The organism is Fervidobacterium pennivorans (assembly GCF_001644665.1).
Classification (GTDB): domain Bacteria; phylum Thermotogota; class Thermotogae; order Thermotogales; family Fervidobacteriaceae; genus Fervidobacterium; species Fervidobacterium ngatamarikiense.
The window spans coordinates 990,858-1,106,200 of the sequence record NZ_CP011393.1 but is presented as its reverse complement, the minus strand read 5'-3'; the positions used below and the strand labels follow the sequence as shown (position 1 = coordinate 1,106,200).

General features: G+C 39.4%; 119 protein-coding genes, 1 tRNA gene and 1 riboswitch (2 of these 121 cut by a window edge). Of the genes, 59 read left to right on the top strand and 61 right to left on the bottom strand.

Going from position 1 to position 115,343, the window contains the following annotated elements:
- A protein-coding gene (locus JM64_RS05195; protein ID WP_064011770.1) for a DUF4230 domain-containing protein crosses the window boundary here: on the bottom strand, positions 1–173 show its start. Its footprint begins 373 nt before the window's first position; 173 of the gene's 546 nt are visible here — the first part of the coding sequence; it begins with the start codon at positions 171–173; its stop codon lies off the left edge, out of view.
- Between the two features lie 5 nt (positions 174–178).
- Positions 179–895, bottom strand: a complete 717-nt coding sequence (locus JM64_RS05190; protein ID WP_197473431.1) for a DUF4230 domain-containing protein — start codon at positions 893–895, stop codon at positions 179–181.
- Between the two features lie 148 nt (positions 896–1,043).
- On the opposite strand from JM64_RS05190, the gene aglB reads away from it, so the two are divergent.
- Complete coding sequence (gene aglB, locus JM64_RS05185; protein WP_064011768.1) at positions 1,044–2,495, top strand: cyclomaltodextrinase; 1,452 nt, start codon at positions 1,044–1,046, stop codon at positions 2,493–2,495.
- Between the two features lie 287 nt (positions 2,496–2,782).
- Here the strand turns inward: aglB and JM64_RS05180 are convergent, their stop codons facing one another.
- Entirely contained in the window at positions 2,783–3,202 is a 420-nt protein-coding gene (locus JM64_RS05180; RefSeq protein WP_064011767.1) for a hypothetical protein, read from the bottom strand.
- 483 nt (positions 3,203–3,685) lie between these two features.
- Here JM64_RS05180 and JM64_RS05175 point away from each other — a divergent pair, with 483 nt between their 5' ends.
- Entirely contained in the window at positions 3,686–4,444 is a 759-nt protein-coding gene (locus JM64_RS05175; RefSeq protein ID WP_064011766.1) for a class I SAM-dependent methyltransferase, read from the top strand.
- On the opposite strand, the gene JM64_RS05170 is transcribed toward JM64_RS05175, so the two are convergent.
- Genes JM64_RS05170 through JM64_RS05150 form a run of 5 tightly spaced genes read right to left on the bottom strand, consistent with a single transcriptional unit; the run spans position 4,441 to position 9,515 of the window.
- Positions 4,441–5,838 carry an aspartate ammonia-lyase gene (locus JM64_RS05170; RefSeq protein WP_064011765.1) on the bottom strand — a complete coding sequence of 466 codons (1,398 nt, stop codon included), beginning with the start codon at positions 5,836–5,838 and terminating at the stop codon, positions 4,441–4,443. The two genes, JM64_RS05175 and JM64_RS05170, sit on opposite strands and share 4 nt — an antisense overlap.
- Position 5,839: 1 nt before the next feature.
- Positions 5,840–7,057: a [FeFe] hydrogenase H-cluster maturation GTPase HydF gene (hydF, locus tag JM64_RS05165; RefSeq protein ID WP_064011764.1), complete on the bottom strand. Its 1,218-nt coding sequence runs from the start codon at positions 7,055–7,057 to the stop codon at positions 5,840–5,842.
- Between the two features lie 23 nt (positions 7,058–7,080).
- The gene (locus tag JM64_RS05160) at positions 7,081–8,019 is read right to left on the bottom strand and encodes an ABC transporter substrate-binding protein (RefSeq protein ID WP_064011763.1); all 939 of its coding nucleotides are present in this window, start codon (positions 8,017–8,019) and stop codon (positions 7,081–7,083) included.
- Complete coding sequence (locus tag JM64_RS05155; RefSeq protein WP_082868309.1) at positions 8,016–8,762, bottom strand: ABC transporter ATP-binding protein; 747 nt, start codon at positions 8,760–8,762, stop codon at positions 8,016–8,018. Before JM64_RS05155 ends, JM64_RS05160 begins: the two co-directional genes overlap by 4 nt.
- On the bottom strand, positions 8,763–9,515 hold the full coding sequence (locus JM64_RS05150) for an ABC transporter permease (protein ID WP_064011762.1): 753 nt from the start codon (positions 9,513–9,515) through the stop codon (positions 8,763–8,765). It lies immediately after the preceding gene.
- Positions 9,516–9,650: 135 nt separating this feature from the next.
- On the opposite strand from JM64_RS05150, the gene JM64_RS05145 reads away from it, so the two are divergent.
- Positions 9,651–9,920 (top strand): hypothetical protein, encoded by a 270-nt coding sequence (locus JM64_RS05145; protein WP_064011761.1) that lies wholly within the window; start codon positions 9,651–9,653, stop codon positions 9,918–9,920.
- Between the two features lie 55 nt (positions 9,921–9,975).
- On the opposite strand, the gene hydE is transcribed toward JM64_RS05145, so the two are convergent.
- The 7 genes from hydE to JM64_RS05110 all read right to left on the bottom strand — a co-directional run bounded on the left by hydE (position 9,976) and on the right by JM64_RS05110 (position 18,023).
- Positions 9,976–11,031 (bottom strand): [FeFe] hydrogenase H-cluster radical SAM maturase HydE, encoded by a 1,056-nt coding sequence (gene hydE / locus JM64_RS05140; protein ID WP_064011760.1) that lies wholly within the window; start codon positions 11,029–11,031, stop codon positions 9,976–9,978.
- 25 nt (positions 11,032–11,056) lie between these two features.
- A complete protein-coding gene (locus tag JM64_RS05135; RefSeq protein WP_064011759.1) occupies positions 11,057–11,323 on the bottom strand; it encodes a hypothetical protein in 267 nt (88 codons plus the stop codon).
- The gene (gene hydG / locus JM64_RS05130) at positions 11,310–12,719 is read right to left on the bottom strand and encodes a [FeFe] hydrogenase H-cluster radical SAM maturase HydG (protein ID WP_064011758.1); all 1,410 of its coding nucleotides are present in this window, start codon (positions 12,717–12,719) and stop codon (positions 11,310–11,312) included. Before hydG ends, JM64_RS05135 begins: the two co-directional genes overlap by 14 nt.
- Before the next feature lie 35 nt (positions 12,720–12,754).
- A complete protein-coding gene (locus JM64_RS05125; protein ID WP_064011757.1) occupies positions 12,755–13,009 on the bottom strand; it encodes a TM1266 family iron-only hydrogenase system putative regulator in 255 nt (84 codons plus the stop codon).
- Positions 13,010–14,776 carry an NADH-dependent [FeFe] hydrogenase, group A6 gene (locus tag JM64_RS05120; RefSeq protein ID WP_064011756.1) on the bottom strand — a complete coding sequence of 589 codons (1,767 nt, stop codon included), beginning with the start codon at positions 14,774–14,776 and terminating at the stop codon, positions 13,010–13,012.
- Positions 14,777–15,193: 417 nt separating this feature from the next.
- Complete coding sequence (locus tag JM64_RS05115; protein WP_064011755.1) at positions 15,194–16,960, bottom strand: NADH-dependent [FeFe] hydrogenase, group A6; 1,767 nt, start codon at positions 16,958–16,960, stop codon at positions 15,194–15,196.
- Positions 16,961–17,174: 214 nt separating this feature from the next.
- Positions 17,175–18,023 (bottom strand): hypothetical protein, encoded by an 849-nt coding sequence (locus JM64_RS05110; RefSeq protein WP_064011754.1) that lies wholly within the window; start codon positions 18,021–18,023, stop codon positions 17,175–17,177.
- 250 nt (positions 18,024–18,273) lie between these two features.
- Between JM64_RS05110 and JM64_RS05105 the strand changes: the two genes are divergently transcribed.
- The 5 genes from JM64_RS05105 (at position 18,274) to JM64_RS05085 (ending at position 21,730) form a co-directional block, all read left to right on the top strand.
- The gene (locus JM64_RS05105; protein ID WP_014450903.1) at positions 18,274–19,125 is read left to right on the top strand and encodes an HAD-IIA family hydrolase; all 852 of its coding nucleotides are present in this window, start codon (positions 18,274–18,276) and stop codon (positions 19,123–19,125) included.
- A 29-nt stretch (positions 19,126–19,154) separates the two neighbouring features.
- On the top strand, positions 19,155–19,778 hold the full coding sequence (locus JM64_RS05100; RefSeq protein WP_014450904.1) for a sigma-70 family RNA polymerase sigma factor: 624 nt from the start codon (positions 19,155–19,157) through the stop codon (positions 19,776–19,778).
- A gap of 32 nt (positions 19,779–19,810) precedes the next feature.
- Positions 19,811–20,281, top strand: coding sequence for a YqeG family HAD IIIA-type phosphatase (locus JM64_RS05095; protein WP_014450905.1), 471 nt, complete (start codon positions 19,811–19,813; stop codon positions 20,279–20,281).
- Positions 20,282–20,414: 133 nt separating this feature from the next.
- Positions 20,415–21,425 carry a Gfo/Idh/MocA family protein gene (locus JM64_RS05090; protein WP_064011753.1) on the top strand — a complete coding sequence of 337 codons (1,011 nt, stop codon included), beginning with the start codon at positions 20,415–20,417 and terminating at the stop codon, positions 21,423–21,425.
- 20 nt (positions 21,426–21,445) lie between these two features.
- A complete protein-coding gene (locus tag JM64_RS05085) occupies positions 21,446–21,730 on the top strand; it encodes a hypothetical protein (RefSeq protein WP_064011752.1) in 285 nt (94 codons plus the stop codon).
- A gap of 70 nt (positions 21,731–21,800) precedes the next feature.
- Here JM64_RS05085 and JM64_RS05080 read toward each other — a convergent pair whose 3' ends face one another.
- The 6 genes from JM64_RS05080 to JM64_RS05055 all read right to left on the bottom strand — a co-directional run bounded on the left by JM64_RS05080 (position 21,801) and on the right by JM64_RS05055 (position 29,895).
- Complete coding sequence (locus JM64_RS05080) at positions 21,801–22,778, bottom strand: redoxin domain-containing protein (RefSeq protein WP_064011751.1); 978 nt, start codon at positions 22,776–22,778, stop codon at positions 21,801–21,803.
- Positions 22,775–23,623: a thiamine pyrophosphate-dependent enzyme gene (locus tag JM64_RS05075; RefSeq protein ID WP_014450909.1), complete on the bottom strand. Its 849-nt coding sequence runs from the start codon at positions 23,621–23,623 to the stop codon at positions 22,775–22,777. The genes JM64_RS05080 and JM64_RS05075 overlap by 4 nt, the downstream gene beginning before the upstream one ends.
- A gap of 1 nt (position 23,624) precedes the next feature.
- Positions 23,625–25,307 carry a 2-oxoacid:acceptor oxidoreductase subunit alpha gene (locus JM64_RS05070; RefSeq protein WP_064011750.1) on the bottom strand — a complete coding sequence of 561 codons (1,683 nt, stop codon included), beginning with the start codon at positions 25,305–25,307 and terminating at the stop codon, positions 23,625–23,627.
- A gap of 2 nt (positions 25,308–25,309) precedes the next feature.
- The gene (locus JM64_RS05065) at positions 25,310–25,882 is read right to left on the bottom strand and encodes a 2-oxoacid:acceptor oxidoreductase family protein (RefSeq protein ID WP_064011749.1); all 573 of its coding nucleotides are present in this window, start codon (positions 25,880–25,882) and stop codon (positions 25,310–25,312) included.
- Positions 25,879–27,732, bottom strand: a complete 1,854-nt coding sequence (locus tag JM64_RS05060) for a thiamine pyrophosphate-dependent enzyme (protein ID WP_064011748.1) — start codon at positions 27,730–27,732, stop codon at positions 25,879–25,881. Before JM64_RS05060 ends, JM64_RS05065 begins: the two co-directional genes overlap by 4 nt.
- Before the next feature lie 312 nt (positions 27,733–28,044).
- The gene (locus tag JM64_RS05055) at positions 28,045–29,895 is read right to left on the bottom strand and encodes an ABC transporter substrate-binding protein (protein WP_014450913.1); all 1,851 of its coding nucleotides are present in this window, start codon (positions 29,893–29,895) and stop codon (positions 28,045–28,047) included.
- A 378-nt stretch (positions 29,896–30,273) separates the two neighbouring features.
- Positions 30,274–30,456: riboswitch (cobalamin riboswitch) on the top strand.
- 61 nt (positions 30,457–30,517) lie between these two features.
- Here JM64_RS05055 and JM64_RS05050 point away from each other — a divergent pair.
- The 6 genes from JM64_RS05050 (at position 30,518) to dapA (ending at position 36,378) form a co-directional block, all read left to right on the top strand.
- A complete protein-coding gene (locus tag JM64_RS05050) occupies positions 30,518–31,585 on the top strand; it encodes an ATP-grasp domain-containing protein (RefSeq protein WP_064011747.1) in 1,068 nt (355 codons plus the stop codon).
- Positions 31,575–32,426 carry a succinate--CoA ligase subunit alpha gene (locus JM64_RS05045; protein ID WP_082868307.1) on the top strand — a complete coding sequence of 284 codons (852 nt, stop codon included), beginning with the start codon at positions 31,575–31,577 and terminating at the stop codon, positions 32,424–32,426. The genes JM64_RS05050 and JM64_RS05045 overlap by 11 nt, the downstream gene beginning before the upstream one ends.
- Positions 32,393–33,256: a YitT family protein gene (locus tag JM64_RS05040; RefSeq protein ID WP_082868306.1), complete on the top strand. Its 864-nt coding sequence runs from the start codon at positions 32,393–32,395 to the stop codon at positions 33,254–33,256. Before JM64_RS05045 ends, JM64_RS05040 begins: the two co-directional genes overlap by 34 nt.
- 435 nt (positions 33,257–33,691) lie before the next feature.
- Positions 33,692–34,708, top strand: coding sequence for an aspartate-semialdehyde dehydrogenase (locus JM64_RS05035; protein WP_064011744.1), 1,017 nt, complete (start codon positions 33,692–33,694; stop codon positions 34,706–34,708).
- Positions 34,695–35,462 carry a diaminopimelate epimerase gene (gene dapF, locus JM64_RS05030; RefSeq protein WP_064011743.1) on the top strand — a complete coding sequence of 256 codons (768 nt, stop codon included), beginning with the start codon at positions 34,695–34,697 and terminating at the stop codon, positions 35,460–35,462. Before JM64_RS05035 ends, dapF begins: the two co-directional genes overlap by 14 nt.
- Positions 35,463–35,481: 19 nt before the next feature.
- The gene (dapA, locus tag JM64_RS05025; RefSeq protein ID WP_064012527.1) at positions 35,482–36,378 is read left to right on the top strand and encodes a 4-hydroxy-tetrahydrodipicolinate synthase; all 897 of its coding nucleotides are present in this window, start codon (positions 35,482–35,484) and stop codon (positions 36,376–36,378) included.
- Here the strand turns inward: dapA and JM64_RS10010 are convergent.
- Positions 36,352–37,302 (bottom strand): DDE-type integrase/transposase/recombinase, encoded by a 951-nt coding sequence (locus JM64_RS10010; RefSeq protein ID WP_064011742.1) that lies wholly within the window; start codon positions 37,300–37,302, stop codon positions 36,352–36,354. The genes dapA and JM64_RS10010 overlap by 27 nt on opposite strands.
- 148 nt (positions 37,303–37,450) lie before the next feature.
- Between JM64_RS10010 and JM64_RS05015 the strand changes: the two genes are divergently transcribed.
- From JM64_RS05015 to JM64_RS05005, 3 genes are read left to right on the top strand one after another with little or no spacing between them, the layout of a single operon-like run.
- Entirely contained in the window at positions 37,451–38,107 is a 657-nt protein-coding gene (locus JM64_RS05015) for a 4-hydroxy-tetrahydrodipicolinate reductase (RefSeq protein WP_064012526.1), read from the top strand.
- 20 nt (positions 38,108–38,127) lie between these two features.
- Positions 38,128–38,874 (top strand): 2,3,4,5-tetrahydropyridine-2,6-dicarboxylate N-acetyltransferase, encoded by a 747-nt coding sequence (dapD, locus tag JM64_RS05010; protein ID WP_064011741.1) that lies wholly within the window; start codon positions 38,128–38,130, stop codon positions 38,872–38,874.
- Positions 38,816–40,129, top strand: a complete 1,314-nt coding sequence (locus tag JM64_RS05005; protein WP_409976122.1) for an aspartate kinase — start codon at positions 38,816–38,818, stop codon at positions 40,127–40,129. Before dapD ends, JM64_RS05005 begins: the two co-directional genes overlap by 59 nt.
- Positions 40,130–40,147: 18 nt before the next feature.
- Here JM64_RS05005 and JM64_RS10005 read toward each other — a convergent pair whose 3' ends face one another.
- Positions 40,148–41,089, bottom strand: coding sequence for a DDE-type integrase/transposase/recombinase (locus tag JM64_RS10005; protein WP_064011740.1), 942 nt, complete (start codon positions 41,087–41,089; stop codon positions 40,148–40,150).
- Positions 41,090–41,213: 124 nt separating this feature from the next.
- On the opposite strand from JM64_RS10005, the gene JM64_RS04995 reads away from it, so the two are divergent.
- Positions 41,214–42,353 carry an aspartate aminotransferase family protein gene (locus tag JM64_RS04995; protein ID WP_082868305.1) on the top strand — a complete coding sequence of 380 codons (1,140 nt, stop codon included), beginning with the start codon at positions 41,214–41,216 and terminating at the stop codon, positions 42,351–42,353.
- On the opposite strand, the gene JM64_RS04990 is transcribed toward JM64_RS04995, so the two are convergent.
- The 5 genes from JM64_RS04990 to JM64_RS04970 form a co-directional block, all read right to left on the bottom strand.
- A complete protein-coding gene (locus tag JM64_RS04990; protein ID WP_064011739.1) occupies positions 42,350–43,090 on the bottom strand; it encodes an energy-coupling factor transporter transmembrane component T family protein in 741 nt (246 codons plus the stop codon). The two genes, JM64_RS04995 and JM64_RS04990, sit on opposite strands and share 4 nt — an antisense overlap.
- A 38-nt stretch (positions 43,091–43,128) precedes the next feature.
- Complete coding sequence (locus JM64_RS04985; RefSeq protein WP_064011738.1) at positions 43,129–43,716, bottom strand: hypothetical protein; 588 nt, start codon at positions 43,714–43,716, stop codon at positions 43,129–43,131.
- Between the two features lie 24 nt (positions 43,717–43,740).
- Entirely contained in the window at positions 43,741–44,499 is a 759-nt protein-coding gene (locus JM64_RS04980) for an SAM hydrolase/SAM-dependent halogenase family protein (protein WP_064011737.1), read from the bottom strand.
- Between the two features lie 54 nt (positions 44,500–44,553).
- Positions 44,554–45,675 carry a M20 metallopeptidase family protein gene (locus JM64_RS04975; RefSeq protein WP_082868304.1) on the bottom strand — a complete coding sequence of 374 codons (1,122 nt, stop codon included), beginning with the start codon at positions 45,673–45,675 and terminating at the stop codon, positions 44,554–44,556.
- A gap of 161 nt (positions 45,676–45,836) precedes the next feature.
- Positions 45,837–46,724, bottom strand: coding sequence for a VCBS repeat-containing protein (locus JM64_RS04970; RefSeq protein WP_064011736.1), 888 nt, complete (start codon positions 46,722–46,724; stop codon positions 45,837–45,839).
- Positions 46,725–46,923: 199 nt separating this feature from the next.
- Here JM64_RS04970 and JM64_RS04965 point away from each other — a divergent pair, with 199 nt between their 5' ends.
- From JM64_RS04965 to JM64_RS04950, 4 genes are all read left to right on the top strand, one after another.
- Positions 46,924–48,102 (top strand): alpha/beta hydrolase-fold protein, encoded by a 1,179-nt coding sequence (locus tag JM64_RS04965; RefSeq protein WP_064011735.1) that lies wholly within the window; start codon positions 46,924–46,926, stop codon positions 48,100–48,102.
- 29 nt (positions 48,103–48,131) lie between these two features.
- Positions 48,132–49,130, top strand: a complete 999-nt coding sequence (locus tag JM64_RS04960; protein ID WP_064011734.1) for a phospholipase C/P1 nuclease family protein — start codon at positions 48,132–48,134, stop codon at positions 49,128–49,130.
- Between the two features lie 200 nt (positions 49,131–49,330).
- Positions 49,331–50,608: a serine hydroxymethyltransferase gene (gene glyA / locus JM64_RS04955; protein ID WP_064011733.1), complete on the top strand. Its 1,278-nt coding sequence runs from the start codon at positions 49,331–49,333 to the stop codon at positions 50,606–50,608.
- Between the two features lie 26 nt (positions 50,609–50,634).
- Positions 50,635–51,870, top strand: a complete 1,236-nt coding sequence (locus JM64_RS04950; RefSeq protein ID WP_064011732.1) for a DUF1015 domain-containing protein — start codon at positions 50,635–50,637, stop codon at positions 51,868–51,870.
- A 33-nt stretch (positions 51,871–51,903) separates the two neighbouring features.
- Here the strand turns inward: JM64_RS04950 and disA are convergent, their stop codons facing one another.
- Complete coding sequence (gene disA, locus JM64_RS04945; protein WP_064011731.1) at positions 51,904–52,968, bottom strand: DNA integrity scanning diadenylate cyclase DisA; 1,065 nt, start codon at positions 52,966–52,968, stop codon at positions 51,904–51,906.
- 281 nt (positions 52,969–53,249) lie between these two features.
- Between disA and JM64_RS04940 the strand changes: the two genes are divergently transcribed.
- From JM64_RS04940 to JM64_RS04915, 6 genes are read left to right on the top strand one after another with little or no spacing between them, the layout of a single operon-like run.
- A complete protein-coding gene (locus JM64_RS04940; protein ID WP_064011730.1) occupies positions 53,250–54,191 on the top strand; it encodes an ROK family protein in 942 nt (313 codons plus the stop codon).
- A gap of 42 nt (positions 54,192–54,233) precedes the next feature.
- Positions 54,234–54,668, top strand: coding sequence for an OmpH/Skp family outer membrane protein (locus JM64_RS04935; RefSeq protein WP_064011729.1), 435 nt, complete (start codon positions 54,234–54,236; stop codon positions 54,666–54,668).
- Positions 54,669–54,710: 42 nt separating this feature from the next.
- Complete coding sequence (lptB, locus tag JM64_RS04930) at positions 54,711–55,457, top strand: LPS export ABC transporter ATP-binding protein (protein ID WP_064011728.1); 747 nt, start codon at positions 54,711–54,713, stop codon at positions 55,455–55,457.
- A 27-nt stretch (positions 55,458–55,484) separates the two neighbouring features.
- Positions 55,485–56,084, top strand: coding sequence for a TIGR03936 family radical SAM-associated protein (locus JM64_RS04925; RefSeq protein WP_064011727.1), 600 nt, complete (start codon positions 55,485–55,487; stop codon positions 56,082–56,084).
- Entirely contained in the window at positions 56,081–56,443 is a 363-nt protein-coding gene (locus tag JM64_RS04920) for a response regulator transcription factor (RefSeq protein ID WP_064011726.1), read from the top strand. The genes JM64_RS04925 and JM64_RS04920 overlap by 4 nt, the downstream gene beginning before the upstream one ends.
- Positions 56,436–57,836 (top strand): SpoIIE family protein phosphatase, encoded by a 1,401-nt coding sequence (locus tag JM64_RS04915; RefSeq protein ID WP_082868303.1) that lies wholly within the window; start codon positions 56,436–56,438, stop codon positions 57,834–57,836. Before JM64_RS04920 ends, JM64_RS04915 begins: the two co-directional genes overlap by 8 nt.
- A 121-nt stretch (positions 57,837–57,957) precedes the next feature.
- On the opposite strand, the gene JM64_RS10000 is transcribed toward JM64_RS04915, so the two are convergent.
- Entirely contained in the window at positions 57,958–58,158 is a 201-nt protein-coding gene (locus tag JM64_RS10000) for an IS1/IS1595 family N-terminal zinc-binding domain-containing protein (protein WP_231882290.1), read from the bottom strand.
- Between the two features lie 124 nt (positions 58,159–58,282).
- On the opposite strand from JM64_RS10000, the gene efp reads away from it, so the two are divergent.
- The 6 genes from efp to JM64_RS04885 all read left to right on the top strand — a co-directional run bounded on the left by efp (position 58,283) and on the right by JM64_RS04885 (position 61,899).
- Positions 58,283–58,840 (top strand): elongation factor P, encoded by a 558-nt coding sequence (gene efp / locus JM64_RS04910; protein WP_014450941.1) that lies wholly within the window; start codon positions 58,283–58,285, stop codon positions 58,838–58,840.
- A 49-nt stretch (positions 58,841–58,889) separates the two neighbouring features.
- Complete coding sequence (locus JM64_RS04905; RefSeq protein WP_064011725.1) at positions 58,890–59,207, top strand: Asp23/Gls24 family envelope stress response protein; 318 nt, start codon at positions 58,890–58,892, stop codon at positions 59,205–59,207.
- A 35-nt stretch (positions 59,208–59,242) separates the two neighbouring features.
- A complete protein-coding gene (nusB, locus tag JM64_RS04900) occupies positions 59,243–59,668 on the top strand; it encodes a transcription antitermination factor NusB (RefSeq protein ID WP_064011724.1) in 426 nt (141 codons plus the stop codon).
- Positions 59,669–59,769: 101 nt separating this feature from the next.
- Positions 59,770–60,282 carry a hypothetical protein gene (locus JM64_RS04895; protein WP_064011723.1) on the top strand — a complete coding sequence of 171 codons (513 nt, stop codon included), beginning with the start codon at positions 59,770–59,772 and terminating at the stop codon, positions 60,280–60,282.
- A 58-nt stretch (positions 60,283–60,340) separates the two neighbouring features.
- Positions 60,341–61,141 (top strand): dihydropteroate synthase, encoded by an 801-nt coding sequence (folP, locus tag JM64_RS04890; RefSeq protein WP_064012521.1) that lies wholly within the window; start codon positions 60,341–60,343, stop codon positions 61,139–61,141.
- A gap of 17 nt (positions 61,142–61,158) precedes the next feature.
- Positions 61,159–61,899 (top strand): pseudouridine synthase, encoded by a 741-nt coding sequence (locus JM64_RS04885; protein ID WP_082868302.1) that lies wholly within the window; start codon positions 61,159–61,161, stop codon positions 61,897–61,899.
- Between the two features lie 68 nt (positions 61,900–61,967).
- Here the strand turns inward: JM64_RS04885 and JM64_RS04880 are convergent, their stop codons facing one another.
- From JM64_RS04880 to JM64_RS04860, 5 genes are all read right to left on the bottom strand, one after another.
- Positions 61,968–63,011, bottom strand: coding sequence for a vWA domain-containing protein (locus tag JM64_RS04880; RefSeq protein ID WP_064011721.1), 1,044 nt, complete (start codon positions 63,009–63,011; stop codon positions 61,968–61,970).
- A gap of 13 nt (positions 63,012–63,024) precedes the next feature.
- The gene (locus JM64_RS04875) at positions 63,025–63,504 is read right to left on the bottom strand and encodes a hypothetical protein (protein WP_064011720.1); all 480 of its coding nucleotides are present in this window, start codon (positions 63,502–63,504) and stop codon (positions 63,025–63,027) included.
- A gap of 451 nt (positions 63,505–63,955) precedes the next feature.
- On the bottom strand, positions 63,956–64,384 hold the full coding sequence (locus tag JM64_RS04870) for an Hsp20/alpha crystallin family protein (protein ID WP_064011719.1): 429 nt from the start codon (positions 64,382–64,384) through the stop codon (positions 63,956–63,958).
- Positions 64,385–64,650: 266 nt separating this feature from the next.
- Positions 64,651–65,559, bottom strand: a complete 909-nt coding sequence (locus JM64_RS04865; protein WP_064011718.1) for a hydroxyacid dehydrogenase — start codon at positions 65,557–65,559, stop codon at positions 64,651–64,653.
- Between the two features lies 1 nt (position 65,560).
- Positions 65,561–66,703, bottom strand: coding sequence for a pyridoxal-phosphate-dependent aminotransferase family protein (locus JM64_RS04860; protein ID WP_064011717.1), 1,143 nt, complete (start codon positions 66,701–66,703; stop codon positions 65,561–65,563).
- 332 nt (positions 66,704–67,035) lie between these two features.
- Between JM64_RS04860 and JM64_RS04855 the strand changes: the two genes are divergently transcribed.
- The 12 genes from JM64_RS04855 (at position 67,036) to guaB (ending at position 77,810) form a co-directional block, all read left to right on the top strand.
- Entirely contained in the window at positions 67,036–68,271 is a 1,236-nt protein-coding gene (locus JM64_RS04855; protein WP_064011716.1) for an aminotransferase-like domain-containing protein, read from the top strand.
- A gap of 1 nt (position 68,272) precedes the next feature.
- Positions 68,273–69,349 carry a butyrate kinase gene (buk, locus tag JM64_RS04850; protein ID WP_064011715.1) on the top strand — a complete coding sequence of 359 codons (1,077 nt, stop codon included), beginning with the start codon at positions 68,273–68,275 and terminating at the stop codon, positions 69,347–69,349.
- Between the two features lie 3 nt (positions 69,350–69,352).
- Complete coding sequence (locus JM64_RS04845; protein ID WP_064011714.1) at positions 69,353–70,249, top strand: bifunctional enoyl-CoA hydratase/phosphate acetyltransferase; 897 nt, start codon at positions 69,353–69,355, stop codon at positions 70,247–70,249.
- 24 nt (positions 70,250–70,273) lie between these two features.
- On the top strand, positions 70,274–71,359 hold the full coding sequence (buk, locus tag JM64_RS04840) for a butyrate kinase (RefSeq protein ID WP_064011713.1): 1,086 nt from the start codon (positions 70,274–70,276) through the stop codon (positions 71,357–71,359).
- A gap of 23 nt (positions 71,360–71,382) precedes the next feature.
- Positions 71,383–72,030, top strand: coding sequence for a ZPR1-type zinc finger protein (locus tag JM64_RS04835; RefSeq protein ID WP_064011712.1), 648 nt, complete (start codon positions 71,383–71,385; stop codon positions 72,028–72,030).
- Between the two features lie 37 nt (positions 72,031–72,067).
- Positions 72,068–72,298, top strand: a complete 231-nt coding sequence (locus tag JM64_RS04830) for a 4Fe-4S dicluster domain-containing protein (RefSeq protein WP_029684152.1) — start codon at positions 72,068–72,070, stop codon at positions 72,296–72,298.
- A 14-nt stretch (positions 72,299–72,312) separates the two neighbouring features.
- Positions 72,313–73,374: a 3-methyl-2-oxobutanoate dehydrogenase subunit VorB gene (locus tag JM64_RS04825; protein ID WP_064011711.1), complete on the top strand. Its 1,062-nt coding sequence runs from the start codon at positions 72,313–72,315 to the stop codon at positions 73,372–73,374.
- A gap of 5 nt (positions 73,375–73,379) precedes the next feature.
- Positions 73,380–74,135: a thiamine pyrophosphate-dependent enzyme gene (locus JM64_RS04820; protein ID WP_064011710.1), complete on the top strand. Its 756-nt coding sequence runs from the start codon at positions 73,380–73,382 to the stop codon at positions 74,133–74,135.
- Positions 74,132–74,677, top strand: a complete 546-nt coding sequence (locus tag JM64_RS04815) for a 2-oxoacid:acceptor oxidoreductase family protein (RefSeq protein ID WP_064011709.1) — start codon at positions 74,132–74,134, stop codon at positions 74,675–74,677. Before JM64_RS04820 ends, JM64_RS04815 begins: the two co-directional genes overlap by 4 nt.
- A gap of 195 nt (positions 74,678–74,872) precedes the next feature.
- Entirely contained in the window at positions 74,873–76,045 is a 1,173-nt protein-coding gene (locus tag JM64_RS04810; RefSeq protein WP_064011708.1) for a hypothetical protein, read from the top strand.
- A 74-nt stretch (positions 76,046–76,119) separates the two neighbouring features.
- A tRNA-Gly gene (locus tag JM64_RS04805) sits at positions 76,120–76,195 on the top strand.
- A 100-nt stretch (positions 76,196–76,295) separates the two neighbouring features.
- Complete coding sequence (gene guaB / locus JM64_RS04800) at positions 76,296–77,810, top strand: IMP dehydrogenase (RefSeq protein ID WP_197473460.1); 1,515 nt, start codon at positions 76,296–76,298, stop codon at positions 77,808–77,810.
- Between the two features lie 105 nt (positions 77,811–77,915).
- On the opposite strand, the gene JM64_RS04795 is transcribed toward guaB, so the two are convergent.
- The 4 genes from JM64_RS04795 to JM64_RS04780 are packed head-to-tail and all read right to left on the bottom strand — an operon-like array spanning position 77,916 to position 80,227.
- On the bottom strand, positions 77,916–78,218 hold the full coding sequence (locus JM64_RS04795) for a hypothetical protein (protein WP_064011707.1): 303 nt from the start codon (positions 78,216–78,218) through the stop codon (positions 77,916–77,918).
- Between the two features lie 28 nt (positions 78,219–78,246).
- On the bottom strand, positions 78,247–79,323 hold the full coding sequence (locus JM64_RS04790) for an SHOCT-like domain-containing protein (protein ID WP_064011706.1): 1,077 nt from the start codon (positions 79,321–79,323) through the stop codon (positions 78,247–78,249).
- A gap of 36 nt (positions 79,324–79,359) precedes the next feature.
- On the bottom strand, positions 79,360–79,857 hold the full coding sequence (locus JM64_RS04785; RefSeq protein WP_064011705.1) for a hypothetical protein: 498 nt from the start codon (positions 79,855–79,857) through the stop codon (positions 79,360–79,362).
- Positions 79,838–80,227, bottom strand: a complete 390-nt coding sequence (locus JM64_RS04780) for a DUF2089 domain-containing protein (protein ID WP_064012519.1) — start codon at positions 80,225–80,227, stop codon at positions 79,838–79,840. The genes JM64_RS04785 and JM64_RS04780 overlap by 20 nt, the downstream gene beginning before the upstream one ends.
- A gap of 204 nt (positions 80,228–80,431) precedes the next feature.
- Here JM64_RS04780 and hfq point away from each other — a divergent pair, with 204 nt between their 5' ends.
- The 7 genes from hfq (at position 80,432) to JM64_RS04745 (ending at position 85,382) form a co-directional block, all read left to right on the top strand.
- Positions 80,432–80,719, top strand: coding sequence for an RNA chaperone Hfq (gene hfq, locus JM64_RS04775; protein ID WP_064011704.1), 288 nt, complete (start codon positions 80,432–80,434; stop codon positions 80,717–80,719).
- Between the two features lie 40 nt (positions 80,720–80,759).
- Positions 80,760–82,031 carry a GTPase HflX gene (gene hflX, locus JM64_RS04770; RefSeq protein ID WP_156487901.1) on the top strand — a complete coding sequence of 424 codons (1,272 nt, stop codon included), beginning with the start codon at positions 80,760–80,762 and terminating at the stop codon, positions 82,029–82,031.
- Positions 82,032–82,043: 12 nt separating this feature from the next.
- On the top strand, positions 82,044–83,057 hold the full coding sequence (locus JM64_RS04765) for a M23 family metallopeptidase (RefSeq protein ID WP_064011703.1): 1,014 nt from the start codon (positions 82,044–82,046) through the stop codon (positions 83,055–83,057).
- Between the two features lie 5 nt (positions 83,058–83,062).
- Complete coding sequence (locus JM64_RS04760) at positions 83,063–83,392, top strand: hypothetical protein (protein WP_156487900.1); 330 nt, start codon at positions 83,063–83,065, stop codon at positions 83,390–83,392.
- Positions 83,389–84,579, top strand: coding sequence for a methionine adenosyltransferase (metK, locus tag JM64_RS04755; protein WP_064011701.1), 1,191 nt, complete (start codon positions 83,389–83,391; stop codon positions 84,577–84,579). Before JM64_RS04760 ends, metK begins: the two co-directional genes overlap by 4 nt.
- Positions 84,580–84,684: 105 nt before the next feature.
- Positions 84,685–84,972 carry a 30S ribosomal protein S20 gene (gene rpsT / locus JM64_RS04750; RefSeq protein WP_064011700.1) on the top strand — a complete coding sequence of 96 codons (288 nt, stop codon included), beginning with the start codon at positions 84,685–84,687 and terminating at the stop codon, positions 84,970–84,972.
- 2 nt (positions 84,973–84,974) lie between these two features.
- Positions 84,975–85,382 carry a hypothetical protein gene (locus JM64_RS04745; RefSeq protein WP_064011699.1) on the top strand — a complete coding sequence of 136 codons (408 nt, stop codon included), beginning with the start codon at positions 84,975–84,977 and terminating at the stop codon, positions 85,380–85,382.
- Between the two features lie 73 nt (positions 85,383–85,455).
- Here the strand turns inward: JM64_RS04745 and JM64_RS04740 are convergent, their stop codons facing one another.
- From JM64_RS04740 to JM64_RS04675, 14 genes are all read right to left on the bottom strand, one after another.
- Entirely contained in the window at positions 85,456–87,444 is a 1,989-nt protein-coding gene (locus JM64_RS04740; protein ID WP_064011698.1) for a methyl-accepting chemotaxis protein, read from the bottom strand.
- Positions 87,441–88,946 (bottom strand): histidine ammonia-lyase, encoded by a 1,506-nt coding sequence (gene hutH / locus JM64_RS04735; RefSeq protein WP_082868300.1) that lies wholly within the window; start codon positions 88,944–88,946, stop codon positions 87,441–87,443. Before hutH ends, JM64_RS04740 begins: the two co-directional genes overlap by 4 nt.
- Positions 88,943–89,467 carry a cob(I)yrinic acid a,c-diamide adenosyltransferase gene (locus JM64_RS04730; protein WP_014450977.1) on the bottom strand — a complete coding sequence of 175 codons (525 nt, stop codon included), beginning with the start codon at positions 89,465–89,467 and terminating at the stop codon, positions 88,943–88,945. The genes hutH and JM64_RS04730 overlap by 4 nt, the downstream gene beginning before the upstream one ends.
- A 113-nt stretch (positions 89,468–89,580) precedes the next feature.
- Entirely contained in the window at positions 89,581–90,159 is a 579-nt protein-coding gene (locus JM64_RS04725) for a GNAT family N-acetyltransferase (RefSeq protein WP_064011697.1), read from the bottom strand.
- A 99-nt stretch (positions 90,160–90,258) separates the two neighbouring features.
- Positions 90,259–90,522: a DUF4911 domain-containing protein gene (locus JM64_RS04720; protein ID WP_064012516.1), complete on the bottom strand. Its 264-nt coding sequence runs from the start codon at positions 90,520–90,522 to the stop codon at positions 90,259–90,261.
- Complete coding sequence (locus JM64_RS04715; protein WP_064011696.1) at positions 90,522–91,040, bottom strand: metal-dependent transcriptional regulator; 519 nt, start codon at positions 91,038–91,040, stop codon at positions 90,522–90,524. Before JM64_RS04715 ends, JM64_RS04720 begins: the two co-directional genes overlap by 1 nt.
- 39 nt (positions 91,041–91,079) lie before the next feature.
- Complete coding sequence (locus JM64_RS04710) at positions 91,080–92,753, bottom strand: nucleoside kinase (RefSeq protein ID WP_064011695.1); 1,674 nt, start codon at positions 92,751–92,753, stop codon at positions 91,080–91,082.
- Between the two features lie 76 nt (positions 92,754–92,829).
- Complete coding sequence (locus tag JM64_RS04705) at positions 92,830–94,212, bottom strand: Rne/Rng family ribonuclease (RefSeq protein WP_064011694.1); 1,383 nt, start codon at positions 94,210–94,212, stop codon at positions 92,830–92,832.
- Positions 94,213–94,266: 54 nt separating this feature from the next.
- On the bottom strand, positions 94,267–95,490 hold the full coding sequence (locus JM64_RS04700; protein ID WP_064011693.1) for an adenosylhomocysteinase: 1,224 nt from the start codon (positions 95,488–95,490) through the stop codon (positions 94,267–94,269).
- Positions 95,491–95,523: 33 nt separating this feature from the next.
- The gene (locus JM64_RS04695; protein WP_064011692.1) at positions 95,524–96,690 is read right to left on the bottom strand and encodes a hypothetical protein; all 1,167 of its coding nucleotides are present in this window, start codon (positions 96,688–96,690) and stop codon (positions 95,524–95,526) included.
- A gap of 22 nt (positions 96,691–96,712) precedes the next feature.
- The gene (locus JM64_RS04690) at positions 96,713–98,404 is read right to left on the bottom strand and encodes a GspE/PulE family protein (protein WP_082868402.1); all 1,692 of its coding nucleotides are present in this window, start codon (positions 98,402–98,404) and stop codon (positions 96,713–96,715) included.
- A 64-nt stretch (positions 98,405–98,468) separates the two neighbouring features.
- Complete coding sequence (ftsZ, locus tag JM64_RS04685) at positions 98,469–99,530, bottom strand: cell division protein FtsZ (protein ID WP_064011690.1); 1,062 nt, start codon at positions 99,528–99,530, stop codon at positions 98,469–98,471.
- 30 nt (positions 99,531–99,560) lie between these two features.
- A complete protein-coding gene (gene ftsA, locus JM64_RS04680) occupies positions 99,561–100,841 on the bottom strand; it encodes a cell division protein FtsA (protein ID WP_064011689.1) in 1,281 nt (426 codons plus the stop codon).
- A gap of 5 nt (positions 100,842–100,846) precedes the next feature.
- A complete protein-coding gene (locus JM64_RS04675) occupies positions 100,847–101,335 on the bottom strand; it encodes a DUF4894 domain-containing protein (protein ID WP_064011688.1) in 489 nt (162 codons plus the stop codon).
- 159 nt (positions 101,336–101,494) lie between these two features.
- Between JM64_RS04675 and JM64_RS04670 the strand changes: the two genes are divergently transcribed.
- Positions 101,495–103,465, top strand: coding sequence for an SUMF1/EgtB/PvdO family nonheme iron enzyme (locus JM64_RS04670; protein WP_064011687.1), 1,971 nt, complete (start codon positions 101,495–101,497; stop codon positions 103,463–103,465).
- On the opposite strand, the gene JM64_RS04665 is transcribed toward JM64_RS04670, so the two are convergent.
- The 8 genes from JM64_RS04665 to JM64_RS04630 all read right to left on the bottom strand — a co-directional run bounded on the left by JM64_RS04665 (position 103,462) and on the right by JM64_RS04630 (position 111,797).
- Positions 103,462–104,040, bottom strand: a complete 579-nt coding sequence (locus JM64_RS04665; protein ID WP_064011686.1) for a macro domain-containing protein — start codon at positions 104,038–104,040, stop codon at positions 103,462–103,464. The genes JM64_RS04670 and JM64_RS04665 overlap by 4 nt on opposite strands.
- 34 nt (positions 104,041–104,074) lie before the next feature.
- Positions 104,075–105,298, bottom strand: coding sequence for a replication-associated recombination protein A (locus tag JM64_RS04660; protein WP_064011685.1), 1,224 nt, complete (start codon positions 105,296–105,298; stop codon positions 104,075–104,077).
- Positions 105,267–106,202, bottom strand: coding sequence for an SDR family oxidoreductase (locus tag JM64_RS04655; protein ID WP_064011684.1), 936 nt, complete (start codon positions 106,200–106,202; stop codon positions 105,267–105,269). Before JM64_RS04655 ends, JM64_RS04660 begins: the two co-directional genes overlap by 32 nt.
- The gene (locus tag JM64_RS04650) at positions 106,195–106,728 is read right to left on the bottom strand and encodes a metal-dependent transcriptional regulator (protein ID WP_082868299.1); all 534 of its coding nucleotides are present in this window, start codon (positions 106,726–106,728) and stop codon (positions 106,195–106,197) included. Before JM64_RS04650 ends, JM64_RS04655 begins: the two co-directional genes overlap by 8 nt.
- 26 nt (positions 106,729–106,754) lie before the next feature.
- Positions 106,755–107,348, bottom strand: coding sequence for a uracil-DNA glycosylase (locus JM64_RS04645; RefSeq protein ID WP_064011683.1), 594 nt, complete (start codon positions 107,346–107,348; stop codon positions 106,755–106,757).
- A 290-nt stretch (positions 107,349–107,638) separates the two neighbouring features.
- A complete protein-coding gene (locus JM64_RS04640; protein ID WP_231882478.1) occupies positions 107,639–109,555 on the bottom strand; it encodes an ABC transporter ATP-binding protein in 1,917 nt (638 codons plus the stop codon).
- Between the two features lie 22 nt (positions 109,556–109,577).
- Entirely contained in the window at positions 109,578–111,329 is a 1,752-nt protein-coding gene (locus JM64_RS04635) for an ABC transporter ATP-binding protein (RefSeq protein WP_064011682.1), read from the bottom strand.
- 3 nt (positions 111,330–111,332) lie between these two features.
- Positions 111,333–111,797, bottom strand: coding sequence for a MarR family winged helix-turn-helix transcriptional regulator (locus JM64_RS04630; protein WP_197473459.1), 465 nt, complete (start codon positions 111,795–111,797; stop codon positions 111,333–111,335).
- A gap of 318 nt (positions 111,798–112,115) precedes the next feature.
- On the opposite strand from JM64_RS04630, the gene JM64_RS04625 reads away from it, so the two are divergent.
- The 5 genes in view from JM64_RS04625 to JM64_RS04605 are tightly spaced (at most 37 nt apart) and all read left to right on the top strand, a layout consistent with a single transcriptional unit that may run on beyond the window.
- Entirely contained in the window at positions 112,116–112,514 is a 399-nt protein-coding gene (locus JM64_RS04625; protein ID WP_156487898.1) for a hypothetical protein, read from the top strand.
- 37 nt (positions 112,515–112,551) lie between these two features.
- On the top strand, positions 112,552–113,547 hold the full coding sequence (ruvB, locus tag JM64_RS04620; protein WP_082868401.1) for a Holliday junction branch migration DNA helicase RuvB: 996 nt from the start codon (positions 112,552–112,554) through the stop codon (positions 113,545–113,547).
- Positions 113,537–114,232, top strand: coding sequence for a YggS family pyridoxal phosphate-dependent enzyme (locus JM64_RS04615; protein WP_082868297.1), 696 nt, complete (start codon positions 113,537–113,539; stop codon positions 114,230–114,232). The genes ruvB and JM64_RS04615 overlap by 11 nt, the downstream gene beginning before the upstream one ends.
- A gap of 29 nt (positions 114,233–114,261) precedes the next feature.
- Positions 114,262–114,558 carry a YggT family protein gene (locus JM64_RS04610; protein WP_064011680.1) on the top strand — a complete coding sequence of 99 codons (297 nt, stop codon included), beginning with the start codon at positions 114,262–114,264 and terminating at the stop codon, positions 114,556–114,558.
- Positions 114,555–115,343, top strand: the 5' portion of a protein-coding gene (locus JM64_RS04605; protein WP_064011679.1) for an NAD(+) kinase. The gene runs 15 nt beyond the window's last position; only the first 789 of its 804 coding nucleotides appear in the window; the start codon lies at positions 114,555–114,557; its stop codon lies off the right edge, out of view. The genes JM64_RS04610 and JM64_RS04605 overlap by 4 nt, the downstream gene beginning before the upstream one ends.

Here is a 115,343-nt window from a genome sequence, read left to right as displayed (position 1 = left end):
CCCTTTACGTCAACGTCAGCGATAAATTGATACGTGTACTTTTCTACAATAAAATCTCCGGTCCGGCGGAAAATCTCGCTCAACTCCGGAGTTTTTTTACTATTCGTTTGAACGAATACAAAAGCAAGGAAGATAGCTAATATTATAAGTATCACTACGTAAACTTTTTTCATTAACATCACTCCTTAAAAGATATCTCAACAGTATAACCTTTTTCTGTGTGTGGAGATAATAAATTTCTAATGTACCTCTCCGCCAATGCTTTCATTTCGCTGTACTTATCTTCGGACATTATGTAATATTTAATATTTTCGGTCAATTTTTCTCTTGCTTTTTCATCGCAAAAACTCTTCACTTTTTCTTTAATATCTAAAGGTACCCATTTATCTATAGCACCAACCTCAAAAGTCCCTAATATTTTGCTCCTATAATTCTCATTAAATGTTTCTGATCTTTCAACATTGATATTGCTATCCAGCAATTCTATAGGTGGTAAATGAATTGTAATTTTCTTTTGAGATTCATCGATTATTACATCGTTCTGTTCAATTTTGAAAAGGTCAATACCGTAACTTGCTTTCGCTCTGTATATGTATATTCCATCAACAGTGTATTTTCCATCCAATATGCTATCTAATTCGTATTCATAATCACTTGTTTTTACTACATCTTCCATCAACACCGTAGCAAGTCTTAGGAAACCCATCTGTTGAATGTCGTACAATACGGAACCAATTATTTTCACTTCTACTCTATGCTTGAATGGATTGAGGAGTTTAGATAAAAGACTAATAACATTTCCTATTACTGGAACCTTACCGAGATAATAAAAAATGACAGTAAATAAAACAACAAGTACAATGAGTAAGAGCAGAAAGTTCCAAAGATTTTTCATAAGGATTCTACCGCCTCCTTGAAATTTTCTAACTACGAAGTGCATTCCATTATATCATACCCTCATTCTAAAATTGCATTCGTTCAATCTTCCTTGTATAATATTTCGTAGTCGATTTTATCAAACCTTAGGAGGAGGAGGACTTAGTATGCTTAGTATACATAGTACTGCAAATAATCTTTATCCAGTACCATCATGGGTTTATGAAAGTGTCATTTATCAAATTTTTCCAGACAGATTTGCAATTGGAAAAGGAAAGACTGTGAAAGATAAAGCCGAGCTTTACACAAAGCGTGGTGGAAGAATTGTCGAGTGGAGCGTTCCACCGAAAAGAAAGGATAAAGCAGAACACGTGAAGGATTTTTATGGAGGCGATTTGTGGGGTATTGCTGAGAAACTTGATTATCTGAAAGACCTTGGAGTTAATGTAATTTACACAAATCCTATTTTTCTTTCACCGACAAACCATAAATACGATGCTATTGACTACATGAAAGTTGACCCACAATTCGGTGGAGAAAAGGCGTTTAAATACTACATTAAGAAGGCAAAGAGTGAGAATTTTAGATTGATTCTGGATGGTGTTTTTAATCATCTTAGTAGCGAAAATCCTTGGTTTAAAAAAGCACTGCGTGGAGATAGAAAACACGTGAGTAAGTTTGCAATATACGATGATGGACACAGGGCATGGTATGGACACAAGTCACTTCCTGAGTGGCATCTTGAGGAAGTCGAAGTGATGAACTATATTCTCAGCGTTGTCAAACATTATTTGATACAAGGTATTGACGGATGGAGACTTGATGTTGGTTTTGACCTGGGGTATGTGAATAACGCCTTAATCACAAAAGCTGCAAAACAAGTTTCGATAGAAAAATACGTTGTGACGGAAACATGGAATTATCCATCGAACTGGCATATGGTAGACGGAATAATGAACTATCACTTTAGAAACACCGTTATCGCTTATTTGAAGGGTGAATTCGATAACTTAGCAGATGCACTCCAAAGTGCTTACAACGATACACCAAACATCCATGGTTGTTGGAATATGCTTGACAGTCATGATACGGAAAGACTTGCTACGGTCATACCAGACAAAGCATTGAGGAAGCTTGCAATAGTTCTCCAGTTCACATATCCAGGTGTGCCCGTTGTTTATTACGGCACAGAGATAGGTATTGAAGGTGGCGGCGACCCGGAATGTCGAGCAACAATGAAATGGAATGAGGAAGAATGGGATAAAGAGCTGAGGGAGTTTTACAAAAAACTTATTACAATTAGAAAATCCGAAACGGCATTAAAGATAGGTACATTCGAAGTGTTGAACAAAGAACCTCTCGTATTTTACAGAAGAACACCTCACATTTTGGATGGAATGATAGTTGCGATAAACAAAGGAGAGAAAAAATCAGTCACTGTTTCAGTCCCGGATGGCAGGTTACTAGCAGGAACGTGTTTTACTGACTTGATGACCGGTGAAGAATTCTGGATTACTGCAGGGGTTATGAGAATTGATATCCCAGCTAAAGGCTTCAGATTGCTAAGAGTTACGAATAAAACAAAAGATGGGTACAACATGTATAAGAGGATTTATTAATAATCAAAAAAGGCGCCTAAAAGGCGCCTTTTTCAATCACGTATCCTGTTTAAATCTTGAACTTCCTTACCTGTTCAAGTAATTTGTTGGCTATAAGATTCATCTTGCTGAGCTATCGAGGTAGTTGCAAGTGGTTTTGGCCAAAGATATTCGACGTAACTAATATGAACCTACTCACAGTGAAGATATTTTTAAAAGACCCCAATTGCATAGTAGTTTTAGTGTAATTTTAGTTATTTAGATTTCCTTAGGGTAATTCTGCTTTGTGTAACCGCTCGCACTAAGTTTTAAAAATGGGTTTCGACAAAAAGTCCTGCTCCTGGCCACAAGTATGGGCTAGTTGTTCTGACATATCCAGATACATTTATGGAAAAGCTTTTCAGTAACTCAGCTTTTACTCCTATTCTAGGTAAAAAGTCGAATTCAATGTTTGAATTGGTCATATCGTATGAAATAGTTGGGTCCCCTGCGAAGAGCTTAAGAGTAAGAAAATCACTTTCAAATATTTTATAACCCAAATGCCCTCTTAACCCAACCATGTTTATACCAGACATGTTTGAATCCGGAGAGACAAACGTCTCAACTGCCAAGGAAAAGTTGCCCAAATCTTTCTCATACCCTGCAATGAAATAAGCGGGGAATGGGACTACAAATATCAAAGCTACTACGAGGACAAACTCTACACCAAGATAGAAGATGTTATCCATAACCAGCCACCTCCTGCAAAGTATATAAACTTTCCCTTTATACAGAAAATTTTTAGAATAAATCTTTTCTCGATTTAGCCAAACTTTTTCTACAAACCTACCGCTGTTTTGGATTCTTTGCATTCGCATAACAAAGTTAGTGTCTCCTAATATATTTGACCTGCAATTTCTGGAAATGTTCAAATAAAATCAAAAATAAGAAAGCTCTGAGAACTTCCCATAAGTGGAGCTGTCTTAAGTTTTGTCAAAAAAGTATTCTCAAGGAGCATTAAGTCGCCCAAAATTTTTGCACCGTATTCAACATATCTTTTCATGAGCTCGAACTCAAGATATTATAATACTAAGCGGCAAGCTTTTAGATATAAATCTTGTTAGAAGCCAATCAAAACCAAATAAAGACACTTTCGGCTCAGAAAATATGTGGTTTAATTGATTTGTATCGTAAAGGTCGGAAGATTGTGCAATTTGCAAGGAGGAAGTGTCATGCACTATTTTCGTTCTTCAAGTGAATATTACAGCTCAATAGCACATATCTATGACAAAATGTACGAAGATATTTATTGGACTATTGCAAAGCAACAAATCAAATTGACAATTGAGAAGCATGTTCCCTCCATTACAGGGTTGAATGTTATCGATATCGGTGGGGGAACTGGATATTGGAGCCTCTGGGCGTTAAAGAAAGGTGCGAAAGTAGTGTTTGTCGAACCTGCCCAAAAGATGTTTGAGCAAGCAAGAATAAAGATAAGCAAAGAGATGGGTATGGAATTACGAAACGTTCATATCGAGTTTATCAATTGTTCCGCAGAAGATTTAGACTCTTTCCTTCGACTTGAAGAAAATTTCGATGTGATTTTTCTACTTGGTGATGTATTAAGTTATGTGGACAATCTTGAAAAGACGATGGAAAATATATCGAGGGCAGCCAAGAAAGGTGCCCTCGTTTTTGGAACGGTTGATAATTATTTTTCGTATGTTAAGGATGTCATCAGTTATGGTTCTTGGAGAGATTACAGATACTTGGCAAATCGTAGAAAACTTCCCATTGGTTCAGAGTTTGGAACTTTTGAAGCACGGGCTTTTGAACCCGCGGAGATTGAAAATACATTCGAAGACTATGGGTTTAAAGTTGTCGAACTCACAGCACTTGCAAGTATGCAAAGTGTTGAATTAAGTATCAAATATGGAAAATATTTTGTTTTTGAAGCTGAGCATTTATTTTTCGTAGCGAAAAAGGTTTAGTAATACCCAAGCCCTGTCATCTTTTGGATGTTCAATTTTTTCAACAATTCGCTGACAGTTGTATTTTCTTTTTCAGCAAGCAATTGTAAGGCTTTTTCAACATCGTAATTTGCTTGTCTGATAGCTTCAGAAACTACTTCGTGACCAAAGTAGTTTATTAACGGTGTAAGGTTGGAAGAAGACCTTTCGAGATTTTGCTGGCACCGTTCTTTATCAACGTCTAAAAGCTTAACATATTTCGCCAATGCATGGCATGATGAAGTGAGAAGTCTCATCGATTTGAGAGTAAAATGGACAACTATAGGCGCGAACTGATTGAGCTGTAAGTTGCCTTGGGCGCATGCATGGGAAACTATTTCATCATGTCCGAAGACCACAAGCATGTTTTGTAAGACGTATTCCGGCACTACTGGGTTTACTTTACCAGGCATTATTGTGCTACCAACCTGGACAGCAGGGAGGATTAGTTCACCGATAGCGGTTTTGGGTCCACTGCCGAGGAGTCGTATATCGTTAGATATTTTGTACAAGTTAACAGCGAGTGATTTCAAAAGTCCATGAACTTCGGCGAATGTATCGAGGTTTTGTGTGGCATCGATTAAGTTTTCCGCTTTTGCTATTTTCACGTTTGCAACTTGTCTTAGAACTTCCACTATTCTTAGGGTGTATTCTTTAGGAGCACCAACTCCCGTTCCAATTGCGGTTCCTCCAAGATTCACACTTCGTATACGTTCTTCTACCTTGTTTAGTCTCCATCTGTCCCTTGCAAGTGCGTCAGCCCATGCGCCAAATTGTTGTCCCATCATTATTGGAAGAGCATCCATCAACTGTGTACGCCCAGCTGTTCTAATAGAATAAAATTCTTTTTCCTTTTCTTGAATCACTTCTTGGAGTTTGATTACTGAGTCGACGAGTTCCCTTAGTCTCAAGATAACTGCCATCTTTCCTGCAGTAACGAATGTATCATTTGTTGATTGATGCATGTTAACATGATTGTACGGGTCAACGAGATATTCTCCCTTTTTTCCACCAAGTATCTCTGTGGCTTGATTAGCAATCACTTCGTTTATATTTAAATTCACGGATGTACCCGCACCACCAGACAAAGGGTCAACAACTACCCATTCTTTTAGTCTTTCCCATTCATCGCATGCTGTAGTTATCGCAGCAGCTATGTTTTTATCAAGCCTTCCAATTTCTGCATTAAGTAGTGCGGCTGATTTTTTTATCATGAAGTAAGCCCAGATGAACTTTTCATCAAATTGCTCGCCTGTTTTTGGGAACAATTTCAAAGCCCTGGCTGTTGCTATGCCGTAATAAGCATCAACGGGTATCTGTTCTGTGCCCAGGTAATCGCTCTCTGTTCTGAATTCTAAAGTATTTGAATTTTCCATTTTAAGTCCCCCTGTTGACTTCAATTCCAAGTGGTGCTAATGCCCTTTCGAGAACTCCGTGCATGTAGGATATGACTATACCGTAGTTGGTCATAGGAATACCGAGGCGTTTGAACATTCTTACCCTTCTCATCATTTGATTTCTTGTATTTACACATCCACCGCAGTGTATAACGAGCTTTGCGTCTGCCACTTCTTCGTATTCTGGTAAATCAACACCCGCCCAGATTTTGAAATTCAAATTTGCACCTGTGTGGTTAACAAGCCAACGTGGAATTTTCACCCTTCCAATGTCTTCTGTGAGTGGTCTGTGTGTGCAGCCTTCCATGATAATCACTGTATCACCATCTTGGAGTTCTTCGATTTTGTAAACGCTTTCAACGAAATATCTTATGTCTCCACGATAATTTGCTTCTAAGATTGAAAACGTTGTTAATGGCACATCTTCTGGGATATCTGAGACAACTTTCATAACCGCTTGAGAGTCTGTGATAACAAGGCGTGGAGGTTCGCTGAGCTTTTCTATTGTGTATCGCAGTTCTCTTTCCTTGGCAACAACAGCTACTGCCTCTCTGTCGAGAATTTCTCTGATTGCATGAACTTGTGGCATTATGAGTCTTCCTTTTGGCGCGCCAAGGTCGATAGGGACAACAAGAACGACAATATCACCAGCGTCCACGAATTCGGGTATAAACGGGAGTTCTTCGTCGCTTGGTATGATTTGATTCAATGTTTTACCTATATTCTCAAGTCCTTCTTTGTTAAGTGCGCTATCAACGAATGCTTTTACACCAAAGGCTTCCTCATACTCCTGTGCAATTGTCTGAGCCTTTTCACCAAGTATATCTGCTTTGTTTACAACCACTATGAAAGGAATTTCCAGTTCTTTGAATATCTCGGATATCCTTTTTTCGTATTCTCCAGGGAAATCATCAACCACAAGTATGCCAGCATCCGATTTGTAAAATGCTTTCAACGCTTTTTGAACCCTTTTTTCTCCAAGTTCGCCGACATCGTCAAGACCAGGAGTATCTATCAATGTTACAGGACCAACTGGGTAAAGTTCCATAGATTTGTAGACAGGGTCTGTTGTTGTCCCAGGTACATCGCTTACTATGGAAATCTCCTGACCAGTTAGTGCGTTCATGAACGATGACTTACCAACATTTCTTCTTCCTACGATGGAAATGTATTTTCTAAATCCGCTTGTAGGTAACAAACACTGCACCTCCGTTTTTGGTTTTATTTAACGATGTAAAAGAATTTTTCATCTGGTACTTTTGGCATACCATCTGGATAAAGTTCGTTAAGCTTTTTGAGGTATGCGAGAACTTCGTCCCGACATTCTGCAGCAGAAATGTAATTGTATTGGCTTCTTTCAAGAGATGCCTTAAGGATGTTTGTAGGTATTCCTAGCTGTTTGCTTGTTATTTCAACAGCTTTGTCTACGTTCTTGTATGACCATGAAAGGCTTTCTTTGAACGACTTTTCAAAGAGTTTAACGGTTTGCGGGTAATCTATCAACTTTCCTGTCACGAAGAGTCCTGTTATTGGTATTCCAAATTTGAAACCGGTTGCCTTGTTCCATTCATCTTGCAAGTCCATGATTACCTTTCCCTTTGACAACGTCATTGTCACAAATGGTTCCGGGATTGCAGCAATTTTAATTTTTCCGCTATTGAAAAGTGAAACTATTTCTTGTGGCTGGGCGTAAGCAAATGTAACATCCCTGTCGGGTTCAAGTCCGTTCTTTACAAGTAAGAACCTAAGAACAACATCTGCTGTTTGACCTCTACCGTGCGCTGTGTATATCTTTTCTCCTTTGAAGCTCTGAAAACCTTTAAATTCAAAATCAGGGCTTGCCACAACGTAGAACAATCGCCAGCTATAGACGCCTACGAGTCTAACATCGACACCTTTTGTGTAAAGGTTCGCACCAAAGGTTACCGGTAATGCAGCAAAGTTCACTTTCTTTGAAACAATGTAAGCTGTTGCTTCGTCCATAGTTTTCCAGAACTTCATGTCAAGAGCTATATCCGTTTTTACCTCTTTGCTTATTAAACCTGCCACGGGGAATATTGTGGGACCAAACGGGTTGATGAACGTAACTCCGAAAACTGCAACTGTTACTAAGACTGATATAAACACAAAAACTTTCCCAAATAGCTTAACGCCTTTCATCCAATCCACCTCCCTAAGATTTTTGAAAGAATTTGAGATTCAGCCTTATGAAATTCCGGATTTGATATATCCTTTGGAACATTGGAAACGTCGATTTCTTCAATTATGCTACTGGGCTTGTCACTCAACATATAGATTTTGTCTGATAGCAAGAGCGCTTCTCTGACATCATGAGTTACAACAATCATCGAAAAGTTCATATCTTTCCTTCTTTCAATTATATCCGAGATTATGGAAACTTTTAAATGCACGTCAAGAGAAGCAAACGGCTCATCCAAAAGAAGTAGCTCTGGTTCAATAATCAAAGCTCTTGCTAAGTTGACTCGTTGTCTCATCCCACCACTCAGTTTTGATGGTTTGAAGTTAGCAAAGTCCTTTAGTTTCAACGCTTCTAAGGTTTTAAATATTCGTTCTTCGTTTTCTTCAACAAATTTCAGATTGTCGATAACCGTTTTCCAAGGTATCAGCCTAGGTTCTTGGAAGACGTAACCAATTTTCTGCACTTTGCATTCGATAGCTCCTTCGTAATCGTTTATTAAACCAGCAATAATACGTATGAGTGTTGTCTTTCCACATCCAGAAGGACCAAGCAGGGCTATAGATTCTCCTCTGCTCAAATCAAAGGATATGTCTTCAATTACTTTCAATTTTCCGTAATACTTGCTTACTGATTTCACATTTAGAATAACTGTGTTTCGTGTATTGCCCAATGTTTTACGATTTATTTTATCTAAATTAGCCAATTAAACCAACTCCCAGTTTTTTAGAAGTTTCCTGACAAAGTGGTTAAGTATGTTTTCGACGATAAGACCTATGAGTATTATGATTGCTGTGTATGCGTAAACTTTTTCTACTGCAACTGATTGTCTTGCCCAAGCTATGAGTACGCCAATACCTTTGTCTCCACACATGTATTCCGCTACAACAACGACTTTCCATACGTTACCTATGATTACTTGTAGAGCACTAAGAAGTTGAGGAACAATTGAACCAAGGTATATGTTCCTAATCACTTTTGAGCGAGGCACTCTATATACCTTCGCCATCTCTATTAATCTTTTGTCTGTTGTTCTTATACCAATCGCTGTTGATAATATAGTATGTGGCAAGAGTGATAATATACTGACTATAACTGGTCCAAGCCACCCTATGCCCCAAATAAACATTACCAATGCAAGCCAGGTTATGATTGGTACCGCTTGGATAACAAGTATGCCAGGTCTTAAGATGTCGTATACTACATCATTTAAACCTATAAAAAATCCTATCAGGACACCGAATGTCACAGTAGTTGCTAAGACAACCCCTATTTTGGAAAGGGTTATAACCAACGCCTCCAAAACTTCTGATTTCTGGAGCTCTGATATCAAGGTCTTCAGAACCATCAACGGGTCAGGAAGAATTAGTTGTGAGCTGATTAAAAACGAGAGCACTGTCCAAGTGATAAATATAACTAATATGCCTGTTAGGTATTTCCAGAGATTTTCCAAATGCATTCTCCTTTCGATTTTTTTGGCTGTTTATTTCTTCTAATTTGGTTCATTTAAAAAATTACACATTGTGACATTTTTGACAAAGTATAGCTTACTCTAGTATAATTATAATACCACAAAGGAGAAGGGGGTGTATCTATGCCAAAGGATATCACAGTAAGAACGGTTATGGCGATTCTTGTTGACAAAAGAGAGCAGGCAGCCGTCGAAGTGCAAAAGCTTTTGACAGAGTATGGTTGTTATATCAAAACGCGTTTGGGACTCCACGAAGGCGCAGGTCAGTATTGTTCGCCCGTTGGACTTATCATTCTTGAATTAGTTGATGACGAGACAAAGCATGAAGAACTTTGCCAGAAATTGAATACTATCGATGGTGTTCAAGCAAAGTACATGAAACTCGAAGTGTGATTAAGTAGCGTCATTATAGTGGCGAGACGGTGAACGTCTCGCCATGTTTAATTTTTTATGCCTTTTCAACGTTTAGCACTTCTTTTTCCTCACTCATCTCCGTCTTCTTTCTGTATCCATAACCTTCTCCTACAACAAGTCCGACACTTCTAATCATTTGCTTTGTACATTCAACACAAGCTGTATCTCTTTCAAATAGACATATCTTTCCAGGATACAACGAATAATTTGGTCTATATGGGTTGGGAGTCAAGTTGGGCATAATTACGTTTGCACCATATTTTAGTCCATACTGTCTTCCAAACGGGTTTATTGACCCAAGAGCGGTTGTTGCTGGTATGTTTGCAGTTGGTACAACAATTCTTGCGAGCGCAATCATTCGAAGCGTCGTTTGTAAATCCCCACCTTTTGCATCTTTCAGTGGTGTGTCTGGGTTTGGTATAAAAGGTCCAATACCTATCATGTCAGCATCAAGCTCTTTAAGGAATGCAAGGTCTAATGCTAAATCATACGCTGTTTGTCCAGGCAACCCAACCATGAAACCAGCACCTGTTTCGTAACCAAGACGTTTCAACTCATACAAGTGTGCCTTCCTGTTTTCAAAACTATCGTTAGGATGGAGTTTTGCATAAAGTTCAGGTGCAGCAGTTTCATGTCTCATTAAGTATCTGTCTGCTCCCAATTCTTTCCATATACGGTATTCTTCAAACCCACGTTCGCCTATGCTGAGTGTGATTGCGACATCAAGCTTTTTTATTTCTGTTATCAGATGACTTATGATTTCCGTTGTATAATACGGGTCTTCACCTGATTGAAGAACTATTGTTTTAATACCGAGCTTTGCAATTAGCCTTGCTCGTTCGATAATTTCCTCAGGGCTCATCCTGTACCGTTGTAAATTCTTGTTGTCCGCTCTTAGCCCACAGTAAAGGCAATGCTGCGTGCATATATTGGAAAATTCTATGATTGCCCTTAAATGAACTTCTTCACCAACGTATTTTCTTCTGATTTCATCAGCTGTTTTGAATATCTCCTCATCGTATTTTCCACTCTTTATTACGTGTGTTAGGTAATCCAGGTCAACATTTTGTATTTTTTTTACATCCAACATGGGAAATCACCTCATTAAAATTATCTTAAGAACTTATCAAGAGCTTGCGGAATTTGACGATGTCATCCAAAGCTTGCATTATTAAGTTTTTCTCCTCATCAGTTATTTCGCGTTCGCAGAACACAGCGTATTTATCGTCTTCGTATGCGATGAAGCTTTCGCGGTAACTTTCTTCTCCTGCTCTTGCGATACAAGACAACCTCCGTCCTATCTTTTCACATACCCATATTTTTGTGTTTAACCTTTCTGCATAAGGTTTTAATACTTCACTGAGTTTTTCAAAATCTGACATCTCTCTCACCGCGGTCAATCCGCTCGAGGTATTTTTCAACCAGTTCCCTGTTATTCACACGCTCGAGCTCTTTTTGGATTAACTCATAACCAAGTCTTTTAGTTTCCTCTGTGGCGTAATCGTTCAGATATTCTCTGAGCGTGAAGAGAGCGTTTGGAGTGCAGAATCTTTTCACGAATCCCGGGATAGCGAATTCCATGAAGTGCTCTCCTGTTCGTCCCATTCTGTAACACGCTGTACAGAAGGATGGAATGTATCCTTCTTTTAGTAGGTCTTGGATAACTTCTTCAAGTGACCTGTTATCACCAAGTATGAACTGGCTTTTCCTTACTTTCTCTGGGTCGTCTTGTGAATACGAACCAATGCCAATACTCGAGCCTCCATCGATTTGAGAAACGCCCATTTTGAGAACTTCTCTTCTCAATTGAGCAGGTTCACGAGCTGTGAGAATCATACCAGTGTATGGCACAGCAAGTCTTATTATAGCAACAAGCTTTTTGAAGTCTTCATCACTAACTTTGTGTGGCGGATTGTATGAAATCTCGCTACCAACGGCGGGCTCTATTCTTGGGAACGAAATTGTGTGAGGACCAACTCCAAAACGTTCTTCAAGGTGTATTGTGTGGTAAATTAACCCCATTACTTCGAATTTCCAGTTGAACAAACCGAAGAGTGCCCCAATTCCAACATCATCTATGCCGGCAATCATGGCGCGGTCAAGACCATATAATCTCCAAGCGTAATTCGATTTTGGACCTCTGGGGTGAAGTTTTTTGTAAGTTGGCTGATGATAGGTTTCTTGGAAGATTTGGAATGTTCCAATACCTGCTTCTTTGATGATTTTGTAACCCTCGACAGTTTGTGGTGCCGCATTCACGTTTACTCTTCTAATCTCTCCGTTTCCGACTTTGGTTTCATAAATTATTCTAATTGTTTCAGCTATGAACTCGGGGCTGTATCTTGGATGTTCGCCGTAAACTACTATCAATCTTTTGTGCCCCTTAGAAACAAGAGCTCTGACTTCATTTCTAAGCTCTTCAAAGGTCAAAGTTTTTCTGTAAACCTCTTTGTTAGAGGTCCTAAATCCACAATAGACACAATCATTAACACAGTCGTTTCCTATGTAAAGTGGTGCAAAAAGGACAATTCTGTTGCCATATATACGTTCCTTAAGAGTTCTTGCAGCATGGAAGATTTCTTCGAGCAGTTCTGGGTCTTCAACATTGAGTAGAGTTGCCACTTCCTCAGGCTCGAGCCTGTTTTTGTTCAATGATTTATCAAGAATCTCCAAAACTCTTTTTCTATCAGGGTTTTTTGTCTTTTCAAGCAATTCCCAAATTTCTGCCTCTGGGACGAATGTTTTTTCTGTGTCAACTTCTTTTGTAAATACATACATACTTGCCACCTCCGAATTTAATCGATTTAATATCCTTAGTTTACAGCCACACTTTTCACTTTCACACCTTTTATATTCCCCAATTTTCCCGTAAATGCTCCGACATTGTCGTTTGTTGTTCTAACTATAAGAAACACGATGGCTATATTTTCATCAGGAACCGGATACCCTACCCTGAGTTTGATAATATCTGCGTATTGATGGAGAAGCTCATTCACTTTAGAATAAGCATTTTCTCTGTCATGGACAATTATGTCAACCGTGTAGTATCTTTCCTTCTTTTCTTCCATTTATTTCCCTCCAGCTGATTTTTCTACTGAACTTTTCTCTTGTCTTCTTTTTGCTTTTGACCTGTCCGTATAGTAAGTATGGAGATAATGGTGAGCTATGTGACCGTTAGGTTCTCCTATGAATTCTTCATAAAGTTGAATAATTTCTGGGTTTTCGTGTGAGCGTCTGATAACGCTCATTTCGTCTATACTATAGATGGCTCTGGCACGCTTCTTAATAATATCAGGATCTAAACTCTTGGGTTGACCACCACCACCGATACAACCTCCCATACAAGCCATGACTTCAACAAAATCATAATTTCTCTTTCCTTCCTTGATTTCCTTCAGCAACTTTTTAGCATTTCCGGTTCCGTTTACAATTGCAACCTTAAGTTTTCTTGTTTTGAAATCAACTTCTGCTTCCCTAATCCCATCCAAACCTCTAACTTCAGAAAAGACAAGCCTTGGCAATTTCTCACCTGTGAATTTTTCGTAAGCAGTCCTCAGTGCGGCTTCCATAACACCACCAGTGACACCGAATATAGCACCCGCACCTGAAGAGGCACCAAGTGGGCTGTCATGCTTTTCCTCCGGAAGATTTACAAATGAAATACCTTTAAGCTTTAGCATCTTTGCAAACTCACGGGTTGTTATAACATAGTCTGTAACTTTTATGCCGTTTACAACGTGTTGAGAGCGCTCTATCTCATCTTTTTTTGCTGTGCACGGCATAACAGCTACCATAACGATATTTTCAGGTGCGACTCCAAGTTTCTTTGCAAAATACTCGCGAGTACTACTCATTATTTGCATTGGAGATTTTGTTGTCGATAGGTTTGGTATGAACTCCGGAAACTCTTTTTCAACCATGTTTACCCAACCCGGACAACAGCTTGTGAACATAGGTAATACTCCGCCTTTTGTTAGTCTATGGAGAAGTTCGTGTGCTTCTTCCATTATCGTTAAGTCCGCTCCGAAATTTGTATCAAAAACGTAGTCAAAGCCTAATCTTCTAAGTGCCGCAACCATCTTTCCAGTACTCACAGTTCCTGGTTCCATGCCAAATTCCTCTCCGATTGCCACTCTCACCGAAGGAGCAGTCTGTGCTATAAACACCTTTCCGTTTTTGTTTTCAAGCATGTGTAGTAGTTTTTTCCAAGTTGGAGCTTCGTATATTGCCCCAACGGGACACAAGTAAGCGCATTGCCCACAACTGATACAGTTCGTTTCATAAACAGGCAATCCAAATTCTGTTTCTGGGACTGTTTCATATCCTCGCTCTATCATAGAATATATGTTCATGCCTTGTATCTCACTACACACGCGTACACACCGCTGACATTTTATACATTTTGTTAGGTCTCTGTGAATCGATGGACTGCTTGTGTCTATATACTTAGGGAAACTAACAGAAATCCCAAAGATAGGTTGAACATCGTACATATGGACAAGTTTTTGGAGTTCACACCTACCATCAGCTTCACAATACATACATTCGTGTGGATGGTTTGCCATAACCAATTCAAGGTTCAGCTTGACTGCATTTTCAACACGTTCTGTGTTTGTCCGTATTACCATTCCATCGGCAACTTTGGTTGCGCATGCGGGCTGAAGCGTCTTGAATCCCTCGACCTCTACAACACAAATTCTACAAGCTCCGATGGGCTGGAGTTCAGGATGATGACACAGGGTGGGTATGTGATATCCAAGTTGTGACGCTACTTCAAGTATTGTTTTCCCTTCTTCAACCTCATGTTTGTTACCGTTGATATAAATTGTAACCATGGTACCCCTCCTTTCATAGCGGAGCTAAAAACAAAAATCCCTCTTTCCTTTACCCAAGGAAAGAGGGACGAATTGATTTTAATAAAGCCCAACTATGTTTGTACAGTGCAAGCCATTATTGCTCAATACAAAGTTTTGCTTTACGATATAATCTCCATCCCTCTTTCCTTGGTGTCAGAGCAATTCGCTCCTTCACCTCAGAAAGCACAAACAAACACTTAGCGAAAATATTCACATGTCGTAAATATTATAACACAAAAACATATGAGTATACAAGTTGAAATTTTGGACTTATTTTTAGAAAAAGACCAATATTGGAAAATGTATGATAACTTTGTGTATTTTTTCACTTTTTCTCCTTCGGATAACAAAAAAGCTGGTGTGCGTAAAGCACACCAGCGCTTCTAAGCGTAAGTTTTAGTTAACCTTTTCAACCTCTTTTTGTTGTTGAGCCTTCCTGACGGCTCTTGACCTATCGGTGTAGTGTGTATGCAACAAGTGGTGTGCGATGTGGCTGTTCGGTTTTTCTAAGAATTCTTCGTAGAGTTTTATGATATCTGGGTTTTCATGTGACCTTCTCAGTACGCTGAGTTCGTCAATGGTGTAAATAGCTTGTGCACGTTTCTTAAGAATATCTGGGTCAAGGCTCTTCGGTTGTCCACCGCCACCGATACAACCACCAAGACACGCCATTATCTCGACAAAGTCGTAGTATCGTTTCCCTTCTTTCATTTCTCTCAGCAATTTTTTCACACTTGCCATACCGTGTGCAATAGCTACTTTGAGTTTTCTTCCATTGATATCAATTTCTGCTTCTCTTACACCATCCAGGCCTCGTACGCTTTCGAACACAAGTTTCGGTAATTTCTCGCCTGTCAAAACTTCGTAAGCTGTTCTGAGAGCTGCTTCCATAACACCACCAGTCACACCAAAGAGCGCAGCAGCACCTGTTGATGTTCCAAGTGGGCTATCATACTGTTCTTCTGGAAGATTTACGAATGGTATACCTTTGAGTTTAATGAGCTTTCCGAGTTCTCTTGTTGTAATGACGTAATCCGTTACTTTGATACCGTCGACCAATTGTTGTGGTCTTGTTATTTCGTCTTTCTTAGCTGTACATGGCATAATTGATACCATAACTATATCTTCAGGTTTCACACCTATCTTTTGTGCAAAGTATGTTTTGACAACACTACTCATCATCTGTTGTGGGGACTTTGCCGTTGAGAGGTGTTCTCTGAGTTCGGGCCATTCTTTCTCCATTTCGTTTACCCAACCAGGGCAGCAGCTTGTGAACATTGGGAACTTACCGCCGTTTTGGAGCCTTCCAATGAGTTCGTAACCCTCTTCCATAATTGTAAGGTCAGCTGCGAAGTTTGTATCAAATACATAGTCGAAACCAAGTCTTCTAAGTGCAGCAACCATCTTCCCTGTGCTTATGCTTCCGGGTTCCATGCCAAATTCTTCACCTATTGCAACCCTGACAGATGGAGCTGTTTGTGCAACGTAAACTTTGCCGGGTTCCTTGCTGTTTAGCATTTTCCAAACTTTCTTCCAGTCTGGTGCTTCGTAAATAGCTCCTACTGGACACAAGTTGGCACACTGACCGCAGCTTATACAGTCAGTTTCGTAAAGTGGGACGCCGAATTCTGTCTCTGGTAGGGATTCGTAACCACGTTCAATCATTGAGTATATGTTCATACCCTGTATTTCACTACACACTCTCACACATCTCTGACACTTAATACACTTGGACAGGTCTCTGTGAACAGAAGGGCTACTCATATCTATTTCTTTTTCTATGTTAACATTTACACCAAATATAGGTTGAACATCGTACATGTGAACAAGTTTTTGAAGTTCACAGCGCCCATCTGCTTCACAGTACATACATTCGTGGGGATGGTTCGACATTATCAAAGAAAGGTTGAACTTGACTGCGCTTTCTACTCTTTCCGTGTTTGTCTTTATCTTCATTCCATCGGCAACTTTTGTTGTACAAGCAGGTTGGAGCGTTCTTGCCCCCTCAATTTCAACAACACATATTCTACAAGCTCCAATTGGTTCGAGTTCGGGATGGTGACAAAGGGTTGGAATTTTGAAACCTAAATCTGCCGCAGCTTCAAGCACTGTTTTGTTTTCTGGAACTTGATAAGGTTTGTCGTTGATATAGATAGTTACCATCGGCCACCCACCTCCGTATAATGATAGCAAAGAATAAGTCTAATGCTATTCTACCACATAAGTAAAAATTTCACAAGTGACAAATACTAAAATTCGAAAAGAAAATGAGAGAATTTCTGTTTTATATTTTGAAATTCAGTCCTAATTGCTATTTTTGAGAACATGCAAAACAAAGAAAAAATCATATTTTTCACATGTGTTACCGCAACTGCGATTAGAACTTTGTTGAAAAACTGAGGTAATAATCCGTCGTTATGAATGGGATTGAAATTCTTTGATCTGGATTAGCGTAAAAAACAGCATTAAAGTAATTATAAATCCAGTCTGTGAAAGTGTATCCCTGAATCAGTCTGAGTGGACTCTCATGACCGTGCAAAGTTATTCGATACCCGATTTCTATTCCAGAGTATCTGTCGTAATACCATATGCCTCCAAATCTTGCCATCACGTACTGTGATTGCCTTCTTGCTTCTTCCAAAACACTCTGCCAATCTTCGGGCGGCGCTTGTGACTGCCAAACATTTATCAACATACCACCTTCCAGTAGTCCAAAAACTTCAAAGTCCTTGCTAAGTAAGATTCCATTGCTCAAAAAACCACGTGCCACTAGAACTGAAACGTACTCAGACTGACCAGGTAAGAAAATCGTTGCAAGTGCCGATTGCAGATAAGGACGCACGATTATCGGTCCGAGTATTGTGTTGTTGTGAATATGTGCCATATTGAGAAGGATATATGTTTGGAAGCTTGGGTCCACAGCCTCACCAAGATATGCTTTGTTAATAAAGAATGGATCCCACAAGAATGTTTCAAGGTTGAAGACTGTGGATTCTGATGGGAAATAGCGTATTTTGAGATTGAAAGCCCCTACGATATCGAACAGTGGTTGTGTAGAAATTTCCCAGTTGCCAAACGAGTAACCTATAGAGGTAAACTCAACAAACAATCCTTCCTTGTGTGGTGGTACGATGCTCACCACGAAATCTCCACTTTGCACTGCCAAAGAGATACTAAATGCGATGATTAGAAAACTCAGAGCAAGTATTGTTCGCAGTTTCTTCATGTTTTCACCTCCTCGAGAGATTTGAAATGGATGAATCGAAAAATTTGGAATTATTTTTTTCATCCAGCACTTTTTAGACTCTCTCTTTTGTTGGAACGTTCAACAAATTGAACATTTCGTAGGTGCGTCTTAAACTTAAGCAATTATACCACTTACATAGTTATTTCACCAAAAGGTTTCTTCAGTGTGGTATAATAATCAAGAAAGCAACTGCTGATATTGTTTTTAAAACAGTTCGGAGGGATGAATCGTGGATAATGCAAATCAAAACCTCAGTGAGCCTTACGCGGAATTGAAGGAAGGTGCAAAAGAAAGAATTAAAAACTGCGAGCTTTTCATACTTGACATCGATGGGACATTTTATCTAAGCGGAAAACCTTTCGAAGGTTCTCGAAAATTTGTGGATGCTCTTGGAAGATTAGGTAAAAAGCTAGTTTTTCTTACAAACAACTCCAATAGAACGATAGAAAGTTATATCAACGAATTTGAAGAGATGGGAATCAAGCTTGGCAGAAATCAAATAGTTACAGCAGGAGTGGCGACAGCTGAGTATCTTTTAGAGGAATTCGGTCCAAAGCGTGTGTACATTGTTGGAACGGATGATATAAAATACGAATTTCAGAGAGTTGGGCACACAGTTGTAGAAGAAGACCCCGAAGTGGTCGTTGTAACGTTTGATAAGACTCTAACATATGAAAAAATCAAGAAAGCCACACAATTTGTTTCAAAAGGTGCGCTCTTTGTTGTAACTAACCCCGACCTCAATTGTCCTTCATCTGAAGGGCCACTTCCTGATGCAGGTGCAATTGCATCCGCTGTAAGAAAGGCGTCAGGAGTTTATCCCAACATTATTTTTGGGAAACCAGAACCTAAGTTAATCGAGATGGTAATTAGGCACAACAATGTCGGCAAGAATGAGGCTTGTATGGTCGGAGATAGGTTGTACACAGACATACTTGCAGGTATTCAAGCAGGGACTTGGACCGTGTTAGTACTCACTGGAGAAGCTAATATGGAGCAAGTTCAGAAAAGTCCAATAAAACCGCATCTAATCGCAAAGGATATTGGTGTGCTTGCCGATATCCTTCTTGGTGGAATATAGCATAGAAAAGAACTTGGTGGGTATCCTAGATGATAAAATACGCACTTAGGAGTAAGCCTACGGAAAAGCTTGTAGAACTTGCACAAAGTGGTCTGACGGAAGCGATGGACCTTATCATAGAGAAATTTTATCCGATGGTTGTGAGGATAGCCTCACAATTTTATGCTCCTTGGGCGGAATTTGATGATATCGTTCAAAACGGGCTGATAGGACTCATCAAAGCCATATTCTACTATGAACCAGGTAAAAGTTCATTTTCTACATTTGCATGGAGAAGCATAGAATCGGAAGTCAAAACATTTATAACCTACCAAAACAGAAAGAAGAACAAAATGTTATCTGACTCCACAAGCATGGATTCAATCTTTGATGACGTCGACGATGAGCAGATAGATTATTTTGTAGCCGATACGTCAACAACAACGAATGTTGTTAGGAATACAATTCTGAGCATAGTTCATGAAGAGATTCTTGAATCTCTGAAGGAAGACGAGATTAAGATATTCGAGCTTTGGTTGGATGGTTATAGCTACAAAGAGATAGAAGAGCAAGTGGGTGTTAACTTCAAAAAGGTCGACAATACCATTCAGAAGGTGAAGAGAATAATTAGAAGCAGACTCAGTGCTTCAATTCTTCCGTTCTTGGAAGGGTAATCATCGTAGATTAAACAAAGCGAGGGATATGTTTGGCAAAAGTCAAAAAGGTGCAATCCATACATGATATAGATTTTGATAAGCTTTTAAACTCGGGAAAGAGGATTTTTCTGTTTGATTTCGACAATACAATAAACGTATGGCGTTCAACACATGTTCCAGAACAAGCTGCAAAATTATTTGATTATCTCAAATCAAAAGGCGCAGAAATTTATATCGTTTCCAACGGCCGTAAGCGAAACTTGGATTATGAAGTCCCAGTTATTTGGCGTGCATTCAAGCCCTTTGCTTTTAAGGTAAGATTGAAGCTCAACCAGAAACTTAAACGAAAAGAAGAGGTATTGGTCATTGGTGACCAAGTCTTTACGGACGTGCTTTTTGCAAAATTACTCGGAGTTGATGTTATCAAAGTCGAGCCGCTTGATAAGTCAAAGGAAGCGTTTGGGACAAAGATACTGAGGCTTTTTGAAAACATTCTTCATAGATTCATCAAGCAAAGATAACACTTACGGCGCAACCTTTTGGCTAATAGTCCAAAAATTACAGCCCCGGATTCAAAAAATAATACGGCAATAGTTAAGAAACACGGAAAGTTAGATTATCGAGGCTTAAATAATGCCGAACGAGGTGATATGAATGAAGAAAATCCGTTTAGGTATCGTTGGTTGTGGTATTGCTGCTCGTGAGTTGCATTTTCCTGCGTTGAAGGAACTAACAGACAAGTTTGAAATAGTTGCTGTTACGAGTAGAACCAGAGAACATGCTGAGGATTTTGCAAAGTTGGTGTCCGAGACGTTAGGTTCTACTCCGCAGGTATTTAACTCCTACGAAGAATTACTACTCTCAAAGCAAGTTGATGCGGTGGATTTGACCTTACCCATAGAGTTGAACGTGCCTTTCATAAAGCAAGCCGTTGAACATGATTTGCATGTGATTTGTGAAAAACCGATATCAACTGATGTGAAAAGTGGGAAGGAATTAGTTGAGTTCTCACTTCAAACTAACAAGGTGATATACATTGCTGAAAACTACAGGCATGCGTTTAAGTACAATAAGATAAGAGAACTGTTGCACGAAGGAGCTATTGGTCAGCCTATTTTCGTTGACTGGCATCTATGGATTGGTATGGATAAGGAAAACAAGTATGTGAAAACAACTTGGAGACAAATTCCAAAACACATAGGTGGTTTTTTGTCAGATGGCGGGGTTCATCATATCGCCGCACTTAGGGTTATGTTAGGAGACATCGAATGGGTTAGTGGACAAGTCAAACGCATCACAGATTATTTGGGAGACGTTGATTTCCTCTCTACTCTTTTTGAATTCAAAACAGGTGTTGTAGGTAATTATACAGTTAGTTACGCGGTCAAGGGAGAAAAGTATTTCGAGATTGTTGGGACAGAAGGGAAGATAAGATTAACACCGAATTCAATAGTATTGTCTGGAAAAGTAAACGAAGAGATTCCACTTATCCAGGAGAATACGTTCAAGAAGGAATTTGAAGACTTCTACGAGGTTTTGACAACCGAAAAGCCAAATATCCTTGGAAACCCTGCGGAAGCACTCAAGGACCTTGCATTTTTTGAAGCGGCCATCAAGTCGAAAGGTGAAAAGGTAGAGATAGAAAGGTTGATAAAAGAGGCTTAAAAGAGGTTGAACAGATTAGTATGGAAAACAACAAAGACACGATTATCCATGTTTCATTATTAGATAGAGATGTTCTGCTTACACCTCACGTATACGAACGCATGGTTGAAAGAGGAGTCACTCTGGAAGACCTTGTAAAATTGCTTGAATCAAAAGATTCAATGGCTGTCCTTCAAAAGAATTTCAGGCTCAAAATCACCAACGGCGAAATCAATGCCATATTGCAACTTTCAGGAAAAGTTTTGTATGTTATAACCGTATTCTGGGAAGACAAGAAAAAAGAAAAGAAAGAGATTAACGGATAAAGTATTTGGGATTATCGGGTAAATAATAAAAGACCACCCAGTCGGGTGGTCTTCTTATTCACACATATGCTTATATAAACTTTGCCACTTCTTCGAGCGGTTTTCTTATCCTATCGCCCTGTTCAATTGTTGCATGTTTTTCATTAAGTATATCGAGATTTCCCCAATAACCTACTGCTATTACGGTAATAATTATCCCGTTCAACCCGAATATCTCTTTTATCTTTACAGGGTCATACCCAGCAACTGGATGTGCAACAAGTCCCATCTGTGTTGCTTGGGTTAACAATAATCCAACGGCAGTTCCTGTGTCAAATAGCGAGTAATTTCTCCTGTCGCTCAGTTGACAACCTAATTCATCGTCTGTATAAACGATGAGCATAACGGGGGCTTGCTTCATCCAGTAATTTCCTTCCGAAAGTGTAGAGTGAAGCTTTTCGAGATTCTCTTTTGTTCTCACCACAAGAAATCTCCAAGGTTGTTTGTTCATACATGAAGGTGCCAAATGGGCTGCTTTCAAAAGAGTTTCTATCTTTTCATCTTCAACAGGGTCCGGTCTTATACCTCTAAATGCCCTTCTCACAAGGATATCGTCGTTAAGAGTTTGGTCTTTTTCGATGATTCTTTTGTATTCTTCCAATACTTCTTCCGCATGTCCATTCACACTAACTTTAATCCATTCTCTTCTGATTCTCCCCCAGGGGTCGACTATGAATGTAGACCTTATCAATTTTCCATCTTTTGCTGCACCAAATTGCTCTGCTACTATCTTATCTGGGTCTGAAAGTAATTTTACTCTTAGTCCCTTTTTAGATTTAAAACTTGCGATGGCTTTGCAATCGTCAGGGGATATGCCTATTACATTGCCGTTAAATTCATCGAGAAGTCTTGTGAAATCAATACCCTCGAGTGTACAGCCTGGAGTATTTGCTTTGGGATAGAAATAAACCACTGTATACCTTCCCAAAAGGTTTGTCCAGGAAAAATCTTTTCCTTCTTCATCTTTTAAAGTAAACTGAGGAATGAGTTTATAGCGTGATTGAATCATAACTCCAACCCCCTCAAAGCAACGGGTGTTTTATCAATTTGGTATGGTGCAAGTTGTTCTTCGTAAACGGGCTTGTTTGGGTTCATGTATATCACTCCAAGTGCGAGTTTTGAGGTGTCGGTTGCTATCTTAAATGCAGCTTGTCTGTCAGTTGGGTCGTAGCTATCGGGTAGCAAATATGTGTTCTCTCTGTACCACTGGTATGTGTTAACTTTGTTGAACGTGACACAGGGTTGTAATATATCAATTAAAGCGTATCCTTTGTGTTTTATAGCCATCTTGATAAGTTCTACAGTTAGCTGGAAATTCCCAGAAAAGCTTCTGGCAACAAAAGATGCATCGAGTGCAACAGCAACAGCGATAGGGTTGAATGGGTCAACGATAACTCCATCAAATTGTAGCGTTGTTACCTGTCCGCGTGCGGTTGTTGGTGATGCTTGACCTTTCGTTAACCCGTATATTTGGTTGTCGTGCACTATGTTTGTTATATCTGGATTTTTTCTTATCGTGTGTATGAAATGGTTACCACCTTCACCGTATGTACACCCATCTCCACTTTCGGCAATTACAACAAGGTTCGGGTTAACCATCTTTATAGCAACCGCTGCAGGTAGCGACCTTCCATGCAGTCCGTTAAACATATTAGCTCTAACATACTGAGGCATTTTTGCTGCCTGACCTATACCAGAGACCAACACTACTTGGGTTGGGTCAAGTTGTAACTGTGCAAGAGCCGTTTTTAGTTCATTGATTATTCCAAAATTTCCGCATCCTGGACACCAGGCGATATCAGCATCGGGAATGTCGTAGATTTTTGGGTCAAATGCGGTATTCGTACTGCCCATATTACTCAACCTCCTTAGAAATGGCTTCCATAACCTGTTCAACTGAGAACGGGAAGCCATCGTATTTCAATATTCTTCTTCGGGTGTCTACACCATCAAATGTTAATTTTATAAGATTCGCAAATTGTCCTGCTGCGTTTTGCTCAAGGAATATTACTTTTTGTGCTTTTTTTAGATAACTTTCTGCAATTGGTGGCACAGGGTACACCTGCGAGAAGTGAAGCATCGCTACATCTTTGTTACCAAGCTTTTCAAGTGCTTCTTTGACTATCAATTGAGTGGAGCCCCAAGTGACAATGAGGTATTTGTAGTTCTCACTTCCGAAAAGTTTAGGAGGAACTGCATCTTGGATAATTTTTTCCATCTTTTTCAAGCGCTTTTCAACCATTTTTCTTCTAACTTCCGCACTTTCTGTTATGTGCCCGTACTCATCATGCTCGTCACTATCAACTCTTACCAATCCCTTTCCATAGCCAGGAATACCACGTGGTGATATTCCATCTTCTGTAAGTGTGTATCTTTTGTAATTCTCATCGGTTTTGACAATATAACGTTCTATCTTTACTTGTGGCATTTCATCCACATTGTAGAATGAGTCAAGGAAATACTGGTCGGTGAGGATAAAAACTGGTACCTGATATTTATCAGCCATGTTGAACGCTTTTGCACTGAGCTCATAGGCTTCGCACAAGTTTCCAGGAGCGTAAATGATTCTTGGAAAATCACCATGCCCTGCGTATAAAACAAGGTTCAAATCTCCTTGCTCGGTTCTTGTTGGTAAACCTGTAGCTGGTCCTGGTCTTTGACCGAGGTGCACGACTATCGGCGTTTCAATCATACCCGACAAACTGATGGCTTCTGTCATCAGTGCAAAACCACCACCGGAGGTTGATACCATTGCACGAGCTCCTGCGTACCATGCAGCAATTGCCATATTGGCAGCAGCGATTTCATCTTCTGCTTGGTCAACAAGTATACCGTATTGTTTTGATAATCTTGATAGTTCTGTAAATACCGTTGTTGCTGGGGACATAGGGTAAGATGATATGAAATTACAACCACCGGCTATGGCACCTTTCGCAACTGCTTCTGAACCGTTTAGAAGGTATTGTTTTTTTACTTCGTTGGAAGGCGTAATTTCAAACCTTAGACCCAACGATTTACCGATTTCGTAACCTTTGAGGGCTGCATTAACGTTTGCCTTAATCACCTCTTCAGACTTCTTAGAAAAGTAGACTTTTATGTTATTGACTAATGCGTCCTCGTCAGCGTTTATAATCCCGGCCAAGATACCTATCGCTACTGAATTTTCGTATATCTTGTTACCAAAACTTTCTGCAATCTCTTCAAGCAAGATTCCTATAGAGTTCTTTTCATTTTCAACGTATTTCTTTTCACCAAGGATAATCGTTCCTTCCGTGATACGCGGTCTTAATCGTTCAATAGCGTTGTCGTTGAGAGGAACTAAAATATCGATACGGTCCACGTAGGCTTTTACTGGTTGAGATGATATACGTATCTCCGTTGAGTTATTACCTCCGCGCACTCTGGACATGTATTCTTTTGTTGCAAAGACATGGAATCCAGAATCCTTTGCTACTCTTGTTAGAATGTGTTCTACGGCTTGAATCCCCTGCCCTGCGGCACCACTTAATACAATTGAAATCTCACTCTTCTTTTCCATACTCATATCGCCTCCAAAATCCTTTCGAATATTTCTTTATTCGCAGTATAAATTCGTTCGTTCATTAAATCTTCCATAGCCATCAGATAATGCTTTGGTTCGACGCTAGGTATAAGGTTGTTTTTAGCAACTACACCGAGTAATGCGATATTCTGCATCCGTGCATCTGGCAATTCGTATTTGACTTTGTATACCCTTATGCCTCGCTTGTTAGCTACGTTTTCAATTTCTTCCTCTTTTATTTCACCTTCCCTGCCTAACCTTACAGGTAATGGTTGCCAGGATGTGTTGTAATAAACAAGAGTTCCGCCATTCTTCAGATAGTTAAGCGCACGTGCAGCTTCGTGTCTTTCAAGTGCAAGTGCCAAATCAACATCTCCAGGTAGCACAAGTGGAGAGTTCACATCTCCAATTCTTATGTGTGAAGAGACAATCCCACCCCTTTGGGCTAAGCCGTGAGTATCGACACCTATGCATTTTTGACCACTATAATCGATGGCACGGATTAATACTTCACTCAAAAGTCCTATTCCCTGTCCGCCAACACCTATAAGGAATATGTCGAATTTTCTCATTTTGCATCACCACCTGATTCTACTTTTTCAAACTCCAGCGCTCCCGATGGGCAGGCAATCATACAAGAACCATCGCCAATACAGAGGTCTTCATGGACAAAGATACTTCCATCATCTGCTCTTTGGAACGATGGGCAAGCAAATTTGGTTATACACACACCAGCAAGTGTGCATCTGTTGGTTACCTTCATCTGAGGTACTTTTATTACACCCTTCCTTCTTCTTTCCCTTGTGAATTTCAACATGCATGGATGTTTCGCAATTACGACGTTGAATTCTTTTGTTTCAAGAGCTGTTCGCAAGATTTCTTCGAGTTTATCTTGCTGGTATGTATCGACTTCCCAAATATACTTCACACCTATAGCTTCGAGAATCTGTCGAATTTTAATCGCTTTTCCTGGATGGTCTTGATGACCGGTCATGGCTGTTGTCCCGTTTTCCATTATAACTAGTGTAAAGTTGTGCTTATTGAACACAGCGTTTATAATTCCGGGTATTCCAGCGTGGAAGAATGTGGAATCTCCGAGGAATGCAACAACTTTTCTATCAGGGTTGAACATGCTAAGACCAGATGCCGTTCCTGTTGAGTGTCCCATCGATAGTAGGACTTGTCCCACGTTGTAAGGTTCCAAAAATCCGAGTGTATGACACCCAATATCAGCTACTGATATATCTTTTTCGTTCAAAATTTTTGAGAGAACATAGAAAACAGGTCTGTGACCACAACCCGGACAAAGTTGTGGTGGACGGTTTAGAACTCGCATTGTGTTGTTTGGAACCTTGATATTTCTGAGCAACTCTGGTGCAAATTTCGAAAGAACTGAATAAACTTTTTCTGGAGTGTACTCCCCAATCCAGTCCTCCAAGTCCATTTTTCCAACAATTCTTACATCTATTCTTTCTTCAAAGGCAATCGCTTTCACCTTTTCTTCGATGAAATCATCTAACTCTTCCAGAACTTTCACTATTTTGTGCTTTTTAAGAAATTCTGTTATTGCCTTCCTTGGTAATGGGTAGACCATGCCAAGTCTTAAAATGTCTACTCTTTTCACATTTTCTCCCAGCACATCGAGCAATGAAAGGTAAGGAAGTCCAGCCGTTATAATTCCTATCTCACTCCCGTTGTTTGTTATAAAAGCGTATTTTTCCGAAATCTCAGCCCACATTTGCAATTTTTCAAGCGCTCTTCTTTTCATTATTGGAACATTTTGAGCTATCGGAATGTATGGACCGTTATTTTTAACATCAAAGACAGGGGAACCTAGCGGTGAGGGAATAAACGTTCCAAAGTTGACTTTTTGTTTGAAGTGAGCAGTGTGGGTTGTTAAGCGCAGAATTACAGGGGAACGTAGCTTTTTGGAGTATTCGACAGCTTGTTTGAACATCTCGTAGACCTCTTGTGCGTCTTTCGGTTCAAAGACAGGGGTGTAGGAAAGCCTTGCGTAATGTCGGTTATCTTGCTCATTTTGTGAACTGTTCGCACCCGGGTCATCGCCTGTTACAATTACCATCCCACCAGGGATTTCCATCATGCTTAGCTGGACAAAAGAATCGGCAACCACGTTCATACCGACACTTTTGAAAAACACACATGAGGTAAATCCGTTAACTGCTGCACCAAACGCTACTTCTAAAGCTACCTTTTCGTTTGTTGAAAACTCAAAATACAGCGGATTTTTGTCTTTTGGTATGGAATTTATCGCTTCGGCTATCTCAGGTGTGGGCGAACCAGGATATGACGTTACCACTCTTACACCGCTTTCAATCATTGCCCTCACAATTGCAGTGTTTCCAATAACAATTTCCGAAAAAGGACCAGGCTGGACTAACAACTCTCCTAAACTTTTCATCTAACCACCTCTCATAGTAAAGATGTAAGTGAATTAGGTTTAACTTATTATAACATAAAAAGATAGACTTTGTCCACATATGTATTTTACACAATTTATTTAGATATTCGATGAAAAGTAAAACAACAAATAATTGAGCAATAAGGAGAAACTACAGTGATACCGACAGATAATTCAAAAGATTAAAGGCGCATCATTAGATTTTTTCGTTAATCAGTCCTTCACCTTACCGCTATGCTGATGTTTGGCACGTAAAAAAAAAACACAGGTCACCTTTCGGTGACCTGTGTTTCGAATTCTTATGTACTCTAATCATTGTTTTTTGTAAAGTGTGAAGAAGTCGTGACCTGGTCTCATTGGGTTGTAGTACCAACCTTTAACCCATGTTCTGAAAACATACGTCGCAGTTGGTTGATAGAGTGGGACACTGAGACAATTGTCAACAACAAATTTTTGAATCTGCGCATAGAGTTTTCCTCTAACTTGTGCGTCTGTCTCTGCTGCAGCATTTTCAGTAAGTTGGTCAAGGCTCTTTCCACCCAGTTCTTTTCTTGGAGTGCTCACAAATTTTTTGAATGCCTCTCCCTGTCTATCTGCGTAATCTCCCATACTGTGGTAGTGTGTGAATATGAAGTTATCTGGGTCTGGAAAGTCCGCTTGCCATGCGTTTATGGAAACCGGAATTTCTCCGTTCTGTGTTGCATCAAGGAAATTGGGCCACTGAAGTGGTTGAACTTCAATTTTAACCTTTCCAGGTGCTGCCATTTCCATGTACATCTTTATCATTTCTGCAACTCGTTGCCTTGCTGTGTTACCTTCGTTGAACGCGATGCTGAATTTAATACCTTTCTGCCAAGCTTGTCCGTTCCAAGCCTTTTGTAGGTACATTTTTACTTCGTTCAAACTGAACTTGTAAAGTGGTAATGAAGGGTCGTAACCTAGCAAGCCTTGTGGTAAAGCTGTTGGAACTCTTTTACCAGAACCTTTTAGCACTTCCTGGATAAGTGCATCGTAATTGATAGCTGCGGCAACCGCTTTTCTTGCATTAATATCACTGAAGAAGTTAGGTGGTATTCCGTTTCCATCAAGCTTTCCACTACCTATGAATTTGCTGTTAGGGTTAACTGACCAGTTGAACAACAGAACCGTAACAGCAAGCGTTGGAAGGTTTCTTATTATTTGGATATCTTTGTTTGAGCTAAGTTGGTCAACAAATTCAATTGCGACGTCAATAGTATCTGCATCACCTTTTTCGAGCATTGCTTTTCTTGTTGACCACTCAGGAATTGCCCAAATTATTACTTTCTTAATCTTTGCTGGTCCTCTCCAATAATTCTCATTTGCAACGAGAATTACTTTTTGTTGTTTTCTGTCCCATTCTACAAGTTTGTACGGACCTGTTCCAATTGCATAAGAATAGAGTGGTGACTGTTCTTTCGTAACGTCTTTGTATTTCCACCATGTGTCTGGTTTACCATCCCAAAGTCCAATTTTCACACATGTTTCTTTGTCAAGTATTGCTGCCCAGTGTGAGCTCTGTGCGATGATGTTGAGGAAAGGAGCATATGGTCTCTTGAGCTTAATTACCACATTATCTCCTTGAACTTGGATCGCCGGGTCAATGACTTGCTTGTAAAAATTAACAAGTTTTTCTCTATATTCTGGTTTTGGCTGCCCATTCTGGTCGAATATTTCGCTAACAGGCTTTCCAACAAACTGTTCAATAGCTTCGTCTCTCGAATGGAAACCAAAGATAGCATACCAGAGCATCCACATTGGACCACCATCTGGGTCGTAAAGAAGACCGCGTTCAAATGAATACTTCACATCTTCTGGGGTAAGTGGATTACCGTTGTGGAATTTTACACCCTTTCTAATTGGAAAAATATACGTTTTTCCACCATCTTTAATGAGTCCGTTCTTGACAGTTGGAACTTCCGTAGCAAGTCTCGGCTCAAACTCGCTAACGCTTTGACCTTTGTAGGCTATGAGGTTTTCATAGATATTGTAGAGTACTTCACCGCTTGTTGTGTCATATGCTAGATGGGGATCAAGCGTGTCTGGTTCACCTATGGTTGCTTCAACAAATACTGTTGGGTCGAAAGCTGCAAGTAGGAGAATAGAGGCAAATACAAGTAGCGAGAGTGCCAGTGACTTTTTCATGTGACTTCCTCCTCTCAGTGTAGTGTCTGATGTTTGAAAAATAGTGTCCCTTGCAGCTTCCCCCCTCTTTAGCAAAAATAATTATATTTGGTTTTTAAATGCGGGTCAATCGCTATGCTTGTAAATATTGATTTTACTTTGCTTTCTATTGATAAACTTAGATTAAGATAGCGTTTATTTTTTCGATACTGTGCGTGCTGGGAAATTCTTTCTGCTTTATAGAGTTAACGGAACAAAAGCAAAACGTGAAAATAATTAAATGTTGTCGTTTAACAGCTATTAATAGCCTCAAAAGGTCATTAGTTTGGGGTTGATTTTTGCAAACGAGTAAGTTAGCATTTTTGTTGGATAATAAGAATTTTAAATCACAAAAATTTAATACTCCCTCCCCTTAAAGGTGCACTTACGTGCTTAAAAGGGAACTCCGGTGAAAATCCGGGACGGTCGGGCCACCGTGAGTGGGGACGAAACCTGCAAAATGCCACTGGCTTTAATGCTGGGAAGGCGCAGGGAGTAGGGTGATCCACGAGTCGGGAGACCTGCCTTTAAGGGAATGGGTGCCCCAAAAACCATCGATTTTTGGGGGTATTTTTCTTTAAATCTCGAAAGGGGGTAGAAAGGTATGAAGATTCACGAGTATTTGGCAAAGGATATCCTGAGGGCGGAAAAAGTAAGAGTACCAAGAAGCTATTTGGTAACATCCGAAGAACTAGCAGAAGAAAAGTCTTTAAGGAAGTGCTTGGAAAGGCTCGGTTTTCCGCAGGTCCTTAAAGCTCAAGTATTAGTTGGTGGGAGGATGAAAGCCGGCGGAATTGTGGTCGCCGAAAATTTGGAAAAAAGTCTCGAAGGTATTAGGAAGATTTTGGGGATGAAGATAAAAGGAGAGGAACCCTACGGAGTATTAGTTGAAGAATACATTCCGCATGACACTGAGAGATACATTTCACTTTCAATCGACAGAAATGTCAGAGACGCTGTGTTTGTGTATTCTGAGGTTGGTGGTGTGGACATAGAAGAATTTGCATCGAAATATCCAGACAAAGTGCTGCGTACAAGCAACATACGAGAACTTCCCAAAGACCTTCAGGAATTTGCGAAGCAGTTGTACGATATATTCGTAAGATACGATTTAACGTTGCTCGAGATTAATCCTTTTGTTTTTAAAGACGGAGATTTTTACGCGTTAGATGCCGTGTTTCATGTGGATGACAGTGCGCTGTATAGACAATTGTGGGCATATGAGGATACTGAAGAAACAAATTCTTTCGTGCCGTTTGAAAATGGAGAAATTGGCGTGATTGGCTGTGGTGCAGGGATTGTTATGGCAACGATAGATATACTTGTTGAGCATGGTTACAAACCAGCTAATTTTTGTGATTTGGGCGGTGGTGCAACAATGGAAAGTGTTTACGAGGCGTTGAAAAAAGTCATGTCTTTGTGTAGTAAAGCAGTTTTGAATATCTTTGGGGGCATCACCGATTGTTTGGAAATAGCCAAAGGCGTTGTGAATTTTAAAGAAGAAGACCCAGATTTCGAAATTTATATTAGGTTGTCTGGAAACAACGAATTTCTGGCAAAAGAATTATTAAAAAAGCACGGAATTTATGCTGTTGACGATATGAAAGATTTAATTGAAAGACTTCAAGAAGATGAGAAGGTTCAAAAGAGGGGTGTTAACGATGTTTTTTAAAACAAATACAGTTTGTGTTTACGGCGGAACAGGAAGATATGGAAGTTATCACCTCAAAAGGATGATTGAATACGGGACGAATGTAGTATGTGTGGTGAGTAAGAACAAACATATACAACGCATGGATGGTGTGCCAGTCTATCAAAGCCTCAGTGAGAGTTTTGAAAAGCCAGATACAGCTGTCTTTTTTGTTCCACCTCAAAATGTTTTAGAAGCGTTTAAGGATGCTGTTGATAATGGTGTGGTGAATTTTGTAATAATAACTGAACATGTTCCTGTTCACGATACGCTAAAGATGTTGAAACTGGCAAGAGAAAAGGGAGCTACAATAGTTGGTCCCAATTGCCCAGGTGTTATAAACCCTCATGAGCGAGTTAAGGTTGGTATCATGCCGGAAAAGTATTTTAAAGCAGGAAATGTAGCCATCATTTCAAGAAGCGGCACGCTAATGTATGAAACAGCGAAACATCTGAGTGAGAATCCAGGTGTCGGTGTAGCACTTGGGTTGGGTGGAGATCCCGTTGTGGGGACAAATGTTTCGGAAGCTTTTGAGATAGTGAAAAAACTAGGTTACGAAAAAGTATTGCTAATTGGTGAAATTGGTGGTGAAGATGAGGTAAGAGGTGTTGAGCATGCATTAAAAATAGGCTTCTCTCCAGAAAACATCGTTGCTTTCTTCGCAGGTAGACATGCTCCAGAAGGGAAACGTATGGGGCATGCGGGAGCAATTATTGAAGGAGAAAGGGGAAAGGTTTCTTTTAAGGAACAAAGACTAAAAGAATTAGGAGTTAAGGTGGTGAAATTTCCGTGGGAAGTGAAAGACGCTTGGAGAATTTGGTAAAGGAATACTTCCTCTCTTCCTTTGGAGTATTGCTCACAGCTCTGGGGTTGGTTATTTTCCTTATTCCAAATAACATCGCGGCTGGTGGAGCTTCAGGTCTTGCAATAGTCTTGAACAGATTAATCCCACTTTCAGTGGGTATATGGATGTATATCATAAATATTACACTTTTTCTGACAGCATTTCTGATAATAGGATTTGACTTCAGTTTTAAAACGATATATTGCACTTTTTTGCTGAATTTTTTGATAGATTTCTTCGACAGGATATTGCCTATTTACAAGTATCAAGGTAAAGACGTAATTCTTGCTGTATTCTTTGGGGATATACTAACTGCCATTGGTATGGCTATAGCGTTTTCCCAAAACGCCTCGACAGGTGGAACTGATATTATTGCAAAGATATTGAACAAGTTTTTTGGTGCACCATTTGGTATGTCAATATTGTTCATCGACTTTGCCATAGGTCTTGCCGCAGGGCTCGTTTACAACATTGATACGGGTTTGTATTCGATACTTGCCATAATAGTCAACGGAACAACCATAGACTTTGTATTGAAGGGCTTGGAACTTTCCGTAAATGTATGGGTCGTTTCCGAGAAGATTGACGAAATCAAGGATTTTGTCTTATCGGAATTAGGTAGAGGTTGCACTGTCTTCGAAGCCAAAGGAGGGTATACTGGCTTGCCACGTAATGTGTTGTTGATTGTTTTGAAAAGACGAAAACTTCATGAATTGGTCAATACAATCAGAACTGTTGATCCAAAAGCTTTCTTTCTTGTGAACGAGGCAAGGTATGTTTACGGAGAAGGTTTCAAAGAGATTGTATAATAAATCCCTTCCCATGTTCTTTGCTCATAGTCTTGCCCTCCTTTTAACGGAGGGCTTTTTTAGTTAAAATCATGTATTGACAAGGTATGGTAGTTTTGTGATATAATAAAGCCAAATATGTTACGTTAGAAAAAGTGAGAAAAAACAAGTAAAACAGAGATTTAATGAGATTGAGTCAGGAGGACATCATAACGTGCTTGATTATCAAAATTTATCAATTGAGAACTTCATGAACGTTGAAATCAATATGAAATCTAAAGCTAAACGCAGCTGCCCGCTTTATGGTGGTCAGCTTGCGTTTGGCTTGGGATAAAAACCCACGCAAGCCAGTAACAAAAGACTACCATAGGCGGGCTACAGTGAAAAACTGTAGCCCGCTTTTTTTATTAGGCTTACAAATTCTCCAATCCATCATAAAAAAAGGAGGTATCAGTTATGGGGTTCAAAGTCGGTGTTGTAGGAGCAACAGGAGCGGTTGGAAGAACGATGGTTGAGGTTCTTGAAAAAAGTGAGGTTCCAGTTTCCGAACTCAGACTCTTTGCATCGGAAAGGTCAGCCGGTCAAACTTTAACGTTCAAAGGTGTACAAGTGAAGGTCGAGGTTCTTACAGAAGAAGCTATGAGGGAAGGTTTTGACTATTTGCTTTTCTCAGCTGGTGCAGATGTTTCAAGAAGATACGCACCGATTGCAGCACAAGCGGGAACAACGGTGATTGATAACTCATCTGCGTTTAGAATGGTCCCAGAAATTCCGCTTGTTGTTCCGGAAATAAACGGGAAGCTGCTAAAGGGATACCATGGAATCGTTGCAAACCCGAATTGTTCAACTATTCAAATGGTCTTAGCACTCTACAGAGTACATGATAGATACCATCTGCACGAGATATTTGTCTCAACATACCAGGCTGTTTCTGGAGCAGGTCATAAGGCAGTTGTTGAATACGAAAGGCAACTTGCCGGTGATACAACACATGCAGTTTTCCCAAGACAGATTGCCCACAACGTCATTCCACTTATAGGCGATTTAAAAGATGATATATCTCAAGAGGAGTGGAAGATGATAAACGAAACAAGGAAAATATTGAATTCAAGGTCTATCGCTGTATTCCCAACAACTGTAAGGGTTCCTGTTAGAGTGGGACATTCGGAAAGTGTTGTAGCTCGAACTCTCTTCCCAATAATGTCAAAAGAAGACTTAGTAGAAACTATTGCCTCAGGTGAGGATGTAATACTTCATGACGATATCGTTACGCCAGTAGAAGTAGCTGGTGATGACTACGTCCACGTCGGTAGGATAAGACTCTTTGATGCGCACACCTTTGGATTGTGGGTTGTGGCAGATAACCTCAGAGTTGGAGCTGCAACGAATGCTGTTAGGATTCTGAAGCTACATAGTCAGTTGAATTCTGATTTAGTTTTTGAAAGCGAGGCGAAGGAAGTTGAGGGAAGATGAGTTAAGAAACCTTGGAGTTAGTTTAATTTGCAAATATTCGGCGGCAGGTAATACTTTTGTCATTATCGATGCAACGAAGACAACTCTAAACGATGTGGCAAAGGAAAAGATTGTGCTCGAAGTTGTTGAAGACAGAGATGGAGTTATCTTTGTTGAACAACATAGTAAGCGGTTCTTTATGGATTATTTTAACAGAGACGGAAAACGAGCAACTTTTTGTGGAAATGGTGCAAGAGCGTTTCTGAAATTTCTCTCAGAGTATTTCGACGCTTTTGGGAAAATCAGCATAGAAACAAACGCAGGCGTGCTTGTTGGATACATTGGAGAAAGAATTTCTGTCCAAATGCCAGACCCTGTTGTTAATTATTTCGTGCCTCAAGAAGAACTTTCGGGTTTCGAAGGGATATTGATTACAGTAGGTGTACCACACCTTGTTATGAACGTCGGAAAAGCAATTTGGAGGTTCGATATGGAAATTGCAAGGATGCTTAGACATAAGTTCGATGCCAATGTTAATTTGTTTAATGTATTAGACGCCAGTACCTTTGAGATTAGGACTTTTGAACGAGGTGTTGAAAGAGAAACATTATCCTGCGGTTCAGGGACGACGGCAACAGCGTGTTTCGTTAAGTATTATATTCTTAGCGATAACAAAATACCAGACAAATTAACAGCTCAAACAAAAGGCGGAATTCTCAATGTCATTTTTGAGAGTGATGGAATCTATTTGGAAGGGGGAGTCGAACATGAGTAATTCATCAGGTCAGATGCGTATGTTTCACGGGGTTGGAACTGCGATAGTAACACCGTTCATTAACGGTGAGGTTGATTACGAAAGTTATGAAAGGATTGTGAGATGGCAGGTTGAAAATGGTGTAAGTGCTATCATCGTTGCTGGAACAACAGGAGAAGGTGCTACTTTGACAGCTGAAGAAAGAGAACGTTTAACAGCGTTAACAAAGGAAATTTGCGAAGGTAAGGCTCAAGTTATTGTTGGAACCGGGACCAATGATACGAAAAAGACTTTGGAACTCTCTTTAAGTGCTCAAAAGTTTGGTGCAGATGCCGTACTAATAGTTACTCCTTACTACAACAAACCCACACAAGAAGGTCTTTATGCACACTACAAGTATCTATCAGAACGCCTGGATGTCCCAATTATCATCTACAACGTTCCCTCCCGAACCGGTGTGAATATATCTCCTGAGACCGTGGCACGCTTGGCAGTGGAGTGTCGAAATATAAAAGCGATAAAGGAAGCTAACCCTGATGTTGCTCAATCCGATGAGATTTACAGACTGACAAAGGACCTTGATTTCTACATCTACTCTGGGAACGATGACAGAGCATTCCATATGATATGCGCAGGTGCCAAGGGAGTTATTTCTGTAGCCTCGAACGTTGTTCCCGCTCGGATGGTAGAGATGGTCAATGCAATCTTTTCAGGTGACATCTCAAAAGCCCTCAAAATTCACATGGAGCTCATCCCATTGTTCAAAGCCCTTTTCATAGAAACCAATCCACTTCCTGTTAAAGCGGCTATGCACTTGATGAGATTACTCAACAACGAGTTTAGACTACCGCTTGTTCCTCCAAAGGAATCAACTGTGGAAAAATTGAGGGGGATTCTTAAGGAGATAGTGTTAACTTGTAGTGATGAAAGAGTGTAAGTGTGAAAGAATGAGATTGATATTACCATTGTGCGTTTTCCAAAGATTCTTCACTACACAAAATCCTTGAATATATTTCGCTAAATTCTTCGTATTCTTCAGCCCTCGCTTGAGTCGGAAAAAGTCTTTCAACAATGAAAACTTAGATTCACATTGATTGTTTTTACCGAGCGGTACCACTACGTGATTGATATTTCTGAACAACAGCTTTACTGCACTTTCATATGCACCAAGTCCATCAGTAATAAGTTCAATGTTTCTAGGTTTTGAATTACCAAAGAACTTCTCGAGCAATACTTTGACTTGTCCCATATCACGATACTTTGAGACATGCCAACAAAGAATTAAGTTAGTTTCGTGATCAACTAATAGCCAAACATAGTACTTTTGTTCTTTGAACACAAGAACAGTTTCATCAGCATGAACTGAGAAAACATTTTCGATGGTAAATGTTGGAAAAAGTACAGAGAATAAAGTACACAATTTAATAACCCATTTGTATATGGTGACATGAGATACTTTGATATTAAGAGAATGAGCAAGAGAGCGATAAGACATATTGTGTTTCATATACAAAACAAAAGCCTTTAAGACGAAAAAGATAGGGAAGCGGAAATATTTAAATTTCTCAGGAATAAGGGTGACTGGTTCGGGGAGGTTAAAAGGTACTCTATCTTTGGTACGACAAGCTCTACAACGGAAGACAACGAAAGAGCGACGGACTTTGTAAATTTGCATAGATTTACCACAAGAAGTGCATTTGGGATAAGGGAAAGAGAAGTTTTTGCGTTTGTGAGAATGGGAAAGTTTGAAAGAATGATGGCAGGCTTTGCAAAGGAATTGTTGGTTACCGTATTTGTCGTGACCGTTTTTGTATAGGCTGGTGGAATCGCATTTGGGACAAGAGAGTGTTGAGTTGTTCATATCGGGATACCTCCTTTGTCAAAAGTTGGTTGGGGGGTGTCCCCTCTTTATAAGGATAATGCGGTTTTTGGAAAGTTTCAATACTTTTAGTTAACATTATCCTTAAGGAACTGGGGGTGATAGAATGAATAGACCAAACACAGTGAACATAAGATACGGTTTAGTGGGTGCAAACGGGAAGATGGGTGTGGAAATTCAAAGTTATTTCTCTTCGTTAGGTGATTTATGCGTTTTGAGAAAAGATAGAGGGGTTCTTGAAGAAATTGAGCGACCGCAAGTAATAATTGATTTTTCATCACCTGATGCTGTTTTTGAAACAGTTGAACTGTGCAGAAAATACAGCTGTGGACTTGTGATAGGTACAACCGCGCTAACCGAAGAACATTTTTCAAGATTGAAAGAACTATCAGAACATGTTCCCGTGGTTCAAAGTTATAACTTTTCAACAGGAATCGCTATCTTAAAAAGAATTATAAAGGAATATGCGAGCTATTTCGAAGATTGGGACGCAGCTATGGTTGAAATTCATCATAACCAGAAAAAGGATGCTCCATCCGGGACTGCCAAGATGCTTAAGCAAGCTTTGGGCAGGGAGATACCAATAAGCTCTATAAGAGTTGGTGGAATCTTTGGTGAACATACGTTGATTTTTTCTAACTCAGGTGAAACTGTTGAAATTACGCATAGAGCTTTATCAAGAAGGGCGTTTGTGATAGGTGTAAGAAATGCTGCACTGTTTGTTCTGGGAAAAGAAAAGGGCTTTTTTAGCTACGATGACGTTTTGGAATCTGCGCAAGCCAGATAACGGTGAGTGGAGGGGTTAGGATGGTTTTTAAAAAGAGTGCAAGAGAATTAACAAGTGAAGAAATTATCGAGATTATTGCGAAAAGCAAGAAAAGGGACCTGGTAAGGGTGTACATTTCAGGAAGATTAGATAGTGTTGATTTTAGCAAGTACAAATCTGAAGAATTTGAATTTGATTTCGTTGTCGGGAAAGATTTTGGAGTACTATTTGGGGATTTTGAAGCCATCTCACAGGTGCTTAGAAATGAAGGAATTGAAAAATACAAAGTGGAGTACATTGCTAGGAATTCAGCAATTCCGCTGGCAGATATATCCCGATTCAACGCGAGGATAGAGCCAGGTGCAATTATCCGCGAGCTCGTTGAAATTGGTGACAGGGCTGTTGTAATGATGGGGGCTGTTATAAATATTGGCGCTGTAATCGGTGAGGGGACAATGATTGACATGAACGCTGTAATTGGTGCACGGGCCCGAATTGGAAAGTATTGTCATATAGGTGCTGGTACTGTTGTGGCAGGCGTTGTTGAACCACCAAGTGCTACACCTGTTGTCATTGAGGACTATGTGCTCGTTGGGGCGAACGCTGTGATTTTGGAAGGCGTAAGAATAGGACATCATGCCGTTGTTGCCGCCGGTGCGGTTGTTGTTAATAATGTGGAGCCTTACACTGTTGTTGCAGGCGTTCCAGCTAAGGTAATCAAAAAAGTTGATGAAAAGACAGCTAATAAGACACAAATTTTGGAAAGTCTCAGAGAAATTAACAAGTAAGATATTCAAAGAGCAGGTGGGTGAGGAAAAATTGGCGAAGGACATTATTCAAAATAGAATAGTTGTTCAAAAGTATGGAGGCTCATCGGTAGCTGACCCGGACAGAATCAGAAACGTTGCACGCAGAATAGCAAAGAAAGTCCAAGAAGGTTACAAAGTGGTGACCGTTGTCTCTGCAATGGGTAAGACAACTGACAGTTTAATTTCACTTGCCAAGAGCGTGTCAAGTAAACCTGATGAACGAGAGTTAGATATGTTACTGACAACAGGCGAACAAGCTTCTTGTGCTCTTGTTGCAATGGCATTAAAAGATTTAGGAGTAAATGCTATTTCGCTAAATGCATTCCAGGTAAAGATTTTGACAACGAAAAACCACAACAATGCTAGAATATTAGACATTAGCACGAAAAAGTTGAAAGATTATCTAGATATTTACGACGTGCTTGTGATAACCGGTTTCCAGGGAATTACCGAAGACGAGCATCTTACAACACTTGGTAGAGGTGGTTCCGATACCTCGGCGGTAGCTTTGGCTGCCAAATTAAGGTGCGATTGTGAGATTTACAGTGATGTTGCAGGTGTTTATACGTGTGACCCAAAGCTTTATCCTGAGACAAAGAAACTCAAGTATGTTACGTACGATGATATGCTTGAGATGGCAGCAACGGGTGCAAAAGTACTACATTCACGTTCAGTTGAAATAGCCAAGAAATACAACGTGCGAGTGTACTGTGGTTCATCATTTAACGATGAGGAGGGAACTTGGGTGGTTGACAGAATACCTGAATGGCTTGAAGAGCCACTTGTTACAGGGGTTAGTTTGGACAAAAATCAGGTAAAGGTTTCTATAATGGACTTGCCAAATGATGCAAAAGTGGTAACGGATATCTTTAAGAGAGTTGCAGAGAAAGGGATAAACGTCGACATGATATCTCTTGTAAAGAACGGTACATCAACACATGTGTCGTTCACGGTCGTTCCTGAAAGGCTTGACAAAATAGAAGAACTGCTTAACGAAACACTTGCCGATTACGGCGCCAAATACCACTTCTATGGGAAATTTTCAAAAATTACGGTTGTTGGAACGGGTATGAGGTCTCATTACGGCGTTGCTTCGAAGCTTTTGGAAGTGCTTTCCGAACATGGTATTGAACCGGAGCTAATAACAACATCGGAAATCAAAATCTCCGTTTTGGTTCCAGAAAATGTGGCAGAAGAATTGGTGAAAAGTATTTGCAAGGCTTTTGATTTGTAAAATTGAAAAAAGATAGTGTTAACTTGTAGTGATGAAAGAATGCAGTTGTGAAAGAATGAGATTACCATTGTGCATTTTCCAAAGATTCTTCACTACACAAAATCCTTGAATATATTTCGCTAAATTCTTCGTATTCTTCAGCCCTCGCTTGAGTCGGAAAAAGTCTTTCAGTAATGAAAACTTAGATTCACACATGTTTTTACCGAGCGGTACTACTACGTGATTGATATTTCTAAACAACAGCTTTACTGCACTTTCATATGCACCAAGTCCATCAGTAATAAGTTCAATGTTTTTAGGTTTTGAATTACCAAAGAACTTCTCGAGCAACACTTTGACTTGTCCCATATCACGATACTTTGAGACATGCCAACAAAGAATTAAGTTAGTTTCGTGATCAACTAATAGCCAAACATAGTACTTTTGTTCTTTGAACACAAGAACAGTTTCATCAGCATGAACTGAGAAAACATTTTCGATGGTAAATGTTGGAAAAAGTACAGAGAATAAAGTACACAATTTAATAACCCATTTGTATATGGTGACATGAGATACTTTGATATTAAGAGAATGAGCAAGAGAGCGATAAGACATATTGTGTTTCATATACAAAACGAAAGCTTTTAAGATGAAGTAGATAGGAAAACGGAAATATTTAAATTTCTCAGGAATAAAAGTGACTGGTTCGGGGAGGTTAAAAGGTACTCTATCTTTGGTATGACGGGTTCTACAACGGAAGACAACGAAAGAGCGACGGACTTTGTAAATTTGCATAGATTTACCACAAGAAGTGCATTTGGGATAAGGGAAAGAGAAGTTTTTGCGTTTGTGAGAATGGGAAAGTTTGAAAGAATGATGGCAGAGTTTGCAAAGGAATTGTTGGTTACCGTATTTGTCATGACCGTTTTTGTACAAGCTGGTAGAACCGCATTTAGGACAAGAGAGCGTTGAGTTGTTCATACCGGGATACCTCCTTTTTCAAGAGATGGTTGGGGGGTGTCCCCTCTTTAAAGGATAATGCGGTTTTTGGAAAGTTTCAATACTTTTAGTTAACATTATCTGAAAAAATCGGGGAGGAATCTAAATGAACGTTTCGACAGAAGAGATATATATAGCTGGTACGTATAATAGGTACCCTATCAAAGTATCACACGCTAAAGGAATTTATGTTTGGGATAAAGATGGAAAATCTTACATCGATACATTCATGGGTATTGGTGTCCTTCTTTTTGGGCACAACCATGAGAGGATAATACATGCAATGAAAAGAAAGATGGAAAAATACGTTCACCTTTCAAACTTTTTCCTTGATGAGGATGCCTTGTTTGTTGCGCAAAGACTTGCCGAAGAAACGGGAAGATATGGAAAAGTTTTTTTCACAAACTCGGGTGCGGAAAGTACAGAATGTGCCCTAAAAGTTGTCAGAAAGGTCAAGAAGACGGGTAAGATACTTTCATTCGTTAGAAACTTTCATGGGAGGACTTTAAGTGCGTTGAGTGTGACTGGATTTGAAAATATAAGAAGTCAATTCATTAATGATGAAAACGTCGTTTTTCTTCCATATGATTATGAAACTGTAAAAAGATTTTTGGAAGAGGAAAAACACATAGCGGCGGTCTTTTTAGAAGTAGTACATGGTAGTGGTGGTTTAGATGTTATTCCGCAGGAGATTGTCCAGCTGGTATCAAACTACAAAAAAGAACATGGCTATCTCATCATAACTGATGAAGTCCAGAGTGGACTCGGCAGAACAGGAAAGTTTTATGCGTATCAGCACTTTTCAATCCAACCAGACATTGTCACTGTGGCAAAGGGTATTGGTGGCGGACTACCACTTGGAGCATGTATCATGCTTGAGGAATATGCTGATGTTTTTAAAACAGGTGAACACGGTTCTACTTTTGCTCCAAATCCATTAGCACTTGCTGCAGGAAAAGCGGTTTTGGAAATGATTGATGAGCATTTGTTAAACCATGTTGTAAAAACGGGTAAGTATTTTGAAGAACGTTTTTCAAACCTTGGAAATGTACTCGGTATGGGATTGATGAGGGGGTTAAAGCCGAAGTTGTCTGTCGATTCAAAATGGATAGAAAGGTTTATAAACCAAGGACTCTTGGTTAATATCTTAGCAAACGGTGTTGTAAGGTTCCTGCTACCACTAAATATAACCAGAGAGCAAATCGACGAGGTCTACAAGAGATTTTGTGAAGTTGTTGAGTGCTAAAATATACGCATTATTAAAACGCCAAGCAACAATCCTACATTAGCAATAAGGTATACTGCATCCCTTCTTGACCAGTTGAGTGTGTAGTAATGCGTTCTTTTCGTTATACCGTATTTTCGAGCCTGAAGCGCTAAGGATAGCTCTTCAGCTTTTCTTAATGAAGAAACTAACAAAGGAATTATTATGCTCGTAATTGCAGATAATTTGTTTCTGAGACCTTTTTCAGAATACTTTGCACCTCGAGATATCTGGGCTTTGATAATTCTGTCAGCTTCATCAAGGAGTATGGGAATGAAACGAATTGATATCGCAAGCATCATACCAAAATCTTCTCGCTGTTCGTCTTTTACACCGAAGTATTTAAGAATGTCCACGATACCTCGTGCTGTCAGCAGCGGAGGAGTTGTGTAAGTGAACATGGTGGCGAAAAGAAAGATGAGTGATAATCGAAGACCTATGTAAAGGCTGGAAGATATACCACCTATGAAATACTGAACAACAACAGCAAAGACTATCAAAAACCACATGCTTTTTAAACTTCTCAAGTAAACAACCGGCTTAATCCTTGATAGTGCCATGAATAAAACAAAGAAAGCCACTGGGATTATGTAACCTAAAAGATTCTTAACGAGCATAACACTGGTAACTTGAAAGAGCACAGAAATCATCTTTACTCTGGGGTCTAAGTTGTGAATCGGGGAGTTTTTTGGAATGTATTTTCCTATGGTCAGTTTCAATATAAATCACCTGCTCAACGTCGTTAGTGAAGTGAAAATTACTTGCTTGTGCTTAAACTTTTTGAATCTAAAAATGCGACGTATTCACTAATTATTTTCGCATAATAATTGAAGAACTTTACGGTGTAAATGTTATACTTATCCGACCTGCCATTATATGCAGATATCGCTCTTGCAAGGTCCCAATCAAATACGTAGCGCAAGGTTAAGTAGATGTATCGATACGCAATTTTCACTTGCCAGTCCGGATAATTGATGAGTTCTGCGTGATTTCTGTGTTGTTGTTTGAATTGCCTAACATCTTCGTAAAAATTAGCCACGTAAAAAACAGCATTTTCGTGGATTTGAAAGTAACCCACAGCCTTACCTTGGTCACCGAAAATGTTCATAAAATTTGTTTCCGTGAGACCAAAGGCAAGTATATATAAAGGATCCACACTCTTTGGAACAATCTTTGATTCCTCTTCCAAAGTTTTAGCCATGAGTTTTGCGTGGTTTTCTGGCACTTTGTGGGATGTTAAAAAAACATAGGCGAATTCAAAAAGTTCGCCTGCTATCACGACATTTGAGATTGATATCAGAAGTATTATCATTAAAATTTTGCTAATTGTTATGTGCCGCTTCATAGACCACCTCTTTTAATTCTTTTCTCAGAATATGATTTCTAGTTCACATCCTTCGAAACATTTAAACCGTTCTCTTGCGACTCCTTTGTTTACAGCGATTTCAATGTATCCTGTGCTATCTTCGTGGGCTAACAGTTCCCCTTCTTCTACATCCGCGTAAGTTTCAACAACAGGAACAAGAACGGCTTTATTTCCAACTTTTATTTTTACCTGTTCTTTGTCGGCAATCCAAGCAAAAGGTATATTTGTTTCTATGTTACCAAATCTATCGAAATAAGCTACTTCACCAGAGATACCTGTAGTACTCATATGAGCCTTTCGGTAAGGCACGGTAGCGTAATTTGGCAATCTCGTTCCCAAATCATCGAAAATACCTTTTGTGATATATGCAGCAGCTGGGGAGAAAATGTCACGTCCGTGGAATGTTTTTGACGTTCCAAAGTGATATTTTTTGTTCACAAGATCTACAATTTTTCTCGGCTGGTGTCTTTCCAAAACTAAAGTAAGAACACCATTGTCAGGGGCGACAAAATAGTACTTTTCTGTCTCGACAGCTATCGCTTTTCTGGCAGTTCCAACGCCGTAATCTACTACAATCAGGAAGACGGATTTCTCAGGGAAGTAGTCAACACTTCTGTCTAATATGTACATCGCTTCCCGCACGTTATACGGTGTGATATTGTGTGTAAGGTCTATAATTTCTGCGTCTGTTATCTGACGAATTACACCTTTGCAGATACCAACGTAGTGTGAATTACCCCAATCTGTCATGAATACAATCACACATGACACCTTCCTTTCTAATGCTTTTATTTTCTGCTGTTTTGTCTGAGGAACTTAAAATTGACTTTGCAGTTCAACTAACCATTTTACCATAAAATCAACAAGGTATGGAACAACCTCATCGTCCGGAAGGAACTTTGGGTTGTGTAACCCAACGATTTCGTTCTTAGTTCTAACACCCGCCCAAAACATTATAGATGGATATTTCATGGTGAAAAATCCGAAATCTTCACCCGTGTACTTCATCCCACAATCTATGAATTTATAAGAGTTTCTATTAAGGAAATCCTTGAAAACTTCAAATAGATTCGCATTGTTAACGACGGGTGGGTAAAGACTTCCTTTTTCCAGACTGCCTTCGTATTTCTCTGCCATCTTTTTCAATCTTTCGAAATTTTCCAGGACGATTTCAAGTGTCTCTCCACGGATAGAACCATCTATTTGTGCAAAATCTGCAACGGCATTCCGAACACTCCCACCAAATATTTTTCCGAAACCAGCCAACACCCTTTGACCTTTTGTTGCATTGTCAATAGGATTATCGTAGAACTCGGAAAGGAAACCTACCGCTTTTTTAATAGCGTCAATCCCTTTTTCTTTTTGTGCGATATGTGCTGATAATCCTTTGAATTTAGCTGTGACTTCCATTGCGCAAGCGAATAATGTTCCGTTGGTTGAAGCGAACTCGCCAAGTTCGTATTCATCTGTCACATGCAATGCCGTTGCGAATTTTACTTTGTACTTCTCTCTCATTTCATCGAGGACGAATTTCGCACCACCGATAGTTTCTTCAGCTGGCTGAAAGACAAAAACGTAATTTCCTTCAATGTTTTCTTCCAATACTTTCTTAATCACCCCATACATTACGGACATATGGATATCATGTCCGCATGCGTGCATAAAACCTTCGTTTTTAGAAGCGAATTCCCAACCGGTTTCTTCTTTTATAGGTAGTGCATCCATATCGGCTCGGTAAAGAACAGAAGGTTTCGTGGGTTCACGTTCGATTACAACCACTAGCCCTGTTTTAGCGACTTTTTCGTACTTCACTCCAAGCTTTTCCAACGCATCAGTAAGTATTTGTTGAGTGTTGTATTCGTTGAACGCGATTTCTGGAGACATATGAAGTTTATGTCTGAGTTCAACGGGTGAAATTGCATTCGACATGTTGACCATCCTTATCTCTCCTTTGAACGTTCAGATTGCGCTCTCTTTCATTAAAATTATACCAAAAATCAGAGAAAACAAAAAAGTCCACCTTTTCAGGTGGACAAAAGTTTTCGTAAGGTGAGGTTATGCGTACCAGCATAGAGGCATTAGGGTTGAAAGATAGGATTTTAGACTTTGAAATCGAACTGCCTAACTGTTCCAACGTTTCCATCTTCCGTAAGATAAATGCCGGTTCGTCTTACAACGGAGTCATAGTAATCAAATGGCGTGCTTACACTTCCAAGAAATATCGCTCCGACGCTTAAGTCAAGCAAACCGACAAGTTTTTCCTTCCCGTTTTCATCGGTTGTCCAAATCTTCAATTTTAGGAATTCTAAATCGTCCTCGTCTATCCAATTATCACCATCGCTATCCAACTTGGCGAGCTCAGAAAAGCCATCTTTTGTTACAGGACCTAACAATTCTGTTGCATCGTCTACTTTTCCATTTCCGTTCTTGTCGTATACCAATAGTCCTCTCCCACCGCCAATGTAGAATTTATCCAGTTCTCCATCGAAGTTCAAATCAATTTCTACTAATTGTTTTTTGCCATTTGGAGTTTTCAAATCAAGTATCAGAGGGTCTACAACCTTTCCATAAACCTTTTCGTAAGAATAGCTAAGCTGGAAAAGAGATAATTGTACGGAGAAATCGATAATTTTACCTTCTTTAGTTCTTACCTGACCACTCGCCGAGAAGTTCGAGTACTGAATGTTAAGCGTTTCTGCCTCGCTTTCAATTTCTGTGATATCTTGAGCATCTTTTTTAGTTACTGAAATTTCGTATTGAGGACCTGGTAGGTAAATTTTCAACTTCTTGCCCGTAAGTTTCTCAAGCATCATCTTTAATATCTTTATTTTGCTCAAAGTCTTTTCATCAATCATAGGTGCCTTCTCATGCACCGTAATTTCGATAGTCGAAGGAGCTCTGTATGTGCGAACCTTAGACGAGTTTCTAACATATTTCAAACTAAGGTTTTCGGAGGAAAGTGCCACGTTGTACTCTTCTATTCTCATTGTGTCACCACCATCCTTTGGGAATGACAGGTTAAGTTTTTCTAATTATATTATCGGAACATTAAACACAAGTTGTAGAGTGCCTATAGACGAAATTTGAAAAAACACGAATAGTATTTTTGTTCTACATGGAAGGTATGATATAATCTATGTAAAGTTACTTAATGAAAGTTTAACTTTATCACTTGGAGGGGTATTTATGAAGTGGAAGTTGCCAGGAACCTTTATCAAAAGGGGGTTACTTTTCGTTCTATTTATGGTCTTAGGTAGTTTCACGACAATATTTGGCTTCAAAGTTACATTTATCGTTGAGGTTCCGACTTACACACCTTTCGACGATGATATTTATATAGCAGGGACGTTTAACAACTGGAATCCAGGGGACCCAAAGCATAGGCTGGTTAGGTCGGGAGATACATACACAATAACACTCGAGCTGAGTGGTCCTATAGAATACAAATTCACACGGGGCTCCTGGGAAACAGTCGAGAAAGGTCAACGGGGTCAGGAGATACCGAACAGGGTGCTGAACGTGGACAGAGATATGGTTGTTAATATAACTGTGAATCATTGGAGGGATTTTGTGGAAAAACAACAGGCTGGTTTAAGAAAAACTTACACGGGAAACATAAAGCTCATAAAAGATTTTTACTCCCCTGAGTTAGGAAATAAAAGGGACATAATCATTTACCTTCCTCCAGACTACGAAACTTCAAATGAAAGATATCCTGTCTTGTATATGCACGATGGGCAGAACATTTTTGATGCATCAACTTCGTTCTCTGGAGTTGAGTGGGGAGCTGATGAGACTGCGGAAGATTTAATAAAGAAAGGGCTGATACGCCCCATCATAATTGTTGGCATATACAACACAGGTGCAGAGAGAATGAATGAGTATTCTCCGTGGGTTGATAGTAACTATGGTGGAGGGAAGGGGGACTCCTATGCTAAATTTATTGTGAATACGCTTAAGCCTTATATCGATGAGAACTTCAGAACTTTGTCAGATAGAGAAAATACCGCGATAATGGGCTCTTCTATGGGAGGGTTGATTTCTCTTTACATAGGTTTTGAATACAACGATGTCTTCTCAAAAGTTGGAGCGATGAGTCCTTCTGTGTGGTTTGCAAATAGACGGTTAATCGATTATATAAAGAGCGCTGAGGCAAAAGCTTTTACTATGATATATGTTGACATGGGGACAGCAGAAGGCTCTAATCCGGAAGCCCATTTAAATGATGCTCGTGAACTTTATAAGGTATTGATAACCAAGGAAAATCTTGATGTTATGTACGTAGAAGATAGGGGAGCACCACATTCGGAAAGTGCATGGGCAAGAAGATTACCAGAGGCTTTGTTGTATTTCTTTGGTAAATAAAACGGAAAAGCATAATTTGAGGTGAGAGTATGTTGGAAAAGAACCATTTTTTGTTTTTCCTATTGTCAATTTTTTTAACACTTTCAAGTTTCTTGTTCTCTTGGAGTGGGCATGAGTCTTATACTTATCTGGTTGTGAAATCACTGAGCATGAATCTCGATAAGTTAGTCGAGATAAGACCTTATACGTATAAAGAAACCCGAGTTTACAACACGAAGTATTACTACACCGATGATTTTGCTGGTCAAAGAAAATTTTTTGACCCAATGAACGATGGAAAGTTTCCACCAGACCCAGCTCCAGTTGATGGGAAGCTTCCTGCATGGCAAATATTAACTATTTACGCACAGTTCCCAGATTTTGGCATGGATGAAGAGTTGAATCTTTCTCCTCTCCAGTCACTTATAGGTAACAGTCAAGGGGTTAGACACATGAGGTACAAGCTCGGATTGATTGAAGCATTTGAAGGTGACAGGTCGTTCTTGTATTTTGTTGATATGTCAAAAGAGGCGTTTGCTAAAGGGGATGAATATTGGGGATATAGATTTCTCTCTTACGCTCTCCATTACATGGAAGACCTTTTCCAGCCCTACCATGGAACTCCTGGCACTTTCTGGGAAGTTGTGAGAAGTTTGATGGATAAGAAAACAAAGAACCTTTTGAACAACGCGCATTACGCTTACGATAATTATTTAGCTTACTTGATTCATTACTCAAAACACAGCGAAGAAGTTCGCAACCTGATAATAAACACTCCGAAAAGAAGGATACCTTCCAACTATGAAGCAGTTATAAACGAAGTTATGATGTACGGTTATTCAAGATTCCCTGAGGTTCACAAACACATAAAAGCTGCGATGGGAGATATTTTGATAGAACGGATTCCAACAATCGATGACTACAAAAAATTGGAAGCGGAAGGTAAACTTGACGAGCTTTACAAAGTAACCAAAGAGATAATAGTCGTTATGACAGGAACGATAAAAGCTTTCCTTGAAAGTTATTTAACAACATACGCGCACAAATAATTGAAACAACTTAGGAAGCGTATACTAAGCATATATGAAGAATAAGATTCGATAGCTATGTTTTTGATATCTAAATGGTAAAAATACATGAATAAAGTAATTTTTCAAAGATGCGTGGAGTTTTTTGGACTCCACGTTTTTTTATTGAGAATGTATAATGGATAACGGACTAATGCATGGTAATGTTAGGAGGTGCGGGTATGTGGGAACACGTTAAGGTTACTGACCCAGAGATTTACGAGGTGCTTTTAAAAGAATGGGAAAGGCAAGAGTACGGACTTGAGCTTATAGCATCCGAAAACTTTGTTTCTTTGGCTGTGATGGAAGCGATGGGTAGTGTTTTAACGAACAAGTACGCAGAAGGGTATCCAAAGAAAAGATACTATGGAGGTTGTGAGTGGGTAGACGTTGCCGAAACGCTTGCAAGAGAACGTGCAAAAAAACTTTTCAATGCGAAGTACGCCAACGTTCAACCACACTCAGGTTCTCAGGCAAATATGGGAGCATACTTCGCACTTGCAGAACCCGGTTCTGTACTTATGGGTATGTCTCTGAGCCATGGTGGACATCTCACACATGGTGCAAGTGTAAACTTCTCAGGTCAAATCTACAAGGTAGTCCAATACGGTGTTAATCCGCAGACTGAAGTAATTGATTATGATGAAGTTAGAAGGCTTGCGTTGGAACACAGACCAAAGATAATCGTTGCAGGTGGTAGTGCTTATTCAAGGATTATAGATTTCAAAAAATTCAGGGAAATTGCGGACGAAGTTGGCGCTTACCTCGTTGTTGATATGGCGCACTTTGCAGGTCTTGTTGCTGCCGGACTTTACCCGAACCCACTTGAATATGCACACGTTGTCACGAGTACAACACATAAAACGTTGCGTGGGCCACGCGGTGGTTTGATTTTGACAAACGATGAGGAACTTTACAAAGCAATTAACAAAGCCATATTCCCCGGTATTCAGGGTGGTCCATTAATGCATGTGATAGCCGCCAAGGCAGTGTGCTTTAAAGAGGCTCTTACTGAAGAGTTCAAAGAATACCAGAAACAAGTAGTTGCCAATGCGAAAGCGTTGGCAAAAGCATTGGAAGAAAGAGGACTTAGGATTGTATCTGGAGGAACAGATACTCATTTGATGCTCGTTGATTTGAATCCTCTCAATGTAACAGGTAAAGCTGCTGAAACAGCGCTCGGATATTGTCATATCACGGTTAACAAGAACACAATACCAAACGAAACAAGGTCACCATTCGTTGCCAGTGGCATAAGGCTTGGAACTCCTGCTCTAACTACACGTGGCATGAAAGAAAAAGAAATGGAAATTATTGCCGACCTAATCGTTAAAGTTTTGAGGAACATAAAAGATGAGGAAGGTAACATCGACGAAAGTGTTGCCAAAGAGGTTTCCTCACAAGTAATCGAATTGTGCAAGCAATTCCCATTGTATGAAGGAAAAATAAAGTTATCTTGAGATAAGGTAAATTAGGAGGTGTGACGATGGTTGTCAGACCGTTCAAAGCTTTGAGACCAACAACGGAAATGGTTTCTAAAATCGCTGCCAAACCATACGACGTTGTAACGGAAGAGCAGGCTAGAGAGGTAGCAAAGAATAATCCATACACATTCTACAAGGTTTCTAGGCCCGAAATAAACTTTGAATATCCTGTAGACACGCATGACACAAAGGTCCTAGAAACTGGAAGAAAGCATCTGGAATGGCTTATTGAAAATGGTTATATGTTCGTTGAAGATAAGCCTTGCGTTTACATATATCAACAACACTGGAAAGACCATGTCCAGACGGGTTTCTTCGCCACATTTTCGGTGGACGAATACATCGAAAACAAGATAAAGAAGCATGAACTTACAAGAAAAGATAAGGAAGACGAAAGGGCACTACATGTCAAAGTAGTCAAAGCCCACACTGGACCAGTATTTTTGATGTACAAATCTAAACCAGAAATCGATAATTTGATTTTCAAGCATGCAACAGGAACCCCGGAATACGATTTTACTGATGAAACGGGAGTAAGACATATAGTTTGGGTCTTGAGAGATGAAGAAGAAATCAAAAAGATTGTTGATGCGTTTAAGGATGTTGAAGCGTTCTATATTGCTGATGGTCACCACAGAGCTGCAGCAGCAGTAAGGGCTGCAATTGATTTTAGAAGCGAAAATCCGAACTACACTGGAGAGGAAGAATTTAACTTCTTCTTGGCGGCACTCTTTCCGCACAATCAATTAAAGATACTTGATTACAATAGGGTAGTTAAGGATTTGAATGGCATGAGTGAGGATGAATTTTTGAGAAAGGTGTCAGAAAAGTTCGAAGTTACACCTGTGGAAGGTGTTTACAAACCGGAAAGAAAACACACAATAGGTATGTATTTGTCGGGCAAGTGGTATAGGTTGGAACCGAAGAGTGGAACATACGACGAAAACGACGTTATTGCCTCACTTGATGTGTCGATACTGCAAAATAACCTTCTTGCTCCGATACTTGGAATCGAAAACCCAAGAACCGACAAAAGAATAGACTTTGTTGGAGGAATTCTTGGAATTGAAGAGTTGATAAGACTTGTTGATAGTGGGGCATTCAAAGTAGCGTTTGCTATGTATCCTACTTCTATAGATGACCTTTTGAGAGTTTCCGATGAAGGTAAAATTATGCCACCAAAGTCCACATGGTTCGAACCAAAATTGAAAAGTGGTATTGTGGTTCATCTGATTTAAGTAATGCGTTGTTAGAGTAATAGAAAAGGCGCCTTATTGGCGCCTTTTCTTTATTTCACGTAATCTTCGCAAAATTGCTCTAGCCCGTTTATCACCAATGCCCTCTACTTTCTGCAGTACATTTGGATTTGTTTTAACAAGTTGGTCTATGGACCTAAAAGACTTGATAACATTTTGCGATATGTTCATTGGTATATGAACTTCATTTTTCAGGATTCTGTAACCTCTTGGTCTTACAATTGTGTCTGAAACTTGCTGTGAATTCACAACATCGTATCCTAATACTTTAGCAAATGGAACAAGTCGATGGTCGATTTTAAGCATAGTTTCGAGAATCTGTTTTGCCTCGTCTTCGGTAATATCTTTTTTTGAGTAATCCATGATTATCAAAATCAGTATCTCATCTAGGTCTTTAAGAACTTCTCGCAACCTAAGTTGAGACAACCGGCCCTCAACACCTAATTCAATGATACTCGTTTCGATACTGGATGATATTGATTTGATTTCTATTCCTCTGATGAGTATCTCGCAAACAGAACCTAATGAAACGCTTCCTTCAATCTCAAGTTTGTCAAGCACTTCTAAACTTTTGTCAAAAGATTCTCTGAATCTTTCAAGAGCATTAATCGTCTGACCAACCTTTGTTAAGACAAGGTTTATGTCACCAAAAACATATTTTTTGTCTTTATAATACAGTGTCACAACGTTTCTTCTCTTTGAAACAGCTACAACCATAACCCCCAACTGTTTAGCCAATCTTTCCGCTGTTCTGTGACGAGTCCCAGTTTCCGTTGTAGAAATGCTAGGGTCCGGCACTATGTGAACATTCGCAGCCAAGATTTTTGATGCGTTCTTGTCCATAACTATGGCTCCATCCATTTTTGAAAGTTCGTACAATCGTTCAGGTGAGAATGGACAGTCTAATTTGAAGCCTGCTTGCAGTATGCTGGAATATTTTGGGAATTCCTCTTCATCGATAAAGACTATCAATGCCCCCAACTGAGCATGAATGATATCATCGAGGGCTTTTCTAAGTTTTGTACCCGGAGATAGAAGTTTTATCTTCTCAATCAGCTCATGTTCAATGACTTCAGGCATACAATCACATCCTTGGAAAGCATTATTTTGAATTTAAAAGATATGCCTTTTGAAAAATTCTCATCTTGTAAAGCGATTCATAGCGATTTCCTCAAAATTCTAAGGGTTTTCCAAGGCTTGATGTGGTACAATTACTTTTAGCAAGTCGATGTTTCAAACTTGTAGTCAAAACTTCCATTAAATATTATACACCATTACGTGAGGTTGTGTTATAATGATTTAGGATTTTTGTATTCAACTCGGTGGCAGATACCAGTAACTTGCTAAGGGAGGAAAAGCGAGTGTACATAGTAGGTATAGATTTAGGTGGAACCTTTTTCAAAGTAGGTTTGGTTGATGCAAAGGATGGAAAGATTATAAAAAAGATTGAGAGAGAAACAAAAGTACATGAGGGGAGAGTTAAAGTAGTTGAGCGAATGGCACAGGCTGTCTTGGAAATAACAGAAGGTTTCGAATACACTGGTGTTGGAGTAGGTTCACCGGGGTCTATAGACCACGATAGGGGAATTGTACGCTTCTCACCAAATTTCCCTGATTGGGTGGATTTTGAACTTGGTGGAGAGCTTTCTTCTTTGCTTAACAAACCTGTCTTTGTTGAGAACGATGCGAATGCATTTGTGCTTGGTGAAAAGTGGTTTGGGGCAGGTAAAGGGCACGAGCATATAGTTGCACTAACACTTGGGACAGGTGTAGGTGGAGGGGTTATTTCTCACGGTGTTCTAATAACGGGAAAAGATGGAATAGGAACTGAATTAGGGCATGTTATAGTAGAGCCGAATGGACCTTTGTGTGGGTGTGGAAATTATGGTTGCCTCGAAGCGATAGCTTCAGCTACAGCAATAAAGCGAATGGCTATAGAGGGACAGAAAAAATTCCCGGAATCTGAAATATTCAAAGCTGAAGAAATTAGTGCAAAAATTGTTTTCGACGCTGCAAGAAACGGAGATTTGCTTGGTCAAACTATAGTGAACAGAGTTGTTAATGCATTAGCTATAGGTGTGGCTAACTTCATCCACATATTTAATCCAAGTATAGTTGTTGTCGGCGGTGGAGTTTCTCGTGCCGGTGATATTCTTTTCACACCATTAAGAGAAAAAGTTAAACATCTTGTTATGCCTTCTTTTAAAGGAACCTATGAGATTGTTCAAAGTCCATTGGTTGAAGATGCAGGCATACTTGGAGCAGCTTCTATCGTATTGCAAAGAAAGATGAACCAACAATAAGTTGGGCAATTTTAAATCATCACATTTGGAGGTGTCTTTAGCATGAGCAAGTACTTTTTCTACGTTTTAGTTGCAACGTTTGTAGTTCTCGCTGTTATTATTGGAACGGCAGCAGATTCCAAAACAGGTCCAAAGCTGGGGTATATCGATCCAAACAAGGTCTTACAAAACTACGATAAGTGGGTTAATTTCCAAAAGCAGATGCAGGACGAAATAGCAAAATACCAAGCAGAACTCGACAAAATAAAAGACCAAAATCAGAAACAGCAAAAGTATTTAGAATACCAGCAATTGATTAATAACAAGATAGCGCAAACTCAACAACAGATAGAAGCCGAAATTTTGGCAAAGGTCAAAGAATATGCTGAAGTAATGGGGTATGATTTTATTTTCAACAGCACGACAATGGCTTACGGCAGTCAGGCTTATAATATAACGGATGCATTCATCAAGTATCTAAAAACATCTAAGAAGTAATGAATTAGACAACAACTACGAACACGGAAAACTACTTGGAATATGCGTCACAAGATAGTAGAAACGGGAAAGGATTTCGACCAGATTTCCTGCGAAGGGATATACAAAAGATTTGGCAGAAAAGAAGTTCTTAAGGGCGTTAATATGTATGTAAACACCGGAGAGGTGGTAGGCTTGCTTGGTCCAAACGGATCAGGCAAGACTACTTTATTTAACATCATACTAGGTGTAGTTGTCCCAACGAAAGGAAAAGTCTATTTCAACGGTAAAAATATCACAAACATGCCTATTCATAAAAGGGCTAGGCTTGGGATAACGTATCTCCAGCAAGAAACGTCGGTTTTTAGGGGTTTAAGGGTGGAGGATAATATCAGACTTGTTTTGGAGTTTCAAAAACTGAAGAAAAAAGAAATAGAATCCATTATCAATAACACACTTACCGAGTTTGGAATAGAATCGTTGAGAAAACAGTATGCTTTCTCCCTTTCTGGCGGTGAGAAAAGAAGATTAGAGCTGGCAAGGATGATGTCACTAAAACCAAGATTCGTCCTTCTTGATGAACCGTTTATCGGTATAGATCCAAAAACTGTAAAAGAAATACAAAAAGTCGTATTAAGTTTGAAAGAAAGAGGGATGGGTGTAATCATTACTGACCATTCCGTAGAAGCGTTGAAACCTATTGTTGATAGGTTGTACGTGATACACAAAGGAGAAGTCTTGGCGGAAGGAAAGCCCGAGGAAGTTTTGGCAAACGAAATGGTCAAAACTGTCTACCTTGGTGAAGAATAAATTAATGAATTACTTCTGGAGGGCGCAATGATTTTATTGTTCAAAAAGAAAGGACTTTTGAGATTCTTGTCAGCTATTGAAACTTCAAATGCAGTCATTAGGACTTTGCTAAGAGCAGGTTTAAAAATCCAGTATTCTGAAGGATTTCACCCAAAACCGAAGGTTTCCTTTTTGGACACGGTCGCCACAGGTGTAATTGATTTGGCACTTTATGTAAATGTGAAACTCGAAGAGACTGTTGACAACCTTGACATTGAAAACTTAAAACGTGGTATAAAAGATGTTTCTGTCAATGGCTTGGAGTTGGATGAGATATTTCCAATAGAAATCAATCTAAACGAAATCGTCTCTTCTTATGAGTATGTCTTGTTTTCGCGAAAGGTTCCAGCCCTTGAACAGGTAGTTTACAAGCATTCAGGTAAATCATTTGTGCCTAGTGAAGTAATGGAACACTGTGAGGTCACTTTGAAAAAAGGACTTTATATGGTAAAATACACTGTAGACCGACAGAAGATATTTAACCCTTACTTGATAGATGGTGTTTTCTTAGCTATCAGAACGAAAGCATTTTCAAAAGAAACCGAACTACGCGATTTGTTAAATAAAAACGGGGGGAAACCTTCATGAAAGTTCTTGTTGTTGATGACTCGGATGTGCTGAGAAAGATTACAGTGTTCAATTTGAAAAAATTGGGAATGGAAGTTGAAGAAGCTGTGGATGGGGTAGATGGACTGGAAAAAATGCGTTCATGGCATCCGGATGTGGTTATTCTTGATATCATGATGCCTCGAATGGATGGATTTACTGTCTTGAAAGAGATGAAGAAAGACGAAACGATAAGAGATATCCCGGTGATTGTTTTGACCGCAAAGGGCGGTCAAGATGATGAGCAAATAGCACTCTCGCTTGGTGCAAAAAAAGTAATGACAAAGCCGTTCAGCCCCACACAGCTTGTTGAGGAGGTAAAAAGTTTAGTAAATGGTTGATAGAGGGAATGAGATACAGATTATGGAAACATTGAAACCCCTTGTGGAATTCTTGGAGAAAATATCCAGGCTATTCGAAAGGGATTTTAAACCAGTGAATAGTCTGGAAGATTTGTTTGTTGCAACTAAAGAGCTCTATGAGTATATACAAAGATGGGTTTTAGACCAGAAGTCTAACAACGAAGCATTACAACAACTTATTGATGCTCAGCTAGAAGAATTAACTGCAACATACGAGGGGCTATCTGCTTTGTTTGAAATAAATAAGATAATCTCTTCTGTTGAAGAACCTTGGATGATTCTGAGCAGTGTCCTGAAGCTCTTAAAAAATGCTGTTAACTTTTCCACAGGTGCTGTTTTACTTAGGATTAATGATAAGCAATATTTAGAATACTACGGTGATAAAAGCACTGAAAATATCATTAATGAATTAATTCAAAGATATCAACAAGAAGAAAATACAATTTTTGTTGACGTTGATAATGATGTTGGAGGACACATTGCGATTCCTCTTAAATCAGAGATAGGGGACTATGGAATAATGGTTCTTTCCGCTTATGGTTCCAAGAAGATATTCACAGCAGGAGACAAAAAAATTGCCGAAGCGGTTGCACAACAAATTCTTACAGCTGTTAACAGATATGTGATGCTCCAAAGAGAGATAGAGAAAAAGCGACTCGAAGAGCAGATTCAGATTGCAAGAAGTATCCAGATGGGGTTGTTGCCAAAGGAATTTCCCACCAACGAAAGGTTTGATATATGTGCACAAAGTGCACCAGCAATTCAAGTTGGTGGTGATTATTACGATGTCTTTGCAAGAGATGATGGAACAATAATATGCTGCATAGCAGATGTCTCCGGAAAAGGTTTGCCAGCGGCACTTATAATGTCTTCTTTTAGAAGTATGTTTAGACTTTCAACTAAAATCTCTGATGATTTAAAAATGCTGGCTGAACAATTTGATAGGATGATACATCAGGATTTTGAAACAGGAAGGTTTATTACATCGATTATCTTTAAAATCACCCCTGATGGTGAGTTGGAGTACGTTAACGCAGGTCACGACCCTCTGTATATACTTAGGGAAAACAAAATAATAAAGCTTGAATCTACGGGTACACCTTTTGGAATACTTGGCGAAGGTTGGTACGATGTCGAGAGATTCAAGCTTCAAAAGAATGACCTTATAGTAGCTTACACTGATGGTGTTGTTGAAGCTCGAAATATAGCAGGTGAAGAGTTCGGATTTGAGAGGTTACAAGAGCTGATAATAAGGAACAGATACTTGAAAGCGTCAGACATAGTTGATAAAATAATGAACGCGGTCTTTGAGTTCTCTCATGGAACAGTTCAGCACGATGACACTACGGTGCTAGTTGTAAAATACGAATAGATTGGCTAAAATGGATTCTAAATAAACAAAAAAGGATAGTGTTAACTTGTAGTGATGAAAGAGTGTAAGTGTGAAAGAATGTGATTGATATTACCATTGTGCGTTTTCCAAAGATTCTTCACTACACAAAGACCTTAGATTTACCACAAGAAGTGCATTTGGGATAAGGGAAAGGGAAGTTTTTGCGTTTTTGAGAATGGGAAAGTTTGAAAGAAAGATGGCAGAGTTTGCAAAGGAATTGTTGGTTACCGTATTTGTCGTGACCGTTTTTGTATAAGCTGGTGGAACCGCATTTAGGACAAGAGAGCGTTGAGTTGTTCATATCGGGATACCTCCTTTGTCAAGAGATGGTTGGGGGGTGTCCCCTCTTTAAAGGATAATGCGGTTTTTGGAAAGTTTCAATACTTTTAGTTAACATTATCCAAAAAAGAGTTGGAGGGATTTGCATGATTGAAGTTGGTGACCTTGAAAAAGGCATGTACATAAAGTACGAAGGTGACATATACAGAATCATTGATGTTAACAAGCACTTCAGAGGAAGAGGTTCTGGACTCATCAGAACAAAACTTAAGAGCTTGTCAACGGGTCTCATTAGAGATGTTAACTTTGCAAGTGGTGAAAAGGTTGAAGAAGCGGAACTTTCATTCAGAAAAGCGGAATACTTGTACAACGATGGAGAAAACTACTATTTCATGGATTTACAAACATACGAACAATATGCAATTCCAGAGTCGGAAGTGGATGAGGCGAAATACTATCTTGTTGAAAACACACAAGTAGATCTCGTAATGCATGACGAAAAACCAATCGGTATACAGCTTCCAACAACTGTTGTTTTAGAGGTTGTTGAAACGGAACCAAACTTTAAAGGTGACACTGTCTCCGGTGGAGGAAAACCTGCGGTTTTGCAGACAGGTTTAAAGATAAGCGTTCCTTTCTTTATAAACGTTGGTGACAAGATTAAGGTTGACACAAGGACTGGAGAATACATAGAAAGAGCGTAATCTCTTAGCGTGCGTTAAAAACTTGCAACCCTTGAAAGGGGGAAGATTTATGGGAAACATAACAGTATCAGATAACGTTATTTCTGAGATTGCCTATAGGTCTATCTGTTCGGTCTACGGTGTCGAACCAGATGACAAAGATTTTAAAAAGCTGAGAAAAAACATATCCGTTGAAAGAACTCCCGAAGATAATGTTATAATCAACGTTAAGCTTGAGGCTCCATACGGAGAAAATATACTAGAATTCTCCAAAAACATCATGAAAACCATAACCGAGAATGTTTCCCAGATGACGGAAAAGGTCGTCGAGGCGGTAAATGTTGTAGTCATAGGTGTCTCAGAGAGGGAATTTAACAAAAATTCATAAATTTCTAGATAAGTTATTTCAAGGGGTTGAATGATTTGGTATCAAAGAGACGGAAGCTTAGAGAAGCTGTAGTGAAAGCGCTTTTCCAACTGGACTTCAGGCCTGATGAATTCGAGGATATATTACGCGACACATTGAACGATGAGAGAATACATGAAGTAAAAAAAGATGTTGAAAGGTATTTGAAAAGAATACATGAGAACAGAGAGAGAATAGATGAAGTAATTTCAAAATATCTTTTGAACTGGGATTTTGGAAGAGTGTCGTATATTGACCGTAGTATCTTAAGGTTAGGAGCTTACGAGCTACTTTATGAAATGGACGTACCGATAGAAGTTACTTTGGACGAAATGGTGGAAATTGCCAAAAAATACGGGGCCGAGGAAAGTGGGAAGTTTGTTAATGGTGTGTTGGACAAGATAGCAAAGACAGAAGCGCCAAAGGAAAAGTTTGATTTGTAAAAGCTTTTCGTTTGCTGAGTTTAATTTCTTTTTCTTTCTTATCGTTTCTGCTTATTGTTGCTTAAACGTATCTCAAGGGGGAAAGTGGGGGTTCTCATTTTGTGAGTTACGTAGAATTTATTATATTTTTGGTCGTTGCGAGTTTGATTCTGACATGTGCGTTCGATGGATACAGCCATGTGTTGCAACACATGGCTTATATTTTAGATACGAACCGAAGAACTTTGAGAACTTTTCATATGATAAACTACCTGAGATTTGACTTTCACAGACACAGCGTTGCAAATCCGAATGTTAAAGTCAGTCAAACTGAAAACTATACGACATTCGCATTCGATGAAGAGATAGACGGACAACTTAAAAGAGTGCTTTACAAAGCCATGAAGGCTTTTGACGGTAGAACGATTATATACAGAGACGTCTATGAGCCTTTTGGCAGTGGCTATAAATTGATAAATAGACGAGTATACACACTTGAAGGATTATATAAACTTTATCTATCGAAAGATAAAAAATATCTTATCATACAGACTGACTGCTATGAGAAAACTCTAATTCCTCTCAGTCCTCCAAATGTTCAAATCCTAAGTATAATTGTCACAAAGGAACAATAGATAGGGAGTGAGTGACGTGGATAGAGTGGATAGAAATGTTCGTTTGATTGATGAACTCATGAATTCCAAAAGAACAAAAGTCATGGGCATAATAAACGTAACGCCAGATTCTTTCTATTCTGGTAGCCGTGTTAGTGAAACTGAGCTATTAGAAAAAGTAGAAGACATGATAAAAAACGGTGTCGATATTATAGACATTGGTGGAGAAAGTACCAGACCGGGTGCAGAACCGGTTCCTCTTGAAGAGGAAATAAGAAGAACTGTAACAGCAGTGAAACTCATAAGGAGAAATTTCGATATCCCTATTTCCGTTGATACCTACAAATCGGAAGTTGCAAGACTTTCTTTAGAAGAAGGAGCGGATATAATTAACGACATAAGTGCTTTAAGGTTTGACGAAAAGATGGTTGATGTAGCTGCGCATTACAAATGTCCAGTAATCATAATGCATATGAAAGGCACTCCGAAGACAATGCAGGAAAATCCGGAATATACAGATGTTGTTGGAGAAATCATTGAGTTCTTCAAGGAAAGAATCGAATTTGCCAAAAGTCACGGAATTGAGCAATTGATAATCGACCCTGGCATCGGTTTTGGAAAAAAGCTTGAACACAATTTAGCGATATTTAAGCACATAGAAAAATTCAAAGAGCTTGGATACCCGGTCCTGATTGGTGCAAGTAGAAAATCGATGATAGGCATGATATTAAACCTACCACCAGAAGAAAGGCTGAATGGTACACTTGCTTTGACTGCTTTTTGCGTTCTGCACAACGTCGATTTTGTGAGAGTTCATGATGTGAAAGAGAATATAGAGGTTGTTAAAGTCTTGGAAGCGATTAAGAATTTTAACGGTTAATAAAGGAAGAAGGTAAGATGAGAATGAAAGAATACGAAAAAGAAAAAGAGAATCGAATAAAAAAGATTCGTTTGGACAGATTTTTGTCGAACGCACATGTTGGCTCTCGAACAGAAGTTAAGATGTATATTAAAGACGGACGCGTCAAAGTTAACGGAGAAACAGTTTATAACCCTGCATTCTATGTGACGGAAGAAGATGTTATCACAATAGATGATGTAACTGTGGAGGCTCATCGTTTTGTTTATATAATGCTAAATAAACCTGCTGGTTTTGTATCTACAACGTCCGAAAACGAACCGAGTGTGCTCAATCTTATTGAGCATCCATACGTTAATGAGCTCCACATAGCTGGTAGACTCGACAAGGACGTAGAAGGTCTTTTGATTCTAACTAACGATGGTGAGTTTACACATAGATTGATATCACCAAAAAAGAAAGTGGAAAAAGAATATTACATATACCCAAGAAAACCTGTGACCATCACTCAAGAAATGGAAGTAATGGTTGAAAGAGGATTAGAGGTTGATGGGGAAAAGTTTCTTCCAGGCAGGATTAGGCAAATCGATGCAAGAACGGTTTCCATAACTATCATTGAAGGAAAGTACCACCAAATAAAAAAGATGTGTAAAAAGCTAGGAATAGAGTGGGGAAAGATAAAAAGAGTTCGAATTGGTGGACTAATACTTGACCAGACTCTAAAACCTGGAGCTTGGAGAGAGCTTACAAAAGACGAGGTAAAAAAGGTTTTTGAATAAGAATGATAAGTTACCAGAAACAAAGCGATGCCCTGTGGGCACCGCTTTGTTGTTTAACCTCCTGAGAGTTAATATGTGACGTCCTGAAGTTTGAGGTATCTTTTATCTGAACCCTTTGTATAGAAAATTTCTATCGTGTGTGTTGATGCCGGTGAATCACTCTCAAATGTGACAATCCAAGATGAAGTTACGTACTCCACTATTCCGAGTCCCGTAAGATCAACATTTCCAGATGTATCAGTATATTTTATTACACCACCTGTTTTCTGGCAGAGCTCTCTTACATCCCCAGGGTTAGAAAAGTCAGTGTCGGATTCACTGTAATACCAGCTTGGAACAAAAGCACCGTGTATGGTAAAATATCCAACGAGTGTTGATAGCATTTCATTCTTTGTAAAGTGGGCAAATGGTGTTCCGTCGTCCTTATAATGTGCTGGTGCATCGGTAATAACAATCATTATTCTTTGTGCGCCGGGTCTCCATTCAAGAGCGGTCGCGGCAAACATTATCGCATCGTAAGGGTTCTCTGGAGCATCCCCGCCGTAGCCGGCATAAAGCGATGCAACGTATTCTTGAGCAGAAGCAGGAGATGTTAGATTTAGAAATCCAGGCTCAACGTCGATATCGCTTGGAGGATTCACGTAATCGTCGAATGGTATGACACCAATCTTGACATCTAATCCACTATTTGCAAGTGAGTTCGCAAAAGAGATTATGCTGTTTTTAGCGCCGTCAATAGCATTCCACATACTTCCAGTTACGTCGAGAATAATAGCAATATCTAATTTGTTTTTCACTGACGATTCTTTGTAAAGCACGAATCCTTGCTCTCTGTTATCTTCGAAAACTCTTAATTCGCTTGGCTGTAAATTTTCAACGCCGGGCAGGCTTATTCTTACACGCACTGGGTCTGGAACGGCGATGGGCACCAGTGTCGGTTGCTTATCTACACTTCCATAAATTTCGCTCACTGCATATTCCGATATTAATGGTTTCGTTGTTCCAGTAGGGTCAGGTGGTATAACTTTCGGAGCCTGTGGTATCTCAGAACAGCTGAACAAAAAAACTAGAACAAACAAAAAACTTAAGATGCTTACAAGCATTCTTCTCATAATCATCACTCCCTCAGAACCCAATACCTACGCCGACAGAGACTGCGTAGGTATCGAAAATTTGGAATGACGTGTTCATTGTTGCCATTCCTTCAGCGAAGAATATTATTCCGGTTCCAAACCTTATACCTGCTTTAAGATGGAATATATCCTGATACATCGCAAATTGTGTATTTTTGATATCCAAAATGATGATTGGTGCAGCTCCTGCGTAAATCAAAGTTCCCATCAACGGTATTCCTACGTAGATGTAGGGGTCAATTTCTATAAACTGAATCTCCTCGATGTTTATTTCCCCCAACTGTTTGAAAGACGAAAGCGGGTAATAACCTTCTAACATCAGAGAAATTCCTCCAGAAAGCGTTCCTATACGTGCACCGAAATACGGTCTGTTTTTCCCACCAAGTTCCATACCACCGAACGCAGATATTTCAAAGCCAAATGCTGAGATTAATGCTACAATAAGAAAAACAATAATCAAAACCCTTCTCATAACCATCACCTTCCTTTGTTTTGTTTTTTACTTTAATAGATCGAACAGGTTGTTATGTGACGGAAAATCGTAAATCGTCCAAACTTTTTCAAAATGTTTCTCTCAACCTCCTTTCTTTGACACAACATATACTAATAAGCTTTTCACCCTTCACTTTTTAATAAGACTGACAGTTTCAAATTCTTAGAAGTCAGGGGTTGTAAATTAAACAATCCATAGTTGGGGAATTACCGTTCTTAGTACGCTTCCATAATTTTAGACTCTTGCTCTAACGAAACGTTCAAAATTGACTTTGTCTACGAACATGAAAGAGTAAAAACCTAGGAGAAAGCTATGTTCTTTCACTTTGCAATTTCTTGCAAACTTTCAGGAAATGCAAAAGATTGCTAAAAAAATCAAAGGGCTCTCGTTTTCACGAGAGCCCTTCTTGTTGACGCACTAGTTATCCTGCTTATTCAACTTTTATCTCAAGAGCGGGTTTTTCTTCCTTCTTCTTTGGTAATTCTATTGTCAAAACTCCATCGTTGTATTTTGCCTTGATGTTTTGGATGTCCACGTAGTCTGGCAGTAAAAACGCTCTTTCGAATTTACCAAAGCTTCTTTCAACTATTCTGTAGTTCCTACCTTTTTCGTCTCTTTCAGCTTTCTTTTCACCCGATATTCTTAGGATTCCGTCTTCTACAGCGATTTTTAGTTCGTCTTTTTTAACTCCAGGAATTTCGAGTTCGAGAACTACTTTATCTTCTGTTTCATAGGCATCGACTTTTGGAAGAAATTCTACATCTGTTCTGAATGGTCTCATAAATTCCGAGAATAGTCTGTCAACTTCTCTCTGCAATTCCATGAATGGTTCAAATAAGTCGCTTCTTCTTGCTAACATACTCTCACCCCCTGCTCGTTGTTTTATATTTTTCCTTACGAACTCCACTTATATTATACATAATTAGCACTCACCTGTCAAGAGTGATAAGTAAAAATTCGATAATGCTTGAATTATAGAACAAAAAGCGTATCAAATGAGATAAATTCTATCGTAACTAAAATGTTAATCAATTGTATATATGAATTGATAATATTGGACAAACGAAAAGGGGAGCGTGGAAGCTCCCCTGGTGGATTGTGTTGGTAATAAGCTTTCGAATATCGTTACGCAATTTCTTTTATAAGTCTTTCGACAAGTAGCATTCCGACTCTTTCTTGCGCCTCGAATGTTGATGCACCTATGTGAGGTGTTGCAACAACATTTGGCAGAGCGAGTAATTTTTGTCTTAGTTCATCGGTGGGGGGTTCTACTTCGAAGACATCAAGACCGGCAGCGTAGACCTTACCGCTTACCAAAGCTTCGTATAATGCCTCTTCGTCAATGATGCCTCCTCTTGCTGCATTTATTATTATGACTCCATCTTTCATCTTTGAGATGGTTTCTTTGTTTATAAGATTCTTTGTTTCTGGTGTGAGTGGCACGTGTATTGTTATGTAGTCACTTTCTTTGTAAAGTGTGTCCAAATCTACCATCTTAACGTTCATGTCAGTTTCTTTGACAAACGGGTCATAAGCTAAGATTTTCATATCAAATGCGAGTAACCTTTTTGCAACTTCACGCCCAATGTTTCCAAATCCGATGATACCAACAGTTCTTCCAAAAAGTTCGTGACCTTCGAGTTCTTTTTTTGTCCATTTTCCGTTCTTGAGGTCGATAGTTCCACGTGCGATGTGTCTCGAACAAGCTATCATTAGTCCAATAGTTAATTCCGCTACCGATATGCTGTTCGCACCTGGGGTATTAATGACTTTTATTCCTTTTGCTTCTGCTGCCTTCACATCAATGTTGTCCAAGCCAGTGCCAGCTCGTCCGATAATTTTGAGCTTTGTGCCTGCCTCGATAATGTCCGCTGTTACTTTGGTAGCACTTCTAACGATTAGTACTTCTATTTCTGGCATTATTTTGAGAAGGTCTTCTTTTTCCAAGTGTTCAGAGGTTAATTCTACTCCAGGTACGCTTTTAAGCCTCTCTGTGGCTTGTTTGTCAAGAGGATCGTTAATATGAATCCTCATACTACTTCACCAGCCCTTTAAAAAGTACTTCTTCAGCTGCAACGACACCTTTTCCAATTTCAACTTTGTATCCCATTTCGTTGAGCGCGAATTCAAGAGCCGTGATACCTGTAATGATGTCAAATGGTGTAAGGTAACCAAGGTGGGAAATTCTGAATATTTCATCTTTCATAGGTTCCTGCCCGGCTGCTATTGTAACACCGTATTTGTCTCTCATGAGTTTTGTCAGTTTGCTTGATGGAATACCTTCTGGTGAGTTAACAGCAGTTAGAACGTTACCCGGTCTTTCAGAGAAGAATGTTAAACCTAAAGCCTTAACTGCGGCTCTTGTTGCTTCTCCATAGAGTGCGTGTCTTGCCCAAACGTTTTCAATACCTTCTTCTTTGAGCATCTTAACGGCTTTATTCAGCATGTAAATCAGGTTAACTGCTGTTGTCCATGGGTTATCTGGTGAGCTCTTTTTGTACTTTCTAAGGTCGAAGTAGTACCTACTGTTCGTGCATTTTTCAACCTTTGCATATGCCTTGTCGTTGATAGCTATAAATGCAAGTCCTGGAGGCAACATCCAACCTTTTTGTGAACCGCTAACTACAACGTCGACTCCCCATTCATCCATTTTCAGAGGTTCTGCTAAAAGACCACTGACAGCATCTGTTACAAGTATAACGTCAGTATCTCTTGTTAGCTTTGCGATGTTTTCTAAGTCAATAACTGTTCCTGTCGAAGTTTCACTGTAGGTTGTGAATACAACTTTTGCATCAGGGTTTTCTTTCATCGCCTTTTCAATCATTTCTGGTGTGACAGCCTTACCCCAGGGTAGTTTGATTTCAACAACGTTAACGCCATAAGCTCTTGCGATTTCAACCCATCTTTCGCCAAATTTACCTGCGTTTACTATTATAGCCTTCTCGCCTGGATTAACGAGGTTAACAACAGCTGTTTCCAAAGCACCGGTTCCTGATGATGTTAATACGTAAACTGGGTGTTTTGTTTGAAAGACGTATTTCGTGAGCTCAAGGGTTTCTTCTAACAATTTAACGAATTCTGGTGTTCTGTGGTGAATCGTTTCTTTGGCACCCTCAAGTAGTATTTCCTGAGGAACTGGTGTTGGACCGGGTGATAGTAACAAATACTTTCTTATCACAAAAACCCCTCCTTCTGTCGTATTGGTGTGGAATTTTTCATCCCTTAACGCGATTTAACACGACTTAATGTATCACTGAAATGAGAATAAATTCACCAATATTTTACATCTTGGAAAGTATTTTTGACAACATGCTTAATAGTGCAATTTTTTTCATGCAATGATTTGCAAGGCAAAAATCCATTGGAAATCTCACTTAATCTATTTATAACGTGAACATACATTGGAATTTTCTTTTTGCTTTTTGGCATATTGTTGCTAACATATAACTGGAGAGCAATACTTGTATAGAATGTTGTGCCAAAAATACGACAACAAGGAGTGTGGGATTCATGGAGCTAGAGAGCAAATTGTCAGAAGTTGGTATGAACCTAAGGTCTTCTTTAATTAGAGAATTGCTCAAATATGCCTCCGTGCCGGGTTCAATATCATTTGGAGGTGGAGTCCCGGATCCAAACACATTCCCACGTCACGAGCTTGCTGAGATTGCAAAGGAAGTCATAGAAAACGAATATGCGTACACTCTTCAATACAACACTACTGAAGGTGACGATGAACTTGCCAAACAGATGATAAAGCTCCTTGAAAGGATTTATGGAATAACAGGTCTTGATAGACCCAATCTACTTTTCACCACAGGTTCGCAGCAAGCCCTCGACCTTCTTGCCAGAGTCCTACTTGACAGAGATAGCATATGCTTTGTTGAGTTCCCAGTCTACCTTGGTGCAGCAAGTGCGTTCAGAATGACTTTTACAAAGTTTGAAACAGTACCTCTACTAGACGATGGGATGGATGTGGATTATTTGGAGAAAAAACTAAAGGAACTTGACCTAGCTGGAAAGATAAAGCATGTTAAATTCATATACACCGTTCCAAACTTCCACAACCCCGCTGGTGTCACGATGAGTCTAGAAAAAAGGAAAAAATTGATAGAAATAGCCGAAAGATACGACATTCCTATCCTTGAAGATGACCCATATGGGCTTCTCAGATTTGAAGGAGAGCATTTACCTTCCTTGTATAAACTAGCTGGACCGGATAGGGTAATTCTGTTGAACACATTTAGCAAGATTCTCACACCTGGTTTGAGAATAGGTGTAATAATCGGGCGTGCGGATATCGTTAGAAAAGCAACCCTTGCAAAACAGGCAGCTGATTTGTGTAGCCCGAGCTTGAACCAAAGGATAGCCGCAAGATTCTTGGAAAGGTATGACTTACTTGAATACCTGAAGCTAGGAATTGAACTGTATAAGAAGAAAAAGGACACGATGATAAAAGCTCTCGAAGAGAACTTCTCAGATATAAAGGGAGCGAAATGGGTCAATCCACAAGGTGGTCTCTTTGTGTGGTTCACACTTCCTGAAGGCTACGACACGATGGAGATGTTTGAGAGAGCAAAAGAAAAGAAGATTTATTACATCCCAGGTGAAGCTTTTACAATAGACGATAGTAAGAGCTCTTCGATGAGGCTTTCATTCTGCTTACCGTCAGAAGAGAAAATAATTGAGGGAGTCAAAAGACTTAAGGAAACTGTTGTTGAATATGGTAAGAAGAAAGGGTTGATGTGATATGAGAATTTTGGTTATTAACCCCGGAGCAACAAGTACGAAAGTTGCCGTTTTTGAAGATAAGCAAAAGATTCTTCAAGAGATACTTCAACACAGCGTCGAAGAGCTGGATAAATATCCGACAGTAATGGACCAAAAAGAAATGAGAGCGAGCGCAGTTGAAGAATTTTTAAGAAAGCACAACTTAACAATTGACCAATTTGATGCTATAGCTGCTCGCGGTGGAATACTACCACCAGTTGAAAGTGGAACTTATATCGTTGATGAAACCATGGTGGATTATTTAATAAATAAGACAAAAGTTCAACATGCCTCAAATTTAGCGGCGGTTATCGGTTATGAACTATCCAAAAAAGCATCAAGAACCATTCCAGTTTACATTACCGACCCGGTAAGTGTGGACGAAATGATTCCAGAAGCAAGGTTATCTGGGATAAGGGACATCGAGAGAAAAAGTCTTTCACACATATCGAACATGCGCGCTGTTGGCATACGAATCGCTGAAGAGTTAGGCAAGAAATTCAACGAATTAAATATGGTCATTGCTCACCTTGGAAGTGGTATCTCAGTTGCACCGTTTGAAAAAGGAAGGATGATAGATGTAAATAACGCCAACGACGAAGGTCCGTTCAGTGTTGAGAGGACCGGAGAACTGCCTGTTGGAGATGTTGTTAAATTGTGCTATTCAGGACAGTACACGAAAGAACAAATGAAAAAGATGTTTGTCGGTAAGGGAGGACTTGTGGCTTATCTTGGTACAAATGATTTGAGGGAAGCATTCAAAATGGCGGAAAGTGACCCGAAAGCATTGGAAGTGATAGAAGCTATGGCTTACCAGATTGCACAAGAAATAGGTGCCATGTGTGTTGCTTTGAAAGGCAAGGTAGATGCAATTGTTCTTACGGGTGGTATGGCTTATAGTGAAAGATTTGTCGATATGATAAAATCCTATATCTTCAAATTTGCCCCTATCTTTGTAGTTCCTGGTGAGATGGAGATGGAAGCTCTTGCCTACGGGGCTTTGCGCGTTCTTACCGGTGTTGAAGAACCAAAAATATGGAGACCTCAGGAGGTGTAAGAAATGAAGAAACTTCAAGAGCTTTTAGATAAAGCTAAAGGTGTAGGCAAGAAAGTGGTTGCTGTTGCAGCGGCAGATGATGATGTTGTTTTGAGAGCCGTCGATATGGCAAAGAAAGAAGGGATTGTTGATGCCTTGTTATTTGGGGATGCTAAAAAGATAGAAGTTGTTGCCGAAAAAGCAGGTTTAAATATCAAAGATTTTGAAATAGTTGACTCAAAAAGCCCTGCAGATGATGCTGTCAAAGCAGTTGTGGATGGCAGAGCACATTTTGTTATGAAAGGTAACATAAAAACCGGAGATTTAATGAAGGCTGTTTTGAAAGATGAGTATAATCTGAAAACAGGAAGAACAATGTCTCTTGTTAGTATTTTTGAGACACCGCTCTATCATAAATTGCTCATTGTTACAGACGCAGGAATGACCATAGCCCCTGATTTGGAGCAGAAGGTTCACCTTATCGAAAATGCAGTTCTTGTTGCTAGGAAAGCCGTTGGTGTGGAGAAACCGAAGGTAGCAATTTTAGGTGCAATTGAAGTTGTCAATCCAAAGATGGAAGCTACGATACATGCTGCACTACTTGCGAAAATGAACGAAAGAGGGCAAATCAAAAACTGTATAGTAGATGGTCCTTTTGCATTAGATAACGCAGTATCAAAAGAGGCAGCCGAACACAAGGGGATTGTTAGTCCTGTTGCAGGTGATGCCGATGTACTGATTATGCCAGATATCGAGGCTGGAAATATCTTCTATAAAGCAGTGGTTTTTCTCGCAGGTGCAAAGGTTGCCTCAGCAATAATTGGTGCAAAATGTCCTGTTGCACTTACATCAAGAGCCGATAGCGATGAAACAAAGCTTTTGTCGTTAGCACTAACGTGTTTGATGAGTGAACAATCGTAAACCTTTGGATGGGTGGTGTGTCAGATGAAGATATTGGTAATAAACCCGGGTTCTACAAGTACAAAGGTAGCAGTTTTTGACGATGAGCAAATGATTGCTTCAAGAACTTTAAGACATTCCCCAGAAGAATTGGCACCGTTTCATAAATTGACAGACCAATTTGAATTTCGTGCAGGGATTGTCAAGAATTTCCTAAGTGAAATAGGGATAAAACCGGAAGAATTATCGGCTGTTGTCGGTCGTGGTGGGCTTCTGGATCCAATCCCGGGTGGTACGTATAAGGTAACGGAAGATGTGCTTGAAGTGCTTAGAGAGGCGAAAAATGGAGAACACGCTTCTAATTTAGGGGCACTCATAGCCTACGAATTCACTAAGCAGTACGGAATACCTTCTTTTATTGTAGACCCAGTTGTAGTTGATGAAATGGAACCACTGGCAAGATATACTGGGCATCCCATGTTTAAAAGAAAGTCTATCTTCCATGCACTTAATCAAAAAGCAACCGCCAGAAACGCTGCAGCGCAACTTGGAAAAAAATACGAGGAAGTCAACCTTATCGTTGTGCACATGGGTGGAGGTATTTCTATTGGGGCACATAGAAAAGGTAAAGTTGTTAACGTGAATAACGCATTGGACGGAGATGGACCATTCACACCTGAAAGAAGTGGTACCTTGCCTTTGACACAGTTAATAGACCTATGCTACAGCGGGAAATACACATACGAGCAAATGAAAAAGAAAATCAAAGGTGCGGGTGGAATGGTGGATTACCTTGGGACAAATGACGCGATGGTTGTGCAGGAAAAAATCAGACAAGGTGACAGAGAGGCTGAACTCGTATATAAAGCGATGGCTTATCAAATAGCGAAATGGATTGGAAGAATGGCTGCTGTTCTCAAAGGTGAAGTGGATGCGATAGTCTTAACAGGTGGATTAGCTTACGACAAAGAATTTATGGTGAAATGGCTTACCGAATATACAAGTTTTATAGCACCAATACTCGTTTTCCCAGGTGGGGATGAAGAAAGGGCACTCGCAATGGGGGCACTCAGGGTTTTGAGAGGAGTTGAAGAAGCTAAGATATACTGGGAAAATGTTTTGCAACATTAAGAATGGGAAAGGAAGTAAAACAAATGGCAAAGAATTACGCATTTATCGGTTTGTTTGGAAGTGGTAAGACAGAAGTAGCAATCAACTGGGCTTTGAAACTGAAGGAAGAGCACAAAAAAGTTGCAATTATAGACGGCGACATTATTTCTCCATACTTCAGGACAAGAGATATTGCCGAGGTCCTCGAAAAAGCAGGACTTGTGACAGTTTATCCAAAAGGAGCATTAAGGAACGCAGATTTACCAATTATCACAGGTGCTGCGATTGGTTACCTTTTGAATCCTGAGTTTAAAGCAGTTGTAGACGTTGGAGGAGAAGAAAACGGTGTTGTTGTGCTAGGTTACTTGAAACCTTACCTTGGTGATGCAGAAATAAGCATGGTTGTAAACATTGCAAGACCATTTTCTTCAACAGTTGATGGGATAATCAGAGCATACGAACAGTTGAGAAGGATTGCAAGAGTTAAGGTGGATTACCTAATTAACAACACAAATTTATCGTACGAAACCACACCAGACATTATAAGAAAAGGAGAAGAAATACTTTCCAAAGTTTCTGAAATTATCGAGGTTCCTGTGAAGTGGACAGTTGTTCCAGATTTTATCAAAGAAGATGATTTCAAGTATCCTGTATTTAGGATTCATCGTTTCATGAAAATGGAAATGATTTGAATGTTAGCATTCAAACCGTTAGCAAAGGAGGATACTTATGCCGAAGGTTAGAGGAAAGATAGAGATTAATCAGGAAAGATGCAAAGGTTGTGGATTGTGTATAAGCGTTTGTCCGATGAAAGTTATTGAGTTTAGCGATTCGTTCAATTCAAAAGGTTATCACCCCGCGGAACCTAAGCATGTTGAAAAATGTATTGCCTGTGGCTTTTGTTACAATATGTGTCCTGATGTTTGTATAACAGTTTACCGAGAAGTAGAAAGTGCTTGAGGAGGGAAAAACAAATGAGCGAAAGAGTTTTGGTAAAGGGAACGGAAGCAATAGGTGAAGCAGCGATACGTGCAGGTTGTCGTTTGTTTTTTGGTTACCCAATAACACCACAGAATGAACTACCTGAATACATGTCGAAAAGAATGCCAGAAGTTGGTGGAACTTTCTTACAGACAGAAAGTGAAGTTGCAACCATTAATATGGTATATGGTGCAGCATGCACGGGCACAAGAGTTATGACATCTACATCTTCACCAGGTTTTAGCTTGATGCAGGAAGGCATTTCTTACATGGCATGTGCACAGTTACCAGCAGTTCTCGTCAATGTTGTGCGTGGTGGACCTGGGCTTGGAGACATTCAACCCTCGCAAGGAGACTATTGGCAAGCAACCAAAGGTGGAGGTCACGGAGATTATAAGCTTATTGTTCTTGCACCGTCAACAGTGCAGGAAGCAGTTGACCTGACATATCTTGCATTTGACCTTGCTGATGAATACAGAAATCCGGTATTGATAATCGCCGATGGTGTTATTGGTCAGATGATGGAACCAGTCACATTCCCTGAGTTCAGGGATTTAAATACGTTACCCAATCACGGGAGCTGGGCTTTAACAGGTGCCAAAGGGAGAGAAAAACATATAGTTGTATCATTTGATATTGACCCATATGTTTTGGAAAAAATGAACCTTGAGCTTGTTGAAAAATACAAAAAAATTGAAGCGAAAGAGAAACGTTGGGAAGAATATAAACTAGATGATGCAGAAGTGGTCATTACTGCGTTTGGAACAGTGGCAAGAATTGCTAAAAGCGTTGTTGAACAAGCAAGGAAGGAAGGTATAAAGGTTGGACTATTCAGACCTATTACACTATGGCCATTCCCATACGAACGACTTGAAGAAATTTCGAGAGGCAAGAAATTGATTTTTGATGTTGAAATGAACATGGGACAGATGTTGGAAGATGTTAAACTTGCAGTGAAAGACCATGCGCCAATTGAATACTACGGAAGGCTCGGAGGAGTTGTGCCAACACCAGACGAAATACTCCAAGCATTAAAATCTAAGCTCGGGAGGTAATGTATATGGCATTTGAAGTCATATTGAAAAAGCCGGAAGCATTAACTGAAAGAGAATTCACATACTGTCCAGGATGTACCCATGGAATCATTCATAGGTTAATTGCAGAGGTTATTGATGAACTTGGTATAAGAGAGAAGACTATAGCAGTAGCTCCTATTGGTTGTTCAGTATTTGCGTATCATTTCTTTACCACTGACGCAACAGTTGCGGCGCATGGTAGAGCACCTGCTGTCGCTACTGGTATCAAAAGGGCAAGGCCAGACCTTTACGTATTCACATATCAGGGGGACGGAGACCTCGCAGCTATAGGAACTGCGGAAATTGTTCATGCGGCAAACAGAGGTGAAAAGATTACAACTATCTTTGTAAACAACGCAATTTACGGAATGACAGGTGGACAGATGGCACCTACCACGCTATTAGGTATGAAAACAACAACGACACCTTACGGCAGAAGTGCTGAAAACGATGGCTATCCGCTTCACGTTGCTGAAATCATAAAAGAAGCTCGCGGTGTTGCGTTCTTGGCTAGGACAAAAGTTAATACACCTCAGGATGTTGTAAAAACAAAGAAAGCAATAAAGAAGGCGTTCTTGGCTCAAATAAAAGGTTTGGGATTTGGAATGGTTGAGGTACTATCCACATGCCCAACGAACTGGGGTATTGACCCCGTTTCAGCACTCAAATGGTTGGAACAACACATGGTTCCGGAATACCCACTTGGAGTATTTGTTGACAAGGTAGGGGATGAACAATGACAACAAGGATGATATTTGCCGGCTTTGGTGGACAAGGTGTTATGTTGATGGGGCAAATCATATCCTTAGCGGGAATGCTCCAGGGTAAGAACGTTACTTGGATGCCATCATATGGACCTGAGATGAGGGGAGGAACCGCGAATTGTACCGTTGTTATAAGTGACGAACCTGTTGCATCTCCTGTGACTAGCAGTGCAGAAGTTATTGTTGCGATGAATATACCGTCCCTTCTGAAATTTGAACCTGCTGTTACGGAAAATGGATATCTTTTCATCAATCAGTCGGTTGTAGATAGGGAACCCACCAGGAAGGACATACACGTTGTAAAAATACCTTGTAATGAAATTGCTGATGAATTAGGAAATCTAAAAGTTGCAAACATGGTTATGCTTGGTGCCGTTGTTGGTGCAATGAATGTTGTTGATGTCGATAGTGTCTTCAAAGCTCTTGAGAAAAAACTTGCCGGAGGAAAAGCCTCGCTTATTGAGATTAACAAGCAAGCGATTTTAAAAGGTATTGAGATAGCAAAAAGCCAGCTGTGAGGTCAAACACAAATACACTCTTAAAGGCGGATTAGATAGACACGCGCATTACGCCGGGTTTTTCAACCCGGCTCTTTTTTTATGTGTTGAAATAAATTGTGGTATAATTATATAACTTGATGAGAAAATAACTTTTCTAAAGGGATGAACGATTTAGCGATTACGCTGGTCAAAACTATTAGGAGGTGAAAGGCGATGGTAAAAGATACGTTCAAAGCGGTCTTTGTTTTGGTTCTCCTTTTTGCAACATTGAGCTTTGCGGAGTTTTATCTTAACGTCGGTACAGTTCAGATTGGCAACGAGAACTACATGGTCTACGAGTTCGGTCCAGAGTTCACAGTAGGTCCTGTCACACTTGGACTCACACTTACAACGTACGCAACGGATTTAACAACTGGCAGTTTCTACTTTGGATATCCTGGTTCTTCGACACCGAGTACCAATATTATTGATGGTATCAACATAACAGCACTTGGGTTAGACTTGGGGAACGTTTGGTTTAGATATGGAAGGATGAGACCCGTAACTTACGGAATGGGCTTTGTTTTCAGTGGATACTCGAATCCTAATGCAAGAACCCTGGATGCAGGTATTAGAATGGGAACGTTGAGTGCTTCTGTCCACGTTCCATATCAACTTGCGCAACTTTCAACATTTACCTTTACACAATCTGACCCAGTATATACAGCGGTTGTAAGTTCTAAGATTTCTTTATTTGAACTTTCAGCGTTTGGTGGAGTTGATATGGACGGTTTAAGGGAGGATGCGGTTGCTACGCCTCTTACCTATGCGGCAGGCATTTCTCTCACTACGAACGTGCTTGGATTCTCGATCGGTGCAGAGGCTGGAGCACAGATGTGGAAGGATGGAACTATCGGATATGGAGTTTTTGGTGGTATTTTTGGTGATTTTGGTGTGTTTCAATTCGTTGCAGGTCCATTCTACGCATCGGATGGTTTCAAACCATGGTTGATTTCAAGGAACTACAGTTTTGAAAAATCACAACCTGACTTTGGGCCGGATAAATACAAATCAGACCTAGGATACATTGCTAACCTTGCTTTGACGTTAAGTCCATATGGTAAAGTAGCAGTTCTTTTGAAAGGTAACTTTGAAGGAAACGTGACATTATCTGGCGAAGGAATTATAAACATACCAGCTATCGGTGGGACAAATGGCCTAGTTCTTTATGGTTATCTTTACGATGAAACACCTTTTGAAGGTGGGCAATTCTTTGATGATAACACGCAAGCAAGGCTAACGATAGCTTATCCAGTGTTTGCAGGATTCTACGCTGGTGTAAAGTACATTTGGGAAGACAGCCAATGGAAACAAACAGCATTTGTTGGAGGATCTGCTAACTTCTGATATCAGGTCAAATCGCGGAACTCAAGGGTCTTGAAAATATCTCTGCCTAATGATATAATATAATTAGAGCTTGAGCGGGTGTAGCTCAGTTGGTAGAGCATCAGCTTCCCAAGCTGAGGGCCGCGGGTTCGAATCCCGTCGCCCGCTCCAAACAAAAGAATGAGTAGAAAAGAAGGCAGACCCAAAAAGGGGTCTGCTTTATTATAAAGAATATTGAAAAAAAGCCGTGGGGCGGATGGAGGTTGAAAAAATGGAGAAGAAAAAAAGCGTTGCTAAGCGAAGTTCTAAGGATAATGAGCTGGAAAGTAAGTTTTTTTTCAAAGAAGCGCTTACATTTGACGATGTTTTATTAGTGCCTCAATACAGTGAAGTGCTGCCATCAGATACAGATGTTTCAACTCGTTTGACTCGCTTGATAAGGCTCAATATCCCTCTTGTTAGTGCTGCAATGGATACCGTTACGGAAAGTGAACTAGCAAAAGCTTTAGCACGCGAAGGTGGAATTGGTATCATTCATAAAAACCTCTCTATCAAAGAGCAGGCGCATCAAGTGGAAGTAGTCAAAAGAACGGAGAATGGGGTAATCGAAAACCCTGTCGTTATTCATCCGGAAGACACAGTTTTCAATGCACTGAAGTTGATGGCAGAGTATAAGATTGGTGGGTTTCCCGTTGTAGATGATGAAGGGCATTTGGTCGGTTTGTTAACTAACAGAGATGTAAGGTTTGAAAAGGACATCAAGAAAAAGGTTAAGGAACTTATGACGCCAAGGCAAAAACTAATTGTGGCGAAACCTGGAATATCTCTGGAAAAAGCTAAAGAAATACTTCATGAGAACAGGATAGAAAAGCTACCACTTGTCGATGAGAACAATAAGCTCTTAGGACTTATAACGATAAAAGATGTTCTCAGCGTTATAGAACACCCAAATGCAGCAAGAGACCAGAAAGGTAGGTTACTTGTGGGAGCTGCGGTTGGCACAGGGAAGGATACTTTTGAACGTGTTGAAGCTCTTGTAAAAGCGGGTGTTGATGTCATTGTTGTTGATACGGCCCACGGGCATTCGAAAAAGGTTATCGAGACGGTTAAAGCTATTAAGAAAGCTTATCCCGAACTGCAAGTGATTGCAGGGAATGTTGCAACAGCCGAAGCAACAGAAGAACTTATTAGGGCCGGTGCAGATGCTATAAAGGTTGGAATAGGTCCAGGTTCGATATGCACCACACGAATAGTCGCCGGAATCGGCGTTCCACAATTGACTGCCATATTGGATTGTGCTCGGGTGGCCAAAAAATATGATATTCCAATAATAGCTGATGGAGGTATAAGATACTCTGGAGATATCGTTAAAGCACTTGCAGCAGGTGCTGAGAGTGTAATGCTTGGAAGCATATTCGCTGGCACGGAAGAATCGCCCGGCGAAACGGTACTTTATCAGGGTAGGAAATACAAAGTTTACAGAGGTATGGGTTCTATAGGTGCTATGAAATCTGGAAGTGCAGACAGATATTTTCAGAGTGAGAATCAAAAGTTTGTGCCAGAGGGCGTTGAAGGGATGGTGCCTTACAAAGGGGCGGTCAAAGATGTTGTCTATCAATTAGTTGGTGGACTAAGAGCTGGAATGGGCTACGTTGGGGCTAAGACTATTCAAGAACTACAACAAAAAGCTAAATTCATTAGGGTTACGCAAGCATCGATTAAAGAAAGTCATCCACACGATATTATTATTACAAAAGAACCACCAAACTACTGGAGTACTCAGTGAGTTGTGGCCGGCAAATTTTTCTATATCGAAAAATCAAATTAAACAACAAAGCGGGGACGCTTACTCTATCCCCGCTTGTTGTTCTTTAACAGTTGATTATAAACTTTACCACTTTTCCTTTCTATAACTTGCAACTATGAGTTTCAAACCAATCTCTATCAACCCAGCGGCAATGATTGCTACAACGAATTCCCAGAATCCCATTTTGATGTAACCTAGGGATTGAACAATGATTAGAACCCCTATGATTGATAATCCAAGACCATTTGGAAAACTTTTTATCAAACTAACGATACCACCAACCAGCACTATCGCACCAAAAATTAACCAAACTGGAGATGTTACTGACAAAATCACACTAAGGAGAATAAAAATACCGGCTGTAAAAAGTATCACACCCCAAAACATGCCATCACGCCCCTTTCTGTGTGGAATCTCAATCCAATTTAATTATGGGATTACCTTTTAGTTCTTCGCAGCTAAATTCCTCAGCAATGATTTTTCCTTTATTTTCAACATAATCACTTTCAAGAATTTTCGCATTTAGTTGTCCGGTGTTATAAAGTTCTTCCAAGTTTAATTCTTTCACTTGCAATTCTCCCGAGTTGTTTAGCTTTTCTGCAAATAATTTCTCAACTTTTAACTTACCTCTGTTGCTGACTTCTTCAAAACGCAATTCCTGACATTCGACTGAGCCTTTGTTGTCGATTTCTTCCCCAATACAAGTGTTTGTTATTATCGTGCCTGAATTCTCTACACTTTCGCATTTGATTTCGTCTGTTTTGATAACACCTGAGTTTGTGATTCTTTCTGTTTCTAAAATCTTCGAATTGCACTCACCATTATTGACAATTCTCTCAGCTTCTATCCTTTCTGAAGCTAGTATACCATTCGTAGAGATAACCACATCGCCTGCTCTTAAATCTACTACCCCTAAAGTTCCTGTTAAAATAAGCTTATCGCATTCGATTGAAACGGCTGATAGTTTTCCGTTTACTATAACTTTTTCTTTCTTTAGAAACTCTATTTTTTGTTCTCCTTCAATGAAAATTTCCTTGTCGGATTTAAAAGTCATCTTTTTAGACAATTTTTCAACAAAAGGAACCTCAAATGCTATAACATTGTGTTTTCCAGAGACATTCGGAGTGCCTTCCTCTTTTGAGAGTATTGAATTTACATCTCCTTCTACCTTCCCTCCGGCCCAGATTATCTTGGACCTTACGGCGTTCAAATCTCCGTTTATAATACCATGGATTTCGACGATACTGTTTACTACAGATACGTCTCCGTTGACTTTACCTTTGATTATAAGTTTTCCGCTGGTCATGGAAATATTTCGGTGTATTTCTTTGTTCTCTTCAATTTCCTCTGTTACTTCTACAAACTCTTCTTCTTTGCTTTTTTCCTCATTTTCTTTATTGTAAATCGCTTCTATCAATTTTTCAGCATCTTCTGGGCTTATTTCTCCTCTTTCGACCGCTTCTAACACTTGTCTTAATTCTGCTTTATCCATCTCTCCTCACCTACCTATCTGTATTTGCTCTGAAAATTATTCTTCGATTTTTATACCCGACAAAAAATGTTTCACTACGAGATTTCTGACAATTCCAAGTACACCATTTATGAAAAAGTTATTCACCTCGTTGACTTTTCCATCCACTATGGGTTTAGCACCTTTGTAAGAACAACCTACCATTTCAAGATTACCTGCGATATGTCCGCCATTCCAGACGATGTTTGTCCCTACAAGCTCAACATTTCCTGCTACCTCTCCCGAAAAAATCAGTTCCCCGAAGACAACTTCAAGGTCACCAATTAGTCTTCCATTGATGATGGCTTTGCCATTCACTACTTCGACTTTTCCAAAATACTCCTCGCCTGGGTTGATTATGAAATCCCTACCAATGTAACTTTTTGACCCTTTTCTCCGCTCTTCGGTTCGCTTATCCATAATTGCTTCGATAAGTTGCTCTGCTTCGTCAACGGTAATTTCCTTTCTGGCAAGAGCTTGTAAAATCGCAAGTAAGTCATTCGGAAGTTCTCCCATCGTTTTCACCTCTTTTCTTTTTTAAAATAGATATGGCCTCTTCAACGGTGATTTTCTTCTCTTTCAGAAGCTTGAAGACATCCTCAGAGTTAACCTGTTCTTCTTCCTCTTCTATTGGCGTGAGCCCCATCTTTTCTAAGACTTTGTCAAGCCTTCCTCTCAATGCGAAATATCCGATACCTGTTAGCCGTTCCATCTCTTTCAAGTTACCCTTTGTTCTGAGAAACATCATAATGAATCTTGTGTCTTCTTCATCTAAGTATGCAAATGCGGGTGCTTCAAACGCGCCACTAACGGTAACACCATCATCATCACATCTAAGCTGCACAACTTTCATTGGCTTCCCGCATACCGGACATCTCGGTAGCATTTTTGCCACGGTACTCACCTCCCAAAAATATTGTATCACTATCAAAATAATTTGTCAAATTAGACAAAAAAATATACAAAAGAATGGAGTAAAAAGTAGTATAAACTTTCGAAAAACCTCTCTTTGAAATCTACATAACTTGTGGTATAATCACATTGCATTGTGCTATTTTTTTCATTCTTTATAAACATTGGGGGGATTTGAGTGGCAAAAGAGAAGTTTAACCTTCAGGATCGTTTTCTGAACATTGTTAGAACTCGGAAGATAGAGGTGAAGGTTTATTTAGTTAACGGTTTTCAAGCCAAGGGTATTGTTAGGTCCTTTGACAACTTTACTGTTCTTTTAGAAAACGGTAGGCAACAGATGCTTATTTACAAGCACGCTATTAGTACAATTCAACCAGCTCAGTACATCATGCTAATGAAAACGGAGGAACAAGAGGGCGAACAGCAAGAGCAAGACCAACAAGGGTTTGAAGAAACGCAAGAGTAGGTTTATATAGGTTTATAGAAGTTCAGTAGTAGAAGGGGGGATGACACAGTTTAGGAGAAAAGGAATAATAGTAGCAATAACGCAGGCTTTCGATTATAAAACTAAGGAATCTGTTGAAGAATTAGAGTTGTTGTGTAAGACACTGGATATAGAGATTTTGGACACAATAATTCAACGCAGAGAAAAACCAGACCCGGCAACTTACGTCGGTAGTGGGAAACTTGAGAAGGTAAAAAACTTTTGTGAAGAACACCAAATTGATGTAGTTATCTTTGATGATGAAATAACACCAATTCAACAAAGAAACATAGAAAATGTTTTAAGTGTTCCTATCCTTGATAGAACGCAGGTAATCCTTGAAATTTTTTCCAGGCATGCAACGACTCACGAAGGGAAGCTACAAGTGGAAATGGCAAAACTTATTTATGAATTGCCTCGACTGAGAGGAAAAGGTTTGTATTTGTCAAATCCTGGCGCAGGTATAGGTACGAGGGGTCCGGGTGAAACTGCGCTTGAACTTGATAAAAGAAGGGTAAAGCAAAGAATTTCAACTTTGAGAAAGGAACTCGCAAAATTAAAACTCAACAGAGAAAATGCAAGGAAGTCCAGATTAGAAAGCGGATATTACCTTGTTTCAATTGTTGGTTATACGAACGCTGGGAAAAGTACGTTGTTGAGTTCAATTTCAGGTGAAAAAGACATCTTTGTTTCAGATAAACTCTTTTCCACATTAAATCCAACTATCCGAAAGGTTAAATTACCGAGTGGTCGAAGTTGCCTTGTTGGAGATACAGTAGGGTTCATAAGTAAGCTACCTCACACACTTGTTGAGGCTTTTCACTCAACACTGGAAGAAATACTCTATTCGGACCTGTTGTTGCTTGTTGTTGATATTTCGGATCCATTTTACAAAGACAAAATCCGCGCCTCATACAGCGTGTTAGAAGAAATTGGAGCTCACGAAAAGCCAATAATTCTTGTTTTTAATAAAATAGATGTGCTGCCAGGTGATAAACTTGAGCTTATAAGGTACGAATACCCTAATGGGGTTTTCATATCCGCGAAACAAGGAAAGGGCTTGGATGGGTTGTTCTCAAAGATGGAGGAATATTTTAAATCTTTTGATGTCCGCGTGAAGCTCAGAATAAGCCATTCAGATTATGGATTAATTTCTAAGTATTTTGAATACGTGACTATAGAGAAGTTGGATTCTTTAGGTGATTTTGATTTTGTCCAAATAAGTGGACCTGAGAGTATTGTGCTCAAAATAGAACATATTTTAAATGCAAAGGTTGAGAATTTTTATCTCTAAGGAGAGGTGAACATGGAGGTATTAGAAGTTAGACATCCCTTAAACCGCTTTAAATTTATTTTGTTTGTCAGCTTCTTTTTCATAGCTTTTGTACCATCTTTACTCGTAGCTTTGTATCAACTACCCGTAGATAGTTCGTATATTACCGCTGCATTCTTGGAGTTCCGAGCCACTGGAAAGGTTCCACATTTCCATTCGGGAATAGACTTTAGCACTTTTCTAAAAGAAGGAATTCCTATTAAAGCTGTTGATAATGGTTTTGTAAGAAGATTGGAGATAGATTTGGATAACATATATGGTAACACTGTAGTTTTGGAGCACACAGATGGGTACAGGACGTTGTACGCTCACCTTTCGCAGTTTGCAGAGAAATATGAAAAATTGGCAAATATGTTGAGAGAAGAGTTCGGGTCTAGAAGAATTGTTGTTGAGTTTTTATCAGACGATTGGAAAGTTTCTGCAGGTGAGGTAATAGGTTATTCTGGGAAGACCGGTGAAGCCGCACAACCACATTGTCATTTCGAGGTTCGAGACAAAGAGGAAAAGAACATCTATGACCCCTTGGATTTTATTGACAAAAGTTTGTTGAAACCCGTACAAATGAGGATTATTTTGAAGAGTTTGATAATAGATGGTAAAGAATACCCGTATTCCGAAAATGCTACATACGAGTTTTCCGGAACATATCCAAAAATAGCTGCTGAAGCATACACAGAATTAGCAAAAAATTTACTTGGAATTAAAGAAATAAAAGTGTACTTTTCAGGTGACTTGGTGTATCATATAATACTTGACAGGTTACCTATGGAATATTGGGAGAAACCTTATTCTCTGTATGACGAACACACTGTAATGACATCACTTATTTATAAAGGATATTACAAGTTATATAGTGATGAGTTGCTCCCTTACGTCAAGGTGAACAGAGTAAAAGAGTATAACATGAGCTCCTACAAAGTAGTGCTCGAAATAGGTGATGCTTTTGGAAATGTTGGAAAGTTTTCTTTCAACGTTCAAAGAAGGTGATTCATATGTTTTTCTTCAAAAAGAGAGAGAAAACAGAAGCAGATTTGGAAAAGAACCCGTTTTATAAGGAGTCCAACGCCTTAGTTGTATATATCAAGTGTAGTAAATGTGGAGAGTTATTTAGAAGTCACCTACGTATTGGTTATGATTTTATAATAGATTACGATAACAGGTCAGCACCTTTCAAAATTGAGAAGATTTATGTAGGTTCAAAATGTCCCAATAAGATTGAACTAAGAGCAAAGTTCACTGGCTCTTATAAGCCAGTGAGCATCGAAATAGAAGGTGGAAAGTTTATATCAAAAGAAACTTACGAAAGGGAGGCAGAGAGATGAGAAGGTTGTTCACGAGTGAAAGTGTTACGGAAGGACACCCAGATAAGATGGCAGATCAGATTAGTGATGCCATCTTAGATGCGATTATTGCAGAAGACCCAAAAGCCCGTGTTGCTGTTGAAACGTTGCTCACAACAGGTGTTGCTATTGTTGCAGGTGAAGTAACGACAAGGGCGTACGTTGATGTCCAAGATATTGTAAGAAAGACGGTTCTTGAAATTGGTTACACAAGAGCAAAGTACGGTTTTGATGGTGAAACTTGTGCGGTTCTTTCTTCTATACACAGCCAGTCACCAGATATTGCACTTGGTGTTGACGAAGCAGCAGAGTACAAAGAAGGTCAAAAAGCAGAAGATGAGTTTGAAAAAATCGGAGCCGGTGACCAGGGAATGATGTTTGGATACGCAACAAACGAAACAGAAGAGCTTATGCCTCTTCCAATAATGCTTGCACACAAACTTGCCATGAAACTTGCGGAAGTTAGAAAGAACGGAACAGTACCTTTCTTGAGACCAGATGGTAAAACGCAAGTTACCATCGAATACGACGAAAATGATAAACCGATAAGAGTTGACACAGTTTTGATTTCTACACAGCACGAACCAGATGTTACAATTCCAGAAATTAAAGAAGCGCTTGTGAAATATGTAATTGATCCAGTCATTCCTGAAAACTTAAGAGATGAGAAGATGAGAATTCTCGTAAACCCTACGGGTCGTTTTGTCCTTGGTGGTCCTTCTGCGGATACTGGACTTACGGGAAGAAAAATTATAGTTGACACATACGGTGGAGCTATACCCCATGGTGGTGGCGCGTTCAGTGGTAAGGACCCAACAAAAGTCGATAGGTCAGCACATTACTTTGCAAGGTACGTTGCCAAGAACATTGTTGCAGCAGGTTTGGCAGACAGATTTATGATTCAGGTTGCTTACGCTATCGGAGTTGCAAGACCGGTATCTATAATGATAAATACCTTCGGAACGGCAAAAGTTGACGAAGAAAAACTGTTGAAAGTAATAACAGAACTATTTGACTTCAGACCTGGAGCTATTATCAAGAAGCTTGATCTTCTTAGACCAATTTACAAAAAGACAGCGGCATATGGTCACTTCGGTAGGAACGACCCTGATTTCACATGGGAAAAGACCGACATGGTTAAAGAATTAAGAGCTGCGTTCAATTTGTAATTATTTATTTTAGGATTATAGAGAGTGAGAAAAGTCCCATCTAAGGATGGGGAATCGATTAGGAAGAAAAAACCAAAAACGAAAAAGTAGGAGGGATTTGTTCATATGCCTAACACAAAGTCAGCGGCAAAACGTGTAAGAGTGTCTGAGAAAAGAAGGATACTCAACAAAGCTTACAAAACCAGTATGAAAAACAAGATTAAAGCTGTTCTCAAAGCTATAGCTGAAGGCAAGTCTGTTGAAGAAGTACAACAGCTCTTCAGAGTAGCTCAAAGCGCTATCGATAAGGCGGCAAGAAGGGGCGCAATTCACAAGAACCAAGCAAGCAGGAGGAAATCAAGACTAGCAGCAAAGGTTAAAGCTTACGTTGCTGCTAAAGAGCAAGGGGTGTAAGAATGTCGTTCTACTACGTTATGGAACTGACCGTAAGTGAACAGCGAGCAGATTATGCACTGAAAAATGAAGAACTTAGAAGGATAGTCGAAGAAAAGAGATGCGAAATAAAATTCGAAAATGGTTCTCTTATTATCAAGTTCCCAGAAAACGAAGACCTGGATGAGGAAGTTATGCAAACCGTTCTTGAAGTGTTAAAGACGCCAGTAAATGCAAAAGAGTATATCTACGAGAACGGAGAAAAAATAGAGATATTCTCTGGGAAATTAGACCCTGCTCACCCGCTTGGACAAGCAAAAGAAGAGATAAAGGAAAGAACCATAGAGAGCCTTGAAGAAGAGGAAGAGGAAGAATTGAAACCACATTACGAAGAACTTCTCGATGAAATCGACGAGGAAGAAGAAGAGTAAATTGTTAAATTGAATAAACACAAAAACCCCCGCACTTTTTGGCGGGGGTTTTTTGATTGTGATTTTCAAAATTTTAAATCCTGAATTTTTTCACATACTCGTTCAAATCACTTACAGCTTTTGCTAGTTCGTCTGAATAGTTCTTAACCTCGTTAACTTGTTCTGCTTGATTTGCAATTTGTGCTGCCATTTCCTCGATATCATGTTCCACTTCTTGGATGTTCTTAGTGATTTTATCCATCGCAGCACTGACTTCCTCTGTTGCGCCGCTCTGCTCTTCGGCCGTTGCTGCCAAGTCGGCTGTCATCTTCGAAACCTCTTCTATCTTTTCTATCAACATTTTCAGACTTTCTCCGGCTTCCTTAACTGTTGCAACATAACCATCTACTTTTTGACTTACTCCTGTCGTCACTTTTTCAACCTTCTTCGCTTGCTCACCTATTTTCCCAAGTATCTCTGCTATCTTTTTAGTTGCTTGCCTACTCTCTTCGGCAAGTTTTCTTATTTCGTCCGCAACGACTGCAAAACCTCTTCCCGCTTCTCCTGCACGGGCCGCTTCTATTGCCGCGTTTAGTGCCAGCAAGTTCGTTTGTTCCGCTATGCTCGAAATAGTATCGACTATCTCACCTATCTGATTCGAGAATTTTGTTAGTTCAACTATAGCATTTAATGATTCGCCCATACCACTTCTGATTTCACCTACTGATGTCTCGACTTCCGACATTCTATGAGAAACAGTTGTGACATTTTCTTTCATAAGTTCTGCACTTTGGGATAGTTTCTCTGAATATCTTGCTATGTTTTGAGCACCTGCGGCAATCTCTTCCATACCGCTGTTTGCCTCTTGTGTTGCCGCCGCAATATCTTGGACCTCAAGCGTTGTTTTCTGAACTGTTTCCTTGGATGCCATTGCTGCTTCAGCCGAATTCTTTGCAAGGTCATCAAGCATGAAGGAAACGGATGATACCTGTGCACCAAGTTTCATAACCTCTCCAACTGTTTGCTTAAAGCTACCTATAAGTATTTTAAATGCACGACCGAGTTCAGCAATTTCATCTTTACCAAGCTTATCTTCGGAAATTTCAGCTGTTAAATCGTTGTTTGCAACTTTCTGAGCAACTTCAACGACATGGTTGATACGTTTGGTTATAGTGTCTGTTAAAAAGAGTGCAATCAAAGCTGCACCAAGCGCAATGATTGTTCCAGCAAACACGCCAGACATTATAATCTTTTTAGCAGCATCTGTGACTTCAGAATACGGTATTATGCCTATGGCCGTTAAATTGTAACTTCCTATCCTCTCAAATGCTGCGAATTTTTTCCCGTTGAAGTTGTAAACAACACTTCCTTTGGTTTTTGAAATAATAGCCTGTGCAAGTTCTTTTAATGCTTCCTCTTTAGTTAAGTCAAGTTTTCCAACATACTCTGCTTTTGGATGAGCAACTGTTAATGTTCCAAAAGCAAGTGTCAAGTAACCCGATTTCCCTATCTTTACTTTAGAAGCCATTTTTTGTAAATCATCTAAAGGATACAATCCAGCCAATACTCCAATAACGTTTTCTCCAAAATCTTTTACAGCGGCCACAACCAGAATAAGTTGTTTGCCACCGTGTTCATACGGGATGTAGATATCGTACTCTTTCTTTTTCGTTAGTATGTTCTCAATTACATCGCTTGGAAATTTAACACCGACAAGTCCATCTTTAGAAACGACTCGCTTATCTGGCAGAATCACAAAGATATCTAAATACCCCTTCGGGTTTAGGGCACTGTAAGCGTTTCTAACACCCCATCCCAGTTGAGAGATTCCCAGTTCGTCACTTGTATTCATCATGTACGGTGATATAGCACCACTGGCTGAATATTCGTACAACGGTTTGACAATTTTATTTATGTAGATTTCTACGTCCTTTCTGACAGAGCTCAAAACAAGAGTTTGAATTTGAGCTGCAGCGTCCCTAACTACTGAAGTAGATACAAGCACCGAGACAAAGACACTCACAACTGAGGCAACAACGCCAACCAAAACCAAAGACAAGATAAGTTTTGCTCGCAAACTCATGAAAACACCTCCTTAAGAATCACTTCTTTAACTTTCTCAAAATTCTCACCAAAATATCTATCTTCTGATAATCTTACATTAATTTTACCATAAAAATCTTCAATTTTACAAGAACTCCTTAAGGGTCTTCGCGAATCTAAGGCAACAGAAACAAGCATCGCTTCAATGCTAATTAGTGAGACAATGTTGTCAAAGATTTTCCTAAGCTTTCTAACCGCATTAGCTCCCATACTAACGTGATCTTCTTGATAAGCTGAAGTCGGTATAGAATCAGCACTTGCTGGATGAGAAAGGACCTTGTTTTCGTTACATATGGCAGCAGCCGTGTATTGCCAAATCATATAACCGCTGTTTAGACCTTCTTCGCCACCAGCAAGGAACGGTGGTAGACCTTCGTTGACCTTTGGATTAACTAATCTATCAATTCTCCTTTCTATCATATTTCCCATCGAAGTTAATGCGATTGATAAGTAATCTGCGCAAAGAGCCAAAGGTTCTCCATGGAAATTGCCACCACTGACGATTCCATCTTCGAAAACTAAAGGATTGTCAGTAGCAGAGTTAATTTCACGCTGGACAACTTCTTTAACCCATTCGATAGTATCCAAGACCGCTCCGTAAACTTGAGGTATCGTTCTCAGTGTGTAAGCATCCTGCACTTTCCCACAGTTTTTGTGGCTCTCTCTGATTTGACTTCCGTCGAGAAACTCCCTGAGCATCTGTGCAACTTTTATCTGACCTGGATGCGGTCTCGCGAGCTGTATTCTTTCGTCGAATGCTGCAGGAGTTCCGAAAAGTACATCGACACTTGAAGCGGCAATTAAGGTGGCTATCTTCATAAGTTTTTCTAAGTCACGTACGATTAAAGCTAAGTGTGCTGCCATGAACTGAGTCCCGTTTATCAAACTTAAACCTTCTTTTTCTTCCAAATGTATTGGTTGGAAACCATAATCTGAGGGATTGAAGAGAACAGCTTTTCCATCTCTGACGATTTTTCCTTCCCCAATTAATACCATTGCAATGTGCGATAAGGGAGCTAAATCACCACTTGCGCCAACTGAACCTATTTCCGGAACAGCAGGCGTTATTTTTTTGTTCAAGAGCTCCACGAGTTTTTCCACAACTATCGGTCTAACACCACTGAGTCCTTTAGCTAATGCGTTGGCTCTTATTAATATAATTGCTCTCACGAAGTCTTCAGGAAGATAATTACCTACACCTGCAGAGTGTGAGAGAATTATGTTTTTTTGTAGCTCTTTGAGTTTTTCCTTTGATATTCGAATATTTGCTAGCGCGCCAAATCCCGTGTTGACACCGTATATGGGTTTGCCCACGTCAAGAAACCTTTGAACAATTTCTCTACTTTTTTTTACTTTTTCGTAAGCTTCTAAAGATATCGCAACTTGGGCATGCTCCCGACTTACAAGATGAACATCTTCCAAAGTTAGATGTTCACCGTCTATTGTAACATGGGGAGCGTTTACAGTACTTGACATTTTCATAATTCACTTCCCCTTATCTTTGTTAAGTGTTTACCTTCTACGAAACGAGCCATTATGTAAAGCAAATCAGAGAGACGATTCAGATACTTTATAATTTCTGGTCTTACTTGTTCTTGTTCTGAAAGACGTACGACGAGCCGTTCTGCTCGCCTTGCAATTGTTCTGCATACATCTAAATAAGCGCTTGGAATAGTTTCGCCCGGTAGGACGAAAGAATCAAGTTTTACAGTTTCCTCATAGGTGTGAACATATTTCGTAAGCGTTTCAACGTCTTCGTCATTTATCAACCTGACAAATTTTTCTCCTTTTGCCAGTTCGGCTGCCAGTCTAAAAAGGTCCCTTTGGACCTGTTCTACGATTTCCCTTTCGTAATCGGGTAAGAAATGCTTGACCAGCCCCAAAAATGAGTTCAATTCGTCAACAGTACCATAGCTTTCAACCCTAAGATGTGCTTTTGATATGCGTTCTCCGTTTGCAAGACTTGTTTCTCCCATATCGCCAGTTTTCGTCGTAATTGACATAATTGTCCCCTCCAAATTTTTTAGAATAAGGCTGTCTCGTCTAAAACTTATTATACTAGGTTATGTAGTTTTTCACAAACTCAAGAAATACAGTCTATTACTTTTGTAATGCGTTATCTTTGAAAGTTCTGTTCCATGCACCTTTGTTCATTTAAAATCTTTCCGTAAATGACCACGTTCTCGTAAGTATAAGGGTTCTTAAGATAACAGCTTTTTTTACCCTCTAGTTGGAAACCATATTTTTCTAATATTTTTCGCATGGGTATGTTCTTTTCCAAGGTTTCTGCTTCAATTCTGATAGCGCCGTTATTTTTTGCCCAATCAATAGCCAATTCCGTAAATTTGGAACCAAGTCCTTTACCCCTGTGTTCTAGTATAATCTCCATCCCAAGTTCGGCAACATGCGCTGTTTTCTTTTTGTTATCCAAAAACCACACCCACAATTGACCAACGATGTCATGAGCGTATTCAGCAACTAAAAACAACCTGTTGTCCATTGATAGCCAGTTCTTTATCCAATTTGTCATTCCTTCCATAGTTATCTCGTCAGGTTCGGAAAGTATCGTATCGCTTTCTGCAGTAACTTTCTTGCGCATCAAGTATGCCTTTTCGATATCATCTAAAGAAACTGACCGTAAGATGTAATCCTTGAATTGAACAGGTAAGTTCAGCCCTTGGAAATCAACCCCCATACTATCCCCCCTGAAAGAATCTATAAGCGTGCAGTATTAACAAAAAACAACCCCAACAACAGAAAAACGTGTTGGGGTCTTCATTATTTACGCAAGTTATTATCCAGCACTTCCGTTATTTGGTTTTAACGCTACGATTTCCAAATCGACTAAACTTCTTACATTTTCAAGAAGCCTGATTGCGTCAACTACTGTGTCTTTTGTAGCAATGACTTTGAGATATTCACCTTCGAAGCTCCTTATGTTCATAACATTATCTTCAGCTTCAAGCAAATAGTTTAGGATGTGAACGTCTTCTTTTTTTATTTTTACTAAAATATCGTATTCAACGGGTTCTTGAACGTTTAACTTATCATCCTTCATCACTTTTCTGCTTCCTCCTTAGTTCGCTCTTGGGTATTTTCAACACCAGAGATATGCATTGTTAATGGACAGGGAGCTAACTTTTTGCGTGGCTGTGATAAGAATTTCCTGAACTTTTCGACAATTTCTTTTCCTTCGTCTTCAAAAAGAAACCTTGCAAAGTCTGAGAATTTATTCACCGTGTTTTCACTTAGGTTGAAATATATGTTCCATGCTGCTTCATCCGCTTCTTCTGAAGAAAGTTGTAAAATCTCACAAAAGAATATCTTAACGGCATTAAACCGTGCGTTTTCTGCAACAGCTATTCTTTTTCCTTCTGGTGTTAAAGAAATACCTCCTCTGTGTTCGTAATAAAGTAGACCTGCACTTGCTAATCTTTCCAGAAATTGCTTTGCTGAAGGCATCTTAACTCTTAAAAAGTTTGATATCTTTTTCAGCCTGGTCCATCCCATTTCGTTTAGTGTTAAGTAGACTGCCAAAAGATATTTTCTTTCAGTTGGTCCAAGTTGGTTTTCCACAAGCCTCACCTCGCTAAGGTTCCTTAAATTTTTTTGAAATTAATACCTAAATGCGCTCCTACCTATGAATTCTCTTATAATGGATGTTCGTGGAATGTCTTCTATGTTAGTGATAGGTAAGAAATAATCAAGTATCTTCAATAACCTGTTAGCTTCCGTTGATTCAGGAACATCATCGGGAACTACCGTCAGAAGAGGTTCCGCAAAGATTTTGAGAACAGACACTTCGTAAATAAGTGCGCTATTGAACATCGCATCTGCATTCTCTTGATACGGGAAGATGTTTCTTTCCTCTCCGCGTCTCACACTATCCCACATTCTTAGTGTTGCAAGTGCATCGTGTCCTCTAAACTTGCTATCCCTCACCATTCTTCTTAGAAGCCTCACATCGGTCGTGTGTAATCTATTGACGTTATCCAAGTTAAGCTGAGCGAGCGCACTTGCGTAGATTTTGAATTTTAATTCTTCAGGCACAAGTTCTGTTAGTTTTGGATTGAGTCCATGTATACCCTCAACTATTATTATCTGATCCTTGTCTATTTTCATCTTTGTTCCCATTGGCTCTCTTTTCCCCATAACGAAATTGAATTTCGGTATTTCAACTTCTTTGCCATTGAAAAGGTCAACTAAGTTTCTGTTGAATAAATCAACATCTATCGCTTCAAGTGCTTCAAAATCATAATTACCATTTTCGTCGCGAGGTGTTTTCTCCCTGTCAACAAAGTAGTCGTCTAAGGATATAGTGACGGGCTTAAAACCACTCGCCTTTAGTTGTACCATCAACCTTTTTGAAAACGTTGTCTTTCCACTTGATGAAGGACCTGCGATAAGCACCAATCTGACGTTACCTTTTTTCTTAATCTCTTCAGATATCATAGCTATTCTTTTTTCATGGAGTGCTTCTGCAAGTATTATTAAATCAGTTACCGCTCGTTCGCCTTTTGCAATCACTTCATTTAGTTCTCCAACGGTGTTTATCTCCATTATTTCGAGCCATCTCGAGTATTCAAGAAAGACGGCAGATAGTTTTGGTAGCGGTTTAAACGCAGGTACTGAAACATTTCCGTCTTTAACCACAGGCAAAAGAAGGACAAATCCTTGTTCGTATTTGACAATGTCGAACCACTTCAGGTACCCTGTGGACGGTGGCATGTAACCATAGAAATAGTCAAAATGTCCATCCGCCTCGTAAACCTTCACTGTTTTTTTCTTTCTATACTTCAGGAGTTTTACCTTATCCTCCATTTCTGCTGAAGCAAAAAGTTGAATTGCTTCGCTTTTCTGTAATTCCGTCTTTTTAAATCTTATGTTGGCTTCAACCCATTTTCTCATTTCGCTTGCGAGTTTTTTTACATCGTCTTCAGAGAGTTCTACAGGTGTATTTTTATCTCTTATCTCACAGTATATTCCATGACCAATCGCATGTAGCACTTTAAGAGTGTAGGTTTTAAACAAACTTCTAACAGCAGCGTGTAAGATGAATAGTAAACCACGTTGATATATCCTCATTCCATCTTGCGACTCAAGTGTGATAAAAGTAACTTCCCCTGAACGATATATTGGTCGGAATAGTTCAACTATTGAGTTATTTAACCTTGCTCCGAGCACCATCTTTCCGGTTTTTTTCTCATACTCTTTAGCAATTTGTTCTAAAGTTGTACCCTGAGCTATTTCATAGGTTTCTCCGTCGACATAGATTTTAAGCATCTCCATACGTCTTTCCCTCCTATTTGTGATTGTTTGGTGGTCTTCTGCTTTGAATGTAGCTGATAATTATACCATATTCGAGTTATTTTTTCCAAGTTACTTCAAAGTTTGACGGGTTTACATGAGTAAAATGCACATGGACGTTTACTTTGGCAATTTTCTTGATTTCTTCCTTGGTAATCTTGTCTTTGAAATGGGGGTGTAATTTGATAATAACTTCTGAAACATCCTTGGGCTTCTTTTGAAGTGTGTTGAAAAGCTGTTGAATAACGAGTTCAGCGCTTGGTATTGTTCCTTTTCCGTTGCATACTGGACATATTGTTGTTAGGCGTTCGTCTAACGACTTACTTGTTCTTTTCCTGGTCATTTCAAGAAGTCCGAGTTGGGTAAAGCCGTAGATTTCAACCCTGTTTCTATCCTTTAAAACTTCCTTTTTCATGATTTCGATGATTTTATTTCTACTTTTTTCACTTCTCATATCTATAAAATCTATTATTATTATACCTCCAAGATTTCTCAATCGTAAAATTCTTGCAATTTCTACAGCGGCTTCCGCGTTTATTTGTTCCGACAGTTCTTCGTGGTCACTTGTGGTTGTAAAGTGTCCAGAATTGACGTCTACTACAACCATCGCTTCTGTCTTGTCAATTACTATTTCGCCACCTGAAGGCAAAGGAATGTGACGGTTTAAAACACGTTTGAGCTCCTCGTTTATCCCCAGCTCTTCGAATGCATCTCCATCGATTACTCTTATCCGAATATTTTTAGAGTAGTTCCTTATCAACTCTTTATACGTCGGTGAGTTAGTAACTACTTCGTCGACCCCTTGTTTTAAAAACTCTCTAAGCAAGAATTCATCAGAGTCTGACTCTTTGTAAAGTAGCTTGACTTTTTTAGCCTTCTTAAATTCTTTTACTAACTCGCTCCACTTGGCTATCAGTAATTCACTTTCTTCGTAAATATGCTGTTCTGTAGCTTCTGCTGCAGCAGTTCTTATTATGAACCCGCAAGAGTACTTTTCACGTAATTTGAGTCCTAATTCTTTTAGCCTATTTCTATCCTCTGAGTCTTGAATCTTTCTTGACACACCTATACTGCGCGAAAACGGCATTAATACGACATATCTACCTGGTAGACTTATATTTGTAGTTACCTGTGGTCCTTTCGTTTGACCACCTTCCTTTTTTATCTGGACAAGTACTTTTTGACCTTCTTGGAGTTTCTTCAAACCGAATGTTTCCAGATACTCGGGTCGTATGTCTTTCAATCTCAGAAAACCGTTTTCGTTGTTTGATAGCTTTACAAAAGCAGCCTCAAGCGCAGGTACAGACTTCTCTATTCTGCCTACAAATATACTCCCAGCAACGCTCTCTTCATCATCTGGGAAGTATATTTCTGTCAGTTTTCCATTTTCAAGAAGTGCTGCATGGGTTTTGTCGTTCTTTCTGTTTATAACCAATGTCACATACTACACCTCTTCACAGCGCTTGTAGAAAATTTGTGGAAAGTCATTACCAGGTTAAAAACTTTCAAGGTATTTCCGCTGTTCATCGGTTAGATTATCAATCTCTATTCCCAAAGACCTTAATTTCAACATTGCTACTTGCCTATCGAGTTCTTCAGGGTAATCGTAAACTATGTTTTTTAAATCTTTGTAGTGTTGCGACAGGTAGAGCAGAGATAACGCTTGAAGTGCGAACGATATATCCATAATCTCTACTGGGTGCCCATCGGCAGCAGCCAAGTTAACTAACCTTCCTTGTCCAATAACGAAGATATCTTTTCCATTAACTTCATAGCATGTTACGTTCTTTCTTATCTCGTATTTTCTTGTTGCAAGTTTCTCCAATTTTTCCATAGGTATTTCAACATTGAAGTGACCAGCATTTGCTAAAATAACTCCGTTTTTCAATTTACGAATCGTCTCTTCACTCAAGACATCACATACACCTGTTGCGGTGATTATTATGTCCGCTTGTGGAGCAAGTTCATCAATTTTTCCAACATCGAATCCATCCATAAGTGCTTCAACGGCCTTAATAGGATCGACCTCACTAACCATTACTCTGGCACCTAAACCGTGTGCACGTAATGCGATGCCTCTCCCACACCAACCGTAACCGGCTACGAGTACTCTTTTGCCAGCCACAAGAAGGTTCGTGTTCCTCATTATCGAATCCCAGGTTGACTGTCCGGTTCCATATCTGTTATCAAACATAAACTTCATTTTTGCATTGTTAACTGCTATTACTGGAACTTTCAGTATACCTTGGGCTTGTAAGTTCTTCAATCGCCTCACACCTGTTGTTGTTTCCTCGGAAACACCTTTTAGATTATCCAAAACTTCTTTTCTTTCTGTATGCGCAAGTACTGTTAAATCAGCACCATCGTCAAGTATTAAATCAGGTTTGTAGTCTAGGATTTTGTGTAGAAAAGAAAAATACTCTCTTTCATCTTCCGTTCGCTTAGCATGAACAATTATTCCATAGTCTTTGAGCGCTTCTGCAACATCATCTTGAGTTGATAGAGGGTTGCAACCAGTTACAAAGACATCGGCGCCAAGTTTTTTTAGGGTTATCGCAAGATAGGCGGTCTTGGCCTCAAGGTGGATTGACATTCCTATCTTCAGACCGTTCAATGAGTAACTCATCGTTTGGATAGAATTTAACAATTTCATATGTTTAGACACCCAGTTTATTTTTTGATGGCCTGAGCTTTCTAAATTCTTCTCTTGAATATCCATATCGTTCCTCCTTTGCTCTCGTTGGCATCTAGTTTATTTTGCTACCGCCAGTGGCACCTTTTTTTCGATTTTTGAGCTTCCAGAAACAAAGGTAATTATCAGGTCATAAACCCCAGGTTCTGTAAACGAAAGCTTTTCTAACTTAGTTATGAAAGAGCGACCGAAAGGAATGCAGTATACTCTTCTGTTATTAATTTCAAAGTTGTAACCTATCTTTGCAATGCTGAATTGTATCTTATCAATCTTCAGGAAACGTTCTTTGCTCATTTTATTTACCAAATAAACCTTGATTACGGGAATCTTGCCAACGACCACGGGTTCTTCACTCTCGATGTTAAAATCTATATCTTTTGGAGAAAATTCTGGATTTTTCGCTATTGGTATTGCAGATTTAAATTCTTTTATGGTGCCATCTTGAAAGTAAAGTTTAGCGTTTATTTCCTCGATTCCTTCCGTTTCGGCTTTGAACTTCGTACTTGCTTTGAATGCATGTGATTCACCGGGGTAAAGCTTTACATTTTCATTCACGTATTGTTGAAATTCGTTGCCTTTGTAGCTCCATATTATCTTTGCAAGTGCTATATCCACCGGGTGGATTGTTCTGTTTATAATGTAAACAGATGGTTGGAATTCTTCACCAACCAGGTAATAAGGCTCAGACAGTATACCATAGAGTATTTCTTCTTTGTATATCAAACTTCGTGAAATCTCTGCTACTTTCCCATTGATTTTACATCTAGCATAGATTGTGTACGTTCCACCAGGCAAATTTGCCAGAAAGACGTTCTCTTCCAAATTAAAGACTAGCCGTCGACCTTGAGCTTGAACGGACCCTTGGACTGGATTTGAATACGAGAATTCATAAATTGTTTTTGAATTGTTGTAAATCTTAAAGTAAAAATCTGAAATAACAAAGTTCCTCTCTGCTCGTTTCGTATTTACAATATAAACCCGTGCGCCAATTTTTTCTGGGGCAGTGTACTCAGGTTTTGGGATTTCGATAGTCAATTGGAATGTGTCTACGATGTTAGAATACGTTTGTGGAGAAACGTTCCTGACAAAGAAAAGAAACGAAAAAACAGCCAATACTATTAAAACGTTGAGGAAGAGAAATTTAAAGCTTCTCTTCCTCATTGCACTGTAAGTGGCACTTATTTCTCTCTCTTTTTCCTTTCTGAATTTCTCGGGATCAAAGCCCAAAAAACATTCCCCCCTCAGTGTTTTACTGTTCTTCTTCCTCTTCTTCGCCCACAACTGCTAAGATTTCTTCAATTGTAGTCTCACCACTTAGAACTTTGTAAAGTCCATCTTGGAACATACTAATCATTCCATGTTTTCTTGCAGCCCTATCCAATTCGTAAGTCGATGCTCCTTTCTGTATGAGTCTTCGTATTTCGTCGTTAACCATGAGAACTTCGGCTACCGCAGTTCTACCTTTGTAGCCTGTGTTATTACATGCTGAGCATCCTTCACCAACGTATTGAACAGGATTCATTTGCGGAAACAACTTTCTGGAAAGTTTAACAAACCTTTCTGGCAGCTCTCGTTCAACTTTACACTTGCTGCAAACTTTCCTAACCAACCTTTGCCCGATAACACCTATTAAAGATGCCGATATGAGTGATGGTTCGATACCCATGTTGACTAATCTATCAATTGCACCAGCTGCAGTATTAGTGTGCAGCGTGGACAAAACTAGGTGACCAGTTAGCGATGCTTCAACTGCGAGTTGAGCGGTTTCTCTGTCCCTAATTTCACCAACCATAATGATGTCTGGGTCTTGTCGTAAAAACGCACGCAAGTATTTTGCAAACGTGAGACCTATTTCAGCATTAACTTGGCATTGCGTGATGCCTTCAACTGTGTATTCGACAGGGTCTTCTGCTGTGACTATATTGACGTCTTCGGAGTTCAACGAGTTTATTATTGCCACAAGTGTTGTAGATTTACCACTACCAGTAGGACCCGTGACAAGTAAGATACCATAAGGATGTTCTATCAATTTTTGAATTCTTTCGTAGTTGTAAGGCGAATAACCAAGTTCTTCAAGTTTTTTCTTTGATGAAGAGACTTTGAGCAAACGCATGACTACCTTTTCCCCATGAACAGATGGCATTGTGGAGACACGCAGGTCAAATTGTTCTTCTCCACGCTTGATGAAAAACTTTCCATCCTGGGGTAATCTTCTCTCAACTATATCAAGTCCAGCGAGGATTTTAATTCTTGAAACGACTGCTGCATGCATATTTCTCGGATATTCAGTAATTTTTCTTAAAACACCGTCAACACGATATCTGACAACAACGTTTCTTCTCTGAGGTTCAATATGAATATCACTTGCATCCAATTCTATTGCATGGTCAACAATGTTCGATACCAACCTTACAACAGGGGTTTCTTCTTGTTCAGAAACAGTTACCTCCTCTTGTTGTTGTTCTTCTGCTTCTTGTTGTGTAATTATCTCACCAATTTCTTGAACCATAAGTCCGGATGTAATGCCATGAAGTATATTATTGTAAAGTGTTTCAAAAATACTTGGCGGCATGAGACAAAAGTCAACATCTTTACCAAGCTTGAATTTTAATCTGCGTTTTATAACAGGAATATCGTAAACATTTGAAACGCCTACAATAACTTTACCTTCTTTTTCGTCTATAGGAACGATTTTTAGCTCATTTATCAAATCTTTCGGGAATGATTTTACAAACTCATCATTGATTTTGACTTCTCCTACACACGCTTGAATTTCGTATTGTTCTGCAAGTGCTTTCACAATATCGTCCCAAGTGCAGTATCCAAGCTGTATAAGGACTTCTCCAAGAGGTTTACGCAACTCTTTCTGAAGTTCCAGAGCGTTTTGTAGTTCAGTTGGTGTTATTATTCCTTTCTCTATTAACACATCCCCTAATTTCATTATCTTTTTCTCCACTCGGAGTCACCTCTTATTGTGGAAGCGAGAAATATATCGAAACCGGTCTTTAATCCTGCCTACCTTTGTATTCAAGTCCAAACTTATAAATTGCAGGTATATCTTCCTCAGACTTTCCGAACTTCTCTTCAACATCGAATCGAGTGGCTATTACGGTTACCCTCATTTCGTCATCTGCTAACTCATCATCGATTACCATACCAAATTTCATATCAGCATCTTCGCTGCAGGTTTGTTTTACTATCATTGCTGCTTCTTGCATCTCTTGTAATGTTGCGTTTCGCGGGGCAGAAATATTCAAAATGATTGACCTTGCGTTTTCAATTGGGTAATCTAAGAACTTGCTATCGAGTGCTTTCCTAGCAGCATCAAAGACTCGCTTTTCACCTTTTCCAACACCTATTCCAAGCATCGCGTTACCGGCATTTCTCATCACCGACTCAACATCTGCAAAATCAAGGTTGATATAACCACGCTTCATTATAAGGTCGGAGATGCCACGGACGGCTTGATGCAAAATTTCATCGGCAGTTGCAAACGCATCAACGATAGTTGTTGAAGGTGATAGTTGTTCGAGCAGTTTGTTGTTGCTTATTTTAATTAGTGTATCGACCTTGCCTGTGATTCGCTTTACACCTTCTAATGCCACATTCCATCTCGGTGTGCCTTCAAAAAAGAAAGGCATTGTGATAATTGCGACGGTTAGAATGCCCAAATTCCTGGCTATCTCTGCGATAACAGGTGCGGCTCCAGTTCCAGTTCCTCCGCCAAATCCTGCAGTAATAAACAACATATCAGTACCATGCAATATTTCCTCAAGCTTTTTCCTGTCTTCCAATGCAGCTTCTTCACCGATTTTTGGATTTCCGCCAGCTCCGAGACCTTTTGTCAACTTTTCTCCAATTTGTACGGTAATATCTGCTTTACTTACATCAAGGACTTGAGCATCTGTATTAACTGCAATCAATGTCACACCTTTCAATCCCATCTCTGCCATCCTGTTAATTGCGTTACAACCAGCGCCCCCTACCCCTATCACTTTCAGAACAGGAACACCTGGTATCCTTTCGATATCTCTTTGTTTGCTCTCCTTTTCTATCATAAAAGGCATACAATTTCCCTCCTTATCTTTTCATCCAAATCAACCGAATATTTTTCCGAAGGTCTCGGACAGTTTTTTGAAAAATCCTGTTCCTGATTGGCGTTTCTTCGTTTTTTCACCTACCATGGGACTATACATGTTTTGCTCTTTCTGATAAACTATTATGTTTCCAAAAGTAGCTGCATATAAAGGAGTAAATACATTGAATTCAGCACCTTCGGCTTTAAACATTTCTGTATCCGCTACTGTTCCGATTCTAACAGGGCACTTGAAAACTTCGCTTGCGAGTGTCTCAATTCGCTGGAGCATAGCCCCACCACCAGTTAAAACGATTCCACCAGGAATCCCAATGTTTCCAAAATCAGGGTATTTCACCGTGAAATCCTTGTAAAGTTTCTTTACCCGCATAAATATTTCCCTAAGTCTTGCGTAGATTATTCTCGATAAAAATTCTTTATCGGTTCGCTGGATAGTCCTACCATCCAAACCTTTGTATTCGATTGGTGTGGGTTCAATATCTAAGTAAACCGCCACACCGTATGTTTTTAATAGTCTTTCCGCCTCTTGTAAAGATGTCTTTAGAACTATTGCTATGTCTTTTAAAACGTTTTTCATAGATATCTCTATTCTCTCCATTTCAAGGGGTGTATTTGCATAGTACAGGGTTACCGTTGTGTAATTATAGCCTAAGTCCACGTGAACAACGCCTCTATCCTTTTCGACATTTGAAAGCACAGCTTCGGCATTTGATACGAATGAGATATAATATTCGGCTTCTCCAAGGATATCTTTCGTGGCGTATTCAACAATGTTCCTGTATTTTTCAGAGCCCATAACAACGGTGTAAATCGCTGCAATTTTTTTGGCTTTCATTCCAACAGGGTTGACAACTATCTTATTATCATCTAGTACGTATTTCTTTACAAAAAGATGCAGGGAGTTTCTCTCATTGTTTGGGAATAAATCAGCTAGTAAGTTATCGGTTAGCTTCGTTACATGTTCTTCAGAAACATATCCTTCATCTTTCTCAGTTAATATAAGCTCCTCAGTGATTTCTGTAAGAGTAAAATCACCGCAACTCGAAGAAACCAGTAACTCACCCCTAAGTTCTTTACCGAGCTGGTCTTCCAAATCTTCGATTATTTGTGTCATTGACTCGTTTAAAGCTACGACATCTTTGATTTCACCGTTCTCTATACCCCTTGTTTTCACATTGGAAAATGCCAAGACAGTGCCATAACCCTCACTAAAATCAACAACAATACCTTTGATACTGTCATTTCCAATGTCCAAAGAAACAATCTCTCGTGATTTAGGCACGATAATCACCCCTTTATTCTATAAATTCTACCATTTTTGAAGAGATATATTTTCTTGGAATCCATATAATACCACATCAAGGCAAGCGTATTAACACAAGACTGTATATCACTAATATCTGTTATATAGACCACTGCTGAATTTTTTGTGATAATGTATTTCTCTTTAAGGTTAATTTCGAAAACGCCCAATGGTATTGTCGGGGGTAAGTACTTTAAAAATGGACTAGTGACTCTACCTTCAGTGATATCAACATCTAAGCCTGTTACGAAAGGACCTGCCATTAAAACTGCCATATCATCATTTGGGTAGATGTCATATATACGACCATTTCTATCAACCTTCCAGAGTCTTTCACTGTAAAAAATTGAGAACCAATAAGTTGATTTGGAATCACTTCTAATTTCCTTGGTGTTAGATGCCTTTGCATGATATGTAGAAAATGATAACAAAATAATGTAGAAAATGATAATTGTTAGTTGTTTCTTCATCATGTTTTGGTCCTCACGATCTTAATTTTGAATTTTTGATTTTGTTTTATGTAATATTCAAACATATTTTATCACAAATTCTTCCTTAAAGTGAATAAGTTTTTTCAAAAGTTTGATATAATTTCAATGTAATGCGACGTGCAATCGAGGGAGGTAGAAACTATGAGAACTCGGATAAGCGTTTTATCAATTTTCCTTGTGGCGATGCTGTTATTATTATCAGAAGTTTTTGCCATCATTGTGGTTTACAGAGACGGTTCAACTCTTGAAGGTACTATAGAAGATTCGAACAGTAACTACGTAGTTCTAAATACTACACTTGGTAAGATACAGATTCCGGTATCTAATATCCGAAGCATAGTTTTTAAAAATGGAACAATACCGCAGAGCGGTCAAGAATTTTCCCTCAGCGGCAAAAGATACCGTGGTTATGTAACCGAACTATCCAAAGATTATGCGGTGGTCACAACATGGTTTGGAAAAATTAAGATAAACCTGAAATCAGATAGTGTGGATTTCCTGGGTTTTGAGAAAGCGGAATTACCTGGCATTACATCAGAATCTTTCTTCCAGGTTGAACTAGTACTCAACGATTACTACATATGCTCTCTAATTAATGGGGAAATGATTGTTGGGCTTGAATTGAATACAAGTGGCGACTATATTACTATAGTAGACAGTTACAAAAATACATTTTTCATACTAAAAGGTGCACTGGAATACATTTATATCCCTTACAAATACGCCAAAAGTTACGACTTGGTTGTTCTTAATACTGGACGAAAACTCTACGGCGTAGTTAAGAAATTTTCAGACACACAATATGAAATTTCTGGACAGTGGGGTAAAGTTGTTGTCAATCAAAATGATATTGTATTTTCTACTTACAAAGAAACGAAAGAACAACCTTCTCAAATTGTCCAATATGTTCAACCCACTCAGCAAACAAAGGTCGAATCTATTGCTACAATCATAGAAAAAGCTATATACGATAAGGACGGTGTGGCAACGATTGTCGCTGATGTTCCTGTAAAAGTGGAAGGCAAAGAGGTTAGAAAGATAAATATCTACCCTAAAGAAATCGTTGACCCAAGAACAGGAGTAACTTTTGTTCTTGTTCCCGGCGGAGTGTTTAAAATGGGGGCAGATGCGTCTTGGAGAAATGTTGAAGAAGATGAACTCCCCCAACGTGAAGTTTATGTTTCATCGTTCTACATATCTAAATACCCTGTTACTGTGAAACAGTATCTTGATTTTCTGAAAGCTTCACAGACGGGGTCTTCCATCATTGTTGGAAAACAGATAAACCCTGTTGAGATAGATTTTCTAGGTCAAAAAGTTAGAGTAAGTTATTCCGCTCCAGGTGATTTATTGAATGTTCCGATAACCGGTATAAATTACGCTTCAGCAAAAGCATATTGTGATTGGGCAGGATACCAGCTTCCAACGGAAGCACAATGGGAGAAGGCAGCTCGAGGTACGGATGGAAGAAGATATCCTTGGGGTAACGAAAGCCAGACTAAGTACAACGATGGAAGAAGAGATTATACAGTGGATGAGTTTGAAAACGTAGATATATCGCCTTACGGGGTTGTAAATACTTACGGTTACCCTATTGAATTGTGCAGAGATTACTATGCAAAGGATGCCTACAAAAAGCTTCCTAAGGAAAACCCGTTGAATACCACTGGAACATACGTCGTTGGGAGAGCGGGTGCCGTAGCTGGAAGAATTACAGATAGAATTCCTTTAACACCATCGGAACCAAGAAATGACGTAACCTTTAGAGTTGTAATGGATGCAGAAGAAGCATTTAACATAATCAAAAAACCTCTTAACAACAAGCTGTTGGGAATTACATGGTTTGTTGTAAATGAGAATGTTAAGAAACAGTACAACGTAAAATCAGAAGGTCTTTACGTAGCTTTTGTAGAGACAGGTTCACCTGCACAACTCGCGGGTATCAAAATTGGTGATGTAATAGTAAAAATCGATGGAAAAACCGTGAAATCATTTGATGATGCTCTAAAGGCGTTATCCGGAAAAAAGCAAGGTGATATTTCAACCCTCACAATTGATAGAGGGGGAAAAGTGATAGAAATAAAAGTTAGACTGGGAATTTGGTTGTTCTAGGGTTGCTTAAAATGCTTAGAGTTATTTTCAAAAGTTTCAAACAGCTTCTGAACCTTTGAACTATCTATGTCGCAAAAAACAACTAATTTTATCGAGCCTTTGTAGTTTGAAAAGAACCTTAATGTTTCATCTACACAAACCTTAATGAAATTCTCGAGAGGATAACCAAAGATTCCAGTCCCAACGAAAGGAATTGCAATAGAATTTATCGCTAATTCATCGGCTTTCGAGAATACATTCTCGAAAGCCTTTTTCATAATTTCGTCGTTACCTTTCTTGTTTCCTATCGGTCCAACAGTGTGTATAACATACTTTGCTTTCAAATTCCCAGCTCCTGTTACAGCCACGCCTCCGGGAGGAACAAGCCCGTTTTTTCTTACATACTCATCACTCTCTTTTTGGATTTCAGGACCTCCAGCCTGTGATATAGCACCTGCAACACCTCCACCGTGTTGCAAGTAAGAATTCGCAGCATTTACAATAGCATCTACATCTAATTTTGTTATATCTCCAACAATGAACTCTATTTCAACACTTCCAATATTGACAAAACCTTTCGTTTCAAAGGTCCCCATGTTACTTTCCTCCCTTTTCCCCATCTTTTACATCCTATTCCTGCGAAGAAAAACGTTCTTTCCAGAGCTTTATGTAAACTTCTGCTAACTTTGCTTCTTTAGCTATATTTTTTGGAACGTAAATCTTATCCTTTACTTGTTTAGGAAGATAAGTTTGTTTTACGAAACCACCGTACAAGTGTGGATATTTGTATCCACTATTTTCAACATTCAATAAATGCCTTGGAACAGGTATGTTCATTGTCTTTCTTGCCAGTTCCTGAGCTTTTGATACCGCTTCGTAACTGGAATTACTCTTTGGAGCAAGCGAAAGGTAAATAACACATTCTGAAAGGTTTATTATACATTCGGGTAAGCCGACACTTTCAACGGCATGACTTGTTGCAACTGCGAGCACAAGTGCAAATGGATCAGCCAGCCCCACATCTTCACTTGCTAAGATAACGAGTCTTCGCGCGATGAAACGCGGGTCTTCTCCGCCTTCAATCATGCGCATCATGTAGTAAAGAGCAGCGTCGGGGTCACTACCTCTGATGCTTTTGATAAAAGCAGATGCAAGATTGTAGTGTTCCGTGTCACTGTACTTTGTGTATTCTTCACCAAAGTAGGTTTTCAAAATCTCATCATCTATAATATCCTTTCCCTGGTTTTTCGCAATATTTGATAAGAGCTCGTATGTGTTGAGCAAGAACCGTGCATCTCCATTTGCCGAATTTATGAGGTATGCTTGTGTTGACTCGCTTGTCCTTATCCCCAGATAATTGATGGCTTTTTCGAGAATTTTTAAAAGGTCTTCGTTACTTAGTTTCTTAAACCGTAACACTCTGCAGCGTGAGAGAAGTGCAGGATTGATTGAATGTTCCGGACTTTCCGTTGTTGTGCCGTACAACACATAAACTCCAGTTTCCACACCAGGTAAAAAGACGTCTTGTTGTTTGCGGTTAAACCTATGTATTTCGTCTATGAAGATTAGTACTTTTTTTATACCCCGAAGATTGTACGCGTACTGTTCAAGTTTCTTTATTTCCTCTACAGATGTGAAAGCAGCGTTCAAATGGTAAATTTCATAGTCGGTGTAACTTTTTATCAACTGTAAAACAGAACTTTTGCCGGTCCCCGGTGGACCTGCAAGAATAGCGGAAAAAAGTTGATTCTGTTCTATAGATATACGTAAAAGAGCACCCTTCCCAAGCAGGTGCTCTTGTCCAATGAATTCTTCAAAAGTCTTAGGCCTGAGTATTTCGCTTAAACCATTCAACAGTTTTCCTCAACCCCTCTTCCAACGTATATCTCGGTTCCCATTTCAATTCAATCCACGCTCTGTTATAGCAGAGAACGCTTTTTCGGATGTCTCCTTTTCTGTGAGGACCGTATATCGGGTCCCTCTTGTACCCGGTCAGTTTCTTGAGTATCTTGAAGAGTTCATTGGTTGTTGTTCCTGTAGCTGTCCCGATATTTATTACCAAACTGTCTCCTCTTTCCATAGCTCGTATATTAGCATCAACGACGTCTTCAACATACACGTAGTCTCTCACGTATTCGCCGTCACCAAAGATAATACAATCCTCTCCTTTTAGCATTCTGGAGGTGAAAATTGCAACAACACCAGCTTCACCGTACGGGTCTTGTCTTGGACCGTAGACATTACCGTATCTTAGCACCGTGTATTTCAATCCAAACTCTTTGCTGAAGAACCTGAGATAGTTCTCGACGCTGAACTTTGCTATACCATACGGTGACATAGGTTGCGGAAACACACTCTCGGGTGTTGGAAATACTTTCACTTCTTCTCCGTAAATAGCACCGCCGGTTGAAGAGAAAATAAACTTTTTAACGCTGTTTTCAATAGATGCTTTTATCAGATTCAGACTACCTATTATATTCACGTTTGCATCTTTGACAGGGTCTTTAACCGAAACAGCAACACTTGCCTGTGCAGCCAGATGAAAAACATATTCGAATTTTTCTTCAGCGAACAATTTGTTAATTGCTTCTCCATCGTATATATCCATTTCATAGAATTTAGCCTTTGGGTTTACATTTTCTCGCTTTCCAGTAGATAAGTTGTCGATTACAACTACTTCATGCCCGAGTTCAACGAGTTTATCTGTCAGATGAGAACCGATAAACCCAGCTCCGCCTGTAACCAAGATCTTACTCATAGTCTTCGTCCTCCTTTATTTTTCCTTTTAGTCTGTATGCTTCTTCTGGGAGTTCAGTATTTTTCCTTTGTTCTTGAATGAATCGCTCAAGTTCCTCTGCCTTGTCTTTTGTAAAATCAATAAGTATAGAATAAAACTTTCTAAGCTTTCTTCGAGTTTCGGCATCGAGGTCGTATACCATCAAGCTCGCTATTTGTTCTGCCTTTTTTTCTGGAATCCCGACTACGTACATAAAGAAGTATTTAATTCTCGACTCACCAGATTTAAGCATTTGTGCAATTCTGAGACCACGGGGGGTTAGCTTTGCAAATCCATACCTTCTGTGGTCAACTAATCCCAAGGATACAAGTTTCTTAACAGCGTTCGTTGCACTAGCGTAAGATACACCTTTTGCTCTTGCAATATCGCTTATACGTGCAACTCCTTCTTTTTCTATAAGGTTATATATCGTTGATATATAACTCATGACGGTTGGTGTTAACTTCTCATGTTTTTCAACTTTTTGTTCCTTGAATTCATTTCCCACGTTCGCTCCTTCCTTTGTATTGTTTATTACATATTTCCTTTCAAAAACTCATCGTAATATTTTCGAACCTTTTTTATGTCTTGCCAGGTTAAATCTTTTGGGCTACCCTTTTCTTTCGATGGATTTCTCAACAAATAACTTGGGTGAAACATTGGGAATATAATTATTCCACCTTTCCATACGAACTCCTTACCTCTTATCTTTGTAATAGGTTCATCTTTGCCAAGGAAGAACGAAGCAGCAGTACTACCAAGTGGAACTATCATTCTGGGGTTTATGACCTCTATTTGAGCAATTAAGAAAGGAGAACAAGATTGAATTTCTAAGGGTGTAGGAACTCTGTTGTTTGGTGGTCTACATTTCACCACGTTCGTTATATAGACGTCTTCTCTTTTTATATTCACAGATTCCAAAATTTTTGTTAAAAGTTGCCCTGCCTTTCCAACAAATGGTCTCCCCTGTTTGTCTTCTTCCTCGCCAGGTCCCTCTCCAATAAACATTATTGGAGAATGCAGGTTACCTTCACCTGGAACAACGTTCGTTCTTTGTAGCCATAGTGGACAGGCTTGGCACTCACGTATTCTTTGCTCAATTATTGCCATGAGTTCTTCTTTTTTCATCTCTATTTATCTCCCCCAATTTAGTTTGTCTTATTCACAAAACTGGAAGTACTCAGGTTGATTTTGCAAAACTTAATATGGGTTTTAGAAGAAATTGACAAGCAAAAAAACAAAGTTTGGCTAACAATTTTATTATATCACAAAATAAACTACAAAATCAATACTTAACAAAGGAGTTTTTGTTCGCTCTTACATCGCTAATAAAAAACGCTACCGCCTCAAAACGGTAGCGTTGATACTTATCTTTCACTCAAAAAAAGAAAGTTAGTTTTAAAAACACGTCTTGAATACTACACTGTTTCAACCATAGCACCAAGGAACTGACTTCTATAAAGCTCTGCGTAGAACCCATTTTTGTGTAAGAGTTCTTCGTGTTTTCCTATTTCGATAATCCTACCTTCGTTCATAACTAATATAATGTCCGCATTCTTGATAGTTGAGAGCCTATGTGCTACTACGAAAGATGTTCTACCTTTCATAATGTCTCTCATAGCCCTTTGAATATAAACCTCTGTGAGTGTATCAACGTTACTCGTTGCTTCGTCGAGAATCAATATGTCAGGGTCAGCTAAGAATGCTCTTGCAATAGTGATAAGTTGTTTTTCACCCTGAGAGATGTTAGAGCTATCTTCTCCTATTACAGTGTCATAACCATCAGGTAGAGCCATTATGAAATGATGCACGTGTGCCATTTTAGCAGCGTTAATTATCTCTTCTTCTGTAGCGCCATCTTTACCATATGCTATATTTTCCCTTATCGTTCCTCTGAATAGCCAGGTATCTTGCAAGACCATGCCAAAGTGTTTTCTCAAATTGTATTTCTTGATGTCTCTGATGTCTATTCCATCGACTTTTATGCTACCTCCTTGGATTTCGTAGAACCTCATGAGAAGATTGACAAGTGTTGTTTTACCTGCACCTGTTGGACCGACGATTGCAACCATCTGCCCGCTTTTAACATCTATATTTAAGTTCTCAATAAGTGGCTTTTCTGGAACGTAACTGAACTTAACATTTTCGAATTTGATATCACCTTTCACTCTTTCTAGCTCAATAGCTTCTGGCTTATCGGGTTCCTCTTCTTCCTCTTCAAGTATTTGAAAGACTCGTTCGGCAGCTGCCAGTGTGGATTGAATCATATTTACAATATTGGCAATTTGAACAATCGGTTGATTAAATTGCCTTGAGTATTGGATGAATGCCTGAACATCACCTACTGTTATAGCTTTCTTTGTAACAAGAACGCCACCACCAACAGCTACTATGATATAACCCAAGTTCCCTATAAAGTTCATCACAGGCATTATTATACCTGTAATAAATTGGGCTTTTTTGCTCTCTTTGTATAGTTTTTCATTTATTTTCCTAAATCTTTGAACTTCATCTTTCTCTCTCCCGTAGGTCTTAACGGCTAAAAAGCCACCGTACACCTCTTCCGCTTTACCAGTTAACTCGCCAAGGTATCTTTGTTGTGCGGCAAAATACTTTTGTGATTTCTTGGCAATGAATACCGTTACGAAAGCACTCATTGGCAGTGTTATGAGCGTGAGCAGTGTTAAGTTAAGGTTAATTGTTATCATCATGTAAGTTATGCCGATGATAGTAACGATACCTGAGATGAATTGTGTTAAACTTTGTTGCAAAGTGTTGCTAATTAAATCCACATCGTTTGTCACACGGCTTATCACATCTCCATGTGAATGTCCATCGTAGAATTTCAGGGGAAGTCTCTCGAGTTTGTTGTTAATATCTTCTCTCATTTTTTTCACAATATTCTGTGTGATTCCTGCCATTAGATAACCTTGCAGGAAGTTCAAAAGTGCAGCAACTGTATATAGAATTCCAACATTTAGTAGGATTCCAAAGATTTTTTCATAGTCCATCTTTGTTTTTAAGAACCCAGCTAACGGCGTTTTTCTAAGCATAACTACTCTAAAAATCTCCGTTGTAGCCTGTCCAAGGATTTTTGGGGCCTTTATCGTCAGTATTGTAGCAACAATCGTCAGTGCAAAAACAATAACGATTCCAATTATGTGAGGTTTAAGGTATTTCAGCAGTTTCCGAGTAGTATTTTTGAAATCTTTTGGTTTTTCACCACCACGCGCAAATGCAGGTCCTCCGAATCCTCCAGGTCCTCCGGGTCTTATTGATTTTCTATCGTTTGCAATAGGTCTTGTTTGTTGTTCCATTTTTCTTTCTTCGCTCATCTTTCTCACCTCTTGCCTTCTGTCAAATGGCTTCTTCTTTCGAAAGTTGTGAGTAAACTATCTCACGATAGATTTCGTTTGTTTTCATAAGTTCTGAATGACTACCTATACCTACAATCTTTCCGTCTTTTAAAACAATTATTTGATCTGCGTTCATTATTGTTGCAACTCTTTGAGCTACGACAATTACAGTAGCATCTTTCGTTTCTTTGAATAATCTCAACCTTATTTTTGCATCTGTTTTGAAATCGAGTGCACTGAACGTATCGTCAAAGAGGTATATTCTGGGCATTCCTGCTATCGCTCTTGCTAAGGAAATCCTTTGCTTTTGACCACCAGACAAATTCAAACCAGCTTGTTCTATATGGTAATCAAGTCCCTCTGGGTATTTCGATGCAAATTCAAGAACCTGTGCGATATCGGCTGCCCTTTCTACCATTTCGTCTGTTACCCAAGCTCGCCCAAATTTGATGTTTTCTCTAATGGAACCAGTGAAAATTACAGGTTTTTGCGTGGCGTAACCTATAATCCTTCTGAGAACATCGAACGGAATTTCCCGGACATCTATTCCGTCTATCTTGACACTCCCAAGTGTAACATCGTAGAACCGGGGAATTAGATTAAGAAGCGTTGTCTTACCAGAACCTGTGGAACCTATTATTGCCGTTATCTTCCCAGGCTCTGCTTTAAACGAAATCTCGCTTAAGACAGGTTCCTTTGCCCCAGGATAAGCGAACGTTACATTTTCGAATTCGACAATGCCTTTGATATCTGTAGGCTCCGAACTTTCAAACCATGTGATTTGTTTCCCTAAAGCCTTTGGGTCCGTCACCTTCGGTTCGACACTTAAGACTTCGGTTATTCTCTTTGCAGATACACTTGCCCTTGGTAGGAAAATAAAGATAACGGATATCATGATAAACGAAAACATTATCTGGAGAACGTATTGCATAACTGCCATCATCTGACCGACTTGCAAATTTCCAGCATCAATTTGCTTAGCACCAAACCATATTATGGCAAGTGTTGTAAAGTTCATCACTACCATCATATAAGGAAATAATATGGAAGCCATTCTGTTGACCCACAGAGCAGTTTTCGTTAAATCGATATTGGCATCTGAGAATCTCTTTTTTTCATACCACTCTTTATTAAAAGCCCTTATAACACGTATGCCGGTGACCCTCTCTCGGACAACAAGGTTCAACTTATCTATTTTCTTTTGCATGCTTTTGAAAAGTGGTGCTACGATGGCGGCAATTAAACCCAAACCACCGAGCATTACAGGCAGAGATATAGCGAGTATACCTGTTAGTTTGGCATCTTTATTCACCGCCATTACTATTCCACCAACAGCCATAATAGGTGCCATTACTACCATTCTAAGTATCATCACCGTTGCTTGTTGTATCTGGACTACATCGTTCGTTGTTCTTGTTATTAAAGAAGAAGTGCTGAATTTGTTCATTTCCTCGAGGGAAAAGGAAGAAACTTTTTCAAAAACAGAATTTCTCAAATCTCTTCCAAGTCCCATACTCACAATCGAAGATGTGTAACTTGCAATAACAGCTGCTATTACACTAATCAATGAAACAAGCAACATTTTACTACCAATACTCCAAATATAATCTACGTCTCCTCGTGTGATACCTTTGTCGACAATCTTTGACATCAAATCTGGCAAGTATAGTGAAATAATAGCCTGAACAGCTACCAGTGTAACGGTAGTTATTATTAGAAGCCAGTACTTTTTGAAAGCCATCTTTATTACCATTGTTTATGCCTCCTTCGGACAGTATTCTCCAACTTTTTGTCTAAGGACTTCTTGGATTTTTTTCAACAACCCTTCAAGTTCTTGTTTCTCCTTGTCTGATAGGCTACTTAACAAAAGTACCTCTGCTTCTTTTAACACTGCTGAAAGGTTTTTGAGTAAGTTCTCCGATTTTTCTGTAAGGTACACACGCGTAACTCTTTTGTCTGACTCGTCTTGTATTCTTCTTATCAGTCCATTTTTCTCCATCCTTCGAAGCATAATAGCAACAGTTCCTTGCTCTACACCAATTCGTTTTGCAATTTCCTTTTGGCTTAGTCCCTGATGTTTCTTGAGAACAAATAGGATAGGTATCTGGCCTGGATGAATGTTGAACTCTCTTAGTGTTCTTTCGTGAATGAATTTGAAAACGGACCTTTGGATGGAATTCAAAAGTGCCAAAATACCAGCGTTTTCAATCAATTCCTTCAAAAAACTCACCTCCAAAAAGGCTGTAAATTTAGCAAGTTGGTTGTGGTTAATACTTATACGTCTAATATTTAGACGTATAAGTATATTAACTCTCAGCTTTGGAAATGTCAATACTTATTTTTGAAAAGACTTTTTGGCGGTGTTCATCTTTGGGGTTTAAAATCATAGTTAATCGTGTTATAATATCACCAGGATAAATACGTTTTGTGACTTAAAAATACCACACAGGGGGTATATAGTATAACAGTAGATAAAAAGCGCTTAATATTTTACATTTTCTTTTTCTCCCTTACCTTGCTTGCCCTTGTTTTGCTTGATATGTCTGTGAGAAGTCTAAAAGTTGCTTTCAAAAAACTGGAAAGCACGAAAGTTCTTTTCAAAATCCTGAGCTGTGAGCAGAAAGGAATTTCTTTACTTTGTGATGCATCTTTAATCGTTGAAACGCCCGGGGTAAAAAATGAAATTGAGATAGTTCAACTCCGAGTATTTACGCAAGATGGCAAATATATAGGAAGCTGGAACAGTGACAAGATTAGAAACCAAAACTTCAGTTTCTTAATATCTAACGCAGAACTTTTTGGAAAAATTCAAAGCGGGTCCATAAAAGTAAGCGGTTTTACTAAGGTCAGGATAGATATAGGAAGGTATGGGCTAAAGATGAACCTACCCATTGAGGAAGAGGTGAAAGTCGGTGAACGAAGACAAAGTACTCAATGAAAATAACATACCAAAGGAAACCTTAGAAGCTCAAAGAATATTTTCACCTGAAAGAAATGCTTATGATACGTACTCTCTAAGGCCCAAGTTCTTGTCTGAATATATAGGTCAAGATAACATCAAAGAGCGTTTGAAACTTGCGATATCTGCTTCAAAGATGCGTGGTGAACAACTTGACCATATACTTTTGGCTGGTCCTCCAGGACTTGGAAAGACAACACTTGCCGTTGTCATTGCTAACGAGCTCAATGCTAATATCCATATTACAAGCGGTCCTGTTCTTGAAAAGCAAGGAGACCTCGCAGCGATATTAACGAATCTTGAACGTGGCGATGTTCTATTTATCGATGAAATTCACAGAATGAGTAGAAGTGTCGAAGAGATACTTTATTCCGCTATGGAAGATTTTCAGATTGATATAATGATTGGAAAAGGACCTGCCGCAAGGTCTATAAGAGTGGATTTGCAACCATTTACCCTTATTGGTGCAACAACGCGAAGTGGATTGCTTACTTCACCTCTAAGGAACAGGTTTGGTATGATATTTGAAATGAGTTTCTACACACAGGAAGAGCTTAGTTTAATAATAACTCGAGCAGCCCAGGTAATGGAGGTCATGATAGAACCAGAAGCTGCTCTGTTAATTGCACGGCGTTCACGTGGAACACCAAGAATCGCAATTAGGTTGTTGAAACGTGTTCGAGACTTGAGTACTGTGAAAGGCTCGAAAGTCATAGATACGGAAACTGTTAACGAAGTTATGAATCTGCTCGGAATCGATGAGTACGGGTTGGACGAGATGGATAGAAAGCTTTTGAAAGTCATTATCGAAGTTTACAAAGGTGGACCTGTCGGACTGAAAGCGCTTGCTGCTTCGTTAGGAATTACGGAAGATACCATTGCAGAAGTATACGAACCATTTCTTGTGCAAAGTGGTTTTTTGGCAAGAACGGCTCGGGGAAGGATGGTAACTGAAAAGACTTACAAATATTTCGGAATGAACACATTGGGGGGACTTTTCGGTGATTACTGAAGAAGAACTCAGAAAAAATTATGATACCGTTCTGAATAATATAAGAATTCATGCCGAAAAAGTTGGTCGTAATTGTGATGAAATAAAGCTTGTTGCGGTTACAAAAACACAACCTGTAGAAGTGTTGAATTTAGCACTTAAAGTTGGAATAAAAGTATTTGGGGAAAATTATGCTCAGGAATTAAGAGACAAAGCCAAAGTTCTCCAAGCCACAGACATAGAGTGGCATTTTATAGGCAGAATTCAAACGAACAAAGTTAAATACATAGTTCCCGTTGCAAAGTTGATTCACTCGGTTTACAGGCTTGAAGAACTGGAAGAGATTGATAAAGTGGCAAAAAAACTCAATAAGACGCAACATGTGTTGCTTGAAGTGAACGTGTCTGGTGAAGAAACAAAAGCTGGTTTGCAACCAGAACAGGTAAGGGATTTCCTAATACAAGCAACTAAATATCCCAACGTTAAAATAGTTGGACTGATGACCATGGCACCATACATTGAACCAGAAATAACAAGACCGTATTTTAAAAAGTTAAAAGCTCTGAGAGATGAACTAAGAGGCGATTTTCCAGATATTGTCGAACTTTCAATGGGAATGACAAATGATTATACTGTTGCTGTTGAGGAAGGTAGCACTATTGTAAGAATTGGCACAGCTTTATTTGGCGAAAGAAAATCAAAGTAAAATAAACAATAACAAAAAGGGGTGGTTTTATGTTTGTTATAGGTAACTTTTTTTACGCAATTGGGATAGTTCTTCGGATGGTTTTTAATTTTGAAACAGCGGTGATAATAATTGCTGCAATACTCAGTTGGATACCACAAGCTTATTCTTTCAAGATTTACCACATTTTGCGTGAACTTGCAGATATTGTTGAAAGGCCTATTAGAAGGATAATTCCCCCAATCGGTTATATAGATATAACACCACTTATAGCAATTTTGCTTCTTGCCTTTTTGGATAGGTTCCTTGCCCAGTCGTTAATTGACTTGGGGTGGAGGTTACGGTGAAGATTGGAATATTTTACAGAACAGACTACGTAGTTCCAGCAAAGGAAGTATACGAAAAGCTGAAAAGTCATTTTGATATTTTGTTTTTCAAAGATTCGTCAGAAAATTTTCCGGAAGTTGTAGATGATAAAACGTTTGAACCACAAGTTGTCATTTCCGTTGGTGGAGATGGCACGGTTCTTCGTGTTTTGAAAAAAGTCAAGTGTCCAGTGATAGGAGTTAAAGCTGGAAGACTCGGATTTTTCTCAGGCTACCTACTTTCAGAAATCGACAAACTTATAGAGGATTTAAAAAATTGGAATTTCGTAGAAGATAAAAGGTGGATACTTAGGGTTGAGAGCCAAGTAGGAGTTTTTTTCGCCATAAATGACGCTGTTTTGCAGAAAGATGTTTCTCAGAAAATTGTTGACTTCACTGTAGAAATGACAGATGGAACTTTTTATTACCATGCTGATGGTTTAGTTGTCAGCACTCCAACGGGGTCTTCTGCATATGCGTTAGCGCTTGGAGGACCAATTATCCTTCCAAACGTTGAAGCATTTGAAATCACCCCCATGGCACCACAGTTTTTGGCTACACGTAGTTTGGTTATACCAAGTACAGAGAAGATAAAAATTACCGTGAGCGACATGGTTAGTCTCGTGGTTGATGGAGATGTTGTAGGAAAAGTCAAAGAAGTGTATGTTAGAAAATGTTCCAAAGTGATAACACTGTTACGTCCGAAGTCTTATGATTTTTCAACCTCGATTAAAGAGAAAATCGGTTACGGTAAGAGGCTTCTTAAG

Coding starts and splice junctions, on each gene's coding strand:
- JM64_RS05190 (WP_197473431.1), bottom strand. CDS start 895: ATGAAAAATCTTTGGAACTTTCTGCTCTTACTCATTGTACTTGTTGTT.
- aglB (WP_064011768.1), top strand. CDS start 1,044: ATGCTTAGTATACATAGTACTGCAAATAATCTTTATCCAGTACCATCA.
- JM64_RS05180 (WP_064011767.1), bottom strand. CDS start 3,202: ATGGATAACATCTTCTATCTTGGTGTAGAGTTTGTCCTCGTAGTAGCT.
- JM64_RS05175 (WP_064011766.1), top strand. CDS start 3,686: ATGCACTATTTTCGTTCTTCAAGTGAATATTACAGCTCAATAGCACAT.
- JM64_RS05170 (WP_064011765.1), bottom strand. CDS start 5,838: ATGGAAAATTCAAATACTTTAGAATTCAGAACAGAGAGCGATTACCTG.
- JM64_RS05160 (WP_064011763.1), bottom strand. CDS start 8,019: ATGAAAGGCGTTAAGCTATTTGGGAAAGTTTTTGTGTTTATATCAGTC.
- JM64_RS05150 (WP_064011762.1), bottom strand. CDS start 9,515: ATGCATTTGGAAAATCTCTGGAAATACCTAACAGGCATATTAGTTATA.
- JM64_RS05145 (WP_064011761.1), top strand. CDS start 9,651: ATGCCAAAGGATATCACAGTAAGAACGGTTATGGCGATTCTTGTTGAC.
- hydE (WP_064011760.1), bottom strand. CDS start 11,031: ATGTTGGATGTAAAAAAAATACAAAATGTTGACCTGGATTACCTAACA.
- JM64_RS05135 (WP_064011759.1), bottom strand. CDS start 11,323: ATGTCAGATTTTGAAAAACTCAGTGAAGTATTAAAACCTTATGCAGAA.
- hydG (WP_064011758.1), bottom strand. CDS start 12,719: ATGTATGTATTTACAAAAGAAGTTGACACAGAAAAAACATTCGTCCCA.
- JM64_RS05125 (WP_064011757.1), bottom strand. CDS start 13,009: ATGGAAGAAAAGAAGGAAAGATACTACACGGTTGACATAATTGTCCAT.
- JM64_RS05120 (WP_064011756.1), bottom strand. CDS start 14,776: ATGGTTACAATTTATATCAACGGTAACAAACATGAGGTTGAAGAAGGG.
- JM64_RS05115 (WP_064011755.1), bottom strand. CDS start 16,960: ATGGTAACTATCTATATCAACGACAAACCTTATCAAGTTCCAGAAAAC.
- JM64_RS05110 (WP_064011754.1), bottom strand. CDS start 18,023: ATGAAGAAACTGCGAACAATACTTGCTCTGAGTTTTCTAATCATCGCA.
- JM64_RS05100 (WP_014450904.1), top strand. CDS start 19,155: ATGATAAAATACGCACTTAGGAGTAAGCCTACGGAAAAGCTTGTAGAA.
- JM64_RS05090 (WP_064011753.1), top strand. CDS start 20,415: ATGAAGAAAATCCGTTTAGGTATCGTTGGTTGTGGTATTGCTGCTCGT.
- JM64_RS05085 (WP_064011752.1), top strand. CDS start 21,446: ATGGAAAACAACAAAGACACGATTATCCATGTTTCATTATTAGATAGA.
- JM64_RS05080 (WP_064011751.1), bottom strand. CDS start 22,778: ATGATTCAATCACGCTATAAACTCATTCCTCAGTTTACTTTAAAAGAT.
- JM64_RS05075 (WP_014450909.1), bottom strand. CDS start 23,623: ATGGGCAGTACGAATACCGCATTTGACCCAAAAATCTACGACATTCCC.
- JM64_RS05070 (WP_064011750.1), bottom strand. CDS start 25,307: ATGGAAAAGAAGAGTGAGATTTCAATTGTATTAAGTGGTGCCGCAGGG.
- JM64_RS05065 (WP_064011749.1), bottom strand. CDS start 25,882: ATGAGAAAATTCGACATATTCCTTATAGGTGTTGGCGGACAGGGAATA.
- JM64_RS05060 (WP_064011748.1), bottom strand. CDS start 27,732: ATGAAAAGTTTAGGAGAGTTGTTAGTCCAGCCTGGTCCTTTTTCGGAA.
- JM64_RS05055 (WP_014450913.1), bottom strand. CDS start 29,895: ATGAAAAAGTCACTGGCACTCTCGCTACTTGTATTTGCCTCTATTCTC.
- JM64_RS05050 (WP_064011747.1), top strand. CDS start 30,518: ATGAAGATTCACGAGTATTTGGCAAAGGATATCCTGAGGGCGGAAAAA.
- JM64_RS05045 (WP_082868307.1), top strand. CDS start 31,575: ATGTTTTTTAAAACAAATACAGTTTGTGTTTACGGCGGAACAGGAAGA.
- JM64_RS05035 (WP_064011744.1), top strand. CDS start 33,692: ATGGGGTTCAAAGTCGGTGTTGTAGGAGCAACAGGAGCGGTTGGAAGA.
- dapA (WP_064012527.1), top strand. CDS start 35,482: ATGTTTCACGGGGTTGGAACTGCGATAGTAACACCGTTCATTAACGGT.
- JM64_RS10010 (WP_064011742.1), bottom strand. CDS start 37,302: ATGAACAACTCAACACTCTCTTGTCCCAAATGCGATTCCACCAGCCTA.
- dapD (WP_064011741.1), top strand. CDS start 38,128: ATGGTTTTTAAAAAGAGTGCAAGAGAATTAACAAGTGAAGAAATTATC.
- JM64_RS05005 (WP_409976122.1), top strand. CDS start 38,816: ATGAAAAGACAGCTAATAAGACACAAATTTTGGAAAGTCTCAGAGAAA.
- JM64_RS10005 (WP_064011740.1), bottom strand. CDS start 41,089: ATGAACAACTCAACGCTCTCTTGTCCTAAATGCGGTTCTACCAGCTTG.
- JM64_RS04995 (WP_082868305.1), top strand. CDS start 41,214: ATGAACGTTTCGACAGAAGAGATATATATAGCTGGTACGTATAATAGG.
- JM64_RS04985 (WP_064011738.1), bottom strand. CDS start 43,716: ATGAAGCGGCACATAACAATTAGCAAAATTTTAATGATAATACTTCTG.
- JM64_RS04975 (WP_082868304.1), bottom strand. CDS start 45,675: ATGGTCAACATGTCGAATGCAATTTCACCCGTTGAACTCAGACATAAA.
- JM64_RS04970 (WP_064011736.1), bottom strand. CDS start 46,724: ATGAGAATAGAAGAGTACAACGTGGCACTTTCCTCCGAAAACCTTAGT.
- JM64_RS04965 (WP_064011735.1), top strand. CDS start 46,924: ATGAAGTGGAAGTTGCCAGGAACCTTTATCAAAAGGGGGTTACTTTTC.
- JM64_RS04960 (WP_064011734.1), top strand. CDS start 48,132: ATGTTGGAAAAGAACCATTTTTTGTTTTTCCTATTGTCAATTTTTTTA.
- glyA (WP_064011733.1), top strand. CDS start 49,331: ATGTGGGAACACGTTAAGGTTACTGACCCAGAGATTTACGAGGTGCTT.
- JM64_RS04950 (WP_064011732.1), top strand. CDS start 50,635: ATGGTTGTCAGACCGTTCAAAGCTTTGAGACCAACAACGGAAATGGTT.
- disA (WP_064011731.1), bottom strand. CDS start 52,968: ATGCCTGAAGTCATTGAACATGAGCTGATTGAGAAGATAAAACTTCTA.
- JM64_RS04935 (WP_064011729.1), top strand. CDS start 54,234: ATGAGCAAGTACTTTTTCTACGTTTTAGTTGCAACGTTTGTAGTTCTC.
- lptB (WP_064011728.1), top strand. CDS start 54,711: ATGCGTCACAAGATAGTAGAAACGGGAAAGGATTTCGACCAGATTTCC.
- JM64_RS04925 (WP_064011727.1), top strand. CDS start 55,485: ATGATTTTATTGTTCAAAAAGAAAGGACTTTTGAGATTCTTGTCAGCT.
- JM64_RS04920 (WP_064011726.1), top strand. CDS start 56,081: ATGAAAGTTCTTGTTGTTGATGACTCGGATGTGCTGAGAAAGATTACA.
- JM64_RS04915 (WP_082868303.1), top strand. CDS start 56,436: ATGGTTGATAGAGGGAATGAGATACAGATTATGGAAACATTGAAACCC.
- JM64_RS10000 (WP_231882290.1), bottom strand. CDS start 58,158: ATGAACAACTCAACGCTCTCTTGTCCTAAATGCGGTTCCACCAGCTTA.
- efp (WP_014450941.1), top strand. CDS start 58,283: ATGATTGAAGTTGGTGACCTTGAAAAAGGCATGTACATAAAGTACGAA.
- JM64_RS04905 (WP_064011725.1), top strand. CDS start 58,890: ATGGGAAACATAACAGTATCAGATAACGTTATTTCTGAGATTGCCTAT.
- folP (WP_064012521.1), top strand. CDS start 60,341: ATGAATTCCAAAAGAACAAAAGTCATGGGCATAATAAACGTAACGCCA.
- JM64_RS04885 (WP_082868302.1), top strand. CDS start 61,159: ATGAGAATGAAAGAATACGAAAAAGAAAAAGAGAATCGAATAAAAAAG.
- JM64_RS04880 (WP_064011721.1), bottom strand. CDS start 63,011: ATGAGAAGAATGCTTGTAAGCATCTTAAGTTTTTTGTTTGTTCTAGTT.
- JM64_RS04875 (WP_064011720.1), bottom strand. CDS start 63,504: ATGAGAAGGGTTTTGATTATTGTTTTTCTTATTGTAGCATTAATCTCA.
- JM64_RS04870 (WP_064011719.1), bottom strand. CDS start 64,384: ATGTTAGCAAGAAGAAGCGACTTATTTGAACCATTCATGGAATTGCAG.
- JM64_RS04865 (WP_064011718.1), bottom strand. CDS start 65,559: ATGAGGATTCATATTAACGATCCTCTTGACAAACAAGCCACAGAGAGG.
- JM64_RS04855 (WP_064011716.1), top strand. CDS start 67,036: ATGGAGCTAGAGAGCAAATTGTCAGAAGTTGGTATGAACCTAAGGTCT.
- buk (WP_064011715.1), top strand. CDS start 68,273: ATGAGAATTTTGGTTATTAACCCCGGAGCAACAAGTACGAAAGTTGCC.
- JM64_RS04845 (WP_064011714.1), top strand. CDS start 69,353: ATGAAGAAACTTCAAGAGCTTTTAGATAAAGCTAAAGGTGTAGGCAAG.
- buk (WP_064011713.1), top strand. CDS start 70,274: ATGAAGATATTGGTAATAAACCCGGGTTCTACAAGTACAAAGGTAGCA.
- JM64_RS04835 (WP_064011712.1), top strand. CDS start 71,383: ATGGCAAAGAATTACGCATTTATCGGTTTGTTTGGAAGTGGTAAGACA.
- JM64_RS04830 (WP_029684152.1), top strand. CDS start 72,068: ATGCCGAAGGTTAGAGGAAAGATAGAGATTAATCAGGAAAGATGCAAA.
- JM64_RS04825 (WP_064011711.1), top strand. CDS start 72,313: ATGAGCGAAAGAGTTTTGGTAAAGGGAACGGAAGCAATAGGTGAAGCA.
- JM64_RS04820 (WP_064011710.1), top strand. CDS start 73,380: ATGGCATTTGAAGTCATATTGAAAAAGCCGGAAGCATTAACTGAAAGA.
- JM64_RS04815 (WP_064011709.1), top strand. CDS start 74,132: ATGACAACAAGGATGATATTTGCCGGCTTTGGTGGACAAGGTGTTATG.
- JM64_RS04810 (WP_064011708.1), top strand. CDS start 74,873: ATGGTAAAAGATACGTTCAAAGCGGTCTTTGTTTTGGTTCTCCTTTTT.
- guaB (WP_197473460.1), top strand. CDS start 76,296: ATGGAGAAGAAAAAAAGCGTTGCTAAGCGAAGTTCTAAGGATAATGAG.
- JM64_RS04795 (WP_064011707.1), bottom strand. CDS start 78,218: ATGTTTTGGGGTGTGATACTTTTTACAGCCGGTATTTTTATTCTCCTT.
- JM64_RS04790 (WP_064011706.1), bottom strand. CDS start 79,323: ATGGATAAAGCAGAATTAAGACAAGTGTTAGAAGCGGTCGAAAGAGGA.
- JM64_RS04785 (WP_064011705.1), bottom strand. CDS start 79,857: ATGGGAGAACTTCCGAATGACTTACTTGCGATTTTACAAGCTCTTGCC.
- JM64_RS04780 (WP_064012519.1), bottom strand. CDS start 80,227: ATGCTACCGAGATGTCCGGTATGCGGGAAGCCAATGAAAGTTGTGCAG.
- hflX (WP_156487901.1), top strand. CDS start 80,760: ATGACACAGTTTAGGAGAAAAGGAATAATAGTAGCAATAACGCAGGCT.
- JM64_RS04765 (WP_064011703.1), top strand. CDS start 82,044: ATGGAGGTATTAGAAGTTAGACATCCCTTAAACCGCTTTAAATTTATT.
- JM64_RS04760 (WP_156487900.1), top strand. CDS start 83,063: ATGTTTTTCTTCAAAAAGAGAGAGAAAACAGAAGCAGATTTGGAAAAG.
- metK (WP_064011701.1), top strand. CDS start 83,389: ATGAGAAGGTTGTTCACGAGTGAAAGTGTTACGGAAGGACACCCAGAT.
- rpsT (WP_064011700.1), top strand. CDS start 84,685: ATGCCTAACACAAAGTCAGCGGCAAAACGTGTAAGAGTGTCTGAGAAA.
- JM64_RS04745 (WP_064011699.1), top strand. CDS start 84,975: ATGTCGTTCTACTACGTTATGGAACTGACCGTAAGTGAACAGCGAGCA.
- JM64_RS04740 (WP_064011698.1), bottom strand. CDS start 87,444: ATGAGTTTGCGAGCAAAACTTATCTTGTCTTTGGTTTTGGTTGGCGTT.
- hutH (WP_082868300.1), bottom strand. CDS start 88,946: ATGAAAATGTCAAGTACTGTAAACGCTCCCCATGTTACAATAGACGGT.
- JM64_RS04730 (WP_014450977.1), bottom strand. CDS start 89,467: ATGTCAATTACGACGAAAACTGGCGATATGGGAGAAACAAGTCTTGCA.
- JM64_RS04725 (WP_064011697.1), bottom strand. CDS start 90,159: ATGGGGGTTGATTTCCAAGGGCTGAACTTACCTGTTCAATTCAAGGAT.
- JM64_RS04720 (WP_064012516.1), bottom strand. CDS start 90,522: ATGAAGGATGATAAGTTAAACGTTCAAGAACCCGTTGAATACGATATT.
- JM64_RS04710 (WP_064011695.1), bottom strand. CDS start 92,753: ATGGAGATGCTTAAAATCTATGTCGACGGAGAAACCTATGAAATAGCT.
- JM64_RS04700 (WP_064011693.1), bottom strand. CDS start 95,490: ATGGATATTCAAGAGAAGAATTTAGAAAGCTCAGGCCATCAAAAAATA.
- JM64_RS04690 (WP_082868402.1), bottom strand. CDS start 98,404: ATGAAATTAGGGGATGTGTTAATAGAGAAAGGAATAATAACACCAACT.
- ftsZ (WP_064011690.1), bottom strand. CDS start 99,530: ATGCCTTTTATGATAGAAAAGGAGAGCAAACAAAGAGATATCGAAAGG.
- JM64_RS04675 (WP_064011688.1), bottom strand. CDS start 101,335: ATGATGAAGAAACAACTAACAATTATCATTTTCTACATTATTTTGTTA.
- JM64_RS04670 (WP_064011687.1), top strand. CDS start 101,495: ATGAGAACTCGGATAAGCGTTTTATCAATTTTCCTTGTGGCGATGCTG.
- JM64_RS04665 (WP_064011686.1), bottom strand. CDS start 104,040: ATGGGGACCTTTGAAACGAAAGGTTTTGTCAATATTGGAAGTGTTGAA.
- JM64_RS04655 (WP_064011684.1), bottom strand. CDS start 106,202: ATGAGTAAGATCTTGGTTACAGGCGGAGCTGGGTTTATCGGTTCTCAT.
- JM64_RS04645 (WP_064011683.1), bottom strand. CDS start 107,348: ATGAAAAAAGAAGAACTCATGGCAATAATTGAGCAAAGAATACGTGAG.
- JM64_RS04640 (WP_231882478.1), bottom strand. CDS start 109,555: ATGAGCGAAGAAAGAAAAATGGAACAACAAACAAGACCTATTGCAAAC.
- JM64_RS04635 (WP_064011682.1), bottom strand. CDS start 111,329: ATGGTAATAAAGATGGCTTTCAAAAAGTACTGGCTTCTAATAATAACT.
- JM64_RS04625 (WP_156487898.1), top strand. CDS start 112,116: ATGTCTGTGAGAAGTCTAAAAGTTGCTTTCAAAAAACTGGAAAGCACG.
- JM64_RS04610 (WP_064011680.1), top strand. CDS start 114,262: ATGTTTGTTATAGGTAACTTTTTTTACGCAATTGGGATAGTTCTTCGG.